Source organism: Microlunatus phosphovorus NM-1 (assembly GCF_000270245.1).
Taxonomy (GTDB): Bacteria; Actinomycetota; Actinomycetes; order Propionibacteriales; family Propionibacteriaceae; genus Microlunatus; species Microlunatus phosphovorus.
This window is the reverse complement of sequence record NC_015635.1, coordinates 1,670,178-1,785,520: the sequence shown is the minus strand read 5'-3', so window position 1 is coordinate 1,785,520 and position 115,343 is coordinate 1,670,178. Positions and strand designations below refer to the sequence as shown.

Here is a 115,343-nt window from a genome sequence, read left to right as displayed (position 1 = left end):
ATGATCTCCACGCTGACCTGAGCCAGCCGGTAGACGTTGGACTCCCGGGACCGGAAGTCGCCGCCCTTCACGGTGTCGTAGAAGAGTCGGTAGATGGAGTCGCCGTCGTTGCGGTAGTTCTTGGCGGCGTTGATGCCGCCCTGGGCAGCGATCGAGTGCGCCCGGCGCGGGGAGTCCTGATAGCAGAAGCTGGTCACCTGATAGCCGGCCTCACCGAGCGTCGCGGCCGCCGAGGCCCCGGCCAGTCCGGTGCCGACGATGATCACGTTGAGTTTGCGGCGATTGGCCGGGTTGACCAGCTTGGCGCCGAAGCGACGCTTGTCCCAGCGCTCCTCGATCGGGCCGGCCGGCGCCTTGGTGTCGCCGATGTCCGGGCCGTCGACGTAGAGCGAGTCCGCGTCGACCGAGTTGATCGTGTCACTCATCAGCTGACCACTCCGAACAGGATCGCGTAGGGAACGAGGAGGAAGCCGACGGTGACCGCCAGCGCGACCAGGTAGGCGAGGATGTTGAGCCGGCGCCGGGTGGCGGGGCTGGTGTTGGCGCCGAGGGTGGTCAGCGCGCTCCAGGTCCCGTGCCGCAGGTGGAAGCCGACCGCCAGCAGGGCGATCGTGTAGCAGACGACCAGCCACCAGACCTGGAAGCCGCTGACGACGCGGACGTACGGGCTGTTCTCGGGTCCGCCGTCGCCGGGACCGACCACGTGGAAGGTCAGCTGCAGCAGGTGATAGATGACGAACAGCAGCACCACGATCCCGCCCCACCGCATGGTGAACGACGCGTACGTGCGCTGCACGCCCTTCTTGCCCTTGCTGCTGACGTAGCGCGAGGTGCCGCCGCGGGCGCGCCGATCCCGCTTCCACAGGGTGGCCGCGGAGTAGACGTGCGCGATGATCGCCACCAGCAGCACGATCCTGATCACCCACAGGGCACCGGAGTACGGCAGGATCGGCTCACCCATGGTGCGCAGATGATGCGCGTAGTCGTCGAAGGCCTCCTGGCCGGCGAACACCTTGAGATTGCCGTACATGTGGGCCAGCAGATAGCCGATCATGATCAGCCCGCTGACCGCCATCATGGCCTTCATCGCCACGGTGGTCCGAGCCGCCTGCTGCGACCGGGTGAGAGAGGTAGTCGCCACGAGGTCACACTAAGTCCAACTGAGCGTGCGACACAGGTAAGGCCACCCTGTCTACTGGTGTTTTTCGCCACCTTCGGAGGGGTGAGGTGGCCGATCTCACACCTCTTGGTCGCTCAGGCGAGAATGATCGGCGATGGACATCGCCCTGCTCGGACCGCTCGAGGTCGCCGTCGGTGGCCAGCCCCGCCCCATCGCCGGCGGTCGGCTGCGGTCGCTGCTCTCCCGGCTGGCGGTTGCCGAGGGCCGGGTCGTGTCCACTGCCGAGCTGGTCGAGGCGGTCTGGCCCGACGACCCGCCCTCCGGAGCTGCCAATGCGCTGCAGTCGCTGGTGTCGCGGCTGCGCCGGGCGCTCGCTGACCCGGAGGCCGTCAGTCAGGCGGCCACCGGCTATCGGCTCGCGATTTCCCCGACCGAGCTGGACGCGGCCCGCTTCGCAGAGCTGGTGCGAGACGCTGAACAGCAGGCCGGCTCCGGGCAACCGCAGGAGGCGATCGCCGGGTTCGATGCGGCACTGCGGCTCTGGCGTGGCGAGCCGCTCGCCGATGCCGGGGACGCCGAGTACGCGGTCGGCTACCGGACGACCTGGGAACGGCTGCGACTCCGAGCTGAGGAAGAACGCCTCACCTCTCTGCTGACCGCCGGACGGATCGGTGACGCGGTCTCCACGGCAGAAGCCCTGGCCGTCGACCACCCGCTGAACGAGCGGATCATCGCCAGTCGGCTGCGCGCCTTGGCCGCCGCAGGTCGGGTGCCGGAAGCCCTGGCCAACTACGAGGAGACCCGGCAGTTCTTGCGCCGAGAGCTCGGCACCGAGCCAGGGGCCGAACTGCAGGCCCTGCATCTGCGATTGCTACGGGGCGAGCTGGGTCCGGCACCGGACACCGTCCCCTCCCCACCGGCCCGGCGGAGCAACCTGCGGGCGCCGCTGACCAGCTTCGTCGGTCGCGAGGACGACCTCAGCAGGGTCCTGGACCTGGTCACCGCCCATCGGCTCACGACCGTCATCGGACCCGGCGGTGCGGGCAAGACCCGACTCGCGATCGAGGCCGCGCGCCGCTGGCTCGCGGTTCAGCCTGACTCGGCATGGCTGGTCGAGCTGGCACCGGTCACCGACCCCGACAACCTGGCCGCCACCGTGCTGGGGGCGTTGGGGTTGCGGGATGCGCGAGTCACTGAGCGCGCCGAACGCTCGGCGCAGGGTGCCCACGAACGTCTGCTGGACCGGCTCCGGGAGGCTCGCTGCCTGCTCGTGATGGACAACTGCGAGCACGTGCTGGACGCGGTCGCCCAACTCATCGACGACATCCTGGCCGCCGCGCCGGGTGTCGTCGTGCTGGCCACCAGCCGCGAACTGCTCGGACTAACCGGCGAGGCGCTGTGCGCTCTGCCGCCGCTGCCGTTGCCTGCCGCCGACGTACCACTGTCGGATGCCGTCAGCTATCCGGCGGTTGAGCTCTGGCTCGACCGAGCGACCACCGTACGTCCGGCGTTCGCGCTGGACCCGGAAACCCTCGGGCCAGTGATCGAGATCGTCCGCCGGTTGGACGGTCTGCCGCTGGCGATCGAGCTGGCGGCCGCGCGCCTCCGGCTACTGCCGGTGACTGAGATCGCTGCCCGGCTGTCGGATCGGTTCCGGCTGCTCACCGGGGGCAATCGGACCAGCCTGCCTCGACACCGCACGCTACGCGCCGTGGTCGAGTGGAGCTGGGATCTGCTGGCACCCGACGAACGGCTGCTTGCCGAGCGGCTGGCGGTCTTCCCGGCCGGCGCCGATCTGGACAGCGCGGCGACCGTCTGCGCCGACGCCCGGCTGCCTGCGGGCGAGATCGAGTCGCTGCTCGCCTCGCTGGTCGACAAGTCCTTGCTGCAGGCCGAGCTGCCGGAGGCCACCGGCGCCACCGGGGTGCGTTATCGGATGCTGGAGACGATCCGCGAGTACGGCGTCGAGCGGCTGGCCGAACGCGACGAGTTGGCCGACGTACGGCTGGCGCATGCCGAGCACTATGCGGCGTCTGCGATCGGCTGGGAGCCGATGCTGCGCGGTCGCGACCAGCTGATCGCGTTGACCAGTCTCAGCATGGACCGCGACAACGTCCTGGCGGCGCTGCGCTATCTCGGCGACTCGGGCAGAGGTGAGGAGGCGCTGCAACTGCTGCTGGCGCTCACCTGGTACTGGACACTGCTCGATGCTCGCACCGAGTTCGCCGACTGGGCCGCGTTCGTGTTGGCCGCGAACGACGGCAAGGACCTGCCCGACCTCGTCTACGCCCGTGCCGCCCGGCTGCTTTCCGACCTCGGCGAGCGGACCGCCACGCAGCGGCCGAACTGGGATCGGGTCCGACAACGGCTGGGCGCGCTTGCCGAGGAGCTGGCCACGGCCGGTCCCCCGCCGTTTCCCAGTCTCGGCGTGCTCCGGCCGATGGTCGCGGCCTTTGCCGGCGAGCTGGACCTGGCCGATGTCTTGTTGGCCGAGGCCGGACGGTCGGACGACCCTTGGCTACGGGCAGCGTCGCAGGCGACCGCCGCGAACCTGTACGAGAACTCCGGCGAGATCGAACGCATGCGTGCGGCAGTCGACCTCGCCTATCCCGCGTTCGTCGCCCTCGGTGACCGCTGGGGACTGTCCACCTGCTTGATGGCGCGGGCCCAGCTCGCCACCCTCGATGGCCGGCTGGCCGACGCGCTGGCGGACTATCTGCAGGCCCGACGCTGCATTCGCGAGCTCGGGTCGGTCGAGGACGAGCTGTTCCTGCATCTGCAGATCGCGGATGTGTACGTCCGCTCCGGGGACATCCCCGCTGCCCGCGCCGAGCTGGACGAACTGGCCACCAGCGGACCGCTGGGCCCGCACCCCGAGCGGCAACTGTTCACCACCGCCTCGCTGGCCGTGCTCGAGCTGCAGGTCGGCCGGCACGATCAGGCCCGGTTGCTGGTCGCCGAATTGCGTCGCGCACTGAGCGAGCGCCACGAGTCGACGGTGATGCTGGACCACGTCCAAGGCATCGGTCTGGCGGCCGCGGCTGTGGTGGAGTGCCTGACCGACGACGGGGATCTGGAGCAGGCGGCGGCAGATCTGCGCGAAGGTTACCCGGCCGCCATGCAGACCATGGACGGCCCGATCATCTCCGCCATCGGCGTGGCCCAAGGCGCCTGGCTGGCTGCCACCGGGCGCAGCCGGGAAGCGGCGATCGTGCTCGGGGCCGCCACCACCGTCCGCGGAGCCGAGGACCGCAGCAACTGGACCGCCGCCCTGATCAGGCAACGGCTTCAGGTCGCCCTGGGTGAGCAGTTCTGGTCGCTGTATCAGCAGGGACAGGCGCTGGCGCGGGTCGAGGCGCTCCAGCACCTCGACCCGCTCAGACATCTCGATCCGGTGAGGAGCCCCGGTCCGGATGAGCCTCAGGCCCGCTTCCGGTAGCCCCACAACGCCAGCGGGACGAACACGACCAGCAGCACCGCCATCCAGCCGAGTGTCCAGGCGAGGTCGGTGCCGTACGAGCCGCCCAGCATCAGGGTCCGTACGGTGCTGACCAGATGCGAGATCGGATTGACGTTGACGAAGGCCTGCAGCCAGCCCGGCATGGTCTCGGTCGGCACGAAGGTGTTGCTGCCGAAGCTCAGCGGCAACACGATCAGGAAGCCGATTCCCTGCACGGCACCGGAGGTGCGGGCGATCATCCCGATGAACACCGAGATCCAGCAGAAGCACAACGCGAAGCCGATACACAGGGCCATCGCGGCGACGACCTGCGTCGGACCGGTCTGCACCCGGAAGCCCATCGCGAACCCGGCCCCCATGGTGACCACACACAGCGTGAGGTAGCGGGCCACGTCGGCGACCACGGCACCGACCAGCGGCACCGACCGCCCGATCGGCAGCGAGCGGAAACGGTCGAAGATGCCCTTTTCGATGTCGGTGTTGAGGTTGGTGCCCAGTGCGATGCCGGCCATCGCGATGGTCTGGCCGAGGATGCCGGGCAGCAGGAATTGCAGGTAGTCGTGTTGCGAACCGCCGGCGATCGCGCCGCCGAAGATGTAGGTGAACAGGGCCAGGAAGATCACCGGCTGCAAGGTCACGTCGATCAGTGCCTCGGGCGTCCGCCAGGTCTTGATCAGGCTGCGCTGGGCAACGACGAACACGTGCCGGAGGTAACTGACCGGCGTCCGCTCCGTCGGGGGCGTTGAGACGGAGAGTCGTGGTGCCGGGTTGGTCGTGGTGTCGAGAGTGGTCGTGCTCATGCTGCCTCCTCCACCGGGGCATCGTCGGGTTCGTCGTCACCGGCGCGGCGGCCGGTGAGGGTGAGAAAGACCTCGTCCAGGCTGGGTAGATGCAACGACAGCTCGGTCACCGCGATGCCGAGCTCACCGAGCCGGGACACGACCACGGGCAGACTCGCCTCGTCGGCCACCGGCACGGACAGCTGGTTGCGGCCGGACGCCTCCGGTACGCCGGTGCCGATCTGGGCCAGCACAGAGGCGACCTCGGCCAGCCGGTCGGGATCGGTGGGCCGGACCGCGATCCGCTGGCCACCGACGATCCGCTTCAGCCCTTCCGGGGAGTCGTGGGCGATCACCCGTCCGTGGTCGATGACGCTGATCTCGTCGGCCAGCGCATCGGCCTCTTCGAGGTACTGGGTGGTGAGCAGGACGGTCGATCCCTCGGTCACGAGGTTGCGGATGACGGCCCACATGTCCTCGCGCTTGGCCGGGTCCAGCCCCGTGGTCGGCTCGTCGAGGAAGATCACCGCCGGTCGTCCGACGAGGCTGGCCGCCAGGTCGAGTCGGCGACGCATGCCGCCGGAATAGGTCTTGGCCATCTTCCTGGCCGCCGCGGTCAGGTCGAACCATTCCAGCAGCTCCGCCGCCCGGGACTTGGCCTGACGACGGGTGAGGTCGAGCAGCTGCCCGATCATCACCAGGTTCTGGGTGCCGGTCAGATCCTCGTCGACCGAGGCGTACTGGCCGGTGAGTCCGATCGTGGCGCGGACCTGTTCGGCCTGGGTCGCCACGTCGTACCCGCCGACCCGGGCACTGCCCGCATCCGGCCGCAGCAGGGTGGCCAGCACGCGTACGGCCGTGGTCTTGCCGGCTCCATTGGGACCCAGCACACCCAAGACGGTGCCCTCGCGCGCGGCGAGATCCACTCCGTCGAGGGCCTGGGTGGTGCCGAACCGCTTGCGCAGTCCGGTTGCTTCAATCACGTTCATACCCAGCAGCCTGACGCGAGGCGCTGACACCGTACGCACACGCCGCTGTCACGAGGGTGACGAGCGTGCCAGACGACCGCCGGAACAGTGACGCACCGGAGGTCTCGCTGCGTGTGGCAGCTCGGGTGAGCCGCTGCTCACTGCTCCGGTGACCGACGTCGGCACCACCAGCGGCCGGTAGGCAGGTGGCAGGATCGGACCCGTGACGCTACGGCAGTGGGTAGAAACGTTCGCCGGTGGCACATTCCTGACGGGAATGGCCGAGCTCAATGCCCGGCACCCGTGGAGCCACAACGATCACTTCCACAGCTGGATCCTGGCCACCATGCCGAGGCCATGCCGGAGGGCGCTCGACGTCGGCTGCGGTCGTGGCGAGTTGGTGGCCGCTCTTGCACCCCACGCGGACCACGTGGTCGGCAACGACGCCGATCCGGCGATGCGCGAGCAGGCGAGTCAACGCTGCGCAGGCCTGCCCAATGTCACGATCACCAGCGGCGACTGGACCGACAGCGATGGCCAGTTCGATCTCGTGACGATGGTCGCGGTCTTGCATCACCTCGACGTGGCCGAGGCGCTGCACGACGTGCGGCGGCTGCTCAGTCCCGGCGGGCGTTTCCTGGCCGTCGGGCTGGCTCGACCTCACACCGCCCGCGACCACGCTTGGGACATCGCCTCGATGATCACCAACCCGATCATCGGATACGTGAAGCATCCGTGGCCCAGCAGGACAGACGGCCCGCAGCCCTCGCCGTTTCCCGTCCGCGACCCCATGCTCTCCTTCGACGAGTTGCGGCGGCTCCTCGACGACGTCCTGCCCGGGGCGATCATCCGGCGCCAACTGGGTTTTCGCCACACGATCGCATGGACCAAACCAGACACCACGGATTCGGCGGAAGGAGTCGGACAATGACAGGACCGATCGTGGTGACCGGCGGCACCGGTACACTGGGCCGGCCGGTCGTCGAGGGACTGCTGCGGTCCGGCAGCACAGTCCGGGTGGCCAGCCGCCGGGCGCACCCGGATCGCGACCTGGCGTACCAGTGGGCCCAGGTTGACTATCGCAGCGAGTCCAGTACGCGGGCCGCAATGGCGAGCGCCGACACGGTGGTGCACTGCGCCAACAGCATGCGGCGGGTGCTGGATGACCAGGTGGTCAGGGCAGCGGTCCGCGCCGAGGTCGCACACTTCGTCTACATCTCGATTGTCGGCATCGACCGGATCCCGTTCCGGTATTACCAGAACAAGCTGGCCACCGAACGGCAGCTCGAGGCCTCCGGAATGCCGTACACGATCCTGCGCGCCACGCAGTTCCACGACCTGGCATACCAGTTGGTCGCCGCGCTCACCAAAGCGTGGATCGCGCCGTTGCCGGCCGGTTGGCGGGTGCAGCCGGTGGAGGTCGGCGAGGTGGCTGACCGGCTGGTGGCGCTCGCCCGGCAACCAGCCGCCGGACGCGTACCCGACTTCGGCGGACCCGAGGTGCGCACCTTGCCAGAGCTGGCCGCCAGCTATCGCTCCTCGATCGGCCGCTCACCTCGCCGCGTGCTGGCGCTGCCGTTTCCGGGAGCGACGTCGGCAGCACTCCGCCACGGCGCCAATCTCACCCCGGACCACGCGGTGGGCCGGGTCACCTTCGAGCAGTATCTGCGTCAGGAACCGCAGTAGTCCTCGGTCGTGGCGACCTGCTTGATCCTCACCGGCGTCTTCGCCCAGGTGACGAACTCGCTCAGCCCGACCTCGCTGTCCGGATTGCCCCAGTCGTAGGTGTAGCCCAGCCGGGTCCAGGGGTAGCCGTTCTTCTCGTCGTAGGACAGACTCCGCTGGAGATTGAACCAATCCTTGTGCGCCTCATAGTCGGCCTTGGACGCGAAGTCCTTCACTGGCGGCATCTCCAGGTCCGCGGTGTGATCGTCGATCTCGGGATCGGGGCTGGGCCGGAAGAGTTGGTCAGCCGGCATCCACATCTCGACCACCTTGGTCTTGCCATTGTGCGGCGGCAGTCCGAGGAGCTGCTCCAGGCGCAGCGTCAGCGGAGTCGTCTCGTCGGGCTGATAGCTCGCGCAGAACCTCTTGAACTCCGGCGCGGCGGTCACCCAGGCCTCGCGTTGCAGGACGACCTTCTTTCCTATCTGATCGTCATAACCATCCCAGGAAGTCCAGGTGGTCATCAGCACATGATCGCGCTTCTTGTTCCAGACCACATCGTCGTTCTCGGGATCGATCGCAGTCAGCTGATCGGAGATCTCGTCGGGCTCGGCGACGCTGGCATCGACCACGGCAGCGCGAAACTCGGCATCCAGTTGCTCGTCGGTGAGAGCGGTCGGCCCGGGAGACGCGGTCTCGGATGCCGATGGCGAGCTCGAAGACACTGAGTTGGCTGGTGCACAGGCCAGGAGGGCAATCGGCAACGCGAGTGCCGCCAGCTTTCCGAGCGTGGCAACGGCGGGATGCACGCGTGGTGAGCCCACGGAGAGGGACATGAACGCCTTTCTTTTCTATGTCGTCAGAAGAGAAGAAGATAGCAGTGCCTCTTCCTCCCGGCTCATCGCTCGGGCTTGTCCGCGGGTTGCACTCTGGCTTGATGAGCAGACGCCAGGACACTCGGGCTGTCTGGGCGGCGATGGTCACTGCCTTGCTGGTGATCCTGGCGGTTCTCGGGTGGCTGACACCCCGGGCTCTCGGCCTCGGTGCCACCACAAGCACGAGTCCTGGTTCATCGGCGGATCATCGCGCCGAGCAGGACTCCGCGCCCTTGCAGCTGGTCGGCTTCGGTGACTCGGTGCTGGCCGGTGCCGGCTGCGACTGCGACGACTACCTCGTGCAGGCTGCGGACCAGGTACGCCACGACACCGGTCGGCGAGTCACCACGGCCAACGGTGGTGTCAACGGCGCGACCGTCGCCGATCTGCTGCACGAACTGCGTACCGACGACAAGGCCATCGCCCAGCTCGAGCAGGCCGACGTGATCGTGCTGACCATCGGCGCCAACGACCTCCAGCCCTCGCTCGACTCCTGGGCCGACCAGGGCTGCGATGCGCACTGCTACCAACCCGGGATCGCTTCGATGGCGGCTCGGCTGGACGCCGTCCTCGGCGTCATCGACCAGTCGAAGAAGCCCAGTACGACAGTGCTGGTGACCGACTACTGGAATGTCTACCTCGACGGCGAGGTCGGCCGGCACACCTACGGCGCCGGTTACCTGTCGTGGAGCGACCTGGTGACGAAGGCCGCAAACAGGGCCATTTGCCGGTCCGCCGAGCAGGGCCACGCCACCTGCGTCGATCTCTACCGGCCGTTCAAGGGCGACGGCGGCGACGATCCCACCGAGCTACTCGCCGGTGACGGCGATCATGCGAACGCTCGCGGCACCACGGCGATCTCGCGTACGGTCGCAGAGGCGATTGAGCGGGCACTTCCCGCCCGATCCCACTGACACCTCGATGTCCCAGCGCCGCCGCCGATGCCCAGGGAGGCCGCCGGCGTGCCCGACGATCAGCCCGTTCCGAAGGCTCCGCGTTGCTGGAACCAGCCGAGGATCCCGGGCAGCAGGTCTCGATAGTTGCGATAGTTGTGACCGCCCTCGGCGAAGATGTAGGTGTAGACGTTGGGATTGCCCCGCGTTGCGGCGATCATCTTCTCCGTCATCGGCCAGGACTCCGTGTCCTGCTTGCCGGAGATCAGCAGCAAGCTCCGGCCGGCCGGCAATCCCTTGGTCAGATACAGATGGAGCGGCGAGTTGTCCGCACGCTCGGCCTTGTTCCTGAACAACCTGCCCGTCGTGTGATCCAGCAGCGGCTGGTAGTAGCCGCCGAGCGACGCGGCCGCTGCGAAACGTCCTGGTTCGGTGAGCAGCAGCTTCGCGGCACAGAAGCCACCCGTGCTCCAGCCCGTCACCGACCAGAGGCTGGCCCGGTCGGACACCCGGAAACGTGCCAGAGTCGCCTGCGGGACATCCTTCTGCAGCCAGGTCAGTGCTTGCGGCCCAGTATCGACATTGGTGCACTCGGTGTCGCGAGGCGGATCGATCATCAGTGGCGGGAAGACTGCGACGAACGGCTGCACCCGCCCGCTGTCGATCTCCCGGGTCGCCACCGCACCGAAGTCGAAGTGCCGAAACATCGACTGCACCAGGGATGGCTGACCCGGCAGCACCATCATCACGGGGAACTTCTTGTCGGCATGGTCGGGCTCGTCGTACTGGTGTGGCAACCAGACCAAGACGTCCGCGGTTGCCCCGGATGGTCCGCCGGAGACCTTCACGATCTCGACCCGGCCCTGCCCTTTGCTGACCAGTCCCCGGTCGCTGACACCGGCGGGCGCGTCGCGGCCGAGGCCGGTGAGATCAGTCCAGGAGTGGTAGAAGCCGTAGCTGTCGTTGGCGACCAGGAAGGTGAGGAAGACCGCCAGCAACTGGCAGCCCAGCAAGGCGCACAGCCGCCCGATGCTTGCCCTCACCCCATGAGGGCGGCCTCGGCGAGCAGTGATCCGCCAGCGCAGGATCACCCCGATCGGGGCCGCAATCACCAGCACGATGACGAGCGACAACAGGGCCGGACCGGCGAGACTCATCTGATCATCCCTGCGACCGGATGCTGGTGGTCTCGGCCACGTTGGGTCCGAACAGGTCGGTCCAGGACGTATAGAACGCGAACTCGTTGTTGACGACCAAGAAGGTCAGCGCGATCGCCAACAGTTGGCCGACGACCGCGAAGAGCCAGCCCGCCAGGGTGCGACCGACCGAAGATCGTCGAGCCCGCACCGACCGGTGCCACCAAACCGTCCCGATCACCGGCCAGGCGATAGCCGCCACTGCCACGAGGATGAGCAACGCATTGCTGGTGAGTGCCAGCATGGCACCGTCCTTCCCGCTCCCAGCGGCCTCCCTGTCAGCCCTGATCAGCCCCTGTCAGCCTGATCAGCCCCTGTCAGCCTGATCAGCAGCCTCTGTCAGCCCTGATCAGACAGTAGCTCCGGGCGCCGCTCACGGGTCAGCTCCACCGCCCGCTCGCGGCGCCAGGCCGCGATCTGGGCGTGGTGACCGGAGAACAGGACTTCCGGCACCTCGAGTCCACGCCAAGACGGCGGCTTGGTGTAGATCGGATACTCCAACAGCCGGTCATGACCGGCGGAATGTGACTCTTCGGTCAGCGAGTCGGGATTGCCGATGACGCCGGGAATGAGTCGCACGACCGCCTCGATCACCACCAAGGCGGCGGCTTCTCCCCCGTTCAGCACATAGTCGCCGATGCTGATCTCCTCGACCCGCATCCGGGTGCGTGCGTACGGGACCACGCGGGCGTCGATGCCCTCATAGCGGCCGCAGGCCAGGATCAGGTGCTGTTCGCCGGCCAGCTCGTCGGCCAGGGCTTGGTCGAACCGACGGCCGGATGGGGTGAAGACCAGCAGTCGCGGGCCCGGTGCGGCGGTCTCGGCATCCTCGCCGGGCTCCGGGACCAGGGTGTCCAGGCATTCGCCCCAGGGCTCGGGCTTCATCACCATGCCCGCGCCACCGCCGTACGGGGTGTTGTCGACCGTACGGTGTCGATCGTGGGTCCAGTCCCTCAGATCGTGGACGCGCAGATCGACGATCCCGGTCTCGATCGCCTTGCCGACCAGCGAGAGCCGCAGCGGGGCCAGATAGTCCGGGAAGATGGTGACGACGTCGAGACGCATCAGTCGCTGTCGATCTCGTCGACGAGCAAGCCCGGTACGTCGGCGAGCTGCACCAGCCGCGCCGTCAGATCCACCTTCGGGACGATGGCCCGAACGAAGGGCACCAGCCGCTTTCCGGTGGGTGTTTGAATCTCCAGCAGGTCCTGCCCCGGCAGGTGGATCACGTCGGCAACGCTGCCCACCTCGGCATCGGCAGCGTCGAACACCCGCAGACCGGTGAGTTGCCGGTCGTAGAACTCCTCCTCGTCGCCGGGGCGCTCGTCGGCGTCGACGTCGACAACCAGCACCGCACCGCGAAGCAGCTCCGCAGCGGTCCGATCCGGACACTCGTCGAACCGGACCAGCAGCCGACCACTGTGATCACGGGTCGAGGTCACGGTGAGTGATCGACCGCTGCCCTCGATCCGCAACCTGCTGCCGGGTGCGAAGCGTCGCTCCGGTTCGTCGGTGCGTAGCTCGATGCCCACGTCACCGCGAATGCCGTGAGCCCGGCCGACGATGCCGACGATCACCTCGACGGTGTCAGCCACGAGGGTCAGCCACGAGGGTCAGCGACGTCCGCCGCGGCGCTGAGGCTTGTCGGTGTCAACGAAGTCGATCCGGATGCTCTGATTGCCGGCCAGCGCCCCGACGACGGTGCGCAGAGCGGTGGCCGTACGACCGGAACGGCCGATCACCTTGCCGATGTCGGACGGGTTGACCCTGACCTCGAGCATCCGGCCGCCTTGCCGAAGCCGCTTGTCGCGGACCCGGACTTCGTCGGGATGCGCGACGATGCCGCGCACCAGATGCTCGAGTGCGTCGTCCAGCACGCTCAGGCCTCGCTGGACTCGTCGGCCGAATCCTTGGACTTCTTGGAGATGGCTTCGACCTTCGGCTCGCTGCCGGCGTCGGCGAGAGCGGCGTTGAAGGCGTCGAGCTTGTTCTTCTTCTCCTTCTGCGGCTCCACACCCGAGGGCGAGGTGTCGCCGGAGAACTTCTGCCAGTCACCGGTCCGCTTGAACAGCGCCACCACGGCCTCGGTCGGCTGAGCGCCGACGGAGAGCCAGTACTGTGCGCGCTCAGAATCGACCTCGATCACCGACGGGTCGTTCTTCGGGTGGTACTTGCCGATCTCCTCGATCGCCCGGCCGTCACGCTTGGTGCGCGAGTCGGCGACGACGATGCGGTAGTGCGGCGACCGGATCTTGCCCAGTCGCTTCAGACGAATCTTGACAGCCACGTGTGTGGTTACTCCTGTGTGGATATTGCCTGGGATCTGCCCCAGCCAAAGTACGGGTGAGGTCGCGTCGCGGCGTGGGCCACCGGCCGGCGAACTCGGGTGGATCCATGTCGCACGGCGTTGAGAGGGCACCACAAGACATAGAAGCTCGGCCATTCTGCCAGATCCGCGCCCTGCCCCGAAATCGCCGAGATCCCGGCGCATCCGCCAGACTATCGGGGTGCCATCGGGAGCTCTGTTCCTCAACGGAACCGTCGGGGCTGGGAAGACGACCGCTGCCGAGGCGATCGGCGACCTGCTCCAGCAACGCGGGATCCCATACGCGGTCATCGACCTCGACTGGTTGCGCAACGCCTGGCCCGCACCGGCCGACGACCCGTTCAACCTGGAACTGGAGCTGCAGAACCTGGCGGCCGTGACCGCGAACTTCCGCAAGGCGGGCGCCCGAGTTCTCGTCCTTGCCGGGGTGATCGAGAAGCCTGGGGATCGCGAGCGCTACGAGCGTGCCCTCGATGAGCAATTCGTCGTGTGTCGGCTGGTCGTCCCGATCCCTCGGATCCAATCCAGGATCACCGCAAGACATCCGCCCGGCGCCGAGCGAGACTGGCACCTGGCGCGAATCGGTGAACTCGACTCGATCCTCGAATCGGCCCAGCTGGACGACTTCGTCGTACAAATCGACGATGCCGAGCCGCCAGCTATTGCCCGTGAAGTCCTCCGCACCGTCGGCTGGACCGACTGACGTCATCGACTGGTGCGCTGTGGTTGCTTCAAGCGAAGCAACCCTGGCGCACCAGTGAGTACGCACTCACTTCGACATCGACGGTCTGACCCCTACCTAACCGCTGGATCTCCTCGCTCCCGCCACCGGATAGCGTGCCGCCATGGAGACCGTGACCGAGGACGTGACCATCGGCGACCGGATGGCGGTTTCTGCCCGGCCGGCGGGTGCGGGACGGTGGCCGGGCGTGGTGATGCTGCACGAGGGTTACGGCATCAATGAGGTGCTCCGACGACAGGCTCAGCGGCTCGCCTCGGCCGGATATCTGGTGGTGGCGCCGGACTTGCTCGGCGACGGTCAGCGGTACGACGCGCTGAAGAGTGCTCTCGAGTCCCTGACGGCGCGGCAGGGCACACCGTTCGAGGTGATAGCGCAGTCTCGGACCTGGGTGATCGACCGTCGCGAGTGCAACGGGAAGGTCGGCGTGATCGGGTTCGGCCTGGGTGGAGGGTACGCCTTGGCCGTCGCGGGCTCCGGCTTCGATGCGGCCGCCGTCAACTACGCCGTGATCCCTGAGGACGCCATCGAGCTGCTGCGTGGCTCCTGCCCGATCGTGGGCAGCTACGGAGCCAAGGACCGACTGAGCGGCGGCATCACCAAGCTCGCGGCAGCTCTGGAGGAACACCAGATCGACTATGACCTCAAGGTCTATCGGCGAGCCGGACACTCCTTCCTCAACGATGTCCCGGTCGGACCGGTGCTGCTGCGGCCGATGATGAAGATCGCGAGCGTGGGCCCGGAACCGGAGTCGGCCAAGCACGCGTGGGGGCGGATCGAGTCCTTCTTCGGGCGGCACCTGCGCGGGTGACCGCTCAGCTGGTGATGTCCTTGCGCAGGAAGTGCCACAGTGCCGCCGAGATCAGCACCACCGCGTACCCGACCGACCACAGCGCTCCGTTGATCATGTCGGAGAAGTCGACCCGGGTCGCCAACGCATCGGTCCACGCGTATCTGTAGTGACCCGGCAGTGCCTGCCGCAGCTCGCCGAGCGGATCGATGGTGTCCAGGATCGCCATCACGATCATGATCACCACCGCGCCCCCGACCGCCCCGAGCGGCGCGTCGGTCCAGACGCCGAACGCGAACGCCAGCCCGGCCACGACGAGTTGGCTGAGCAGCAGGTAGACCACGATCAGGACAAGCCGGCCCGCGAATCCGGGCCAGCCGATCTGCTCCCCCGTCGGCCCGATATAGGGACCGAAGCCGTATGCGACACCGCCGACCAGCAGCGACCAGGCCGGCAGGAAGGCCAAAGCCACCGTCGAGAAGATGGCGGCAACGACGAGCTTCTGCCGCACCAGCCGGGTCCGCGGCACCGGGGCCGCCAGCAGGTACCGCAGACTCGACCAGGATGCCTCGGTCGGCACCGAGTCGCCGGCGAACAAGGCGATGATCACGATGATCAAGAAGCCGGTGGAGGCGAACAGCGCGAACACCGTCAGATTGGCTCCGCTGGCCTGGCCGAGATCGACGAACGAGCGTGACCCCGGGCCGGGGTCATCGTCGGCGAGCGAGAACGCAGCGATCAGGATCAGTGGCAGCGCGACCAACACGGCGAAGACACCAAGAGTGCGACGGCGGCGCAGCTGCCGGACGATCTCGGCCCGCAGCGGCAATGGCCGGCTCATCGGTCTGCCCCCGCCAGCATGTCCAGGAACACGTGCTCCAGCGAGACCGTGTGATCCTGGGTCAGCTCGACCACGGAGCCGGTCAGCACCACCTTGCCGCCCGACATCATCACGACATGGGTGCAGGTCTGCTCGACCTCGCTGAGCAGGTGACTGGAGACGACCACCGTCCGGCCGGTTGCCGCATAGTCATGCAGCACCGTCCGCATGGCATTGATCTGAGGCGGATCCAGCCCGTTGGCCGGCTCGTCGAGCAGCAGCAGCGGCGGCTTGCCCAACATGGCCTGAGCGATTCCCAGCCGCTGTCGCATGCCCTGGCTGTAGCCGCGTACCCGACGGTCGATCGCCTCGCCGAGCCCGGCCACTGCCAGGGCGGACTCCAGTTGCGCTTCGTCCAGCGGGCGACCGGTGACCTCCCAATAGGCGTCCAGGTTCTGCCGTCCGGTCAGATGTGGGAGGAACCCCGGACCCTCGATGAAGGCCCCGACCTCACGCAGCACCTCGGACCCTTCGCTGACCGACTCGCCGTGCACGAAGACCATGCCGGAGTCGGGGCGGATGAGTCCGACCAGCATCCGCAGCACCGTCGTCTTCCCTGCGCCGTTGGGTCCGAGGAGTCCCACGACCTGGCCCGATTCGGCCCGGAACGAGACGCCGTCCACGGCCCGGACGCCACCGCCATAGGTCTTGGCCAGGTTCTCCACCACCAGCGGCGTCGCTCGCAGCTCTTCCCGTACGACACCTGACCGCTCCCGTCGGCGGAGCAGGACCGCACCGAGGATCGCAGCGACGACCAGACCGGAGACGACCAGCACCAGCGGCAGCGGCACGTCCAGGCCCTGCGACACAACTTGGACGGTCGGCAGCTGTGGCACCGTCAGCTGCGGCGTACCCGCCAGTCCGATCTGATAGACCGTCCCGTCCTTCCGGTTGGCGTACGCGGCGTCGGTGCTGGAGACGACCACGCGCAGCCGATGCCCGATCGGCACCTGGTGGGCCACGGCCGGCAGTGCCACCTCGACGGTGGTGGGCTGATCAGGTGTGAGCGCGTGCAGCTGAACCGGTGCCACCACCGACTGCGGCAGGACGGCCGTCTGTGGCACCAGGCTGGTCGGCTGGCTGGCTTCGGCGCTGTTCTCCGGAGTGGGCTGGCCCGAGCCGGACCCCGGCTCAGGCGTAGCCGGTGCCACATCGGGACCGAGATCCCACAGGCCGACGAAGACGGTGGCGCTGGTCGTGGTGGAGGTCACCTCCAGGCGGACCCGACCGCTGCCGAGCAGTGTCAAGGGCTCGGTCAGCACGTCGCTGGTGAAGACGGCCGTCTGTCCGGGCAGCACGGCCAGCGGATACGCCGCCCCGGCTGCCGCGGCACCGGCCGCCGCCGAGCCACCGCCAGGCAGCGTGGTCATTGCCGTGGGTACGCCGCCCGGCGGCGACACCACATCTTGGGTCCCACCGGTCAACGGCACAGCCAGCCGGGCCAGCGTGCCGCCGTCCCGTCCGGGATAGTCCGCGGCCGTGATGCTGGTCGGCTCCCGGCGACCCTGGTCATTGCCGAGCAGAGCCGTGGCCGGGACCACTGCACTGAAGGTGGGCGCGGCGTTCCCCGACTCGTCATGCTTCAGGTAGCGGTCGAACCAACCCTCCAGCTGCGGCAACAAGGCATCGAGGTCGATCCCGCCGTCGTGACCACCGGCCACCCAGGTCATCGCCGCCGGGGTCGAGGTCGGCAGCCCGCGGAAGTTGGCGTCGGCTTGGTCAAGGGTGAAGAGGGTGTCCGACTCGCCCTGGACGATCAGGGTCGGCGCGGTGATCCGGGACAGCACTCGGCTCATGGAGGAGCGGTCCAGCACGTTGACCAGTCCTGGCGACGGGGTGCCGGTGAGCGCGGTCTGGAGATACTCCTGGCACAGGTCGTTGGCGAATCGGCCACACAGCGGGGAACGTCCGCCACCGTTCTGCGATGGCGCTCCGTCCGCCAGGCCGCTGAGGAAGAACACTCCGGCCCAGCGCTGCTTGAAGACCCCCACGTCATCGGCCGGGTCGATGGCGGCGAGCGAGACCTGCGAGGCGCTGACCGCATACTGGGGCACCAGCGCCTGGGTCAGCGAGTGCCAGGTGAAGGCCGGCACGATCGCGTCGACTCGCTGATCCAGGCCGGCCGCGAGCAGTGCTGCCGCGCCACCGTACGAGGCCCCGGCGACGCCGATCACCGGATCGTCGCCCTCCTTGGCGACCTCGGGTTGGGTGGCAGCGGCATCGATCATGCGGACTGCATCACGGCCCTCGTAGGTCGGGTTGCCGAGGTGGATCAGACCGCCGGAGTCGCCGAACCCTCGTGCGGTGTAGGTGAGGACGGTGTAGCCCCGCCGGGCCAACTGCTGCGCGATCGGAGCACTGTCGGCCTTGGTGCCGCCGAACCCATGGGCCAAGAGGATGGCCGGCTGCGGCACTCCCGGCTTGGTGGTGAACAGCGAGGCATCCAGCGTGACCGGATTCCCGTCCGACTCCGGCGTGCCGCGGACCTTCAGCACGGTCTCGGTCACCGGTGTCGTGTCGTCAGCCGGGGTGTCTGCGTAGGCCGGCACGATCGGCATCAGGCCGACAGCGGCCACGACTATCGCTAGAGTGCGGAAAACTCGCCTCACCTGTGGGTGCCTCACCGCATATCGCCGGGTTCTGGGCCAGATCGGGGTGAGTTTGACGCATCCGCCTCCATGACCCGGCCACGAAGGACGACGTACTTCGGGGCCTGGAGAACGCGCAGATCGAGTCGGGGATCTGCATCGAACACCACGAAGTCGGCGGGCGCGCCGTCGGTCAGCATGTCCGGATGCCCGAGCCAACGCCGCGCCGCCCACGATCCGGCGGCCAGGGCACCCTGGTTGCCGAGGATCGTCGACAACGCCGCCATCTCCTGCGCGACCAGACCGTGCGGGAGATAGCCGCCGGCATCGGTGCCGGCATAGATCGGCACGCCGGCGTCATGCGCGGCACCCAAGGTCTCCGACCGGCGCGCATAGAGCGCCCGCATATGCGCCGCATAGCGCGGAAACCGCGCCTCGCCCTGCTGTGCATAGCGCTCGAAATTGTCCACTTGAAGCATGGTCGGCACCAGCGCCACCTGACGCTCGGCCATCATCGAGATGACCTCGGGGGTGATGCCGGTCCCGTGCTCGATACCGTCGATCCCGGCCGCCACCAGCTCCGCGACAGCCTGCTCACCGAAGACGTGGGCTGTCACCCGGGCACCGAGCTCATGGGCCCTGGCGATGGCTGCGCGGGCGGTCTCGAACGGCCAGAGCGGGGCCAGATCGCCCACCTCGCGGTCGATCCAGTCCCCCACCAGCTTCACCCAGCCGTCGCCGCGGCGTACCTGACGCTCGACCTCGGCAACCAGTTCCTCCGGCTCGATCTCGACACCGTAGTTGCGCAGATAGCGCTTCGGCCGCGCGATGTGCCGGCCGGCGCGGATCAGCCGGGGCAGGTCCTCGCGATCGTCGATCCAGCGGGCGTCCGCCGGGCTGCCGGCATCGCGCAGCAACAACGCGCCGGCCCGTCGCTCGGCCAGCGCATGCTGTTCAGCGACCTCGTACGGGACCGCGCCCTGGGACTCCAGACCGATGTGGCAGTGGGCATCGACCAGCCCGGGCAGCATGAATGCTCCGCCGAGGTTGACGGCATCGCGGACCGGTTCGAGCCGCACCACGCCATCGGCCACCCAGACGTCCCGGTGGTCCCCGTCCGGGAGCACCACCCCCCGGAGGTGCAGTCGGTCAGCCCCGAGCACGGCTCGCCAACTACTTGCCGAGACGCTTGGTCAGCTCCGGCGGCAGCTGGAAGTCGCTGAGCGCCTTCTGCAGCTCGGCCGGATCCATATTCTGCGGCATGCCGAACGCCGCGCCTGGATCGGCGGCGGCCGGCACCTGCTTGGGCGCGTTCCGCTTGGCCGGATTACCCGAGACGCCTCGGGCATTCTTCTTCTTGGCCTTGGGCTGCTGCCGCTTCGGGCCGCCACGGCCCGCCATGCCGGGCATTCCCGGGATGCCTGGCATCTTGCCGCTGGCCAGCGCGGTCATCGCCTTGCGTGCCTCGAAGAACCGGTCGACGAGGTTGTTGACCTCGCTCACCTGGGTGCCGGAGCCCTTGGCGATGCGCGCCCGGCGCGAGCCGTCGATGATCTTGGGATTGTCCCGCTCGGTCGGCGTCATCGAGTGGATGATCGCCTCGATCCGGTCGATCTCCTTCTCATCGATGTTGGCGATCTGGTCCTTGAGCTGTCCCATTCCGGGCAGCATGCCGAACACCTTGGACAGCGGCCCCATCTTGCGCACCATCTGCATCTGCTGCAGGAAGTCGGCGAGTCCGAACTCGCCCCCTTGACCGGCGAGCTTGGCGGCGGCCTTGGCCGACTGCTCGGCATCGAAGGTCTTTTCCGCCTGCTCGATCAAGGTGAGCATGTCGCCCATGCCGAGGATCCGGCTGGCCATCCGGTCGGGATGGAAGACGTCGAAGTCCTTCTGGCCCTCGCCGCTGGAGGCGAACATGATCGGCTTGCCGGTCACCCTCGCGATCGAGAGTGCCGCGCCGCCGCGGGCGTCGCCGTCGAGCTTGGTCAGCACCACGCCGTCGAAGCCGACGCCCTCGGCGAACGCGTTCGCGGTGTTGACGGCGTCCTGGCCGATCATGGCGTCGACCACGAACAGCACCTCGTCCGGGCGTACCGCATCGCGGATGTCCGCGGCCTGCTGCATCAGCTCCGCGTCGATGCCGAGCCGGCCGGCGGTGTCGACGATGACCACGTCGTAGAGCCGGCGTTCGGCCTCGGCAATGGAGTTCTTGGCCACCTCGATCGGGTTCCCGACCCCGTTGCCCGGCTCTGGAGCAAAGACGTGGACGCCGGCCCGCTGACCCACGATCTGCAACTGGTTGACGGCATTGGGTCGCTGCAGGTCGGCTGCGACCAGCAGCGGTGAGTGCCCCTGACCCTTCAGCCAGAGAGCGAGCTTGCCGGCCAGGGTCGTCTTGCCTGCACCTTGCAGACCGGCGAGCATGATCACCGTCGGCGGCCGCTTGGCGAATCTGACGGTCCGGGTCTCGCCACCCAGGATGCTGACCAGCTCGTCGTTGACGATCTTGACGATCTGCTGCGCCGGATTCAGCGCGGCGTGCAGCTCCGTGGAGCGTGCCCGCTCCTTGACCGCGGCCACGAACTCCTTGACCACCGCCAGGTTGACGTCAGCCTCGAGCAGGGCGCGCCGAATCTCCCGAGCCGTCTCGTCGATATCGGCCTCGGTGATGCGGCCTTTGCCGCGGAGGTTCTTGAACGTTGCGGCCAGGCGGTCCTGCAGAGTGTCGAACACGGTCGTTCCTCGATCGTCGTCACAAGTCGTCGGCACCGAGAGGTGCTCGGGTCAGCCTACTCAAGCCCATACGTACCAGCGGATTCCCAGAGCTGTTCGGCGTCGGCCGAGCCGTGGCAGCTCACAACCAGGCCGGACATCGTCTACCTGCCATGTGCTGCCAGTCTTGCCTGCGGAGATGCCACCCAACATCCTCACCTCCCTCGCCATGGGTCGAGTATCGCGCCTGCTCTGACATCGCGTCCCCAGCAACAACGCAACGGTCGTCTGTGGCCCCTGGGCGCCAGCCGTACGCGCTTCACGCGGGAGTCGCGGTCGTCTGTGGCCCCTGGGCGCCAGCCGCCCCGACCGCCGGCTCCCCGGAGTGTTCGGCGTCGGCCGAGCCGGCCGAACTACGCTCAGCAGCCATGTCCACGTACGGAAGTAGGTTCGACGGCCTCTTCGCTGCTGCCGTACCGACTGTCCTGTCGGGTGCGCACAACCGAGAGACGCCACCCACCTCCGGGTCGCGATGGCCGGTCAGCATCGTCGCTCTGCTCCCGGCGGACGTCGAGTCGATCCTGGACGGGCTCACTCGGCAAGCAGCTGACATTGCCGGCGACGATCACTTCCAGACCGGGCGGGCCGGCTCGGCCCATATGACGCTTCGTGCCTTGGACCGGTTCCGGCCGGACGCCAGGTCGGATGACCCGGCGGCATCCCGCTATGCGTCAGCGATGGCGCGAACGGCGACGGCTATCGGGCCGGTGCCGTTGGAACTGACAGGGATCACCTTGACCGGCGGTGGAGTGCTGGCGCAGCTCGAGCCCACCGATGAAAGGTGCTGGGAGCTACTGCGCCGACTTCGCGTCGAACTCGGCGCAGACGGCTGGTGTGAGGGTGACTGGCAGCGCGATCTTGTCCATGCAAGCCTGCTGCACTTCGCCGGCGATATCGCCGATCCCGCAGCGCTGATCGACTGGGTCCGGCAGCATCGCCGGATGGATCCGGTCGCGGTCGAGCTGAGCGCGATGCTCCTGGTGCGCTACACCTACCGGGAGAGCGTCGACCACAACGGTGGAAGGATTCGCCAGATGGCCCGCAGCACGTGGCATCGGGAGTCTTTGCTCTGACCCAGATCCGCGGGTGATAGCTGTGTCGAGTCGAGACTGGGAGCACTGTCGGCGTCGGACTCGTGCGTGCAGAAGCCGCATCGAAGCAACCGAAAGTCGCCACTCGATGCCGTGCCGGCCGCACTCCACCATCGAATGGCGGGTATCGGCTGCTTCACCTGCCGCCATGACTCACACCGTGATCAGCTGGGAGCGACCGCACCGCATTCGTACGCCAGGACGACCGCCTGCACCCGATCGCGGAGACCGAGCTTGGCCAGGATCCGAGTGACATGGGTCTTGACGGTGGCCTCGCCCAGATACAGCCGCGCGCCGATCTCGGCGTTGGACAGACCCTTCGCCAGGGCCAGGAAGACGTCCAGTTCGCGGGCGGTCAGGCATTGCAGCGGTTCGGGCACGCCGGTGGCGGTCGGGCGACGGCGGACGTAGCTGTCGACCAGCCGCCGGGTCACCTCGGGGGCGAACAGCATCTGTCCGTCGTGACAGACCCGGATCGCCTGCGCCAGCTCGGCGGGCGGAGTCGTCTTGAGCAGGAAGCCGCTGGCACCGGCCTTGAGCGCGGCGAAGACGTACTCATCCAGGTCGAAGGTGGTCAGCACCAGCACCTTCGCCTCCGGCCGGGCAGCCGCGGTCAACCGGATCCCGTCGATGCCGTTCACGTCGGGCATCTCGATGTCCATCAGGACGACATCGGCGCACTGCTCCCGGGCGGCGCGCGCTGCCTCCCGGCCGTTGGCCGCCTCGGCCAGGACGTCGATATCGGGCTCAGCGTCGAGGATCGCCCGCAGACCTCCCCGGATCAAAGCCTGGTCGTCGGCCAGCACCACGCCGATCACGACGCTGCTCCGGCCTGAGCCTGGCCGGCCCCGACACGCGCCGGGATCCAGGCACGGACGGCCCAACCGCCGAGCGGCTCCGGACCGGCGGTGAACTCACCGCCCAGCGCGCCAACCCGCTCCGCCGCACCGACTAGCCCGAAGCCGGTCCCGTGCCGTTCCGTCGGCACCGCGACCTGGTCGGCAAGGTGTCCGCCGTCATCGACCACACTGATCCGACATCCGGTGTCGGTGCCCTCGACCAGCACGGCAACGGCACTACCAGGCGCATACCGGACCGCGTTGGTCAGTGCCTCCTGCACGACCCGGTAGACGACCTGCACCGTCTCGGGATCGTTCGGCGACCGCTGCACCGTGAGCGCGATCCGCGCCCCGGTCTGCCGAATCCGGTCCGCCAACGCCGTGAGCCGCTCGGGCAGCTCGACTGGCTCATCGACGGCGACGGCGCCGAGCACACCGGCGTCGATCAGCCCGATCAGCCGGTCCAGGTCAGCGAGCGCCCTCCTGCCGGCATCGGCGACCACAGCCAGACTTGCTCGGGCCCGAGCTGGATCGGTCACCCGCTGGGCGTTGGCTGCACCGGACTGGAGCACCATCACCCCAAGCGCATGACTGGTGACATCGTGCAGATCTCTGGCCACCCGCAAACGTTCCTGCCCAACCGCCTCCGCCACCGCTCGGTCGAGCTCGGACTGTGCCTGCGTCGTCGCCTGCTGCGCGGAGCGCTGGGCTCGATCGCTCTCGCTCCAGGCATGTCCTGCCCACGCGGGCAGCACGATCATCACGACCTGCATCGCCGCGTTGTCAGGCTCGACGAGCAACGTGACCAAAACGCTGGTCACAGCCAGCACGAGCCAGCTGAGCCAAGCCACTCGCCGACCGTCGGCTCCGGTCAACCAGGACAACAGCACGATCACCGGGGCGGTCAGCAGTGAGACCGGGGCCGGAAGCAACCAGGTGACAAGAACGATTGCGCCAGCAGTGAGCAGCAGTGCAGCAGGCAGCGCGTACGACGCCCAGGGCCGCCACCGGGGTTCTGAGGCGTCGGGTGTCACCGGTTCGTGGGATTGCCGCAGCAGCCCCAGCATCCGCCGCAACTCGGTGACCGCTGTGGTGCCGCGCAGCCGGATCCGCTCGATCACGACCGGATCGAGTTCGCGCACCGCCAGTTCCGCGTCGGACACCATCGATCCGACCGAGTCGCCGACCACGCCTGCGATATCACTGGCCAGCCGGGCCCGTTCCTCGGCGACCACCGCGTCGGCGATCGCCCGGGGATCCTGGTCACCGACGCGAGCGGCCCGTTGTCTGGCGGCCTCGGCCCGAGCGCTCTTGGCTGCGACCATGCGACCGAAGCCCCAGAAGCAGCCATACAGCACCACCCCGAAGACCAGCGTGGGCGGAATCGACGGAGGATCCACCCAAGCCACCGGGACGAGAAACCCGAGCAGCCCCAGGACCGCCGCCCACCGGCCTGCCCAGCGGCCGAGACCGTAGACCACCACCGCGACCGGAAACAGCGTCCCCGGGTTCTCCGTGGACACACCGAGGACGACTGCGAGCACGTCAGCACAGAGCACCAGGGCGGCCGCCAACTCCGGTCGCCTGCGGGACATCACGAGTCCCAGTCCGCACCCGGCCGCGACGAGCGCCGCTGCCAACGGCTGAGGCCACAACCAGACCATCACCCAGCCGGGGCCGGCCAGCGCGAGCACGACCTCCTCGCGGGTGGGTCGCAGCGTCATGTCTCGAAGGCTAGACCGGCCCGCCGACGGTCGGATCCCCCTTGAGGTGGACCCACAGTCGCTCTTGGCGCTATCGCAGTTCCCCGTACGACGGATCCGGGAACAGCCTCCGCTGTCCGACTGTGGAGGCATATCCGGTGAACCTCACCGGCCCTTCCCTTTGGAGGATTGGAGGATCCATGAACACCACCAAGCCGTCCGCCGGATCCCGGCAGCTGCTGACCGCCGGCCTTGTCTGTCTGCTGCTCACACCGCTGGTCACCATGGCGGCCGACATCGTCAGGATGATGGCCGAACGGTCGGGCGCGTTGGTCGGAATGGTCAGCGGAACCGGAGCTGACCAGACGGCCGCGATGTTCGCGACCATCGAGGCGAACCTCGGGACCTATCAGCTGGCTTCCTGGCTCGCTCTGGCGGCCGCGATCGTCGCGATCCCCGGCGTCGCCGCCGTCCGGACGCTCACCGCAGATCGGTCGCCTCGCTGGTCGATGGCCGCCCTGATCACGGGGATCTGCCTGGTGATCGGGGAGTTCGTGCACCTGATGGGCTACTACGCCTGGAACCAGATCCTGGTGGCATTTCCGGACCGGGAAGCGGCCATCGCAGTCTCTGACCTGACCCAGCAGAACGTGTTCGGACTGGTGGTGTTCTCCCCGTACCTGATCGGAGTGCTGCTGTTCTGGCCCTTCGCCGCGGTGGCCCTATGGCGGTCTCGCGCGATCCCGATCTGGGCGTTCGTCCTGGTTCTGGTCGGCGGGCTGGTGATGACGGTGGCGGGCTCCTCCTACCTGACGTCCCCGGTGTGGGCGATCGCCACGACGGTCGGACTGGCACCCGCGCTGGTCACTCAGCTCAGGTCGGCCCGGACCGCCGCCAACAACTCGGCGATGGCCGCGACTGAGGTGTCCACGTCGTCATCGGTGGTGCGGTAGTTCGACACCGAGATCCGCAGGATCGCCCGGCCGTGCCAGGTCGACGGGGTCATCCAGGCGGTGCCGTCGATGAGCAGCCGACGCGCCACCTCCCGGGTGACCTCGTCCGAGCCGAACGAGACGCATACCTGGGTGAAGCAGACGTCGTTGACGATCTCGACGCCCTCGAGCCGCCCGAGTTGGTCGGCGAACCGCGCGGCCCGGGCGACCAGACCCTCGACCAGACCGGCCACCCCCGAACGGCCGAGCGAACGCAATGCCGCCCACACGGTGAAACCCCGAGCACGCCGCGAGAACTCGGGCACACTCGCAAAGGGGTCCGGTCGAGAGTCTTGGATCAGGTACGCGGCATGCACCCCCATCGCGGTGTGCAGCGAAGCGGCATCGGCGACGATCGCGAGACCGCTGTCGTACGGGACGTTGAGAGTCTTGTGGGCATCCGTCGCCCAGGAGTCCGCCGCGGCTACCCCGGCGACCAGCGGTCGCAGATCCGGCGAGGCGACCGCCCAGAGCCCGAACGCGCCGTCGACGTGGACCCACGCGCCATGCTGGTGGGCGATCGAGATGGCCTCCGCGAACGGATCGAAGGCTCCGCTGTGGACGTTGCCGGCCTGCAGACAGACGATGGTCGCACCGTCAGCCGGTCCGCTGTCCAGCGCCGCCGCCAGCGCATCGGGGCGGATCCGGCCCTGATCATCGACGTCCACCTCAACTGACCGACCCGAGCCCAGCCCGAGATAGCGCAATGCCAGATCGATGGTGTCGTGCCGCTCCTGGCCGACCAGCACGCGTACCGGCGGCGCTCCGATCAGCCCCCCGGCCTCGACATTCCAACCGACGCGCCGCAGCACCGCGCTCCGAGCCGCGGCGAGACAGGTGAAGTTGGCCATCATCCCGCCGGTGACAAACCCGACCGCAGACTCGGCGGGCAGGTCCAGCAGCTCCAGCAGCCACCCGGCAGCCACCCGTTCGGCGCCGGCGGCCGCGGGCGAGGAGGCGAGCAGGCCGGCGTTCTGATCCCAGACCGAGGTCAGCCAGTCCGCGCCGAGCGCAGCCGGCAGCACGCCCCCGATCACCCAGCCGAAGAACCGCGGGGAAGGCATCGCCACGACACCAGGCTCGGCACCGGCCAGTAGCTCCTCGATCACCGTGTACGGGCCCGTGCCGGTCTCGGGCAGCGGGCCGCCCAGTGCCTCGGCCACGTCGTCGACGTCATATCGGGCATTGACCGGGCGACCCGGCAATCCGTCCAGGAAAGCCACGGATTCCGCGAGTACTCGCTTCAGCACCGCCGTCTCATCCATCGCCCGATCCTAGTAGTGCCGACTACGGTGTGACGGGTGAGCGAGGAACACTCGGCGGACCCCGAACACTCGGCTGACCCCGAACAGTCGGTGGGCTCCAAGGAGTCGGCGGATTCCGAGAAGGACGAGAAGGAGTGGTGGGACGACCCGCGGATGCCCTGGAAGGGCAAGCCGGGCCGCGCCGACATGGTCTGCTGGATCGGCATCGCGCTGGTCGGCATCTACGGGTTGATCATGATGCCGCTGCGCGCCTATCTGGTGGTCGCCAACCCGCTGTTGCAAACCGCGCTGACCGGCTCCCGGTCAGCTTTGGTGGTGCTGGGTGTGCGCAACGACCCGCTGTGGTGGCTCGGTCTGATCCTCGGCATCATCAGCATCGTCAAATTCGACTGGATCTACTTCCTGGCCGGCCGGCTGTGGGGCCGCGGACTGATCGAGCTGATGGCGGGCCGGTCCAAACGCGCCGCCCGCAACGCCGATCGGGCGGAGCGGCTCGCCCGCCGCTGGGGCGTACCGGCCATCTTGATCACCTACCTGCCCATCCCGATCCCCGCTGCGGTGATCTACGCGACCGTGGCGATGGCCGGCATGAGCTGGAAGAAGTTCTGGATCGTCAACATCATCGGCGCCATCATCATCCAGAGCTGTTGGATCGGACTCGGCTTCTGGCTCGGCGAGCCGGCCCAGGTGGTCGTCAACGCGTACGCGCAGATCAGCATGTATGTCGCGTTCGCGATCTTGATCGGCGTGTTCGTCGGAATCTTCTGGCAACGTCGCAAGACCCTCGCCCAGAGCCGCTCAACACAGAGCCGCTGAGCCCGTGCGACTGGTGACTTTCAACCTGTGGAGCGGCCGCGCGGCCACCTCGGGCGCTGGCCGCGCCAAGCCGGTCGATCTCGACCTGCTCCGGGCGGCGATCCGCGAGCTCGATCCGGACGTGCTGGCCCTCCAGGAGGTCGACCGACGGCAGTCGCGGTCGCACCACGCCGATCTGGCCGAAGTCGCCGCCGAGGCGATGGGCGCCCGCGACCACCGGTTCGTGCCGACTCTGGCCGGCACCCCGGGCGCGATGTGGTCCCTGTCCGGACCCCTCCACCACCACACCGGAGAGCATCGACCGGCCAGTGAGTACGGGATCGCGCTCCTGTCCCGCTACCCCGTGCAGCACTGGTATGACGTCCCGCTGCCCGCGATCCGGCCGTCGTTCAAGGTCATGCTGCCGGTGCTCCGCCAGCATCTGACCGTGGGTGAAGAGCCGCGTGCGGCGATCGTCGCCCGTCTCGACACGCCGTTCGGGGCGATCGCCATCGCGAACACGCACCTCACCTGGATCCCCGGCTCCGGGATCCGGCAGCTACAGGAGGTGACCCGGGTGCTGGGCGAGCTCGGTGATCCGGTGCTGCTGGTCGGCGACTTCAACATGTGGGGACCGCTGCCCCGGATGATCACCGGCTATCGGCCGTTGGCCGAGCATCGCACCTATCCGGCCGCCAAGCCCAAGCGTCAACTCGATCACGTTCTGCTCCGCGGCCGCGGGCCGGCGGTGGTCAACTCCAGGGCCGTACGCATGGCGGTCTCCGACCATCTCGCGCTCGTCGTCGACTTCGCCTGAACTACACGGCCCTAGTCGTCTTGGACCGGCACCGCGATCACCGGCACCTTGGCGTGGCCGAGGCAATAGCGGCTCACCGAGCCGTACACCAGCCGCCCGAGACCGCGGTGCTCCCGGGTGCCGACCACTACCAGAGCAGCACCGTGACTGGCGGCGACGACTGCAGGACCAGGATCGTCGATGTAGAAGTCCAGCCGCCATTCCGGCAGCGGGTCGACGGTGGCGAAGACCTCCTCGATGTCACGCCGGTAATCCGCATCAATGCTGTCGACGGGCTCCGGTGCAGATTCCCCGAGCACACCGACCGAGGCCAGACTGGCCGGCACCGGCATCGCGTGCACGGCCTGGATCGGCAGTCCCGTCATCCGTGCGTAATCGGCTGCCCATGCCAGCGCAGCCCGGGATGACGGCGAGGCATCCAGACCCACCACGATCTTGCTCATCAGCCTGAACTCCATCCGTACTCGAACAGGTCGAGCCACGAACCGTACCGGCTGATTAGTAAAGGGGTCTACTCAGTGCCCTTTTCGGCGCCGACGCTCTTCTCGGCGGCGGCCTTTTCGGCGTCGCCTGGTACATAGGGCACCGCAACGACCGGGATCTTCGAGTGGCTGAGGCAGTAGCGGCTCACCGAGCCGTACACCAGCCGCCCGATCCCGCGGTGCTCGCGGGTGCCCATCACGATGATGGCAGCGTCCTCGCTCGCGCCGATCACGGCCGGACCTGGGTCGTCGATGAAGAAGTCCAGACTCCAGTCCGGCTGCGAGCCCACCGCTTCGAACGCCTCGGTGATCTCGCGCCGGTAGTCTTCCGCGATCTCATCCTCGGGCTCGGGTGTGGGCGTGCCGAGGACGGCGATCGAGGCCACCGAGGCCGGCACCGGCACGGCATGCACGGCCTGCAACGGCAGTCCGGTCAGGCGTGCGTACTCCGCCGCCCAGGCAAGTGCCTTCTGCGATGACGGCGAGAGGTCGAAACCCACCACGATCTTGCTCATCGATCCACTCCATTTCACTCTGCGACGCTGCGACGTGCGCTATCGCCCGTCAATTCCATGATCGACAAGCGGCCCGATCCGGGACAGATGCCCATGGTCCGACGACGAGACCAAAGGTCCTGCTTTCGATGCCCGGACGACACCAGCTGTTCACCCACTAGTCACCGATTGGCCACCAACGAGCGAGCCGTAGAGTCCGAAGCGTGTTCGAGCTTCGCCCGCTGCCGTACGACCACCCCGACGCCCGGGAGCTGACCGAGCAGGCGCAGACCTACTACGTGGAGATCTACGGCGGCCGCGACGACGATCCCCTCGCCGCAGCCGAGTTCGCTCCCCCGCACGGCGGATTCGTGATCGGCTACCTGGACGGCGTGCCGGCCGCGATGGGTGGCTGGCTGTTCACACCCGAGCTCGGTCGCGAGCAGGTGGCCCAGATCCGACGGATGTTCGTCGTCGGATCCGCTCGACGGCGAGGCCTGGCCCAGGCTGTGCTTGCGCATCTGGAAGCCGACGCCACCAAGTACGGCGCGAGGACGATGATCCTTGCCACCGGACAGCCGCAGGTCGAGGCGATCGCGCTTTATCGCAAGCACGGTTACGCCGACATCGCACCATTCGGCTACTACGCCGCGGCGGATCTGGTCGTCTGCCTCGGCAAGGAGCTCGGCGACCTCAACCGACCAATGGACCGTCCCGCCGCAGCCGGGCCGGCTGGGCCGGCGCCTGCAGCAGCACCTGGGTGAGCGAGACCAGCGCGGGTGAGCGCAGGATCTCGTAGGGGTCGGAGGTGGCCCCGCGGCGCCGGAACGCGCCCGGAGCGACGCCGTACGCGCCCGAGAACCGGCGGGAGAAGTGATAGGCATTCGCGAATCCGGCGCGTTCGGCGATCTCGGCCAGGGTGCTGTTGCTGCGTTGCAGCCACGTCGCGGCACGCACCAGCCGGACAAGCTCGAGCGCCCGCGCGGGGCCCACCCCATAGTTCTCCCGGAACAGCCGGAACACATGCCCCGGCGACACGTTGGCCTTCGCCGCCAACTCTTCCACCGAGACCAGCCGCATCCCCTCACCGATCCAGATCGCCCGGGTGGAGTCGATGATCTTGACCAGCACGTCGGGCATGCCCTCCAGCGGCGAGTTGCCGAACGGCCCGGTGACGAACAGGTCGAGCAGCAGCATGAGCAACTCGTCGGTGCGCCGCGCCGCCGCCTCGCCGGGGAGCTTCGCCAACTCCAGCAGATAGGTCGTCAGCCCACCGAGCACGGGCGCGGCAGTCATGTCCCGCACCAACGGCCAGGTGTCGCGCGGGCCGAGACGCTCGGTGTTGCGCACGGTGAAGTGCGCATACGCGTGGGTAGAGATCGAGTCCGGATCCCAGAGCAGATGATCCACTGTGCCCAGCCTGGACAGCGCCAGCATGCCTGGTCGGAGCAGGATTCGCTCCCCCGCCTCCCGCCACCCGGCCTGGACGGTCCAGATCGCCGAGCCGCGCAACAGCCAGATGAACTCCTCGTCGAACAACTCCCGGGGACCGAACGATGCCCCAGCCGGATAGTCGGCGACAAGCACGGACTGCCGTTTGACGAGCTCCAATGGCGCGGATGTCACGATCAGATATTTACCAGATGGTCCCCGACATTCCCAGCAGCACCCGTTGCTGCCACGCTGAACCCATGATTGATCAGACAGATCGGGAGCTGGCCGGTCACTTCGCTGAGCACGGATTCGCATTGATACCCGATGCATTGTCGCCGACCGAGGTAGCTGAGATCAATGACGAGGCCCTGCGGATCTGTCGCGGCGACTACGGGCAGATCACCTATGGATACAAGGAGGGGCCCGATTCGGTGCCCCTGCTCAAGGCCGATGCCACCGACGAGGACGTGCTGCGGCAGTTCTTGTGCATCCACTACCCGCACAAGCTGTCACCCGCCGCCGAGCGGGCCCTGCGTGCGCCCAAGATCGTCGATGCCCTCGTCTCGGTGATCGGGCCGAACGTCAAGGCGATGCAGTCGATGCTCTTCATCAAGAGCGAGGGCAAGCCCGGCCAGGCCTGGCATCAGGACGAGTTCTTCATTCCCACCCGGGACCGGTCGCTGACCGCCGCGTGGATCGCGTTGGACGACGCCACCATCGAGAACGGCTGCCTGTGGGTGCTACCCGGTTCACACCGTCGCGGGGTGCTCTATCCGGCCCGCAACCAGGATGACCCGCGGTTCGACTGCACCACCGAGGCCTTTGATTTCCCCTACCGGGACGAGGATGCCGTGCCGGTGGAGATCCCGGCCGGCACGGCACTGCTCTTCAACGGCTATCTGCTGCATCGTTCACTGGAGAATTCCGGCAAGCATGGCTATCGCCGCGCGCTGGCCAACCATTACATGAGCGCGGAGTCACTGCTGCCGTGGGAGGCTCCCAAGCCGGGTGAGCACATGGCGATCAGCGATTTCCGTGACATCGTGCTGATCGCCGGCGAGGACCCGTACGCGTACAAGGGCACGACCGATATCCGCAAGCCCTACTCCCGGCCGGACAAGGACGGTGGCTGCGACCGTTGAGATCTCCGGTAGCGTGCCGCCGTGTCATCTGATCGTGTTGCCCTGGTCACCGGCGCCTCGCGCGGTCTCGGAGCCGTCGTCGCCCGCAGGCTCGCCGCGGCGGGCTGGTCCGTGGCCGTCAACTACCGCTCCGATGCCGACGGCGCCGACCGCGTCGTCGACGACATCCGGAACGCCGGAGGGATTGCGGCCGCGTACGCGGCTGACGTCACCAACGAGGACGCGGTCACCGACCTGCTGACCCGGATCGGCCGCGAGCAGGGGCCGGTGCTCGGCGTGGTGGCGAACGCCACCGGCCCGCAGCCGATCGTGCCCCTGGATCGGCTCACCTGGCAGGACTACCTCGATCAGCTCGTCTTCTTCGTCAAGAGTCCGACCCTGCTGGTGCAGGCGGCGCTGCCGGCCATGCGTACGCACGGGTTCGGCCGGGTGATCTTGATCGGATCGGACATGGTCGACCGAGCCAAACCGGGATGGTCGGCCTATGCCGGCGCCAAGGCGGCCGAGGCGGAGCTGGCCAAGATCTGGGCCCGCGAGCTCGGACCGGATGGCGTCACGGTGAACCTGGTGGCACCCGGCTGGATCCCGGTGGAGCGACACGCGGGCGCGGACACGTCGGCCTACCTGGCGGAGGTTCCCCTGGCTCGGATCGGCACCCCGGACGACATTGCGAGCATGGTCAGCTATCTGGCCTCGGACGAGGCCGGCTTCGTCACCGCTCAGCGGATCAGCGTGAACGGCGGCCACACGATCTAGTGCGCCCGCTCGCGACGATGACGCGCATTCACCGGCTACGCCATCTTCCCGCTCACGGGCTAGGGGGTCAGGCGACCTCCAGCAGCGCGTCCACGAAGACCTCGGCGTCGAACGGCGCCAGATCGTCCACGCCCTCCCCCAGCCCGACGAGCTTCACCGGCACCCCGAGCTCGCGCTGCACCTGGACGACGATGCCGCCCTTGGCCGAGCCGTCGAGCTTGGTCAGCACGATCCCGGTGACGTCGACGACCTCGCGGAAGATCCGCGCCTGGGTGAGCCCGTTCTGACCGGTCGTGGCATCGAGGACCAGCAGCACCTCGCTCACCGGTGCCTGACGCTCGATCACCCGCTTGACCTTGCCCAGCTCGTCCATCAGACCGGTCTTGGTGTGCAGGCGTCCGGCGGTGTCGATCAAGACCACGTCCACCTCGCCTTCGATGCCGACCTTGACCGCCTCGAATGCCACGCTGGCGGGATCGGCTCCCTCCGCACCGCGGACCGTCGGCACGCCGACGCGACCACCCCAGGTCTCGAGCTGGTCGGCGGCAGCAGCACGGAAGGTGTCGGCCGCGCCCAGCAGGACCTCTTTGTCCTCCGCCACCAGGACGCGGGCGAGCTTGCCGACGGTGGTGGTCTTGCCGGTGCCGTTGACGCCGACGACCATCACCACCGCCGGGGTGTCACCGCGGTCGGCGTGGATCGTGCGGTCCATGGTCGGGTCGACCAGCGCGAGCAGTTCGCTGCGCAGGATCTCGCGCGCTTGGGCAGGGTCGGCCACGCCTTCGACCCGGAACCTGGTCCGGAGGTTGTCCACCAGCTCAGTGGTCGGCCCGACCCCGAGATCGGCGGTGATCAGGGTGTCCTCGAAGTCCTCCCAGGTCTCCTCGTCGATCCGGTCGCGAGACAGCAGCATCAACAGGCCACGGCCTAGGGCGTTGTTGGAGCCGGCCAGCCGACGACGGAGCCGGGCCAGGCGGCTCTCCGGGGCCTCGGGACGATCGAGCGGCAGCGGTTCGACGACCTCGTCGGTCAGCACCACTTCGCCGGCACCGGTGCCGGGCAACTCGTCGATCCCGGTGAGCCGAGGCCGATCGCGCAGGTCGACTCCGCCGCCATCCCGGTCACCGCTGTCCCGGCCGGCACCGCCGCCGCGCAGCTGTCGCTGCTCCTCGGCTCGGCGCAGCGCCGCGCGACGATTGACAGCTAGCAGCCCGACAAGAACGACGGCGGCCAGGATGATGCCGCCAACGATGTACCAGATGGTCATTGGATCCACCGGGTCATCTTAGGGGCGTTCGCACCCCGTTTCCTGAGGCGCCGCAGGCGGCCCCTTGCCGGTGGCGATCAGTGCGTGCGGATGAGCGAGCGCGGCGGCTCGCCCTCGCCGTTCAGGTGCCGGGCGACCCGCGCCATCTGATCAGTCAGCTTCGGCACGTGTTGGCTGCCGCGGCCCTGCATACCGAGCAGGACCACGCCGGCGATTCCGGCGGCGATAGTCAACACAACGATCATGGCAACGAGGATGGCAGTCATCTCGCACCTTTCGAGCAGTCGGCCACAAAGACAGTGCGGCCCGGGGAAGGTCACTGTCGGCGGGCACCGGCGATACCCGTACCCGCATCTTCATCCTGTCTAGCCGCCTGATGGCCGATCTCGTCACGCGTGTCGGCATCGGTTCGGTCACGATCACGCGCCGTCAGGCGACCGACACCGTCTCCCGTAGCCGCTGGGAGATCACGGCCGAAACGCCGTCGCCGCGCATCGTCACGCCGTACAGGGCGTCGGCGATCTCCATGGTGCGCTTCTGGTGGGTGATCACCAGCAGCTGACTGTTCTCCCGGAGCTCCTCGTAGATCTCCAGCAGCCGGCCGAGGTTGGTGTCGTCCAGCGCGGCCTCCACCTCGTCGAGGATGTAGAACGGACTGGGCCGGGCGATGAACAGTGCCACCAGGAACGCCACCGCGACCAGGGAACGCTCCCCACCGGACAACAGCGAGAGCCGCTTCACCTTCTTGCCCGGCGGTCGTGCCTCGACGTCGACACCGGTGGTGAGCCAGCTGCCCGGCTCGGTCAGCACCAGCCGACCCTCGCCACCGGGGAAGAGCCGGGCGAACACCCGCTCGAAGGCGGTCTCCACATCCGCGTACGCCTCGGCGAACACTTGCTCCACCCGGTTGTCGACCTCGGTGATGATGTCCATCAGGTCGGCGCGGGTCTTCTTCAGGTCGTCGAGCTGCTCGGCAAGGAACCGGTGCCGCTCCGCCATCGCGTCGAACTCCTCGAGCGCCAGCGGGTTGACCCGACCCAGCACGCCGAGGGCCCGCTCGGCGGCTCGCAGCCGCTTGGACTGCTGCTCGCGCACGTACGGCACCGGTGGCGGCACCTCGTCGTCCGGCTGCAGGGCGCTGCCGTCGGGCCTGGTCAGCACCGGCACGGGCTGGTCGGGACCATACTCGGCGACCAGGGCCTCCGGCTCCAGCCCGAGCTCGCTCATCGCCTTCTCGGTGAGCTGCTCCAGCCGCATCCGCTGCTCTGCGCGGGCCATCTCGTCACGGTGCGCGCTGTCGACCAGGGACTCGAAGTCGTGAGTCAGCGTACGAAGTCGCCGCCGAATCTCGGACAGTGCGGCCTCGGCATCGGTCCGGGCTGCGTCGGCGGCTGCCCGCTCCTCTCCGGCGAGCACGATCGACGCCTCGATCCGGCTTGCGAGTTGGCCCGCACCCGCGTGCACCCCACGGGCGACCGCCGCCTCACGCAGCATCCGCTCCCTGCGGGCCTGCGCCTTGGCGCGGGCCTGTCGCTCGTGCTGGGCAGCACGACGCAGTGCGTCTGCTCGACCGGACAGCGCCCGGACCCGCTCCTCCATGGTGCGCAGCGCGAGCCGCGCGTCCATCTCCGCACTGCGAGCGACCCGGGCGGCCTCCGCCAGCCGGTCCCGCTCCGCCGGGTCCGGTTGCTCTTCCTCCGGGGCTTCCTGAGCCAAGGCCAGCCGATGCTCGAGATCGGCCAGGCCACTGAGATCTCGGTCCCTGGCCTCCTCGGCCTTCGCGATCCCGTGCAGCAGTCGCTCGGCTTCGCCGTGTGCAGAGCGGGAGGCCGAGCTCAGCTGGCCGAGCTCCTCGGCCACCGCCGCCATGGCCGCATCCGACTCGTGCAGTCGAGCCAGCGTGGCGTCCACCGCCTCGGCGGCGAGCCGAAGCCGCTCGGCCAGCTCGGTCTGTGCGAAGCGCAGCCGCTCGCAGTGATGGTTGGCCTCGGCCAGTCGGCGCTCGGCATCGTCGACCGCGGCTTGCACCTCGATCAGGCTCGGCTGCGCCGATGAACCGCCGGCCGCGAAATGGGTGCTCAGCACATCGCCGTCGCTGGTCACCGCCGTGAGATCCGGCAGCCGCTCGACCAGGGAGCGGGCAGCCGGCAGATCCGGCACCACCACAACCTTGCGCAGCAGTCGACCGATGGCACGGGCGATCTCGACCGGCGCCTCCACCACGTCCACGGCATAGACGACGCCCTCGGGCAGCACCGGCCAGGTGTCGCGGTCATCCGGCTCGCGCTGGCCGGCGAGCAGCAGCCCGGCGCGACCCAGATCCTCGGTCTTGAGGTGGTCGACTGCACCCAGTGCGGCGTCGATCCCGATCACTGCCACGGCATCGGCCGCAGCACCAAGGGCCGCGGCAACCGCGGTCTCATGACCCTCGTGCACGGTGACCAAGGCCGCCACCGAACCGAGCAGCCCGTCCACGGTGTCGGTGGCCGCCAACAGCGCGCCGGAGGCATCCTTCCGATTCAGGCCGACCTGCAACGCCTCCAGCCGGGCGGCCAGCGCCGCCCGCTCCTGGCCGGCGGCAAGCTCCTCGGTCCGCAGCGCGGCCAACTCGGCCTCCACCGCGTGCTGGGTCTCCAGCGCTTCCTCGTGTGCGGAGTCCAGACCGAGCTCACTGTCGTCCAGCCCGGCCACCTGGGTCTCCAGCACCGTGAACGCCCGGGTCGCCTGCTCGGCGCGGCCAGCGGCCTCACCGTGAGCGGCAGCGAGCCGGCCGATCTCGGCGTTGGCCGCCTCGGCGCGGCTGCGCAGCGAGTTGACCTGCCCGGTCAGCCGGGCCAGACCCTCGCGACGGTCGGCAGCAGCCCGGACCAGCGCCGCCAGCCGGGCATCTTCGCGCTGATGGGCGGTCTCGGTCTCGGTCCGGTGCGTGGTCGCGTCCTGCAGCACCTGGCTGCGGGCAGCGACCTCACGGGCCAGCTCCGCCTCTTGAGCGGCGACCGCCTCGGCTTCCCGGTCGAGCTCATCGGGATCGCGGCCGACCCGGGTTTCTCCCGGATCGTTGTCGGCGTTGCGCATCCGCTCCCGGGCGATCGACATCGTCGAGGCGACCCGCTCCTTGAGTGCGGCCAACGAATACCAGGTCTCCTGGGCGAGATTCAGCCGCGGTACGCAGGCGCGTACCGTCTGTTCGGCCTCGATCTCGGTCTCCCGCGCAACCTCGAGCGCCTGCTCCAGTTCCAGCCGCCGCTGTCTCATCGCCCGCTCGTCGGCCAGGTCGGACGCCATCGACAACTGCACCTGGACCAGGTCGTCGGCGATCAGCCGGGCTTTCGCATCGCGGACCTCAGCCTGGATGACGGCAGCCTTGCGGGCTACCTCCGCCTGCCGACCGAGCGGCTTGAGCTGGCGCCGGATCTCGGTGATCAGGTCCTGCAGCCGGGTCAGGTTGCCCTCACACGCCTCCAGCTTGCGCAGCGCCTTCTCCTTGCGCTTGCGATGCTTGAGAACCCCGGCCGCCTCCTCGATGAACCCGCGCCGCCCCTCGGGCGTGGCCTGCAGGATCGAGTCGAGCTGACCTTGGCCGACGATGACGTGCATCTCTCGGCCGATACCGGAGTCGCTGAGCAGTTCCTGGACGTCCAACAGCCGCGCCGAGTGGCCGTTGATGGCGTACTCGGAGCCGCCGTTGCGGAACATCGTCCGCGAGATGGTGACCTCGGTGTAGTCGATCGGCAGCGCACCGTCGGTGTTGTCGATGGTCAGCAGCACCTCGGCGCGACCCAGCGGGGCCCGTCCGGAGGTGCCGGCAAAGATGACGTCCTCCATCTTGCCGCCGCGCAGTGATTTCGCACCCTGCTCGCCCATCACCCAGCTGAGGGCGTCCACGACATTGGACTTGCCGGACCCGTTCGGGCCGACGACGCAGGTGATCCCCGGCTCGAAGTTGAGCGTGGTTGCGGAGGCGAAGGACTTGAACCCGCGCAACGTAAGGCTCTTGAGATACACCACGGACCTTTCGTCCGGCTCGATCGGCTGGCGGTTGACGGCGGGAAGGCAGATTCACCCTAGCTGTGGTTCTCCGAAAGGCTTCGGATTCCCGCCTCGGTGTCGTAGGTTGTCACCAGGACCGGTCCGGATCGAGTCCCCGGGCCCCAAAGAAAATTGCCTTCTCGGAATACCGTTCGGCTGGAGCCGCGTCGCGCCACTCGCCGCGAGGCGACCACCGGACCGGTCCCATCACTTGCCCCGGGTCACTGACCGCTGGAGACAGGCTCCTTCGGCGAGGTCGACTGCTGCTTGTCGCGCCCACGGACCGCGGAGAAGGTCCATACCTTGTTCAGCAGGAACGACAGTGGCGTGACGAACGCGATCGCGATCAGCTGGGCCCAATACAGCCGGGTCCGGAAGCCCGTCGAGTCGTCGAAGAAGGACGTGGACAGCGCTACCGGCGAGTTGGGATGCAACAGCAGGGTCAAGATGCCGAGGTTGGCGACCAGCGCCATCAGACCCACCGCCAGGAAGGGCAGGTATTCCTTCCACCAGCTCGCGTGATCACTGCTCTTGAAGGTCCACCACCGGTTGAGCTGGAAGTTCCACAGGTTCGCCACCAGGAAGGCGATGGTGGAGAAGACGTGATACCAGCGGATGTTGAAATCGGTCAGCGGCAGATCGATGGCCACCGCATGCGCGTCGGCCCCGAACTTGTTCAGCAGGATCAGCACGAACATGTTGACCAGCACACCGGAGCCACCGACCAGGCCAAAACGGAGCAACAGCTTCCAGTTGTGGCCGTGCCGGACGAACAGGTAGTGGCGAAGACGTTTCACGATGTGATCAGCGTAGTCGCCGCCAACGCACAGGCCCGAGTCGGCGCAGCGTGATGTTCACCATTCACTCAGGACCCAGCTCGAGACCCATTAGTCCGTGTCCCGTAAACGATCGGGGCTGGGTGCGGTAGGCAGTTGGTGTGCATGATCGTCATGACTTGACCGATGCCCAGTGGGCGGCGTTGGAGCCGTTGCTGCCCAGTGGTGGGGCGCGGCGTGGCCGGCCGTGGGCCGATCACCGCAGGGTGGTCGATGGTGTCTTGTGGCGGACCCGGACCGGGTCGCCGTGGCGGGATCTGCCGTCGTCGTATGGGCCGTGGAAGACGGTGTACAACCGGCATCGGCGCTGGTCGGGCGACGGCACCTGGGAGGCGGTGTTGGCCGAGTTGCAGCGGGGCTGTGACGTTGGGGAGTCGCCGTGGTCGGTCGGGGTCGACTCGACGGTGGTCCGGGCTCATCAAGACGCTGCCGGCGCCCCGCATCTGCCCCCGGCCGATGTGGCGGCAGAGCGGCTGGCGGTCGCCTTGGACGACCATGTCACGCGGGCGGCCGCGCGTCCCACAGGGGGCAGGATCGAATTACAAGAAATCGGCCGATCCCGGGTCGGATCCGCCGCCTGATCCTCCACCAGGCAAGGCGAAACCGGCCGATCGTGAGGCACTGGGCCGCTCCCGGGGCGGCCTGTCGACCAAGGTCCACCTGGTCGCCGACCAGCGGTGTCGGCCGCTGGCGTTGGTGACCACGGTCGGGCAGCGCCACGACGCGGTCGCCTTCGAGCTCGTCTTGGGCAAGCTGGCTGTGCGCCGACCGGGTCCAGGCCGGCCCCGGACCCGGCCCGACTATGTGCTGGCGGACAAGGCGTACTCCTCCAAGGCCATCCGCCAGCATCTCGCCAAGCGAGGGATCAAGGCCGTGATCCCAACCAAGGCCGACCAGGACGCCGCCCGTGCCCGTAAGGGCTGCCGGGGCGGCCGACCGCCAGCGTTCGACCCCGACCGCTACAAGGGCCGCAACACCGTCGAACGCGCCGTCAACAAGCTCCGCGCCACCCGCGCGGTGGCCACTCGCTACGACAAACGCGACTACATGTACCGCGGCACCCTCGCCGTCGCCTCCATCCGGATCTGGCTACGCGATCCCGTACTCAACCATTTACAGGACACGCCCTAGTCCGTGATGGGAATTTGTCCCTCAATCCCAAGTCCGACCTTGTCCTGCGCGACGCCGTCAACAACGGACTGATCCCAGTCATCGACCGTTGCCCCGGCGGTAACGCTCGAGCATCTGCTCCCCCGCCGCCGGCCCCGCCGTGAAGACGAAACGGGGGTCGGACACGGGAAGGCCTGTCGCGGTGTCGATGACGGCCGGCTCGACCTCGCGCCCGGTCCCCGTGTCGACGAGGATCATCGCCCGGTCCTCCGGCGCGAGCTGCGCGTTGCGCCACGCGGCCATCGCCACCAGGATCGGCCGCAGCGACCGGCCGAAGTCGGTTAGCACGTACTCGTGCCGGACCGGGCGCTCCTGGTAGGCGCGCTTGACCAGCACGCCGCTGTCGACCAGCGCCTTGAGGCGCGAAGTGAGCATGCTCGACGACAGCCCGATGTTCGCCTCGAACTGGTCGAAGCGGGTGTAGCCGTCGAAGCAGTCGTGGAGGATCAGGATCGTCCACCACTCCCCGACGTACGACATGGCCGTCGACAGCGGGCACTCCCGGTCCTCGGCGCGGACGCGTGCTGACACAGGCTCCTCCTGGGACTCGTTCGACCGGACGCCGGTCGACACGTCCGACGGGTTACTGCTACTTTAGCAGTCATGGTTACTTTCAAAACCGCAGTCACTAAGGACGGCGGTTCGCCCACGGCTCGGCGCGCAGTCGTCACCGGAGGGACCCGCGGCACCGGGGCGGCCGTCGTCCGCGCCCTCTGACCACTCAGTCCGACCAGAATCGACAGGAGAGCACTATGACCACCGAGATCACCGCCTACGACCCCACCCGACTCCCCGCGCCCGTGCTGAGCTACCTCGACGCCCGCGACGAGAACCGCTACGCCGACGCCCGCGTGCTCTTCGCACCCGCCGCCACCGTCCTCGACGACGGACGCACCTACCAGGGCACCGACGAGATCGGCGCATGGATCGAGCGCTCCTCCGACGAGTACGAATACACGGCCACCCGCATCGGGCAGCGCACCGACGACGAGTCGAGCATCACCGTGCAGATCCGGCTCGACGGGAACTTCCCCGGCGGCACCGTCACCCTCCGGTACCAGTTCGAGCTCGAGGAGGACCAGATCACCCGTCTGGAGATCGAGGTCTGAGACCTTCATTTCCGGAACTGACACCTGGGCTGCAGCGGCCGAGTGCAGCCCGAAGATTGCGGGTCGCTCCAACCATGTTTGCTGGCGGACCGGGCAGAAGCGCCCAGATGCCGATTCGATCTAGCGTTTTCGCTGGCAGGACGGGCAAAAGTAGCTTGAGCGATTCATGAACGCCTCTCGCTTGATCGGCCTGCCGCAACGATCACAGGGCTCGCCCTCACGTCCGTACGCGTGCAGGGACCGGTCGAAGTAGCCGCTGTCGCCGTTGACGTTGACGTACAACGCGTCGAAGGAGGTGCCGCCGACCGCCAGTGCCTCGGTCATCACCTGGGCCGCGGCGGTCAGCACATTGACGGCGGCACGGCGCGACATCGTGTCGGTGGCCCGGGCGTAGTGCATCCGTGCCTGCCACAACGCCTCGTCGGCATAGATGTTGCCGATCCCGGAGATCAACTGCTGGTCGAGCAGCGCGCGTTTGATGCCGGTCCGCTTGCGTCGCAGCCGAGCGACGACCGCATCCAGGTCGTACTCGGGGTCGAGCGGATCGCGTGCGATGTGCGCAATCTCGGGCGGCAACTCGGCTCCGCCCTCGGACAGTGACAGCCCGCCGAACATGCGCTGGTCGACGAACCTCAACTGCAGTCCGCCATCAGCCCCGTCGGTGAAGTCGACCAGCACTCGGGTGTTGCGCTGCAACGGCGCGTCGGCAGCGTGGAACCGGAACTGTCCACTCATCCCCAGGTGGGCGAGCAGCGCATCGCCATCGGCAAAAGGGAGCCAGAGGTATTTGCCGCGACGCCGCGGCTCGGTGAAGGTACGGCCGGCCAACTGGGCAACGAAGTCATCGGGTCCCGGCAGATGCCGTCGAAGCGGGCGAGGATGCAGGACTGTGACCTGGGCGATGGTCCGGCCGGTCAGCCCGCCGGCCAACCCACGGCGGACCGATTCAACCTCGGGAAGCTCAGGCACCGATCGCGGCGAAGGCCTGAGCTGCCGCCTTCTGCTCGGCTTCCTTCTTGTTCCGGCCGGTGCCGGGACCGTATGTCTGGTCGCCGACCACCACGGTGGCGGAGAAGGTCTTGGCGTGGTCGGGCCCGGATTCGCTGACCACATAGACAGGCACGCCGTGACCACCGAGAGAGGCGACCTCCTGCAGGCTCGTCTTCCAGTCCAGGCCGGCGCCCCGGGTGGCGGCATCGGCCATCAGCGCGTCGAACAGGTGGTGGACGAGCACGCCGGCGCCGGTGATGCCGTGCTCCAGGAAGACCGCGCCGATCACCGCTTCCATGGTGTCGGCCAGGATCGAGGATTTCTCCCGGCCGCCGGTGCTGTCCTCGCCCCGGCCCAGATGAATCCGCCCGCCCAACTGCAGGCCACGGGCGACATCGGCGAGCGCACGCGAGTTGACCACCGCAGCGCGCAGCTTGGCGAGCTGGCCTTCGGAGAGATCGGGATAGGAAATGAACAGATGCTCGGTCACGATCACCCCGAGCACCGAGTCACCGAGGAACTCCAGCCGCTCGTTCGTCGGAATTCCGCCCTGCTCGTACGCGTATGAGCGGTGGGTCAGGGCGCGATCGAACAACTCGTCGGCGACCGTGAGCTGCAGTCGAGCCAGCACGTCAGCGATCGGCTCGGCAATTGGAGCCGCCGGAGACAACACCGACCCCGAGGATCGCTCCTCGGAGTCGGTTGAGTGCTGGTCAGTCAAGACCGTCAGGACTCCAGGACCTGACGACGGCTGGCGCGCGGGCCATACTGACCGCATGACGGGCACGCGGTGTGCGGCAGGTGCTTCTCCCGGCAGGCCGGGTTGGTGCAGGTGACCAGAGCCGGGGCCGACGCCTTCCACTGGGAACGGCGATGCCGCGTGTTGCTGCGTGACATGCGCCTCTTCGGGACGGCCACGATCTTCTCCTCATTCGTTTGCTGAGCTGTGGTGTGCTCTTCCGAGCAACCGGCACATTCTAGGACGTTTCGGCGTCAGTTTCGAACTGAGCCAGTTTGGCCCAACGCGGATCGACCGATTCATCGTGAGAGTGGTCCTGAACGGTGTTGAGATCCAGACCGCAATCGGGACACAGCCCCTGGCAGTCGGGTCGGCAGACGGGCTGGAAGGGCAGCTCCAACACGATGGCGTCGCGGAGCACCGGCTCGAGGTCGGCCAACTCACCGTCGAGGTGCGACGCCTCCTCGTCGGTTGCCTCGCTCTCGGCGTAGGTGAACAACTCCTGGACGTCGACCTCGACCTCGTCGTGTACGGGAGTCAGGCATCGGACACACTCCCCCACCAGCGGCGCCGAGGCGGTGCCGGTCACCAGCACACCCTCGACCACGGCTTCCAGACGGAGGTCCAGTTCGATCGGCGAGCCCTCCGGTACCCCGATCACCGCGATCCCGAGGTCCTTGGGCGCTTCGACGGTGGTCTGCACCGTACGCAGTTCGCCGGCCCGGCGAACGAGGTCGTGAGTGTCGAGGACCAGTCCGGAATTCCGATCAGGATGGTGACCGTGCCGTGGCGAATGCCCGTGGTGAGACGAGTGGTCGTGCTGTGCTGAAGGAGTCACGAATCCGAGATCCCCAGGTCGGCTGTGGTACCGGCACCGGCGCCAGCCTCGGCACCTTCGGACTCGCTGTCCTCGTGTCGAGGGCGATCGAGGTTGCTGCGCTCCGCCAGCCGGGCCCGCGCCGTGCGTACCTGACTGGTCGTGCGCGCCAGCACGGACTCGAAGCTCGCCATCCGGGAGTCAACGAAGGCGTCCGCCTCCCGACGTAGCTCCGCCGCATCGGACTCGGCAGTCGCGATGATCTCGGCCGCCTTGACCTCGGCGGCTTTGACCACCTCGGTCTCGCCTGCGATCTCCGCGGCCTTGACCTTCGCCTCCTCGGTGATGCGCTCCGCCTCGGCCTCGCCGGCGGCCACCGCATCGCTCGAGTTCTCGATCACGTCCTGCGCCTCGGCGATCTCGTCGGGCAGGTTGTCGATCACGTCATCGATCGCGGCGAGCACGTCTTGCCGGTTCACCACGCACGACGCCGACATCGGCATCGAGCGCGCGTTCGCCACCAGCTCCCGCAGCGCGGCGAGCTTCTCCTCGGCAGTCTTCTGATCGGCCATGTGTCCCTACCTCGTTACGACTCAAACGACCTAGAGCGTAGTACGCGGCTTTCACTCGTGACCGACGAACATCGCTCGGCGGCAGTTGGCGGTGTGAACACTTCAGACTTGGGTCTGGTGCCTGGCCCTGGGCTCAGTGTCAGATCCGTTCGGCCAAGCGCTCGGTGATCCGGTCGAGTACGCCTGGCGACACGAACGGGGAGATGTCACCGCCCAGCGAGGCGACCTCGCGGACCAGGCTCGAGGACACATACGACAGGTGTGGCGCGGTCGGCAAGAAGGCGGTGTCCACGCCGGTCAGCTTGCGGTTCATCTGCGCCATGGCCAGCTCGTAGTCGTAGTCGCCCCCGGAGCGCAATCCCTTGACGATGACGTCGATCTCCTGGTCACGGCAGAAGTCCACCAGCAGTCCGGAGAACAGCGTGACGTGCACCGACGGCCACTCGACGCAGGCCTCCTCGATCATCGCCACCCGCTCGGACGGGGTGAAGAGCCCTCGCTTGCTCATGTTCGAGCCGACCGCGATCACCACGCTGTCGTAGAGGCTCGCAGTCCGCGCGAAGATGTCGAGATGCCCCAGGGTCACGGGGTCGAAGGATCCGGGGCAGACTGCGCGGCTCACGTGCGCGAACCTACCGAGTCGCTTACCGAGGTCCTAGCCCGCCCCGAAATAGAGCACCGTCTCGCCGTACTTCTTCTCCCAGGTGTCGCTCAGCGCGTCCGGCCAGTGCGGAGCGGGCTCCCGGCTGGACCGCTCGAGCACGACCAGCCCCTCGCCGGTCAGCCAGTCGTTGGCGACCAGATCACGCAGAATCGCCTCGATCGCGCCGTTGGCCAGCTCGTAGGGCGGGTCGAGGAACACGATGTCGAACGGATAGGGCGACTGGCGTCGCACCAGGTCCTGGATCGCATCGCGGCGAATCTCGACCTCGAGGTCGACCGCGGCCACATTCTGCTCGATGGTGCGCAGCGCTCGCCGGCTGGACTCGACCAGCATGACCGGCGCTGCCCCACGACTGGCCGCCTCGAGACCGACCGCACCGGAACCCGCGAACAGGTCACAGAAGGCCCAGCCCTTCAGCGCGACATCCGCCGGCCCGGACGACCCGCCGGTCCACGACGCCAGGGACGAGAACAGCGCCTCCCGCACCTTGCTGCTGGTCGGCCGCGTCTGATCCCCGGGCGGCATCGTGAGCCGACGCCCACCGCGCGATCCCGCGATGATCCTGGTCATCAGTGCCTCTCGGGAGTTGAAACCGTGACATTCCCGTGGCTCAGCGACCCATCGGACCGCGACACGCCGGTCTGCGGCCGTTGAGACCCGCGGTTGTCACGGATAGTGCAGCACACCCGACGCTCAGAGGTCCTCATGTTCGCTCCAACCAGTCGCCGGCGGCACGCTGCTCCACCGCATCGACGATCCCAGCCAACCCGGGATCGGTCAGCTCAGGGTCCTTGGACAGGCACGTGGTGGCCAGGTCCCGGGTATAGGTGATCAGATCTTCGTCCTCCAGCACCCGGATGTGCCGCAAGCTGGACCGGATGCCAGACTGCTCGGCCCCGAGCACATCACCCTCACGTCGCTGCTCCAGGTCGACCCTCGCCAGGGCGAAGCCGTCCCGGGTACGCGCCACCGCAGCCAGCCGCTCGGCAGCGGGCGAGTCCGGTGGAGTGCCGGTCAGCAGCAGGCAGATCCCCGGGTGCGCCCCGCGGCCGATCCGGCCACGCAGCTGATGCAGCTGCGAGATGCCGAACCGGTCCGCGTCGCAGATCACCATCGCCGAGGCATTGGGCACATCAACACCGACCTCGATCACGGTGGTCGCGATCAGCACATCGACCTGGCCGGCGACATAGCGGGACATGATGTCGTCCTTCTGGTCCGCCGGCAGCCGACCATGCAGCATCTCGACGCGCAGGTCGGCCATCGGCCCCGCGGTCAGCTGGGCATACACATCCTCCACCGCAGCCCCCGCGTCGTCCTCTTCCGAGCCGCTCGTGGATTCGACGCTGATCCGCGGACACACCACGTATGCCTGGCGGCCCTCGGCGACCTCCTCGATCACGCGCTGCCAGGTACGCCGCAGCCAGCTGGGGTGCGAGGTGTAGTCGACCACCACTGTCGACACGTCGGCCCGGCCCGCCGGGACCTCGGTCAGCGTCGAGGTCTCCAGATCGCCGAAGACGGTCATCGCGACGGTGCGCGGGATCGGGGTCGCGGTCATCACCAGCGTGTGCGGTCGCTGCTGCGCCTTCGCCGCCAGCGCCGCGCGTTGCTCGACACCGAACCGGTGCTGTTCGTCGACCACCACCAGCCCGAGGTCCGCGAACTGGGTGCCCGAGGTCAGCAGCGCATGGGTGCCGATCACGATCCCGGCCCCACCCGAGGCCGCGGCCAGGGATGCCTCGCGTCGTCGCGCGGCCGGCATCGAGCCCGTGATCAAGGTGACACCGGTGCCGACCTCGCCGGAGCTGAACAGGTCGCCGCCGGCCAGGTCGCCGAGCATCGCAGTGATGGTCCGATGATGCTGCACAGCCAGCACCTCGGTCGGCGCCAGCAGCGCCGCCTGGCCCCCGTTGTCGATCACGGTCAGCATCGCCCGCAGCGCGACCACGGTCTTGCCGGAGCCGACCTCGCCTTGCAGCAGCCGCTGCATCGGGTGCGGCGCGGCCAGGTCGGCGAACAGCTGCGCACTGATCTCCTGCTGCCCCTTGGTCAGCTCGAACGGGAGCCGCGCGTCGAAGGCGTCCAGGAGTCCACCGCTGACTCGGGGCCTCGGCACGGCGCCGTCGGCCGCAGCCAGTGCGCGTCGACGCGCCATGGCCAGCTGCAGTCCGAACGCCTCGTCGAACTGGATCCGGTGTCGAGCGGCGCGGATGTCCTCCTCGTTCTCGGGCCGGTGAATAGCCCGGTACGCCGCCGGCTGACCGATCAGATCCGCCTCCTGCCGGAGCCAGGCCGGCAGTGGGTCAGCCATCCCTTCCAGCCGCTCCAGAGCCAAGGAGACGCAGTTGGCGATGGTCCAGGTCCGCAGTTTCGCGGTCGCCGGATAGAGCCCGATCCAACCGGATGCGCCGGCGACCTTGCCCAGGTCGAGATTGCGCTGTGCGCCACCGATGACGTTGCCGTCGGCATCGACGATCACGAAATCGGGATGGGTGAGCTGCGGCTGTCCCTGAAAGGCGCCGACTTTGCCGGCGAAGATCCCGCGGGCACCGACGTGCAGCTGCAGGTGCCAGTAGTCGACCAGATGCTTGGCGCCGAAGAACGTCAGATTGAGCTCGCCACGACCGTCTGTGATGACCGCCTGCAACCGGAACTTGCCCGCTCCCCGGCCAGAGCGCATCGGAAGCACCGTGGCCTGCCGGACCCGGGCAAGCACGGTGACCTCCTCGCCCTCGGTCAGATGGTTGAGATCGCTGAGCTCGGTGCCTGACACATAGCGCCGCGGCAGGTGCAGCATCAGGTCGCCGACGGTCTTGACCTTCAACGCCTCGAATGCCTTCGCGGTCTTGCCACCGAGCACGTCAGTCAGCGGCAACTCCAGCGGCGCCGTCACTCGAGCCCCAGCAGCAGTGGATAGCGCGTCTGACCACCGTCCACGACCTCGGCCTCCACCGGCGGCGACCAGGCCTGGATCCTGGCGAGCAGTGTCTCGACCAGCCGATCGTCGGCATCATGGCCCCGCACGATCGTGACCAGCTCTCCCCCGCCGGAGGTCAGCAGCCGTTCGAGCACGCGCCACGCGACCTGGCCGAGGTCATCGCCGATCTCGACGAAATCGCCGTCGACCAGACCAAGCACGTCGCCGACCTCGCAGCGACCGGCCATGGTCATCGCCGGGCTCTCCGCGATGGTGACGGCCCCGTGCCGGGTATGACCGGCGGTGCTGCTCATCGCGACCACCGCCGAGTCGAATGCCGCCTCCGGCTCGTGCACGGCCAGCGCCGCCAGCCCCTGCACCTGTGACACGGTCGGGATCACCGCGACCCGGCGACCCTGCGCCCGCAGTTCGCCGGCCAGATGGCTGGCGATCTCGAGCGACTCCATGTCGTTGGGCAGCACCACCACCTCGCCGCACGCCTGCTGCAGCACCGCGGCCAGCTCAACGACGGTGACGTGCGCGGTGGCCGGCACCAAAGGAATGCCGCCCAGCGCGGTCACCGCCGCCGCCAGGCCTGGCCCGGCGACCACGGCCACCACGTCCCGCTCGGTGACCGATCCGACATTCGGCGGCAGTGCCGTGATCCGGATCTGGCTCAGCCGCCCGAACGGCAGGCCGGCCTCGATCGCGGCCCCCGCATCCGCCAGGTGCACATGCACCTGGGCCACCGTCCTGTCTCCCACGACGACCACACTGTCACCGAGGTCTGACAGTCGCTCCCGCAACGTGTCCAGGTCGTCCGGGCCGGTGCCACGCAGGGCGTACATGACCTCGTACTCCGCAGGTTGCTCGACCGGCTGACGCTTGCCGGTATGCGGAGTCGGCTGCTCGGGCAATGGCTCGGCGACCGGTCCACCGAGCACCTCGACCAGCACGTCCAACAGCAGCACGTACGCTTGCGCGCCGGCGTCCACGACGCCCGCTTCCGCCAGCCTGGAGAGCTCCAGCGGAGTCCGTGCCAATGCTTCGGCAGCCGCGTCCCGAGCCAGCTGGGCGACGGCCAACACATCGGCCACACCGTCCTTCACCGACTGCTCTGCCGCCGCAGCAGCGGCGCCGGCCACGGTCAGAATCGTGCCGGCGACGGGTCGGGCGACCGCCCGGCGACCGGCGAGAGCCACGATCTTGAGCACGTCCGCCAGGCCACGCGCCGGCTTCACCGGCACGACCGGGCCGGACCGTTCCAGTGCCCGGCTCAGGCTGATGATCATCTCCGCGACGATCGCGCCGGAGTTGCCGTGGGCGGACAGCACCGCGGCCCGGACGACCACATCGGCAGGGCTGAGATCGTCTTGCGATTCGGCCCATGCGTCCTCCGCAACCTCGCCGCCGAGATAGCTGGTGATCCCGGTCAGCGTCTGCTGCAGATTGGTGCCGGTGTCGGAGTCTGGCACCGGAAATACGTTGATGGCGTCCAGACCGGCCGCCGACTGCGTGATGATCTCCGTGCTACGTTCCAGCCAGGTCAGGCACAGGCGCCAGATCTCCGGTGGAGCGAGGCCACTCACGCCACCGTTCGATGCGACCGCCGAAGACACCCGGCTACCTTATGCGGATTCGCGTTCTCTCGCCTGCGTCGGGTACTCTCTTCAGGTTGCCCAGATGGGCGACGACCATGAATTCCGTGTCAAATGCTCGAGTATGTGGGAGTGAACTCCAGTGGCTGCCGTATGTGACGTCTGCGCAAAGGGCCCCGGCTTCGGCCACAACGTGCCCTGGTCGAAGAAGAAGACCAACCGCCGCTGGAACCCGAACATCCAGCGCGTCCGCGCCGTGGTGGCGGGCGCCCCGAAGCGCCTGAACGTGTGCACCTCCTGCCTGAAAGCCGGCAAGGTCACCCGCTGACCCTCTGACGCTCCCCGTCACCCAGGACCTGTCCCGACGGGACAGGTCCTTTTGGCGTTGTCTCATGCCTGAGGGCGTTCCCATAACGCAGCGATAGGCACCGCCAGCATCCGGTCGCCGAACGACAGAGTCTCAGCGCCCGCATACAGAACCACGCCGACGACCAGGTCCGTGCCGATTCGGGCGGACAGATGCCGGATGCCCGCAAAGTCCTCGCCACGAACCATGGTCGACGCCTTCACCTTGATCGCCACCACCTGACCACGCCGATTCTCGATCACCGCATCGACCTCGACCTGGTCCTTGGTGCGGTAGTGAAACAGGTCGGCGAGCTGCGCTGACCAACTGAGCTGACGCGCCAGCTCACTGAGGACGAACCCTTCCAGCAGACCGCCCAACTGCCCGTCCGGACGACCGAGACTGCTCTCGTCGTGGCCGAGAGCGGCGGCCGCGAGGCCCGAGTCGACATAGGCGACCTTGGGCGTGCGGACGGCGCGAGCGCTCGGACTCCGCGCCCAGGCCGGGATCCGCTTGATGAGGAACACCTCCTCGAGCAGGGTGAGGTAGCGCTCCACTGTTCGCTGACTCAGACCCAGCGGGCCGGCCAGCGAACCCGGCACCAACAACTGGCCCGATCGAGCAGCGACGAGTCGAGTCAGGGCCCTGAGCTCAGCACCCCGCTGCACATCCATGAGCTGGATGACATCCCGGTTGACCAAGTCGGCCAGATAGCTCTCGAAGAAGCGCGTACGACGGCGAGGAGTGCGCGCGACAGCCTCGGGGAAGCCCCCACGCACGATTCGACTGACGTAGCCCGATCGAGTCTCCGACGTTCGGTGCCGGAAGGCCGGGCCGAGTTCGAAGATCGCATCCACGAACCCGTCCGGACCGTCGTCGATCTCACCTTGCGCCAGTGGCCACAGCTCAACGGTCTCCATCCGACCCAGCAGCGTGTCTGGCAGTGCCTTCAGACCCAGCACCCGCGCCGACCCGGTGAGCAGGAACTGACCAGGTCTCAGGTCGGTATCGACCCGTTCCTTGATCGCCAGCAGCAACTCGGGAACCCGCTGGATCTCATCGATGACCAGCAGCCGATCACTGGTCACGAACGTCGGCGGGTCGAACACAGCCGCCTGACGTACGGCACCACGGTCCAGAGTGCGAAACTCCGCGTCACGACTGCGGCCGATCAGCCCGACCAGGGTGCTCTTGCCGCACTGTCGAGCGCCGTTGACCAGGACGACTCGTGTGTCGGCCAACGCCCCGGTCACCCGGTCGGCAGCATGCCGTGGCAGCAGCCGACCCAGTGGAATCTGCCCTGCCATAGCTCAATTCTAGCGGGCATGAGTTCAGTTTGGCCGCTCCCTTCAGTTCAGTTTGGTCGCACCTCCGAGTTCGGTTTGGTCGCATGCATGAGTTCAGTTTGGTCGCCGCTCGGCGGCGATGCACTCCAGGTCGGCGACGAAGGCGGCCGTCCCCGGGGCGGCGGCGATCTGCTGTGCGATGGCCCGGCTCGCTCGTCGATAGCGCTCATCGGCCAGCACCTTGCGTACGCCCCGGCCGATCGCTGCCGGCGTCGGGTGCCCGGTCCGGAGATTGACCCCCACCCCGGACCAGGCGATCCGCGCCGATCCCTCCACCTTGTCCTGGGTGTCTCCCGCCACGACCATCGGTACGCCGTGCGCCAACGCCTCCTGAACGCCCCCGTACCCGCCGTTGGTGACGAAGACCGCGACGTGCGGCATCAGGTCGGCGTACGGGACGAAATCGGTGACCACCGTGTTCCACGGGACCTGCCGCAACGAGCCGATCTGCCGCCGGTCGGCGCGACCCAAGGTGGCGACCACGGTCATCGGTTCCGTCGCGAGCGCCGCCGGCCAGCACGGTGAGCATTCGGTTGCGGACCCGTCCGAGCGGACCCGGCCAGGGCGCGACGCCGAGACCGAACGGCGCCGTGTCCACGCTCGACACGGGCATCGGAAAGAAGCTGGCCATCACCAGTGGCGGCCCACTCGGCAGGGTGGGAAGCAGCAGCGATCCCATGAAGGTGGGATCGGTGACCACGACATCGCAGGGCTAGGCCGCCAGCGCCTCGCGTATGGCGGCGAACTGAGCCGGTGCCGGGCGGATGAAATAGCGGCCCAACGCCTCGTTCAGAGCTCGGATACCGCGTGGCCCGTGAGCACGGGGCCGACGTGAGACTCGGCCGGGCTGATGCAGACGAGTGCCGCTGGCATGGCCTCAGTATTCCGCTCGGGAGTATTCCGCTCGGGAGCTACGGCGTGTTGTCGTAGCCGCCGATGCTGGCACCAAACCGGGCCGCACCGCCCGGCACCCCACCGGAACCGGGCAGCCACGACCGCGACGCATAGCCGGACGAGTTGTAGGTGATCAGGTGCACCCGCCCGGTCCCGTGGTAGGGACTGCCGACCGCGAACACGTTCTCGTTGTCGGCCTGGATCGCGCTCAGCGCATACCCGTAGCGGCCGCCGGTCGTCCGAGCTCCGGCCGCACCCGCCGAAGCGGCGTCGTAGGCCTTGTCGTCGGCCGGGTTGCTCACCGAGAACACCTGAACGGAACCGGCGTCGGTCACCGAGCCGATGTCCTCGTACGGAATCGACACCGCCAACCGCAGTTTCGGTGCGTTCAGCAGTGCCACCCGGAACCCGAACCGGTCACCCTTTTCGGCCGTGCCGAGCACGCCTGCGGTGTTCTGGCTGATCGACTTCCCCGGAACCAGACCGGACCCAGTGCTGGAGAACAGCTGGACCGCACCGGCCGTCGTTCGGCTGCCGATGGCCTCGCCGGGCGCGCCGACCGCGACGTGCTGCTTTGAGCCCGGAGCGTAGCTGTCCACCACCGAGGTGGCCACGCTGCAGCCGAACAGATCACCGGTCTCGGCCGCACCCGGCACCCCGGGACTGTCCTGATTCCACGACTGCGAAGGAAAGACGTCCGGCGGGTAGTCATGGACGCCGTTGATCACCGTGACCGCTCCCGCGGAGTTGAGCTTGCCGATGTCCTCCCCCGGAGCGCCGACGACCAGGTCCCAGGAGCTGTAGGTGTTGATCAGGTCATAGCCGTACGCGAGCGAGAACCCGAACAGGTCACTGGATTCGCTGGTGCCGACCACCCCCGGCGTGCTCTGGGTGATCTCTCGCGGGAGGACGAGGATGGAGTCGGAGAACTGCAGGGCGTTGACCGCGCCGGTATCGACGGCCGCGCCCAGATCCTCGTACGGCGCACCGAACGCGACCACCGACGTGTCGTGGCCCAGGTTGTCCGCCGCCGCCACCGAGAAGCCGAACCGGTCGCCGGCCTCGACGACCCCGCCCGCCTGTGCCTGGGTCACCTGAGTCGGGCTGGTGCCCCCGTTCAGCCCGGCCAGCGATCCGTAGATCACGTGGCCGACGCCGGCATCGGTCGCCGCGCCGAGATCCTCGTACGGCGCAGCCACGACCACATCCAGGCAGGCATCGGTATCGACGTGCGCGGTCGCGACCGCCGCGCCGAACCGGTCCCCCGCCTCCGGGACCTGTCCGATGGTGGCCTGGGTCACGACCACCCGGCCGCCCTCACCGAGGCGCCCGTCGGCGTCGCCGTAGAGCACCACGATCCGGCCGGCCTGCGCCTGACCGGCCACGGTGGCCTCCGGATCACCCACCACGGCATCGGCGTACCCGTCGCCGTTGATGTCCAGCTCACCCGCCTCGTAGCAGGGTTCGACCGCCGCCTCGGCCGGCACGGGGACTTGCAGCAGACCGGCCGCCAAGCCGATGGCGACCAGGGTGCCCAACGACCGAGCCGAGCCGCGCCATCCCGACCTGGGCCGCCTCGAGCTCGGCCGCCCCGACTGCGATCTCGAATCCGATGATGAACCCAACACGACTGCCCCCTGACGTCGAACCGCCGCAGATCGGCGGATGAGGTCGAGGAGGGCGGCCGGCGACCAGCAGATACCTCAGGTCTGGATGACCACCGGGATGATCATCGGCCGGCGGCGGTGCTTGTCATTCACCCAGCGACCGATCCGGCGCCGGATGACCTGCTGCAGCCGATGCGCGTCGTCGACCCCGTCGGCGAGTGCCTCCTCGAGGGCTTGCACGATCTGCGGGCGTACGGAGTCGAAGACCGAGTCGTCCTCACCGAACCCGCGGGCGTGGATGTCGGGTCCGCTGATGATCTTGGCGGAATGGGTGTTCACCACCACGATCACCGAGATGAAGCCTTCCTCGCCGAGGATCCGGCGATCGGTCAACTCGGTCTCGGTGATATCGCCGACACTCGCCCCGTCGACGAAGATGTAGCCGCAGTCCACCTTGCCGACGATTCGTGCCTGACCTTGCTGCAGGTCGATCACCGAGCCGTCGTCGGCGATGATCGCCCGATTCCGGGGTACGCCGGTGGCGACCGCCAGGTCCGCATTGGCGAGCAGGTGCCGGGCCTCACCGTGCACCGGCATGACATTGCGCGGCTTGACGATGTTGTAGGCGTACAGCAGTTCCCCGGCACTGGCGTGACCGGAGACGTGCACCATCGCATTGCCCTTGTGCACAACCTTGGCACCGAGCTTGGTGAGCCCGTTGATCACCCGGTAGACCGAGCTCTCGTTGCCCGGAATGAGCGAGGAGGCCAGCACCACGGTGTCACCGGCGGTGAGCTGGATGACCGGGTGCTCCCGATTCGCCATCCGGGACAACGCCGACAGCGGCTCACCCTGCGACCCGGTGGAGATGATCACCACCTCGTCTGGCCGATAGTTGTCGATGTCGCGGAGCTCGATCAAGGTGTCGCCGGGCACGCGCAGATAGCCGAGATCCCTGGCCACCCCCATGTTGCGCACCATCGAGCGACCGACGTAGACGACCTTGCGCCCGTGCTCGACCGCGGCGTCGAGCACCTGTTGCACCCGGTGCACATGGGAGGCGAAGCACGCGACGATCAGCCGCTGCTTGCTGGTCGCGAACACCCGGTCCAACGCCGGCGTGATGTCCCGCTCCGGGGTCGTGAAGCCGGGCACCTCGGCATTGGTGGAGTCGACCATGAACAGGTCGACCCCCTCCTCCCCGAGGCGGGCGAAGCCGCGCAGGTCGGTGATCCGCCCGTCCAGCGGCAGTTGGTCCATCTTGAAGTCGCCGGTGTGCAGTACCAGCCCGGCGGGCGTACGCACTGCCACCGCCAGCGCATCAGGGATCGAGTGGTTGACCGCCAGGAACTCGCACGCGAACGCGCCGAAGGTCGCCTTCTCACCGTCGGTGACCACCCGGGTGACGGTGCCCCGGATCCGGTGCTCGCGGATCTTCTCCTGCAACAACGCCAGGGTGAGTTTGGAGCCGACCAACGGGATGTCGGGCCGCTGCCGCAGCAGGTAGGGCACGGCGCCGATGTGGTCCTCGTGCCCATGGGTCAGCACCAGCGCCTGGACATCGTCCAGGCGGTCCGCGATGACATCGAAGCTCGGCAGGATCAGGTCGACCCCAGGGTGATCGTCCTCGGGGAACAACACCCCGCAGTCGATGATCAGCAGTTGCCCGTCATACTCCAACACGGCCATGTTGCGACCGATGTCGCCGAGGCCGCCGAGTGGGATGACCCGCAGCGCTCCGCCGGCAAGAGGAGGCGGAATGCGGACGCCTCCTCGCGGTCTTGACTGATGCGATCCTGGCGACACGGCCGTCAGGCTACCCTCCCACAAGGCCTGCGACGGTCGGCCGAAGGCAAACCGGACGAGAGTGTCGGCAACGGCAACAGGAGTGGAAATGCGAAGTCCGCGGTTGCCTGCTCGGGGGTTCAGGTAACCGCGGACTTCTGCCCTTAATCATGGACGGTGTACCCATTAATTGCCTAATCCCAGAGGTGTGACGTGGGTCACATTTCGGGCGAGATAGCATCGGCTCCCGTGGTCACCGAAAACTCACACGCGACAGCCGGCCAGTACGCCGACTCGGTGCGGCTCGCACTGCCCGCCGAGTCCTGGGACATAGCTCGGGTTCAGCGTCGCGCCTGGAGCGAGGTCGGCGATCCGGCCAGCCGAGCGCTGCTCTCCTCGATCGATCTGGAGGGCATGGCCACCGCCTGGCACCACGCCATCACCAGGCCGCCGGAGGCACGGTGTCGCGTCCTCGTCGCGGTCGCCGACGGTCGTGTGGTGGGACTGGCGACCACCCTCGCCAGCCAGGATCCCGATGCCGACGAGCCACAGGACGGCGCGATCGATGAGCTGATCGTGGACCCTGCCGCCCGGGAGCAAGGCCACGGGTCGCGGCTGGTCAACGCCTGCGTGGACACGTTGCGTGCCGACGGCTTCAGCCGGGCACGGCACTGGCTACGCTCCGATGACGACGTACTCCGGAAGTTCCTCACCGATGCCGGCTGGGCACCCGACGGCGCCCACCGCGAGATCGGCTCCGACGACGAGACGATCCGGATCAAGCAGGTTCGCCTGCACACCGCCATCGCCTGAGCGGCCCTTGAACCTGGACTCCGGAGCGCGACCATGCCAACACCCGATGCAGCCGAGTTCGACCGCTGGTATGACGTCTTGGAGCGCTCTCCACAGTGGCGAAGATTCGTCGGGGAGCAGCTGGGACTGCCCGAACAGATGTTCGCGACCGGCTTCCTGAGTGGCGAAGGCCTCGCTGAGATCCAGTCATTGCTGTCGCTTCGACTGGACGACACCCTGGTGGAGTTGGGCTGCGGTCGCGGCGGCTACGGCCTATCACTGATCGGTGGCGTTGGAGCCCGCCTCGTCGGGGTGGATTTCTCCTCGGTGGCGCTGCGTGGTGCCGAGGCCGACGCAGTTGCGTACGGTCTGGCGGACCGGACCACGTTCCAGCTCGGCGACCTGACCACCACCGGGTTGCCCGATGAGTCGGCGTCGGCCGTGGTGTGTGTCGATGCGATCCAGTTCGCAGCATCTGTGCCGGACGCACTGACGGAGAGCCTGCGGATCCTCCGACCAAGCGGTCAGCTGGTCATCACCACCTGGCAGGCATCGACGCCGGCTGACGGAGTGCCCGAGCGCATCCGTCGGCTGGATCTGGCGCACGACTTCGCCGTCGCGGGATTCGACAACGTCGAGGTGCTGACCCGGCCCGCTTGGTCAGCCACTGAGCGCCGGCTTTGGACGGCCGCTCTCGATCTCGACCCCGGCGAAGACGACGCTCTGGACGCGCTCCGCGACGAGGCTGCCGACCTGCTCCCGCTAGCCGACTCGCTGCATCGCGTGGTCGCCATCGGCCGTCGGCCGGGAAACCCGTGGCCAAGCGTCGCTCGTTCCTTTAGGCTAAACGAGCGCTCGGGTTCATGGGGTGCGGCCGGCCTTCCGGCCCACATTCCCCGCGTCGTACCCCGAGCTGGTGACAGCCTCTAAAGCTGATACGGGTTCGACTCCCTCACTGGGCAGCGGCCGTCGACATCACCATCGTGGCGCTTTGCGGCACCCTCGGTCAGCACGACGAGGACTGCCCCGCGCCTCGGTGCGTCGACGGCCGGTGTCCTCACCAGGCAGCGCATCAGAACTCAGCGCATCAGAACTAGGCGACGCATCGGATCGGATGGAGAGGAGGAGCGGGAATGAATGTGTTCAGCATCGTGGTCGAGCGCCACGAGCAGGTGCTGGCTGTGCGCGACGGAGAGGTTGTCGAGGTGCTCGGCCCGGGTCGGCACCGGCGTACGCGTCGGACGATCTATGAGCGGGTCGATGTGCGGTCCCGGGTGACCACGATCGCCCCGCAGGAGATCCTCACCGCCGATGGCGCGACCGTGAAGGTCTCCGCCGCCGTCCGCTGGCAGGTCGCCGACCCGGTCGCGTACACCTCGACTCTCGACCCGGAGTCGGTCGTCTACCTGGCCGTCCAGATCGCCTTGCGCGATGAGCTGGCCGGCCGGGAGGCGTCCGAGGTCGTCCGCACCGGGCGGCGCGATGCCGGCCCAGCGGTTCTGGAGGCGGCGCGTCGAGCGGGCGAGACCGTCGGTATGACCATCGTCGACGTTGTGATCAAGGACATCGTCCTGCCGCACGATCTTCGCCAGGCGTACGCGGACCTGATCGCGACCCGTCAGCGCGGCCAGGCCCAGCTGGAGGCGGCCCGAGCCGAGAGCGCCGCGCTGCGCTCGATGGCCAACGCCGCACGCCTGCTGGACGAGCACCCTGCTCTGGAGCGTCTGCGGCTGGTTCAGGCCGCCTCGTACGGCAGCCGCCTGGTCCTGGACCTCGGCGCCGACCGCCCCACCGACTGAGGGCAGGTCGTCGAGAAGGAGCAGCTGCAGGTTGCTTCATCGACGTGGCTGATCTCGATGAGTACCTGCAGTTCCTCGGAGAGCAAGCCGTCAGCAAACCCTCGGCCCACTCCCCCGACCCGAAGCAGAAGCCCGCACCGCGCCACCACCCACCAGGGTGCAGATCACCGGAAGGAGACGACGACACCCAACCAGCAGGACCGGTGACATCTGTCATGGTCGGCCGCTGACCAGCTCATCGCAGGTCATGAGTCCGTGCACTACACCCGGGCCAGGTGGCAGGAGAGCCTGGAGACATGACCTTCTCAGCAAGGACCGACCTAACCGTGGACGTGCGCGGCCTCCGCCGCCGGTACGCCAGCCAGGGCCGCCGCGGCGGCCGAGATACCGGATTCGAGGCCGTTCGTGGCATCGACCTACAGATCCGTCGCGGTGAGCTGTATGCCCTGCTGGGCACCAACGGCGCCGGGAAGACCTCCAGCCTGGAGGTGATCGAAGGACTCGCCCGTCCCAGCGCCGGCACTGTGCAACTGCTCGGCCATGACCCGTACGCGGACCGGCAGTTGGTGCGGCCACGGATCGGCATCATGCTGCAGGAGGCCGGCTTCCCTGGCGCGCTGACGGTCACCGAGCTGGCCCGTACCTGGCAGCGGTTGCTCGTCGATCCCCGACCGGTCGAGGACGTCCTGCAGCAGGTGGGTCTCGATCATCGACGCACAGTCGCCATTGCGAGCCTGTCCGGCGGCGAGCAGCGCCGACTCGATCTCGCCCTGGCGATCATGGGCCGGCCCGAGGTGATCTTCCTCGACGAGCCCACGACCGGCCTGGATCCACAGAGCCGGCGGACGACCTGGGAGCTGATCCGAGGCCTGCTCGCCGAGCAGACCTCGGTCGTGCTGACCACGCACTACCTGGAGGAGGCAGAAGTGCTGGCCGATCGGATCGGCATCATGCACGAGGGCCGCATCGTCCGGGAGGGCACGCTCGCCGAGATCGTCAAGTCCCAGCCGAGTCAGATCAGCTTCAGCCTCGACACAGGCATCGACGAGACCGGCCTGACCCGGTTCGCCGGAGCGGCGCTGCACACCGAGGAACACGCCGGGCATCGTCGGCTCCGACTGGAAACCTTCGATCCGCAGCGCGTACTCGGGCTGCTGTTGTCCTGGGCGGGCGACGCCATTCGCTTGTCCGATCTCCACGTCGTGCCCGGATCGCTCGAGCAGGCGTTCCTCGAGATCGCCGCCTCGACCGACCTGGGCACTACCGACTCCACCGACCACCAGACTCAGCCGGAGATGATCGCATGACCGCCCCGAACGACCTGAGCCGAACGCTCACCCTGGCCCGCGCGGAAACGACCTTGCTGCTGCGCAACAAGACCGCGACCTCGATCGCCGTGCTCACCCCACCGCTGATCGTGCCGCTCGTCTCGTTGATGCCGGCCGGCGCGGGCCTCCCGGCACTGGTGATGGCGATGCTCACCGGCACTGCGCTGCTCTTCGTCGTCTACTACACCTTGGTGACCTCGGCCGTCGCGCGACGTGAGGAGCACTATCTGAAGCGGCTCTACACCAGCACGGCACGACCCGTGACGATCCTGCTCGCGATGGTGCTGCCGCTGCTCGTGCTGCTGGCCGTGCAACTGCTGCTCGGCTTTGCCGCTGTCGCCGCGCTGCTGGACTACCGCCCGAGCTGGGACGCCCTGCTGGTGCTGGTCGCCGCTCTGCTGGGTGCTGCTGCCTGGTGGGCGCTCGCGTTGGCCTCGACGGTCTTCACCCGGACGGTCGAGTCCGCGCAGCTGACCACGCTGCCGTTGCTGATGGTCGCGCTGCTGTTCTCCGGCCTGTCCTTGCCGTTGGCCCTGCTGCCGGATCCGGCTGTGCTCTTGGCCCAGCTCACACCGATGTTCCCGGTCGTCGATCTGGTCTACCTCGGTGTGGCCGGGATCAGGATCACCGGCGACACGGTCGCCGGTAGCGAGCTGCTGCGGACCGTGCTGCTCGACGCCGCGGTGCTGGTCGGCTGGACCGTCGCCGGGCTGTTCTTGGTCCGTCGCCGGTTCCGCTGGGAACCACGCCGCTGACCAGCACGGATACCCGGCTGATCGGATCAGGTGAAAGGGTTGGCCTCATGAGTCAGACAGCCCCGGCCAGCGCACGCCGGCTGGAGCTCTACATCCGGATCTCGCTGTACTGCCTGCTGGTGATCCATCCGTTGGTGTACGTCGATGCGTTCCCCTGGTTCGGACCAGCCATCGGCGGTTTGATCGGACTCGTGCAGGCCGTCCTCAGCATCGTGGTGTGTAGTCGAGCACTGACGGCACTGGACGATCGGCGCCAGCGCCCGACCACCACCGACTGGCGAGTGTTCGGGGCGTGGCTGGCATTCTCCTTGGCCGTACTGACGGTGATGATCGCGCAGCTCGAGCCAGGGAGGATCTGGCTCCCGACCGTGGCGGTCGCGGTGGCCGTACCGGTCGGCATGGTCGCACTGCTGGTTCGGCCGCTCACCGGTCTGGTGCTCGGCCTACTGTTCGGCGGTGCGACCGGACTGCTGGCCGGCTGGCGGACCGACGCGACACTGGAGCTACTGCTGCAGCTCAGCATCCTCAACGGCATCATCGTCGCCGTGTTCGCCTTGTCGTTCTGGCTGACCGGGTGGATGTTGCGCAACATCTGGGAGCTGGAGGAGGCCCGTCAAACGGCCGCCCAGCTGGCGATCGCCCGGGAGCGGCTGCGAATCGCCCGCGACCTGCACGATCTATTCGGGCGGACCATGGCGACGGTCGCGGTGAAGACAGAGTTGGCCGGCGAGCTCGTCCGCCGCGGTCGCTCGGAGGCAGCTTTGACCCAGCTGAGCGACGTCCGCTCGATCGCCGAGCAGACCGGGCAGCAAGTGAGAGCCGTCGTGCAGGGCTACCGTCCCGATGACCTGGCGACCGAGCTCGCGGGTGCCCGTTCGCTGCTGGACTCCGCCGGAGTTCGTTGTGTGGTTCGAGGTTCCGCTCCGGATGCGCTCGAGCCGGAGGTCATCTCCGGTCTTGCCTGGGTGCTCCGCGAGGCGGTGACCAATGTGATCCGGCACTCCCGCGCGACCGAATGCCTGATCACCATCGAGCGCACGGACCGGCTGCGGATGATCATCACCAACGACGGAGTGACGACAGGCGACGACCATCATCAGTCGACCGCCGGCCACGGTCTGATCGGGATCCGCGAGCGGATGGCGGAGCTGCAGGGTGACCTCGTGATCAGCGAGGATCAGGGGCGGTTCACCGTCGAGGTATCAGTGCCGTGATCACCGTGCTGCTGGCCGACGACGAGACCTTGATCAGAGACGCCCTGGCTGCCCTGCTCACCCTGGAGGACGAGCTCGAGGTCGTCGCCGTAGCCGCATCCGGCAACGAGGCCTTGGCCGCCGCTCGACATCATCGCCCCGACGTGGCGCTGCTCGATCTGCAGATGCCCGGCCTGGACGGGATCGCGGTCGCCGAACGGCTTCGCCGAGACCTCCCCGACACCGCATGCGTGATCTTGACGTCGTACGGTCGCCCGGGCTATCTGAAGACGGCGCTGGCGGCCGGCGTCCGCGGCTTCCTGCCCAAGACCGTCTCGGCTCAGGTGCTGACCTCGGTGATCATCACGGTCGCCACCGGTGGTCGCTATGTCGATCCCCAGCTCGCCGCCGAGGCGATCGGGGCCGGCGACAGCCCGCTGACCGCGCGCGAGACCGACGTACTCGCGCTGGCGGCCGACGGCAGCCCGGTGGAGGAGATCGCCGCCCACGCCTCATTGTCGGTCGGCACCGTCCGCAACTATCTGTCGTCCGCGGTCACCAAGCTGGGCGTCACCAACCGTCACGAAGCAGCCCGGCTGGCCAGGGACCGCGGTTGGATCTGATCGGCTCGACCCGCCCGGCCCCGCGTCAGCAGCCGGGCCTGTCGGTCGTGAAGTGGATCTCGCGGAACTGTCCGCGCCACGCGGCGACCTCTGCCGCGATCGGCTCCGGCTCCTCGGCCAAGGCTCGCGCGATGAAGCCGGCCAGCTGCGGCATGTCGGCCGTGGTCATGCCCAGCCGGGCCAACTCCGGCGTACCCAGTCGCAGACCGTTCACATCGCCTGCCACCGCGGGCAGAGGCAGTCCGATGCCGCAGGCCAGCAGGTTGGCTCGGCGGAGCCGTGCCGCGGCGGTCTGACCGCCACCGTAGCCGGCGGCCTCGACCGCGAACTGGTGCGACCGAGTGGGACACGCTGCGGGTGCGAAGACCGGCACGCCCAAGCCCGCCAGCTGCTCGGCCAGCACACCGGCAGTCTCGATCATGGCGGTCGCGTAGGCCCGACCGGCGACCGTCCAGTCGAGCAGGGTCTGGGCGAGGGCTGCGGTCTTGCCCGCGTCGAAGTTGGCGGTCAATCCCGGGTAGGCGATCGCCTCGATCCGCTGTGCCAGCTCGGCGTCCTTGGCCAGCAGCAGACCGCCGGGCGGACCGCCGAGGCTCTTGTAGGTGCTCATCGACATCAGGTGAGCACCTTGGTCGAGCGGGTTGGGCCAGGCCTCGCCGGCGATCATCCCGCACAGGTGGGCAGCGTCGAACAGCACCTTCGCGCCGACCTCGTCGGCGATCTCTCGGATCGCCGGCACCGGATGCGGGGTGAGGTTGAGGCTGCCGCCGATGGTGATGAGCTTCGGCCGGACCGCGCGGGCCAGGTCGGCGAGGGCATCGACATCGACGGTGTAGTCGACCGGATTGACCGGCGCGGGCACGCTCTCCACCCGATAAAGACCAGCCGCACCGGCCCGGTGATGGGTCACGTGACCGGCGATCTCCGGCGGCGGCACGATGATCGCCTCGCCCGGCTCGCAGCAGGCCATGAACGCGTACAGATTGGCCAGTGCGCCCGACCCGACCCGTACCTCGGCATAGTCGGCGTGGAAGACGCGTGCCGCCAACTCGGCGGCGATGATCTCGATCTGCTCGATCGCCTCGAGCCCCATCTCGTACTTCTCACCCGGATAGCCCAGGGAGGGCCGTGAGCCGAGCCCGGAGGCCAGCATCTGCTCGGCGCGCGGGTTCATCCGGTTGGTCGCCGGGTTGAGGTTGACGCACACCTCGTCGTGGATGTGCCGGTTCTCCGCTACCAGCTCGGCGAGCCACTGCTCGACACCGGCGGCGTCACACGCTGCCAGACCGTCGACCGTGGTGGTGATCCGATCAGCTGCCGGAGTGGTTAGCCAGGGACGCGAGACGAGACGACTGGTCACCCGCACACAGTAGTGACTGATTGATCACTGTCCGCGCAGCGGGATGTTCTGTCCGGTGCCCGACAGCAGCACCCCGTCCGGCTGCGCGGTCAGGCCGGTCAGTTCGATGTCGTACGGCAGGTCACCCAGGGTGTACGGCCGCAGCACGATCCGGGACACGGCTTCCACGACCGACTGCGGTACGTCGATGTTGGCGACGGTGACCTGCGGATCCGCGACGGTGATGGTCTGCCGCTCGGCATCGAGCTGCAACCGGCCGGTGATGTGGCCCTCGATGTTGAGCTGGCCGATCGGCACATTGAAGTTCAGTCGCATCCGATCATCGGCCTCGTAGCTCATCTGCTGGCCCACCAGCGACGAGACGCTCGACCAGTCGAGCAGCGCACTCGCCTCGCCCCGAGCGGCAACGACGTTCTGGTAGCGGTCGGTTGCCGTGATCGAGGTCAGCGTGGCGTCCAGGTGAGCGATCGTCACGGTCGTGTCGCCGCTGCTCACTGTCGCGTCGTCAGCCGTCACGTGGGCCGAGGAGAACGAGCCACCCAGCGCCTGGGTGACGAAGGGGAATCCGCCGAGCCGTACCTCGGGCTTGCTCGCGGTGGAGAGCTCCGATTGCAGAGCACTCGCGATCGTGTTCTGGGCCACCGCGTTCGCCACCCGGTCGCCCGCGATCAACACCGCGAGCACCGCAAGCACGCTGATCACCGCGATCATGACGGTGCGCGACCGCGGCTTGCTCTGGGGCGGTGGCAGTGGCTGCACCGTAGTGCCGCCCGGCATCACCTGTGTGCGGTCTGGCTGCTCATTCATCGCCGGTCACTCATCCCAGGTCACTCATCACAGATCACTCATCACAGGCCCAACAGATCGTCGATCCCGATCGTCAGCCCGGGACGGTCGACCACGGCACGGACGGCCGCCAGTACGCCGGGCATGAAGGACACCCGGTCCAGCGAGTCGTGCCGAATGCTCAGGGTCTCTCCCGGATCGCCGAACAGCACCTCCTGATGTGCCACCAGCCCCCGTAGCCGGACGCCGTGCACCCGGATCCCGCCGATGTCGGCGCCGCGGGCACCCGGCACCTCCTGCGAGGTGGCGTCGGGAATCGGCGGTCGCTGCGCGGACTCGCGGGCGGCAGCGATTCGGTGCGCGGTGGTGGTAGCCGTGCCCGAGGGCGCATCCGCCTTGTTGGGGTGATGCAGCTCGATGATCTCGACGCTCTCGTAGAACCGGGCAGCCTGCTCGGCGAAGTGCATCATCAGCACCGCACCGACAGAGAAGTTCGCCGCGACCACGATCCCAGTCTTGGGTGCCTCGCCGAGCGCCCAGCGCAGCTGAGCCAGCCGGTCCTCGGTGAACCCGGTAGTGCCGACAACGGCGTGCACACCGTGCTGGACGCACCAGGACAGGTTGTCCATCACCGCGTCCGGATGGGTGAAGTCGACCATCACCTGAGCGCTCTCGGCAGCGGTCCGGTCATCGCCGATGTCCAAGGCAGCGACCAGGTCCAGATCGGGCGCCGCCTCGACGGCTCGGCAGACCTCGGCGCCCATCCGGCCCGCGGAGCCGAACACGCCTACTCGGATCTGGTCTGCCATCTGTGATGTCCTCTCGACCTGCCGGCAACCTGCCGGTACGAGGGTCCAACCTACCGGCGATTCACCAGCGAGCTAAGACCGACTCGAGCCGTCGGCGCGACACTTTGGGGCCCACCACACCCAGCACCGGCCCCTCGTCGAACAGGTGCTGAGCGATCTGCTGCACCTCGTCGGCGGTGACGGCGTCGTAGGCGTTCAAATGCTCCTCCAGCCCACGTTCCTCACCGCTGACCGCACTGGAGCCCAGCCGGCTCATCCGGGCGTTCGGGCCCTCGTACGCGAGGATCGTCTGCCCCCGCAGCTGGGTCTTGGCCTGCGCGAGCTCCCGCTCCGAGATGCCGTCCTCGGCCAACTCGCCGGTGACCTGCCGCACCACTGCCAAGATGTCGGCCAGCCGCTCCGGAGCACACTGCCAGTCGATCGAGAACAGTCCGGCGTCGCTGTAGACGCTCTCCCCCGACTCGATCGAGTAGGTCAGTCCACGCCGCTCGCGTACCTCGATGAACAGCCGCGACGACATGCCCCCGCCGAGCACCAGCGACAACAGACCGAGTGCGTAACGACGGTCGTCGAACATGCCGGGACAGCCCGCCGCCAGCGTCGCGGAGACCTGTGCGGAGTCGCGGGTGGCGACGACCAGCTGCGCACCGGTATGGACGGTCGTCGGACTGGTCACGGCAGGCTGCCGGCGGACCCGGCGACCGGGATCACCGGCGAATCCACCGAAGACCGCCAACTGATCCACGAGCTGATCGTGGTCCACCGCACCCGCGGCAGCCACCACGATCTCGGTGGGTCGGTAGTAGCGGCGCCAGTAGGCGTCGACCTGATGGCGGCGGAGCGCGGTGATGCTGCGGACCGATCCGATCACCGGTCGACCCAGACCCTGATCACCGAAGATCGCCGTGGTCACCAGGTCGGCACCGACATCGCCCGGATCGTCGTGATGCATGGCGATCTCGTCCAGAATCACGGCCCGTTCGGCATCGATGTCACTGCCGAGCAGCAGTGAGTCGGTGATCATGTCGGCGAGCACATCGACCACCAACGCCGCATCCTCGGCCATCACCCGGCCGTGGAAGCAGGTGTGCTCCTTCGCTGTATAGGCATTGAGCTCCCCGCCGACCGACTCCACCGACAGGGCGATCTCCTCCGCGGTGCGGCGCGGGGTCCCTTTGAACAGCACGTGCTCGAGGAAGTGCGAGGCACCGTGCAGCCGGGCGCTCTCGTGCCGGGAGCCGACTGCGGCGAAGAAGCCCACGCAGAAGGCGCGGCTGCCGGCCAGTTCCTCGGTGACAACCCGAAGGCCGCTCGGCAGCGTGCTGCGGCGGATCTCTCCGCTGCGATAGGCACGCGGCCGAACGGCCTGCGGGGTGGTTCGGTCGAGCATCGGTCCGCTTTAGACGGTCGCCGGCTCCTCGATCACCGGGATCAGCGACAGCTTGCCGCGATCGTCGACCTCGTTGATCTCCACCTGGATCTTCTGACCCACGCTGACCACGTCCTCGACACTCTCCACACGGGCACCGCCGGCGAGCGGACGCAGCTTGGAGATGTGCAGCAGACCGTCCTTGCCGGGCAGCAGCGAGACGAACGCCCCGAAGGCGGTGATCTTGACGACCGTGCCCAGGTAGCGCTCGCCCTTCTCCGGCATGGTCGGGTTGGCGATCGCGTTGATCATGGTGCGGGCCGCCTCGGCCTTGTCGCCGGCGTCGGCACCGATGTAGATGGTGCCGTCGTCCTCGATGCTGATCTCGGCGCCGGTGTCGTCCTGGATCTGGTTGATCACCTTGCCCTTGGGCCCGATCACCTCACCGATCTTGTCAACCGGGATCTTCACGGTGATGATCCGCGGCGCGTACAGGCTCATCTCATCCGGCCGGTCGATGGCCTCAGCCATCACGTCCAGCAGGGTGAGCCGGGCGTCCTTGGCCTGGGTCAGCGCCTGGGCCAGCACCGAGGCAGGGATACCGTCGAGCTTGGTGTCCAGCTGCAGGGCGGTGATGAAGTCCTTGGTGCCGGCGACCTTGAAGTCCATGTCGCCGAACGCGTCCTCGGCACCCAGGATGTCGGTCAGCGCCACGTACGAGGTCTGGCCGTCGACGGTGTCGGACACCAGTCCCATGGCGATGCCTGCGACCGGGGCGCGCAGCGGCACACCGGCGTTCAGCAGGGCCAGGGTCGACGCGCAGACCGAGCCCATCGAGGTGGAGCCGTTGGAGCCCAGCGCCTCGGAGACCTGACGGATCGCGTACGGGAACTCCTCGCGCGACGGCAGCACCGGGACCAAGGCCCGCTCGGCGAGCGCACCGTGGCCGATCTCCCGCCGCTTCGGCGAACCGACCCGGCCGGTCTCACCGGTCGAGTAGGGCGGGAAGTTGTAGTTGTGCATGTAGCGCTTGGTGGTCTCCGGCGCCAGCGTGTCGAGCTTCTGCTCCATGCCCAGCATGTTCAGCGTGGTGACGCCCAGGATCTGGGTCTCGCCGCGCTGGAACAGCGCCGAGCCGTGCACCCGCGGGATCACAGCGACCTCCGCGGACAGGGTCCGGATGTCGGCCAGCCCGCGGCCGTCGATACGCACCTTCTCGGTGAGGATCTTCTGCCGGACGAGCTTCTTGGTGAGCGCCCGGAAGGCCCCGGTGATCTCCTTCTCGCGGCCCTCGAAACGCTCGGCGAGCTCGGCCTTGATCTCGTCCTTGAGGGTCTCGGTGGACTCCTCGCGGGTCTGCTTGTCGGCGATGGTCATCACCTGAGCCAGCCGCTCGGTCGCGACCTCGGCCACCGCCGCGTACGCGTCGTCCTGGTAGTCCAGGAAGATGGGGAACTCCTGGGTGGCCTTCGGGAACCGAGAGGCCAGCTCGGCCTGCGCGTCGCAGAGCGCCTTGATGAACGGCTTGGCGGCCTCGAGGCCGGCGGCCACGACCTCCTCGGTCGGGGCGGTCCTGCCCTCGCCGACCAGGGCCCAGGTCTCCTCGGTCGACTCGGCCTCGACCATCATGATCGCGACGTCGCCGTCGGCCAGCACCCGGCCGGCCACGACCATGTCGAAGGCCGCGTTCTCCAGCTGGTCGACGTCGGGGAAGCCGACCCACTGGTCACCGAGCAGGGCGACGCGGACGCCGCCGACCGGGCCGGTGAACGGCAGCCCGGCCAGCGTGGTGGACAGCGACGCGGCGTTGATGGCCACCACGTCGTAGCTCTTGTTGGGGTTGAGGGCCATCACGGTCACGACGACCTGGACCTCGTTGCGCAGGCCCTTGACGAAGCAGGGGCGCAGCGGCCGGTCGATCAGCCGACAGGTGAGGATGGCGCCCTCGCTGGGGCGGCCCTCGCGACGGAAGAACGAGCCGGGGATCCGGCCCGCGGCATACATCCGCTCCTCGACGTCGACGGTCAAGGGGAAGAAGTCGATGGCGTCGCGCGGCTTGCTCTGGGCCGTGGTGGCCGAAAGCAGCATCGTGTCGTCATCGAGATAAACGGTCGCCGAACCGGCGGCCTGGCGGGCGAGCAGACCGGACTCGAAGCGCACGACATGCTTGCCGTGAGCTCCGTTGTCGATGATCGCCTCGGTGAACTGAAGGTCGGGTCCCTCCACAGGGATGCTCCTACTCTGGCGCCGGGGTCGGCGCCGCTGTGGGACTGCATCCACACCCTGGGCTGACGTGCGTCATCGCCTTGCGCCCGGTCCATCGACCAGGACAGCTTCGAGGCGAGCGCCGGTCTTCGATCGAGGTCCGCGGGCTTCCTGCGGCCGCGACGGCCGCTGTCCCGAAGACCACTACCGGAGACCGAGCAGGTGCTCGTGAGCTCGTGTGGGATGCAATCACCTATTGGTTGTGGCGTATGAAGTTGTTCTGCAGTTGTACGCAAAGCAGCGGAGCGGTTCCCCTAGGCCTTGAGGGCTTGCGGAGAACCGCTCCGGTGAACTCAGCGGCGGAGGCCGAGACGTTCGATCAGCGAGCGATAGCGCTCGATGTCGGTCTTGGCGACATAGTTGAGCAGCCGACGACGCTGACCGACGAGCAGCATCAGGCCGCGGCGGCTGTGGTGGTCGTGCTTGTGCTCCTTGAGATGCTCGGTCAGGTGCGAGATCCGCTTGGTGAGGATCGCGACCTGGACCTCCGGAGAGCCGGTGTCACCTTCGCTGGTCGCATACTCGTCGATGATCTTCTTCTTCGCTGCAGCGTCGATCGACACTCAGTTCTCCTCTCGGTTTCCCGTTGCGCGGCGCCCCTGGAATCCTCTGTCGAGGTCGCACTCGGTGTGCTCGGGAGCTCTTGGGTGTCCGCGGCCGTTCGAACGGCGTTTACGAGGTTACCAGCGACTGCGAAGGAACACCGAATCGTCATCCCCCAACCCGAAGCCGCATCAAGTTGCTGGCTGAACCCCCGACATCTCCGGACATGCCAGCAACTAGCCGACGGACCGGTGCTCCCGGCGCCCCCTAGGGTGGGTCAGATGATCACTGTCGCCGGGTTGACCCCGTCCGTGGACCTCACCTATGTCGTCGGGCATCTCGAGCTGGGCCAGATCCATCGTCCTACCCAGGTCGTTCGCCGGGCGGGTGGCAAGCCGCTCAACTTCGCCCGGGCGGCAGCAGCCTTGGGCGCGGATGTCTCGATCGTCGCCGTGCTGGGCGGCTGGACCGGGGACTGGCTGGCCGACGAGCTGGCCAAGGCCAAGATCGCGGTGCACCGGGTGGGCACCCCGGTGCTGACCCGGACCTGCGTGTCCATCAGCTCGGACGATTCCGATGAGCTGACCGAGATCTACGAATACGCCGAGCCGATCCCCGCCGAGGTGTGGGCAGCAGCCCGAGAGGCGCTCACCTCGGAGCTGGCGGCAAGGCAAGGCTGGCTGGTCATCTCCGGCGGCCCGCCACGCGGGTTGCCGCCGACCGGGCTTGCCGAACTGGCCGAGCTTGCCCATCACGCGGGCCGACAGGTGGCGGTCGACACGCATGGCGCCTCGCTGGTGCCGCTGCTGCACAGTCACCCCGAGCTGGTGAAGATCAACCGGGCGGAGGCCGCCCAAGTGCTGGGCGCTGATCCCGCCACCGACCTCACGGAGCTGGCGCGCGCGGTGCAGGCCAAGTCCGGCGGCATCGTCGTACTCACCGACGGCGCAGCCGGGTCGATCGGACTGACCGCTGACGGTCGAATCCACGCGGTCGCCGCGCCCGGCCTGCGCGGAAGGTTCCCGGTCGGCAGCGGCGACTCCTTCCTCGCCGGTCTGCTGGCCAGGCTGGATCAGGGCGACGACCTGGGCAGCGCGCTCCGGCTGGCCACCGCCGCCGGCGTGGCAAACGCCCAGGTCCCGGGTCCGGGAAGCTTTGACGCCACCCTGGTCACCGAGGTGGAGCGCAAGATCACGGTCCAAGCAATCTCCACTCCGCACCACTAACTGCTACTGCGCACCCCCAGGTGCACCTGGTTCGAAGTAGACCGAAACGGTGCGAAGTCGCATCCGCCGGGGCGCCCGGGGCCGAGGAGGGCCTTGAACGCCCACCGCCATAGTGAGCGCGCACTCAGTGGTGCGCCAGGGTTGCTTCGCCGCACTTGAAGCAACCCTGGCGCACCTCTCGATGCGCCGGACGTGCCATGAGGAGGTACGTACGATCGGGGCACCGAGCCAGTCGAACAGTGTGACTGCCACGAACGCGCCAAATGGTGATTCAGTCGCGACCGTCTTCATCGAGAAGGAGCAATTACAGGTCAAACAGGCCGTTTGACCTGCGATTGCTCCTTCTCGAGGGCGGCTTCTCCTTCTCGGCGAACCGGGAGGGCGTGGGCAGCGACTGCCGGATCCTCCACCTGGTAGGAAGATACGGATGTGGCGAATGAGGTTCTTGGGTCTCGCAAGTCGCAGTAGCCGCTATGCGGACGCCGTGCAGGCCTGGAGATCGGCCAGTCTCGCGGTTGGCTAGGGAGCCTGCTCCTAACCGGCGGCGTGCAGGATGTGACGGACCTGCTCGACGTCGGCATGCATCTGCTCGATCAGGGCCTCCATCCCGCGGTATTTCACCTGACCGCGTAACCGTGCATAGAAGTCGACGGCGATCTCGACACCGTAGAGCTCCAGGTCGTCGCGATCCAGCACGTACGCCTCCACCCGGCGCTGAACGCCGTCGAAGGTGGGGTTGGTGCCAACGGAGATCGCGGCCGGCCAACGCGCCGCATCGCCGGAATCGAGCCGGGTGAGCCAGCCGGCATAGACGCCGTCGGCCGGCACGGCCAGTCCCGGAGCGGGAATGATGTTGGCCGTCGGGAAGCCCATCTGCCGACCCCTGCGATCTCCTTGGACGACGACTCCGGTCATCCGGAAGACCTGGTCGGTGAGCTCGCGAACCCGGCCGAAGTCACCTTCGTCGACGGCGTGCCGGATCAGGGTCGACGACGACGCCCACGCACCGTCGGAGAACAGGGGCACGGCATCGACGACGAACTCGCCGGCTCCGAGCTTGCCCAGCAGCTCTGGATCGCCGGCGGCCCGGAAGCCGAAGCGGAAGTTCTCCCCCACCACGACCCGCGCCGGATGCAGCGGCCGGAGGGCCCGGTCGACAAACTCCTCCGGACTCCAACTCGCCACCTCGGAAGTGAATTCCAGCACCACCACCTCGTCGACACCCGCCTCGGTGAGCAGCTGGCGACGCCGTTCCAGCCCGCACAGCAGCGCGGGTGTCTGGTCTGGACGGACCACCGACATCGGATGCGGCCAGAAGGTGATGGCCACCAGCCGGGCGTTCGGCTCGGACTGCTTCGCCAGGCGCAACAACGCGACGTGGCCGCGGTGCACTCCGTCGAAGTTTCCGATGACGACGACCGTGCGCTGGCTCATCGTGTAGCTCCGCCCTCCTGGACTCTCTCACCGTCGGCGACGGTGAAATCAGCGACAGTTAACCACGGCTGCGGAGAGAGCAGGCGACCGACGACCACGGGCGGAGAAGCGCAGGGCGTCGGGATGAGCCGATCAGCCCTGTCGCCGACGGCGCAGTTCACGACGGCTGGAGATGCCCAGCTTGGCGAAGATGTTGCCCAGGTGGTACTCGACCGTCTTGGGCGTGAGATAGAGCTCGGCGGCGATCTCCTTGTTGGTGTAACCGCGTTCAACCAGCGCGGCCACGTCCTCCTCACGCGGGGTGAGTCGCAGCGGGTCGGCGAGGCTGGCCGGGAGCCCGCAGGCCGCCAGTTCCGCGGCGCACAGCCGCTCGGCGGGATTGGCCCGCAGCTGCAAGAAGATCCGGTGTGCCTTGGTGAGATGGTCGAGCGCATCCCGACGATTGCCCAGCACTCGCTCGACGTGCCCGAGCGACAACAACAGTCCGGCATACCCGAAGGGCGCCCGTCTGACCTCGTGGCAGAGCAGATCCGAGGCGTAGTGGTCCCGGGCGGCCAGCGGCTCGCCGCGGGCCTCGGCCAGCCGACCACGGAGCCAGCCCAGCCGCGGCGGGACGGCACCACCCGGCCACCGGTCGAGGGCACGTTCGTAGTCGCCCAGTGCCCGCTCCGCGGCACCGAGGTCTCCCAGCGCGATCTGGGTGTCGATCCAGCACTGGTAGGGCCAGCGGTAGGTGCGGATGACTCCGGCCCGCGCCAGGTAGTCGGTACGCAACAAGGGCTCGAGCAGGTCGACCACAGCGCCATGGTCGCCGCGCGCGGTGGCCAGTGCGAGCTGGTGATCGACCACGAAGTCGAGCACCTGCGGCGGCCTGAGCACCTGCAAGGCGCGGTCGGCCTCGGCCAGGTAGTCGGCGGCGAGATCGAACTGGCCACGCCATGCCGGCACGTCAGCGGAGACCGCGTACGCCAACGGGATGCTCCACGCCTGCGCAGCCGCCTGGGCAAGAGTGCGAGCAGCCGCGGCATCGATGGCGGCGCCGTCCCAGTCGCCGAGCAGCACCCGCGTCGTGGCGCGCAGGACCCTGGTGCGGCTGTGATTGGTCGTAGGCCGCCAGATCGGGTCCAGTGCGACCGCCGCATCGTAGTCCGCGAGGGCTTCCGGAAGCTGGCCGAGGTATTCCCGGACCATGGCGCGGACCGCCAGCACCTCGGCGTCCCACGGAGTGTCGCCGGCCGCTGACAGCGTCTTGTCCAACACCTCGATCGCCTGCTGGTGTTCGCCGAGTTGCCATAGGCCCAGCGCCTTGGTCGTGCAGGCGTCCGCAGCGAGCTCGGGATCATCGGATTCCTCGGCCCAGGTGACCGCGCGGACCGCCGCCTCACCCTCGTTCAGCCGGACGGCCAGCACCGCCTGAGCCAGCCCGGCGCGCTCGCACAGCCTACGGTCGCCGTCGACCACCGCCAGGTCGAGTGCGTCCCGCAGCAGCCGGCGAGCCGCGGCAACTTGCCCCGACTCCCGGGCCAGCAGACCGAGGGCCAGACAGCCGAGCGCACCGAGGTCGCCCCCGTCGACCGTGGCTGCGAGCTCGTCGGCACCGACCAGATCCTGAGCCGCGACCAGATCGATCACGGCCTCCAGCAACAGCTCGTCCCGCACCCGGGCGTCCGCGCAGACGCCCCGGGCGCGCAGTCGATGGGCCGCCGCGAGCTGGTGGCGCTGGGCAGCGCGGGCAGCGTCAGCGGCGGCGGTCAGCTCGGCGACCAGCTCGGGCGACGGACCGGCGCTGGCCGCCGCTCGATGGGCCAGTCGGCGATCGCCCGTCGTCCAGGCGGTGGCCAGCCGGTGCAGGTCGCGCCGCCGGGCCGGGGACAACCCGCGATAGACCGCCGCCGTCAGGAGGTCGTGGGCGCAACGAACCGATCCATCGGCGTCGGTCCGCAGCAGCCCGGCCCGCGCGCCGTCGGCGGCCGCGGTCGCGGCATCGGGGATCTCCGTCATCCGACCGAGGACCAGCAGGTCGACGGGCTCGGCCAGCACGGCACTGGCCTCGACCAGACGTCGAGCATCCGCCGCCACCGAGCCGAGCATCCGGGCGACGGCGGTCGCGACCGTGGCACTGATCGTCGACCTGCCGCCCTGGTCCGGGACAAGCTGCGCGGGAGCCGAAGCACCACGGATCGCTCCGGCCACGAGGAGTGGCACCCCACCGGTGCTGCCGACCAGTCCGGTGGCGAGGTCGTCCGATAGGTACCACGACCGGAGCCGCCGGGCCAGAGCAATCACCGCAACGGCGTCGAGCGGGTCGAGCCGAACGATCGCGGTCGCCGCCGGATCCTCAGTCAGCACGGTCGCGTCGTTGGACGGCCCCGGCCGGCGGGTCAAGATGCTGAGTGTCCGATCGGCCCGCAGCCGACGTAGGGCGAAGGCCAACGCGTGCAGGGTGGGCCGGTCCAGCCACTGGGCGTCGTCGACGGCCAGCACGGTGACTCGTTTGCCCGACTGCTGCTCGCCGAGCCAGGCGAGCAGCCGACGGCCGACCTCGACCTCCGAGCAGCCGGTCAAGGTGTCGCCCACCCCCAGCAGCCGCTCGGCGCCGGCAAAGGCGATGTCTCGCTCGAACTCGTCGCACCGCAGCCATCGCACCCGTGCGCCTGGGCGCCGCCGCACGAAGTGCTCCAGCAGAGCCGATTTTCCCATCCCGGCCTCGGCTTCGATGATCACCACCTGCGCGTGGCCGGCGCGGGCGCTGGCGTACGAGCGGGCCAGCCGGTCGAGCTCGGCATCCCGGCCGACGATCGCCACGGGTCTGCCGGCCGAGGGCGTGGCGGATTGCCGGCTGGTCGACGCGCCGTCGACAGTCAGCGATGGCTCGAGCACCTCGCCCCCTCGTGCACGGTGACGCGCCGTTCTGCGTCACGCGTGCCAAGCCTAAAGTCCTCCCTTCGGGTGTGGGCTGCGGGCACCGATGGTTCCACCGGCAGTACTTGTGCTCGCGCAGATAGGTGCAGGGTTACGGGTCGTTGAGTTGGTTTAGGGCCGAGGCCGCCGTGGTGGCCCCGCGGCGCCGGCGAGCAGGGCGCTGCGTCGCAGCAGCTTGCGTCGCTCGACGGGCACGCTCGACCTGGTTGCTGAGCCACCCGCCCGGGCGTGGCGCCGAAGGGGGCCTGACCCCAGTTCTTGGACACGCCGAATCCCGCACCCGTGATGGGCAGGGAGTGAGCGAGATGATCCGAGAATCATGGCCAGGAAGAACTACTCCGAGGAGTTCCGTCGTCAGGCCGTCGACTTGTATGAGTCCACACCGGGGGCCACGGTCCGCGGCATTGCTGAGGACCTGGGCATCGTGCGTGGCACGCTGCGGCACTGGCTCGAGGCGTACGGGACCGGCAAGAAGACCGCCGCCGACGGGACGCTGACCTCCAGCCCACTGCACGCCAAGCCGCCGATGACGCCTCCGTCAGGGCCTGTCGATGAGACACAGGAACAGCGGATCGCGCGGCTCGAAACAGAGAACGCGGCCCTGCGGGCAGAGACGACGAAGTTGACCACCGAGCGGGAGATCCTCCAGCGGGCGGCCAAGTATTTCGCCGGGGAGACGCGCTGGTGAGTCGCTTCCAGTTCGTCGCCGACAACTCCGCCACCTTCGAGGTGAAGCGACTGTGTGCACTCGTCGAGATCGAGCGCTCCTCCTACTACGCCTGGAAGGCTGGAGCGCCAGCCCGTACCGACCGTGCTGCCGCGGATGCGGAGTTGGCCGAACGGATCCGGGTGATCCACGAGGCCGACAACACCGTCGGCGCGCCACGGGTGACCGCGGAGCTCAACGACGGTGTCCCTGCCGGGGAGCGGGTCAACCACAAACGCGTCGCGCGGGTCATGCGTGCGGCTGGGATAGCCGGCTACGTCAAGAAGCGCCGTGTGCGGACCACGATTCCCGAACCGTCGGATCAGTTGATCCCCGACCTGCTGAAGCGGGACTTCACCGCGGATGCGCCGGGGCGACGCTATGTCGGCGACATCACCTACCTGCCGCTGGCCGACGGGACGAACCTGTACCTGGCCACCGTCATCGACTGCTACAGCAGACGGCTCGCCGGCTGGGCGGTCGCGGACCACATGCGCACCAGCCTCGTCGAGGACGCCCTCACCGCAGCAGCTGCGACCCGCGGCGGCTCAGGTGGGCTGGCAGGGGCCATCTTCCACAGCGACCACGGGTCGGTCTACACCTCGAAGGACTACGCCAAGCTCTGCGCGCGCCTCGGCGTGACCCAGTCGATGGGTGCCGTGGGCACGTCGGCCGACAACGCGCTCGCGGAGTCGTTCAACGCCACCCTCAAACGAGAGGTCCTCCAAGACGCCGCCTGCTGGCCCGACGAGCTCATCTGCCGCCGGCAGCTCTTCAGGTGGCTGACCCGCTACAACACCAAGCGGCGCCACTCCTGGTGCCGATACCAGTCCCCGTCCACCTACGAGGCCCGCTGGGCCGCTACGCTCCCAACCGCTGCGTAATCAACCCCCGTGTCCAAGAACCGGGGGTAGGCCCCAAGTTACCCGTCAGGCCTGGCGCTGCACCCCAGGGAAAATCCCTAGGTTCGGCGTGATCGCCCGTCTCGCCTCAGCGCTGTCGGCGGCTCTCATACGACAGGCACTCGCTCCAGCTCCGCACGCAGCTGCTGGCAACGAAACAATCCCGGGGCCTCACTCACCGCCTCGTAGGCGAGCACCACCTCGGCGACGAAATCGACGGCATCCGCAGCGTCCAGCCGATCGGTCCAGGCCCCGAACCCCACCGCGCACCACTGGCTGAACGCCTCGCGGGACCCGAAGTCCCATGCCACCTCCTGCACCACACAGCCCTTGATCGCCAGCCCGCAGGAGGTTGCCAGGGAACTCCAGCCGGCGACCTCAGGATGCACGAACGGTGGCTCGAAGTCGGCGAACTGCTCGGACCAACGCGGTGTCGCCGCAACACGCATGGCGACGTCCTCGATGCTCGCGCGCGGACCAGCACAAACGAAGACCAGGAAGGCCCAGCCGCCCGGACGCAACGCCGCAACGATCCGTTCGAGCGCTCGCCGCTGGTCGGCGACCCAATGCAGTGCATTGAAGGACACCACGGCGTCGAAACGCTGTCGGTACCTCATCGAACAGACCTCACCGAGTTCGAAGGACAACCGGCCACCGGCCGGCGCGACGGAGATCATTCGCGGCGATGGATCGAGGCCCACGACCTGGGCCTCGGGGATGCGAGCCGCGATCTCGGCAGTGATTCGCCCGTCGCCGCAACCGACGTCGAGCAGACTTTCCACCCCGTCGAGGTGAAGGCTACGCAGGACCTGGTCCGCGAGCCACTGTTGCAGGCTGTTCACCCGGCGATACGCAGTGCCGTCCCAGTCCGACATCGGCTCCCCCTGTCGAGATCAAGCTGTACGGGTCCACCCGAGCACACGGCGCGACGGGTTGCCACCTCATCCGCCCGTGCCGCCGTCGGCGCGATCCCGCGTGTCGTCAGCCCGCAGCCACTGGGCGGCCGTGCTGTGCGCGGTCCGGCTGGCCCCGATGTGGCCCGTAACGGCGGCCATGAATGCGTCCCGGTCGATGGTGCGCAGCCTGCTCGGTCCGACCGAGCGAACGCTCGCGGTCCGCGGCACCAGCATTCGCGGGCGGGAGAGCCGGTCGGCAGCCAGCGAGGCGATCCCGGCCAGGAGCGCGCCAGGCAGCACCCGGGCGGCACCGACCAGCCCGATCCCGGCGGCACCACCGACCTGGTAGGCCAGCACAGCGGTCGCGATCAGCACGGTCCAATCTGCCGCGACCCAGATTCCCAGACCAGCAGCAGGCGTGCCAGGCTGGGCTCCGCCAACGCCTGTCTCAGCTGGCTGCCCAACTGCGGAACCTCGCGCATCGGCCCTCCCCGTCCGAATCGCGTGACCACGTGGCATGCGGTCGAGCAGGAGCCTAGGACGGTCAACATCCAGCCGCCTAGAGCTTCCGGGGCAGTCAGCAAAGGGCTTCGAGGGCAGTCACCAAGGCCCTTTCCTACCCGCCGACGAAGACCGCTTCGGCCAGCGCGTCACCGTTTTCGGGACGATAAAGGGCGAGAAAAGTGCCATCTGGAGCGAAGACCGCGGTGCGTTCCCCCGGCAGCCGAATGTCGCGCAGCCGGCGGCCGAACCCGACGTCGATCGCCTGCTCGGCGGTCAGCTCCACGCCCGGGAAGCAACGCCGGGCTACGTCGTCGATCGGGGTGACGACGAGCTCTGGTCCGTCGAGGCTCTGGGCCTCGGCAAGGGCGAACGGCCCGACCCGGGTGCGGCGCAGTCTGGTCAGATGCCCGCCGGTGCTCAGCGCAACGCCCAGGTCCCGGGCCAGTGCTCGTACGTAGGTGCCCGAGGAGCACTCCACAACGACGTCGAGGTCGACCACCGGCGTGCCCTCGTCAGCCGTCTCGTCGCGCCGGGCGAGCACCTCGAACCGGCTCACGGTCACCGGACGGGCCTGCAGGGCGACGATCTCGCCGGATCGAACCCGAGCGTAGGACCGCACACCGTCGACCTTGATCGCCGAGACCGCGGAGGGCACCTGCTCGATCGCACCGCAGAACCGGGACAGCACGGCCTCGATCTCGGTGTCCGCCAGCCCGGTGGCACCTGCCGAGCCGGTGATCTCTCCCTCGGCGTCATCGGTGATCGTGGCCTGACCGAGCCGGATGGTGGCGTCGTACGCCTTGTCGGTCAGCGCCAACTGGCCGAGCAACCGGGTCGCCCGGCCGACTCCGACCACCAGCACACCGGTGGCCATCGGGTCGAGGGTGCCGGCATGCCCGACCTTCCGCATACCGAGCAGTCGCCGACAGCGGCCGACCACCTGGTGGGAGGTCCAGCCGGCGGGCTTGTCGATGACGGCGACACCGGACGGACTCAGACTCACGGTTCCATCGGACCATGGTTGCCCTATCGGGCCCTAATCAGGCCTCACTCATGCCGGGCAGTCAGCGGTCGGCGAGAATCGCGCTATGCGCGCACGTGTCAGCGATCGGGGTCTCCCAGAGCAACCTCGGCATGATCGCCTTGCTGGTGACTCAGACCTGCTCGTCGTCGGGCTTCTTGTACGGGTCTGCGTCACCGGCGTAGGTGGCACCCGCGGCCTGCTCGGCCAGCTTCGCGTCACCGTCCTTGGCTGCGGCCAAAAGGTCCTCGATCTGCCGGGCGTTCTCCGGTACGGCGTCGGGCACGAACACCAGCGTCGGGGTGAACTTCAGCCCCAGCTGCTTGCCCACCTGGGAGCGGATCAGCCCGGTCGCCGACTGCAGTGCCACCGCGGTCCCCGTCTGCTCCTCCGGTGTCCCGAACGCGGTGTAGAAGATCGTCGCATCCCGGCTGTCGCCGGTCAGCCGTACGTCGGTGATCGTCACGAACCCCAGCCGAGGATCCTTGATCCGCCGCTTCAACATCTCGGCAGCGATGACCTTGATCTCCTCGGCCAACTTCAACACCCGCGGCGAACTCATGTCCACTCCTTGTCAGTGACGGCAACCCTGTGATTCTGCCCTATGCGGACGCGGAGTTGGCGGCCAGCACCGAGAGCAGCTCGTAGGCCACGTGAGAGGCCGCGATACCGGTGATCTCAGCATGGTCGTACGGCGGTGACACCTCGACGATGTCGGCCCCGACGACGTTCAGCCCGGTGAGACCGCGCAACGTGTTCAACAGCTCGCGGCTGGTCAGGCCACCGGCCTCGGGGGTGCCGGTGCCCGGCGCATGCGCCGGGTCCAGCACGTCGATGTCGATCGAGACATAGACCGGTCCGCCGTCCAGTCGCTTGCGCATCCGCTCGACCGCTCCGGAGACCCCGTCGGTCTCGTAGTCGTCGGAGCGGATGATCGAGAAGCCGAGGCGAGTGTCGTCCTCGAGATCACTCTTGGCGTACAGCGGACCGCGGATTCCCATGTGCAGACAGCGTTCCAGGTCCAGCAGGCCCTCTTCGCTGGCGCGCCGGAACGGGGTCCCGTGGGTATAGGGAGCCCCGAAGTAGGTGTCCCAGGTGTCCAGATGCGCGTCGAAGTGCAACACCGCGACCGGGCCGTGATCGCGGGCCAGCGACCGCAGGATCGGCAACGCGATCGTGTGATCACCGCCCAGGGTCAGCACCGTCGCACCGTCAGCCCGGACCTTCGTCACCCCGGCGTCGACGTCAGCGATCGCCTGGTCGAGGTCGAAGGGATTGACCCCGATGTCGCCGGCATCGGCGACCTGCTGGGCGCCGAACGGGAACACGTCCTGGGCCGGGTTGTAGGGCCGCAACAGCTTGGAGGCGGCCCGGATGTGGCCGGGACCGAACCGGGCACCCGGCCGGTAGCTGACCCCGGAGTCGAACGGGACTCCGAGAATGGCCACATCGGCGCGGGACACCTCATCGATCCGCGGCAGTCGGGCGAAGGTCGCCGGACCTCCGTAGCGGGGCACCCGGGTCGCGTCGACCGGTCCGATCGGCGCGCCCCCGCTCTGCGGACCGCGCTCGGTCATCTCTGCTCCTGTCTCTGCCCGGCAACTCTCTGGACGACCCTACAACGAGGCTGACCGAGCAGCACCAAGCGTTGAGTGGTGCGTGGATGCAGACGCGCACAGACCCCGAGCCATTCAGGGCCCGGGGTCCGATACGGCCTATCTCAGTTCCGTGCCTTCTCGCGCATCTCGTAGGTCTCGACGATGTCACCGATCCGGATGTCGGAGTAGTTGGCGACCGTCAGACCGCACTCATAGCCCTCGCGGACCTCGGTGACGTCGTCCTTCTCCCGCCGCAGTGAACCGATGCTCGAGTCGTGGATGACCACGCCCTCGCGCAGCAGCCGCGCCTTGGCATTGCGCCGGATGACGCCGTCGATCACCATGCAGCCGGCGATGATGCCCACCTTCGAGGAGCGGAAGATCTCGCGGATCTCCGCCTGGCCCAGCTGGACCTCCTCGTAGATCGGCTTCAGCATGCCCTTCAGGGCGGCCTCGATCTCGTCGATCGCCTGGTAGATGACCGAGTAGTAGCGGATGTCGACGTTCTCGCGATCCGCCAGCTCGGTCGCCTTGCCCTGCGGCCGGACGTTGTAGCCGACGATGACCGCATCGGAGGCCGCCGCCAGGCTGACGTTGGTCTCGGTGACCGCACCGACACCGCGGTCGATGACCCGCAGGCTGACCTCGTCGCCGACGTCGATCTTCGACAGTGCGTCCTCCAGGGCCTCGACCGAACCAGCGCCGTCGCCCTTGAGGATGAGCCGCAACTCCTGCGTCTCGCCCTTCTCGAGCTGCTCGAACAGCTGGTCGAGCGTCTTGCGCCGGGTGCCGGCCGCCTGGGCCGCCATCCGCAACCGAGCCGCGCGACGCTCGGCGATCTGTCGAGCCATCCGGTCGTCCTCGACGACGATGAAGCTGTCGCCCGCACCTGGCACCGCGGTCAGACCGAGCACCTGGACCGGGAACGACGGCGGAGCCTCGGTCACGTTGCTGCCGTGATCGTCGAGCAGCGCCCGCACCCGGCCGTAGCCGGTGCCGGCCACGATCGAGTCGCCCACCCGCAGCGTGCCGCGCTGCACCAGGACGGTCGCGACCGGGCCGCGGCCCTTGTCCAGGTGCGCCTCGATGGCGACACCCTGTGCATCCATGTCCGGGTTGGCCCGCAGATCGAGCGCCGCGTCGGCGGTCAGGATGACTGCCTCGAGCAGCTCGTCGATGCCCTGCCGGGTGATGGCGGAGACGTCGACGAACATCGTGTCGCCGCCGTACTCCTCCGGCACCAGGCCGTACTCGGTGAGCTGCCCGCGTACCTTCGTGGGATCGGCGCCCTCGCGGTCGATCTTGTTGACCGCGACCACGACCGGGACCTCCGCCGCGAGGGCGTGGTTGAGCGCCTCGATGGTCTGCGGCATCACGCCGTCGTCGGCTGCGACCACCAGGACCGCGATGTCGGTCGACTTCGCACCACGGGCACGCATGGCGGTGAACGCCTCGTGACCCGGGGTGTCGATGAAGGTGATCTTGCGATCCTCGCCGTCGACCTCGGTCGACACCTGGTAGGCGCCGATGGCCTGGGTGATACCGCCGGCCTCGCCCGCCACCACGTTGGTCTGCCGGATCGAGTCCAGCAGCTTGGTCTTGCCATGGTCGACGTGACCCATCACGGTGACCACCGGCGGACGCGCCGCGAGATCCTCCTCGCCGCCCTCGTTCTCGCCGAACTCGATGTCGAAGCTCTCCAGCAACTCGCGGTCCTCGTCCTCAGGCGAGACGACCTCGATGTTGTAGTTGAGCTCACCGGCGAGCACCTGCAACGTGTCCTCGGACACGGTCTGGGTCGCCGTCACCATCTCGCCCATGTTGAACAGCAGCTGGACCAGCGACGACACGTCGACGCCGATCTTCTCCGAGAGGTCGGTCAGCGAAGCGCCCCGAGCGAGCCGGACCGTCTGGCCGTCACCCTGCCGGATGCGTACGCCACCGATCTCCGGTGCCTGCATCTGGTCGAACTCTTGACGACGCTGACGCTTCGACTTGCGACCGCGACGAACCGGACCCCCGGCGCGACCGAACGCACCCTGGGTGCCACCACGACCACCGCGGCCACCGCGCCCGCTGGGCGGACCACCGGGACCACCGCTGCCGCCGGGACCACCCGGACGACCCGGTCCGCCGCTGCGACCGCGGCCACCGGGACCACCGGGACGACCGCCAGTGCGGCTGCTCGGACCGCCCAGCGCACTCTGCTTGGGCATCATCGCCGGGTTGGGGCGCGGCATCCCAGGGACACCGGGACGCGGGCCACCGGGGCCACCGGCACCTGGAGCACCAGTCCGACCGGCCGGTGGCCGAGGGCCACCAGGACGGCTCGGATCGCTCGGGCGACCTGGCCGGGACTGGCCCATGCCCTGCGACGGGGCGAACGGATTGTTGCCCGGGCGCGGTGCGCCACCGGAACGACGAGGACCAGGAGTCGCACCCGGCAGACCGCCGGTGCTCCCGGTGCGTGGCCGCGGACCCGGTTGAGCCTGGCCTGGTGCTCCCGGGGTGCCCGGACGAGCTTGTCCCTCGCCTCGCCGAGGCTGGTCGGGACGACGCGGCTGATCCGAGCGACGGGCCTGGTCGGGACGACGAGACTGATCGGGGCGGGCGCCCTGATCCCGCCGCGCGGGCGCCGACGGACGCGGAGCCTGGCCCTGACCTGGGACCGGGCCACGCGGCTCGGGCCGCGGGGACGGGCGAGCCGGCGTGGTCGGCTGCTCGGCGGTCGGCGTGCTCGCTGCCGGTGGCGTGCTCGGTGCGTTCTCGGCGGGCGGGGCCCCACGGTCGGCACGGTCAGGGCGATCGGTACGGTCAGGGCGATCGGTACGGGCAGCGGGCCGGACCGGCTGACCGGGGGCCCGCGGCACGACACTCGGAGCAGGACGACGAGTCACCGGGGCCGACGGCGTACCGGTCGAAGGTGTGCTCGGGGGACGGGTCGACGGTGCATCGCCGTTGCGAACCGCTGGCTTGGCCGCGGGCGCGGCCGGGGTCGCTGACGGACGGGCCGTCGGGACGCTCTTGGTCGGCGCTGGGCCGGGGCGGGCCGACGCCGGGGCCGGTGTGGTCACCGGGCGGGTGGGCGCGGCCGCTGACTTCTTGGCCGTCGAATCACCGCCGCCGGTGAGCTTCTCCCTCAGCCGACGAACGACCGGGGCTTCCAGGGTGGAGGAGGCCGATCGAACGAACTCCCCCATGTCCTTCGCTTCCGCGAGGACAGTCTTGCTTTCGACTCCGAGCTCCTTTGCAAGCTCGTAGACACGGACCTTGGCCACTGCTCTCCTTGTTGCGGTCCGGTCGAGGAGTCGCCGGACCAGTTAGTTGTCGTTCATGCTCAGCGAGGGGTTCTCATGGAGTGGTCATGAGCGCTAGCCCACCTTCTGGTTCGGCACCGGTCGTCATTACAGCCGGCGCTTGGCACAAAAAACGTCCGACCCCGGATTGGGGCCGGTCCAAGGAGACATCCTATGCCAACGTTCCCCGATTACGCGAAGTCGCCTGTTCGACGGGCACTGACGCAGCGGGCAGTGCGGCCAGCACGGCTGCCGTGACGGCCCTGGGGTCGACGGCTTGTCCGGGAGACAGCCGCAGCGCCCGGCCGATCGCCCGGCGCTTGATCGCGAGCTGGAGGCACCTCTCGTCGCGGTGCAGGTAGGCGCCGCGCCCCGGCTCGACCTGCGCGGGGTCCACGATCGGCCCAGCCGGCCGCCACACGATCCGCAACAGGTTCCGTTTGTCGGCCTGCTGCCGACATCCGACGCAGGTGCGTACGGGCCCTCGCACACCGACAGTCATGGCTTGCGAGCCACTGCGATGTCGCGGGTGATCGACTGGTCGACGCGGTGCGTGAACTCGCGATAGGGCCCGGAATCCAACGACTCCAACCCCGCCGCCGCCAAGGCGGCCAGCATCTCCTCTCGCGGGGCCACCACCGTGTTCCAGGACAGGCCGATCGCCCCACCAGGCCGCAACAGCCGGGCCCACCCGGGCGCCGCCGCGGCGACCAGCTCCAGCGGGCTGCGATGCAGCTCTCGCGGTCCACCCGGTCGCGTTGCGTGCCGCACCCCGTACGGCAAGTCCCCGACCAGCGCGTCGAACGACCCAGCCGCGAAGAACTCGGGAGCACGCAGAGTGTCACCGTGGACGAAGGTCACCTCGAGCGCATCCCCTGCCTTGTAGCTGTCCCGGTCAATACCCACCGAGGCCTTCAGCTGACGACCCATGCTCTGCTTCTGTCGCCGGATCCGAGTGACCTCGGCGTGGTGCTTGAGCCGTTTGCGCTTGAGCCAGGTCTGCAGGAAGGCCGCGTACGCGTCGAAGTCCTTCTCGTCCAGGTCCAGCCCTGCGGCATCCCAGCCGTACATCAGGACCTGGTTGAGGGTGGTACCTCGCCCGGCCAGCGGATCCAGCACCCGCAGGCGCCGATCCAGCATCTGAGAGGCGGCCGCCGACGACAGCACCGTCACATTCAGCAGCAGCTTTGTGAAGTGCTCGTTGGTCTTGCCCTGGTATTTCTGGATGGTCAGCAGATCGTCGTCGAACCGGTCGAGTGGGCTCAGCTCCACCGGCTCCAGCAGGGCACCTCGCCGCGCGAACAGCGCAAAAGCCGACGACAGGTTCGCCAGATAGCCGACAGCTCGCGAGTCCAGCTCGCCCGCCTCGAACACCACGTACGGCACCCCGGCGATCGTCGCCGGCCCCAGCCCGCTGATCGCGCCACCGAGCACCGCCCGGTTGAGCACCTCCAGCTCAGCGCAGGTCAGCCCGACGGACGCCGCGGCATACACACGGTTGGCCGCCGGCTGCACCAGCAACGCGTACTCCCTCACCGGAGCAGCCTACGGTTCAGGGGAAACCCCGGTAGACCGTGACACCGCCCTCACCTAGGGTCGGGGCACAGTCTTGCTCTACCTAGAGATCGACAACCAGGAGCACTCCCGTGAGCCGCAAGCCCCGCGACTCGACCAAGAGGAAGCGACGCTGGCTGCCGATTGTGATCATCGTCGCGGTCGCACTCGTCGCCGGCTCCCTCGGCCTGCTGGCATGGCGCGCGCTGTCGGCCGGCCAGTCGATGATGAACGCCGAGAACCCGCGCACCACCGAGACGGTGACCGGGTCCACCCAGCGACAGACGGTGACCGCGAGCGGCACCTTCGCGCCACGCAATGCCGGCTATCTGTCGTTCCCGACTCCGGGCAAGGTCACCTCCGTCCAGGTCAAAGTCGGCGATCGTGTCACCAAGGACGAGGTGCTGGCCAGGATCGACACCGCCGACCTGCGGTCCGCAGTCACCGTGGCAGAGGCCGAGGTCGAGGCCGCTCAGGAGCAGTTGGACCAAGCCGTCAAGGACAAGGCCGGGGCCGCCACGATCGCGGCCGCCCGCGCCGGCGTGGAGAGCGCCCGGCAACAACTCCGGCTCGCCGAGCACAACCTGGAGAAGGCGACCCTGCGGAGCACCCTGGACGGCGTCGTCGCCGCAGTCAACATCAAGAAGGGCACCCAGTCCGGTCAGGGAGCGGGCTCGACTGATCCGGGCAACTCCGAGGCCGAGTTCGATCCGGGGATGGGTTCGGGCATGGATCCGGGTGGCAGCGACCCCGGCGCCAGTGGACTCGGCGACACCGCCAGCCGAGCCGCGGCCGCCGACATCGTCGTCGTCGATCCGGGCCGCTGGATCGTCGACATCGCGATCAGCAGCAACGACATCGGCCTGATCAAGAAGGGTCAGACCGCGACAGTCACGGCCACGGGGTCGTCGAAGAAGCTGCAGGCGTTCGTTCGGACCATCGGCGTGATCGGCTCGTCCGGCACCGGCGCCGTCACGTTCCCCGCGACGATCGAGATCCGCGGCAAGCACTCCGGGCTCTATATCGGCGGCACCAACACCGTGACGATCACAGTGAAGAAGCACAAGAACGTGCTCACCGTCCCCACCATCGCCATCGAGGAGATCGACGGTCAGACGATGGTCACCAAGGTCGTCGACGGCACCGATCAGCAGGTGCCGGTCAAGCTCGGGGAGACGTTCGGCAACCGCACCCAGATCCTCGACGGACTCGCTGCCGGCGACGAGATCGTCTACTACGGTCTTCCGGAGCGCTGAGCCATGAGGGTGCCGGTGCTGGACCTGCGTGAGGTGCGCAAGACGTACGCCACCGGCGCAGCGGCCGTGGAGGCGTTGCGCGGGATCAACTTGGCTGTCCAAGCCGGTGAGTACGTCGCCGTGATGGGCCCCTCCGGCTCCGGGAAGAGCACCTTGATGCACATCATCGGGTGCCTCGACTGGCTGTCGTACGGGCAGTATCTGCTGCAGGGCAACGATGTCAGTCGGATGGACGAGCGGCGCCTGGCGCACGTGCGCAACCGCGAGATCGGATTCGTCTTCCAACAGTTCAATCTGCTGCCATCCCTCAGCGCACTCCGCAACGTCGAGCTGCCCCTGATCTATGCCGGTGTCCGGCTCGGCGAGCGTCGGTCCCGAGCACGGGAGGCGCTCGCCCAGGTCGGCCTGTCCGATCGGGTCGACCACCGGCCCGGTGAGCTGAGCGGCGGTCAGCAGCAGCGGGTCTCCATCGCCCGGGCGCTGGTCACCAACCCGGCCCTGCTGCTGGCCGATGAGCCGACCGGCAACCTGGACTCCACCTCGACCGCCGATGTGCTCGGACTGTTCGACGGTCTGCACGCCGAAGGCCGCACCATCGTCTTGATCACCCACGAGCACGATGTGGCCGCACGGGCCGGCCGGGCCGTGTACATGCTCGACGGCGAACTCAGCGAAGGTCTGCCGGAGCGCACCGGATGAACGGCCCGGGGACCTCATGAACGCACTGGAGACCTTCCGCACCGCATACGGCGCCCTGCGTGCCCACCGGATGCGCTCCACGCTGACCGTGCTGGGCATCCTGATCGGCATCGCGGCGGTGATGCTGACGGTCGCGCTGGGCCAAGCCGCCCGGACCCTCGTCCTGCAACAGATCACGGCAATGGGCACCAACCTGATCATGGTGACGCCAGGTGGCCCCGACCCACAGCCGGAGGATCCAGACGGCTACCAGAGCTTCGCGTACGCGGCCCTGAGCCTGGCTGACGTCGAGGCGCTGGCCGATCCGGTCAACGCCCCGGATGTCGTCGGGGTCGCGCCGACCAACGAGAGCTACACCACGGTGACGTCCGGGGAGGAGTCGCAGGAGGTGAGCCTGGCCGGCAGCACCCCGGACTGGTTGTCGGTGCGCGGTCGGACGGTCCAATCGGGCAGGTTCTTCTCCGCCGACGAGGCCGCCCGCGGCGCCCGCGTCGTAGTGGTGGGAACGACGACGGCACAGCAACTGCTCAGCGGCGGCGATCCGCTGGGAGCCGAGGTCACGATCGCCGGCCAGAGCTTTACCGTCATCGGAGTGCTGAACAGTGCCGGCAGCGCGCTCGGTGAAGACCAGGACAATTTGCTCGTCATCCCGCGGACGACGTTGCTGCAGCAGATCGACACCTCGTCCAACCCGAACGACGTCAACACCCTCTACCTCCAGGCCAAGGACCAGGAGTCGTTGTCGGCCGCGTACCAGCAGATCGAGCGGACCCTGATGACGCGGCACGGCAACACCGAGGGCGCCAAGGACTTCTCGATCCTCACCCAGCAGAGCCTGATCGACACGGCGAACCAGACGACGGCGATCCTGACCGCCGCCCTGGGCGGGATCGCCGCGATCTCGCTGTTGGTCGGCAGCATCGGCGTGATGAACATCATGTTGGTCTCGGTCACTGAGCGGGTCCGTGAGATCGGCCTGCGCAAGGCACTCGGCGCGACCCCTGCCGCGATCCGCAATCAGTTCCTGGTCGAGGCGAGCATGCTCGGGCTGCTGGGCGGGATGCTCGGACTGCTGCTGGGGATGGGGGTCGCCTGGGTCATCGGGGTGCTCACCGACTTCCCGGTGGTGCCGTCGGTGAGTGCGACCGCACTGGCGCTGGGTGTCTCGCTGCTGATCGGCATCGTCGCCGGCGTGTATCCGGCGGCGCGCGCGGCCCGGCTGGCCCCGATCGATGCGCTGAGGAACGAGTGATGGGCGCCACCGGGCGGAGGATCCTGATCGGCGCGGCCGTGCTGGTGCCGCTCGCCGCCATCGGGGTCGGTGGCGCGTACGCGGCCGGTTTGTTGCGACCGGCGGCACCGGACTATCGGATGGTCGAGGTCACGCGCGGCACAGTGAGCGAGCTCGTTGATCTCACCGGCTCGGTGACCAGGGTGAACCAGGCCAGTGCGACGTTCCCGACCGCAGGCACGGTCACCTGGCTCGGGGTCGAGGTGGGCGAGAAGGTGACCAAGGGCCAGCGACTGGCGCGGATCGAGCGGCTCCCGCTGCAGGTCGAACTGGTAAAAGCCGAATCGGAGCTGACCCAGGCCCGAGCCCAATACTCCGAGGATGTCAAGGCTGCCGAGGATGCCGCCAAGCGGGAGCGGGAAGCCAAGCAGCAGACGGCGAAGCCGCGGCAGTCGGGGACCGACAATGGCTCGGGGCGGTCGAAGGACCCGGGTGCGTCCAGCGGAGCTGGAAAGGACGGTCCGCCGGCCAGCGGGCCAGGCAATCCACCTGGACCTCAGGTCGTGCCCATACCCAAGGCGATGAGTGACTTGCAGACAGCGATCTTGGAAACCAACCAGTTCTGTCGGCCTCTGCTCCCGACCCCCGGCACCACCACCTTGCCCTCGCCGACCGCGAGTCCGTCAGCCTCTGCATCCCCATCGCTTTCTCCCACACCATCGGGATCCCCCACCGCGTCGGCATCGCCCCCAGAAAGTCCCACTTCGTCGACACCGCCGCCGACTCCCACACCCCCCTCGCCTACACCAACTCAGTCGACGAGCACCAACCCAGGCGATCTCGCGATGTGCCTGGAGAAGCTGTCGACAGCGATGGCAGCTCAGCAAGTCGCCTTCGAGGCGGTGAACGTCAGCCAGTTGGCGCTGGACGCCCAGACCAAGGCCCTTGCCGAAGCGGCCGAGGCCCAGGCCAAGGCGATGGCGAAGGCCGCGAAGCAGCAGGCCGAGGCGTTGGCCCAAGCCCAGGCCGAGCTGTTGGCCCAGGCGACGGGTGCTGAGGAGGTCGGCGGTTCGGCCGGCCCGATGAAGGCGCAGTTGGCCCAGGACCTGGTCGCCATCACCCGCGCCGAGCAGGCGGTGCGCAAGGCCCGCGCCGATCTCGACGGTGCGACGCTGCGGGCACCGATCGCCGGGGTGGTCGGCCAGATCGACTTCACCGAGAACAGTGTGGCCTCGGCCGACAGCGGCATCACCATCGTCGGCTCGGGTGCCTCCGAGGTGACCGTCCGGGTGCCGCTGGCGCTGATGGGCAAGGTGACCGCAGGCCGGCCGGCCGAGGTGATTCCGCCGGGAGCCACCAAGCCGGTCCAGGGCAAGGTCACCTCGGTCAGTCTGCTGCCCAATGCCTCCGCGCCCGGCAGCTATGACACGGTGATCAGCGTGGCCCACTCCCCGGTGGCACTCACCACGGGAGTGTCGGCGACCGTACGCATCGAGGTGGCCAGCGCGACCGACGTGCCGGTGGTGCCGATGTCAGCGACCGTCCCGATCGATGAGCGTCAGGCGACGGTCCAGGTGCTCGGTCCGCAGGGCGTCGAGGAACGCACGATCACCACCGGGATCAAGGGCGTGACCCGGATCGAGGTCACCAAGGGCCTCACCGTCGGTCAGCGCCTGGTCATCGCCGATCCGACCAGGCCCTTGCCGAGCCTGGACATCTTCGGCAACGGGAGTGAACCGGCTCCCGAGGAGGAGCAGCCCCGCTGACGGTGCCCATCCGCGCGAGGGTCGGGCGCACGGGCTACTCCGTGTCGGAGCGGATGTCGATCCGCCAGCCGGTGAGCCGAGCCGCCAGCCGGGCGTTCTGGCCCTCACGGCCGATGGCCAGCGAGAGCTGATAGTCCGGCACGACGACGCGAGCGGAGCGGGCAGCCTCGTCGACCACGGTCACCGAGGTCACCTTGGCCGGGGACAGCGCCTGACCGACGAATTTGGCCGGGTCGGGCGACCAGTCGATGATGTCGATCTTCTCCTCGTTCAACTCGTGCATCACCGCCCGCACCCGCTGACCCATCGGACCGATGCAGGCGCCCTTGGCGCTCACGTCGCGGCTGTTGGAGACCACCGCGATCTTGCTGCGGTGCCCTGCCTCCCGCGCCACCGCCTTGATCTCGACGGTGCCGTCGGCGACCTCGGGCACCTCCAGCCGGAACAGCTTCTCCACCAGGCCCGGGTGGGTCCGCGACACCACGACCTGCGGCCCGCGCAACTCCTTGCGCACCGACACCACGTACACCCGCAAGCGGGTGCCGTGCGCGTACGACTCGCCCGGGACCTGCTCCGACAACGGCATGATCGCCTCGATCTTGCCGAGGTCGACCAGCACCGTGCGGGAGTCACGGCCCTGCTGCACGACCCCGGAGACGATGTCGCCCTCGACGCCGGCAAAGTGGCCGTACTTCTGCTCGTCCTCGGCATCGCGCAACCGCTGCATGATCACCTGGCGAGCAGTGGAGGCGGCGACCCGGCCGAACCCGTCGGGGGTGCCGTCGTACTCCCCCACGACCTGGCCGTCCTCGTCCACCTCGGGCACCATCACCGCGACGTGACCCGACTTGCGATCCAGCTGCACCCGCGCACCCGGAATCGGATGGTCGGACTTCTCGTACGCGGTGAGCAGCGCCTCCTCGATGGCCTCCACCAGCAGCCCCAGCGGCAGGTCCTTCTCCCGCTCCATCAGCCGCAACACCGACATGTCGATATCCATCTCAGGCCTCCTCGGGCTCGTCCAGCTCTGGGTGCGGACGGTTGAACTCCACCTGCACGATGGCCTTGGCCACCTCGCCGTAGCCGATCCGCCGCTCCGTGCCGTCGATGTCGAGGTCGACACCGTCGTCATCGCTGGCAACGATCCGGCCCGTCACCACGGTTCCATCACCCAGGTTGACCTGCACGAGCCGGCCTGCGTTGCGGCGCCAGTGCCGCGGCACGACCAGCGGTCGGCTGACCCCGCGCGAGGAGACCTCCAGCGTGTACGGGCTGTTGCCGAATGCGTCAGAGGAGTCCAGCGTGGTCGAGATCGCCTTGGTCGCCTCGGCAATGTCGTCCAGCAGCGGCCCGCGACCGGTGGGCCCCTCGCCGTCGACCACAATCCGCAGCAGCCGTCGCTTTCCGGCCGGCAAGACGTCGATCTCCTCCAACTCCAGCTCGAACTGGGCCAGGATCGGAGTCAACAACGAACTCAGTTGGCTGTCCTTCATACGTCCTCCGGTTGGCCCACGATCCGATTGGGTCGAGCAGTTGTGCGCAGGCCTGACGGCACCTGCAGCGTCCGACCCTACCTGCGCCGCGGGCTCAGCGGGAACGGTGCCCGGCGTAGGTGGCGCGCACCTCGCTGCGCCAATGCAGCAGATCGGCGCGCAGCTCCTTCAGCCGAGCCGCGCTCACGTCACCGATCAGGTTCGTACGCTCCTCCGGATCGGTGGCCAGGTCGAACACCTCATCGGGGCGGTTGCCGAAGTGAGTGATGTACTTCGTGGTCCCGTCGATCAGCGCCAGACAACGGTTGTCGGACTGGCAGGAGACCCGTACCGGTTCGTCGGCGTCCCTGGCATACAGGGAGTCTTCACGCTCCATACCGCCGGTGAGCCGATAGCCGAGCACGTCAGCGACGGTGGCCGGCACGCTCCGGGTCGAGACCGGCCGCTCCACGGTCCGGGAGCGCTGGTCGGTGGGGTCGTAGACCAGATAGGGAACCTTGATCCCCTCGTTGTAGATGGTGTTGTCGTGCTGGCGCAGCCCATGCTCGCCGAAGCCCTCACCGTGGTCGGCGATGACGACCACCATGGTGTCCTTGGCGTGGCCCTCGGCGGCGAGCATGGCGAACACCTTCGAGACGAAGCGGTCCACATACCGCGCGTCGTTGAGGTAGTTGTTGAACTCCTCGTCGTCGGAGTAGTGCTCGAGCTCGAAGCTGGCCGGCAACGTGTAGTCGTGGTGACCGGTGACGGTCAGGTAGGTGAGCAGGAAGGGTTTGTCGCCCTGTTTGCGCAGCCAGTCCCGGCTGGGGTCGAGCATGATGTCGTCCTCCCAGCCGAAGTAGTTGGCCCGGCCGAAGCCTTCGGTCGGGAAGTCTTCGACCGGGAAGAAGTCCTGGTAGCCGAGATTGCGGACCAGCGCAGGGCGCCGCTCGAACTCCCCCACCGCGGACTGGAAGAACGCCGTCGAATAGCCCTTGTCGCGCAACAACGTCGGCAGGCAGGGCGAGGGCAGGCCGATCGGCTCGGACTCGGTCAGCTTGGTGTCCAGCGGCGGCATGAAGCCGCAGTTCGACGCAGTGAGCGCCTTCGAGGTGTGTGGCAACACCGTGTACGCGTTCTCGGCCAAGGTGCTCCGATTCGCCAGCTCGGCGAGGAACGGTGTCGTGTCGCGACTGGGGTTGCCCAGCGAGGTGGCCTCGAAGCGCAGGGACTCCATCGTGATCAGCACGACGTTCTTGGGCCGCTTGCTCGCGGCGTGGCCGTCGGCCGTCGTGGTCTCGGGCACCAGCTTGCTCGCGGGCAGTTCCAGCCGCTCCGCCGAGGCGTGCTGAGTCTCCACTGCCTCGGCACCGAACTCCAGGGCGATGTCCAGAGCCCGGTTGCGGCCGAATGCACCAGCGCCGGTGAGGGTCGGGAACGCCGAGGCGAGGATGAGGATGAAACCGATCGTCACTGTCAGCAGCGAAAGTCGGCGTCGGGTGCTGAGCGACGAGCCGGCGGCCGGCTGCAGCCCGGGCGTGCCCACTCCTGGGAGCCAGCGGCCGCGCGGGGACCGCTTCTTGTAGCGGAGCCGATAGAGCAGGGCCGGTCCGAGCAGCGCGTACGCCACCACGCCGGCCATCAACCACAGATGGGCGCTGGACGCCTCGCTCGCCGCGATGCTTCGGGTGGCAGCCGGATCGGTGATCATCATCCGCAGCCCACCGGCATCCAGAATCGACCCCGACTTGCGGTAATAGCTGTGCGCGACCACCGAGAAGAGCAGGTACGCCGCCACGCTGAGCTGGCAGACGATCAGCAGCACGAGTCGGCGCCGACCGTTGCGGACCAGCCCGAAGGCGACCAGCCAGAGACAGGCCAGTCCCAGATGGGCGAGGAAATCGGAGCGTAGCTGCGCGAGGATCCCGAAACCGGTCGGTGCGTTGTATTGGCTGGTGACTCGCAGCAGACTCAAAGTCAGGTCGAACAGTGCCGCAGGCACCAGCAGCGCTGCCAGATAGAACAGGTCCGGACCGGTCGGAAAAATTCCGGCGACCGCTCTGAGACGGACCGAGAGTCCACCCGTTGCCGCACGCATCCGGGTACTGATTGACATCTCAACGACGTAGGGTAGCAACCTTTGCTTTGCCTGGTCGCCACCTCGACGTGGGACTGGTTCTCCACGGCTGCCAGCTAGCCTGAAATCCCCCAGACTGGGTGGTTTCCGGACCAGCTCGCGCTGGATACGCTGCCCCGCATGCCAAACCCGTTCAGTCTTCGTACGATCCCGTTGCTCGCGGCAGCCTCGGTGCTCCTGGTCACCTCGGCTTGCGGGAGCGAGGGCGCCGATTCCGGCGAGACCGCCCCGACCACCAGCGCCACGAGCGCGACACCCGCACCAGCTTCGACCCCGGCCGAATCTCCGGCCGCCACGGATGCACCCGCCCCCGGTGAGCCGAGCCACGCCGATCCGGCAGCTCGCGCCGCACAGGGCGCGCTGGCCGCAGTCGCCGGCGACGTCATCTCGATCGACCGAGAGCGCGGAAGCACCTGGTCGGTGCTGGTCCGCGGCACCAACGGGAGCGGCACCGAGGTCTATGTCGACGCCACCAACGGAACCGTGAGCCGGAAGCGGTCGGAGCAGTTGCCGGCCGTCGCTCGATCAGCGGCACCGACGTTCACCGCCGTCGAGGCCATCGATGTCGCACTCAAGGCACAGCCGTCCGGCGCAGTCCACGAGCTCGATCTGGATCGAGACCGCGGCCGGGTCGTGTGGGAGATCGAGGTGCGCGGCGGCGGCAACACCGAGTTCTACATCGATGCCTCGACGGGCGAGATCGTCAAACAAGAGCGCGCCTGACGGCGGGAGATCTGGGTGAAGCGTCACTCTCCGAGATAGGTTCGGCGGGTGACGCCGGTCCCCGACTCTGCCCGAACGTCGCGGCGTAGCCTGCTCGCCCTTGGGCTCGGGCTCGCGGCCGTCGCCGGCTGTTCAGCGCCGACCACTCCGGAGCCGTCGGCATCACGCACCCCAGGCAGCAGCGCCGGTGCGGCGGGGACCACCGATGTTCCGACTCCCCTGTTTCCCGGGGCCGCCAACGGCGTGCAACTCGAGGACGACCTGGTCGCCCGCGCCACCCTGGTGCTGGCCGTCGGCGGCAAGAAGCTCGACAAGACAGGTCGGCGGCTGGTGACGTCGATCCGCGACCAGCACCTGGCGCACGCCGCGGCGCTGCGAACCGCGGACCCGACCGATCCCCGGTCCACGGGTCCGGCTCCGACGCCCAGCGTCTCGGACACCCCATCGAGCCGGCCCACCTTCGCGAAAGCGGTTCAGCAACTACTGACGGCGGAGTCCAACGCCGCTGCCGCGCATCGAGCAACGGCCTTGCCCGCCAACGCACTGGCTGCACTGCTGTGGGGGTCTCTGGCCACGTCAGCAGGGGCGACCGCGGCCATCCTGAAGTCCGCCGATCTCGCCGGCGACAAGCCGGATCCAGGGGTTGCCACGATCGGCAAGGTACGGCCGCGCGCACCGATGCCGGTGGTCACGGTGGTGGCTGCCGAGCAGGAGATGGTCCGTCAGTTGCACGCGCTGATCTATGGCTATCAGCTGGCGCTGGGACGGCTCAAAGGCGCCCGTCGGGACGCCGGTGAGGCGGAGCTGCGACGGCACCGGATCCTCCGCGACCGGCTGAGCACCAGACTGCTCGACCGGAAAGCCGACGTGCCGGTCGCCAAGGCCGCGTACGTGCCCAGCACCAATCCGCGCAATGCCGCCACTGCCACCAAGCTGATCCGTCAGATGGAGACCGGCTTCCAGCCGTTCTGCGGCCTCTGGCTCGCGGCCGCCACCACCCCGGCAGAGCGAACGGAGGCACTGAGCCAACTGAGTCGCTCCACCACGGTGGCCCGTCAGTGGGGAGCGTCGCTGTCGACCTGGCCAGGCTGGGCGTAGCCGCGCGCCTGAGCGTCGAACAGACCGCAATAGATCCCACCGGCCGCCATCAGCTCGTCGTGGCTGCCGGTCTCCACGATCCGGCCGCCGTCCAGCACGATGATCAGGTCGGTCATCGTGACGGTGGAGAACCGGTGCGACACCAGCACCGTGATCGCGCCGTTGCGCTCACCCAGAGTCTGCGCTCGCTCGGCGAACGCGGCGAAGATGTCGTGCTCCGACTGGGGGTCCAACGCGGCGGTCGGCTCGTCCAGGACCAGCACGGTCGGGTCGCGTTTGAACAGACCACGCGCCAGTGCCAGCCGCTGCCACTGACCCTTGGACAGTTCGGCACCGTCGAAAGCGGTCCCGAGCTGGGTCTGCCAACCGTCCTCCAGCCGGGCCACGACCGAATCGGCCCCACCGGCCGCAGCCGCCTCGGCCAACTCGGCATCGTCCTGGGCTCGATCGAGATGGGCCACGCCCACGCTTTCCCGGGCCAACAGCTCCAGGTGCGCGTAGTCCTGGAAGGTGCCCGTGGTGGCCGCAGTCAACGCACCGGTCTGAGCACGCACACCATCGACCCGCAACTCGCCGGCAGTGGGCTCGATCAGCCCGGTCAAGATCTTCGCCAGCGTGCTCTTGCCGGCTCCGTTCACGCCGACGATCCCCAGCACGGTCCCGGCCGGAATGGTGATCGAGACATCGCTCAGTGTGGGGGTGTCGCGGCCCGGGTAGGTGTAGCCGATGCCGTCAAGCACCAGAGCCTCGTCGATCCTGGCGATCGGACCGGCTGCCTTCGGCAACCGAGCAGTACGGTCGCGCAGCCAGCCGTAGTGGTCGATCACCCGCATCGCGTCGATAGCCTGGACCCGGAAACTCAGCACGTTCATGATCTGCGCCGCCAGGAAGACACCGAGCCCCGCGACCACGGCAACATCGCCGATCGTGGCCCGGCCTTCCTGTCGCAGCACGATCGCCCACCACACCGCCGCACCAGCACCGAGGCCGTAGATCAACCAGCCCAGGCTGGTGTAGATCACCGCCAGTCCGCGCGCATAGAGCTCGTGTGCGGCCATCTCGTCCCACAGCGCCCGCGCGCGCTCGTCCAACCGGGCGCCAGAGCCGGTGGTCAGGAGCTCCTTCAGCGGGCCGGCACCGACCGCGATCGCACTCAGCTGCTCGTCGAGCCGCAGCAGATGAGCGTTCTTGTCCACCGCGAGGAGATAGAGATCGCCGGCCCGGCCGGCCAACAGGATCGGCGGGATCGCACACAACGCCAAACCGATCAAGGCCGGGTGGATGCGAGCCAGCACGGCCAGCGACACGATGACGGAGACCACGGAGGACACCAGGGCTACCGCAGAGATGGCCGCGTGGCCGAGCCCGTTGCTACGCCGGACCACCACCGACAGACGGTCCAGGAAGACCGGATCCTGCAGGTGCTCGATGGTCGCCGGGCTCGTCGTCCAGTCCAACAGATCGTCGATCAGCAATAGCTCGACCGCATCGGCGATGTCGCGCTCCAGGGTCGCTATCACCCGATAGCCGACGAAGGTCACCACAGCGAAGACGGCACCGACCACGACCGCGAGCGTCACCTGACGATCGAACCCGGCCGGGGCGTGCTGGATCAGCGACCCCTGCACCAACGCCAGCACGGTGGCCGCGATCGCGTCGATGGCCAAGAGCAGCAGCGTGACCGTCGATGCCACCGGCTTCACCCGGAAGCAGTGCGCGAGAACGTGCCGCAACACTCCGATCCGCCGTCTCATGCGAACCTGCTCGCCTGCAGCCGGAACATCCGGGCGTACTCCCCGTCGCACCGCATCAGCTCGTCATGGTTACCGGCCTCGCTGATCCGGCCGTGCTCGAGCAGCACGATCCGGTCCGTGGACCGCACCGTGGAGAGCCGGTGGGAGACCAGCACGATCGTCGCTCCGGTCAGGGTCTTGACCACGCGGTCGTAGAACTCCGCCTCCTGGCCGGCGTCCAGGTGCGCGGTCGGCTCGTCCATGATCATCAGTCGGCGCCCGTGCTGCACACCGTAGATCGCACGGGCCAACGCGACCTTCTGCCACTGTCCACCAGACAGGTCGACACCGCCGTCGAACTGTGCCGACAGTGGCGTCTCCATCCCGGCCGGCAGTGTGTCCGCCAGCTCGGCGGCGCCGGCGAGCTCGAGCGCCCGGATCGCGCCGGCCCGGTCGTCGCTGCCGGGTGCGGACAAGGTCACGTTCTCCAGCAACGACAGCGGATAGCGGACGAAGTCTTGGAAGAGCACCGCCACCTCGGCACGCGGCAGCACCATGGCACGCCCGCTGGTCGGCGCGGTCAGACCGGCCAGCAGCTTCATCAGCGTGGTCTTGCCGGCGCCGTTGGGCCCGACCACGGCAAGCACCTCGCCCGGTTCGATCACCAGGTCCAAGCCGTCCAATACCAGCGGGCCGTCCCCGTAGCGGAACCCGAGATCGGCCAGTTCGATCGTACCATCGGATGAGGTCAGATCGTCGAGTTGCGGCGCCGATCGCAGCCGTTCCCGGACGCGGTCCAAGGCGTCGAGCACCACCTGCCCGTACGCGGCCTGCCAGCCGACCGAGCCCTTTCCGATCAGACCCACTAGTCCAAGACCGGCGACGATGTAGCGCGCCAGGTCGGCTGCTGTGATCGCACCGCGGGCGGCCGACCAGGCCGGGAAGGCCAGGACACCGGCGGCCGTGAGCAGCGCCAGCCCGAACGGCAACACCAAGCCGCGGAACAGCACCGCGTGCCGATGCCAGCGCGGCAGCAGGTAGGTTTCGGCCTCGATCCGTCGTCGCTGCCGCACCCAGTCGCCGATGCCGAAGATCCGGATCTCTTTGGCGACGCCGTCGCCGGTGCCGAGCTCGGTCCAGTACGCCGTGCGGCGCTGACCCCGGGCGCCCTCCGCCTCGGCTGCCGCTTCCCGTTCCCAGGTACGCTGCAGCGCCCATCTGCTGACCAGCATCATGGCGACGGCGGCCACGGCGTAGATCGGTGACAGCGGCACCAACACCACTCCGACCGCAGCGATCTCCAACAGCTCGAACCAGCGCGCGAGCTGGGCCCAGGTGGCGCTGCCGAGCGACTGCTCCCAGCCACGGGCGCCACCGGTCGACATCACGTGCGCCACGTCATCCCGGAAGTCAGGGTCGTCCACCACATCCAGCGACGCCGCGGAAGCGATCGCCAGCCTGACCTCCGAACGCACCTGGCCGTCGACGATCCGGGCCACATACGTATAGAGGAGCCAGACCGCGTGACCCACCGATTCGCCGAGCCACAGGGCGGCAACGAAGGCCACCAACGCCAGCGCGAGAGCCGAACTGGTCGAGGCCCCCGCCTGTGCGACCACCAGACCGGTGGCCCAGGCCGAGACCGGCACCAGTCCGGCCCGCAACACCTGCAGCACCATCAGGAGCGCAACCATGCCTGGAGGCACCATGCGCAGACCCGACAGCAGCCGCAGGCTCCGCACTGTGGATGTCCTCTCTGACTCAGACCTCTGCCGAGGCCTCGCACCGAGCAGGACCCTAGCGGCAATGTCGGACAAACGGGTAGGGCATTTCCTGCGGCATCGTGGCTGAGGTCAGAGCAGTCCGCGCAGGACGTCGTACGCCAGCCGCACGATCAGCAGCGCAACCACAGCAAGGAAGACCTTCCGAACGAAGGTGTTTCCCCTGCTGATCGCGGTCCGGGCGCCGAGGAAGCCGCCGACCAGATTGGCGGCTCCCATCAGCAAACCGAGCTGCCACAAGATCACCCCATGGGCCGCGAACACCGCGATCGCCGACAGATTGGTGACCAAGTTCGCGATCTTGGCCTGGGCGCTGGCGTCCAGGAAGCCCCAGCCCAGCACCCCGACCAGCAAGATCACGAAGAAGGTGCCGGTGCCTGGACCGAGGATCCCGTCGTAGGCACCCACGCCGAGCCCGATCGCCAGCGTCAGCAGATAATGCCGGCGGCCGACCTGCTTGCGCTCGGTCACCAGGCCGAGCTGAGGACGGCGCCAGGTGTAGATCGCCACCACGATCAGGGCCACCAGCACGATCGGGGTGAAGACCTCCTTCGGCAGATAGCGCGCGACCGAGGCGCCCAGGGCGGAACCGACCGACGAGCCCACCACCAGGGGCAGCACGCTGCGCCAGTCGGGTCGGACCTTGATCGCGTACAGGATCGAACTGGTGGCGGTCCCCCACACCGACGAGATCTTGTTGGTGCCCAGGATCGCTGCCGGCGGAGTGGACTCGGGCAGCCCGATCAGCAGCGCCGGCAGCTGGATCAGGCCCCCGCCACCGACGACCGCATCCACCCAGCCGGCCACGAAAGCGGCCAACACCAACGTGAGGACAGTGACAAGGCCGAGTTGAGCCAGCTCCACCTGTTCGGTCTGCCGGGGTCAGTCGATCGACGGGCGTCCGCGTACGACGGCGATGATCCGGCCGACCGCCTCGTCGAGTGGGATGTTCTCGATCTCGCCGGTCTTGCGGTCACGCAATTCGACCAGTCCCTCGGCCAGACCACGCCCGACGACGACCGAGGTCGGCATGCCCATGATCTCGGCGTCGGCGAACTTCACCCCCGGGCTGGCCTTGCGGTCGTCCAGCAGCACCTTGATGCCGGCATCGTCCAGCTCACGAGCCAGATCGGTAGCCGCATTCAGTACGGCTTCGCCCTTGCCGGTGGCCAGGATCTGCACGTCGTACGGCGCGATCTCCCGTGGCCAGCACAGACCCTTCTCGTCACAGGTGCCTTCGGCTACGACAGCCACCGCCCGGGACACCCCTACCCCGTACGAGCCCATGGTGACGGTGACCAGCTTGCCGTTGCTGTCCAGCACCTTGAGACCCAATGCCTCGGCATACTTGCGACCGAGCTGGAAGATGTGGCCCATCTCGATGCCACGGGCCAGCCGGAGCGGCCCCGATCCGTCCGGAGCCGGGTCGCCTTCCTTCACCTCGGCGACGTCGATCACACCGTCGGCGGTGAAGTCCCGGCCGCACACCAGGTCGAAGACATGCCGGCCCGGCTGGTCGGCACCGGTCACCCAGCGGGTGCCCTCGACGACCCGCGGGTCGGTGAGATAGCGGATGCCGGAGGCGTTGTTCTCCCCCAGCACGCCAGGACCGATGTAACCCTTGGCCAGGCTCGGATGGTCGGCGAAGTCCTCCTCGGTGAAGGCCTCCGCCTCGTCCGGTTCGAGGGTGGCGGCGAGCCGTTTCAGGTCCACCTCGCGATCACCGGGCAGCCCGATGGCCAACGGCTCGCGGGTTCCGTCCAGCTTGCGGACCATCACGACCACGTTCTTCAGTGTGTCCGCGGCCGTCCACGCCCGATCTTCCCGGGGCACCTGCGCGTTGGCATGGTTCACCAAGGTCTCGATGGTCGGGGTGTCCGGGGTGTCGTGGACGTGCGCGGCCGGCGCGTTGTCGTACGGCACCGGCTCCGGCGGCACCACATGGACGGCCTCGACATTGGCTGCGTAGCCGCCCGGCGAGGCGACGAAGGTGTCCTCCCCGTTCTCGGCCACGGCCAGGAACTCCTCACTCGCCGAGCCGCCCATCGCGCCGGACATGGCGTGCACGATGACGTACTCGAAACCGAGCCGGTTGAAGATCTTGATGTAGGCGTCTCGATGCGCGTCATAGGACTTCTGCAGTCCGATGTCGTCGATGTCGAAGGAGTAGGAGTCCTTCATCACGAACTCTCGGCAGCGCAGCAGCCCGGCGCGCGGCCGTGCCTCGTCGCGATACTTGGTCTGAATGTGGTATAGGTGCAGCGGCAGGTCCTTGTAGGAGGAGTACAGGTCCTTCACTAGCAGGGTGAACATCTCCTCATGGGTCGGCCCGAGCAGATAGTCGCCGCCCTTGCGGTCCTTGAGCCGGAAGATGTTCGGCCCGTAGTCGATCCAGCGACCGGATGCCTGATACGGCTCGGCCGGCAGCAGGGCCGGCAGATGCGCCTCCTGCGAGCCGATGGCGTCCATCTCCTCACGGACGATCTGCTCGATGTTGCGAAGCACCTTGTAACCCAGCGGCAGCCAGCTGTAGATCCCCGGCGCGGCGCGGCGGATGTAGCCGGCACGCACCAGCCAGCGGTGGCTGGGCACTTCGGCATCGGCCGGGTCCTCGCGCAGGGTTCGGACGAACAACTCCGACAGACGCGTAATCACCGGGCCACCCTATCGGCCGGCGACGGGGGCGAGCACGTCCTATTCCGGGCGCTCAATAGTGGGCTCAGTAGTGGATGGTGGCGAACTCGCCGACGTCGGTGAAGCCGACCCGGGCGTACGTCGCCCGCGCCGGCTTGTTGTAGTCGTTGACGTACAGGCTGACCGTCGGTGCGATGGTCCGGGCCAACTGCACCACCTTCGCCATCGCGGGGGCCGCCAGCCCACGTCCGCGCAGCGCCGGGTCGAGCCAGACGCCTTGCACCTGACAGACCGAGCCCGCGACCGAGCCGACGTCGGCCTTGAACACCACTCGACCGTTCTGGATCAGTCCGAACGCCCGCCCGGAGGAGATCAGCTGCCGGACGTAGAACCGATAGCCGGCCGGATTGCCCTGGACAGGAGAGACGCCGACCTCCTCGGTGTACATCTTCACCGCGGCCTCGTAGTAGCTGTCCCAGTGCTCCAGACCCATCCGGCGGACACCGGGGTCGGGCGTCACCAGCGGCTGATCGAAGATCGCCATCACCGGTTGCCGCGGCCGTACCTCGCGTACCTTGCTCCACGTGCTGCCCCACCGGTGCGAGAGCCGGCGCCACAGGTCGAGGGCCACCTCGGACGGACCGATGATCGAGAAGCAGGTCCGCTCCGGACCGGCGAACTCGACCCAGGCGGCCACTGCGTCGGAATCGGCGTTGACCGGCACCAGATTCGCCCCGGCATGACACATCGAGCGCAACTCGCCATCGCGTTCGTAGCCCCAGATCGGGCAGCCCAGACTGGCCGCAGCGACACCGGCAGCCCGGATCCGCGAACCGACGAACACGTTCTCGATCGGCCGCTGCCCCAACAGGCGCAGCACCGCAGGGAGATCCTCCCGGCCCAACACCCGCACCCGGCCCACACCGCCGCCGGTCGGCATCAAGGGTGGGCGCAGGGCGGTCACGTCAGGTCACGCTAGCCCACGCTGACGGTGGGCGTTCCCTCAGCGGCCGGCATCTCGTCGGCGAGCCGCATCGCCTCTTCGATCAGTGTCTCGACGATGTCGGCTTCCCTGACCGTCTTGATGACCTCACCCTTGACGAAGATCTGGCCTTTGCCGTTGCCGGAGGCGACGCCGAGGTCGGCCTCCCGCGCCTCGCCGGGACCGTTCACGACGCAGCCCATCACCGCGACCCGCAACGGGACCTCAAGACCTTCGAGGCCCGCGGTGACGGCGTCGGCAAGCTTGTAGACGTCGACCTGGGCACGGCCACAGGATGGGCAGGAAACGATCTCGAGCTTGCGGGGCCGGAGGTTGAGCGACTGCAGGATCTGCAGGCCGACCTTGACCTCCTCGGCCGGCGGGGCTGACAGCGACACCCGAATGGTGTCCCCGATTCCCTTGCTGAGCAGGGATCCGAAAGCGACGGCGGACTTGATGGTGCCCTGGAACGCCGGCCCTGCCTCGGTGACCCCGAGGTGCAGCGGATAGTTGCAGGCGTCACTGAGCATCTCGTACGCCCGCACCATGATCACCGGGTCGTTGTGCTTGACGCTGATCTTGAAGTCCCGGAAGCCATGCTCCTCGAACAGACTGGCCTCCCACAGCGCCGACTCGACCAGCGCCTCGGGGGTGGCCTTGCCGTACTTGGCCAGCAGTCGCTTGTCCAGCGAGCCGGCGTTGACCCCGATCCGGATCGAGGTGCCGGTCTCCTTCGCGGCTTGGGCGATCTCGCCGACCCGGTCGTCGAAAGCCTTGATGTTGCCCGGGTTCACTCGTACGGCGGCGCAGCCCGCCTCGATCGCGGCGAACACGTACTTCGGCTGGAAGTGGATGTCGGCGATCACCGGGATCTGCGACTTCCGGGCGATCGCCGGCAACGCCTCCGCGTCGTCCTGGCTCGGCACGGCGACCCGGACGATGTCACAGCCGGTCGCGGTCAACTCGGCGATCTGCTGCAGGGTGGCGTTGATGTTCGCGGTCAGGGTCGTGGTCATGGACTGGACGCTGATCGGCGCATCGCCGCCGACGAGCACCTTGCCGACCTTGATCTGCCGGGTGCGCTTGCGCGGTGCGAGGGTGGGTGGTGGCAGCGGCGGTAGCCCGAGATCAATAGTCGTCATGTCGCCCTCTAGCGTAGGTGCTCGGTCACCAAGTTGCCCAGTGCGGTGATGCCCTGCACCAGCCGATCATCGTCGATGCCGGAGAAGCTCAACCGGGCATGGTTCGGCTGCTGGGTGATCGGGAAGAAGGTGCCACCGGGCACGTACGCCACCTTCGCCCGCGGCAGCAAGGTGTCGGCCATGAACGCGCCGGCATCGAAGCCCTCCGGGAAAGCGAGCCAGGTGAACAGCCCGCCCTCGGAGTGGGTGTAGCTGACTCCTGCCGGAAGCGTGGCGGCGAGGGTCGAGAGCATCAGGTCGCGTTTGTGCCGATACACCGGTCGGGCCTGTGCCAGGTGGGCGTCGATGTCGTACCGGCTCAGGTAGTCGGAGGTGGCGGCCATGTTGAGGGTGCTGTTCTGGGTGTCGGCCGCGAGCTTGAGCAGCGCGAGCTTCTCCAGGATCGCCGGCGCGGCGACCACCCAGCCGAGCCGCATCGACGGCGCGAGGATCTTGGAGAAGCTGCCGAGATGGATGACGCGGCCCTCGGTGTCCAAGCTCTTGAGGGTGGGCAGCGAGGTCCCCTCGTAGCGCAGCGCACGGTATGGGGTGTCCTCGAGAACGATGAGATCGTGCTGGTTGGCCAGTTCGATCAGCCGATGCCGTCGCTCCAGGCTGAGGGTGACACCGGTGGGGTTCTGGAACTCCGGCATGGTGTAGATCAGCCGCGCCCGGGGATTGGCGGCCAGGACGTCGGAGAGGTGGTCGGTGTCGATGCCGCGCTCGTCGGTGCCGACGACGGCATACTCCGGTTCGGTGGGAGCGAACGCGATCAGCGCGCCGAGGAAGGTCGGGTCCTCGGTGACGATCACGTCGCCGGGATCGACGAGCAGCCGCGCGGTGAGATCGAGACCCTGCTGCGCGCCTTGGATGATCAGTACGTCGTCGGCGGTGCAATCGATGCCGTCGGCGGTCATCCGTGCGGCCACCTGGGCTCGCAGTTCGGGAAGCCCATTGGAGGCGGTGTATTGCAGATTCTTAGCGTGCTCGGGGCGCAGCAGCCGGGCGTAGATCTCGGCCAGTTCCTCGACCGGGAACAGCGCCGGGTCCGGGTAGCCGCCGCCGAAGGAGATCACCTCGGGATCGGCGCCGAGTCGCAGCAGTTCGCGAATCGCCGACGGCTGTACGTGCGCGGCGCGCCGGGCAAAGTTCTTCACGAGAAGCTCAGCTTGCTGGGCTCGCCGGCCTGCAGCCGGGCCAGGTGCGCGTCGAAGTCGACGTGGTCGAAGAGCGACTCACCGGCGGCGATCGCACGCTGCAGTCCCTGCTCGCGTTGCTGGATCTCCTCCGCCATGTCGATCACCGAGGCGAAGGCTTCGGCCCCGGCGATCACCACGCCGTCCTCGTCGCCGACCACGATGTCGCCCGGACAGACCTCGACTCCGCCGACGGTGATCGGCACCTGCACCACCGGCTGAGCGGAGGACGCGCCGGGTGCAGAGGGCACGGCGCCTCGGGAGTAGACGGGAAGCTCGAGGGTCGCGAGCGTACGGGTGTCGCGGCAGTAACCGTCGATCACGATGCCGGCCATCCCGCGTCGCAGGGCCTCTGTCCCGAACAACTCGCCGGCCACGGCGTGCTCGGAGCTGCCAGCCACCATGAGCACATCGCCGGGACCGGCCAACCGCAGTCCGGCGAGCATCGGCATCAGATCGTCCCTGGCCTCGACGGTCACCGCGGTGCCGAGGATCCGCAAACCTGGGCGTACTGGCCGGATCTCCGCCGGCAGCACGCCGACCACGCCGCGGCCCGCATCAGCGAGGGAGGTGGTGTCGATGCCGGCGAGCCGGAACAGCAGGTTACGCAGATGCTCGGGTGCGGGAGAGGTCATGGACCCAAGCCTCTCATCCATCCCCTCGCCTATCGTCGACTACATGACTGCCCCAAAGCAGACCCTGCTCCGCTACCTCGGCAAGGAGCGCGCCGCGCTGCTCGCCACTCTCGACGGCCTGGATGATCGCCAGGTCCGCTGGCCGCTGACGCCGTCCGGCACGAATCTGCTCGGCATCGTCAAGCACACCGCCAGTGTCAGTCTCGGCTACTTCGGTGAGACCTTCGGTCGCGATCATGGGCAGGCACTGCCCTGGTTCGATGAGGATGCTGAACTGAACGCCGACATGTGGGCGACCGCCGACGAGTCCCGCGAGCAGATCGTCGCCCTATACGAGGAATCCGCACGCCAAGCCGACGCGACCATCGAAGCACTGGAGCTGGACTCGCCGGGCCGGGTGCCCTGGTGGCGACCGGAGAAGGCCGACGTCACGCTCGGCCAGATCATCGTGCACATGATCGCCGAGACCGCACATCACGCCGGCCACGCCGACATCGTCCGTGAGCTGCTGCTGGATGCTCCCCCGACCCAAGACCCGAATCTGCCGGGCTGGACGCCCGAGCGCTGGGCGGCGTACCGCACCCAACTGGAGCAGATCGCCGACGCGGCTCACTCAGGGCGCTGATGTTTCAAAGCGCGGAGTTCGCCTGCGCTGAATCAGCTCCGGCCCCGGTGCTAGAAACCGTCTCCCAGAGTTGGCAAGTCCAAGGCCCGTCGCCGAGCAGCAGGGTGCCTTGGTTGGTGACGATGCTGATCCAGCCGTGGGGTGATCGCCACACATACGTACCCAGGCTCGGACTTCGGACCTGCCAGCCACCGACGGTCTTGGCCCGATGCTCCGATCTGGCCAGCGGTGCGAGACTGTCGACCGAAGTCTGACCCGGTGGTCCGTTCTTGCGATAGCTCCTGGTGTGGTCCAAGTCGAGTCGGCCACCGGTGCTGATCTCGGTAACCGGGCTGAACGGCCACACCGACCCCGGATGCCGGGTGTGCACGGCCTCGCGGATCGCCATCGGGATTTCATAGCTGTCCACGGGTGCGACCGCCGCCGGATCCAACACTGGTCGGATCGTGATCGTGGGATCAGCATCGGTGAGCCAGCGCCGGAACTGTTCCAAGGTGATCGGCCCGTCCGCGGTCCGCAGCACCCCATGTTGGTCGATCAGCGTCTGATCGGTGACATGGACGTGAATGACGGCCTTGGTCGCACATGCGGCGAGACCAGCCTTGGTGAAGGGCCGTAGGTCATACGTCGACCCACATGCCCGGCACGCGCCACGCTCATCACGAGAGGTCGCGCAAGAGCCGGGCTCGGCGGAACCGAAGGCCGCGGGAGAAGGCGAAGCATCCATCCCGGCCGCCTCCACGGCCTCTTCCGAGCGTCCGTCCGCCGCAGCCGGCCGAGTATCACGCTGCTCGTCGAGCCAGGCCCGATCGTCCTCATCGACCGGCGACTCCGAACCGTCAGCCGTGGCACCACCCTCTGACACCGGTTCTTCTGATGCAGGCTCGGATTGGGCGTTCCAGCAGTCCTCGAGGTCGTCGAGATCATCGAACCCAGGCTGATGATAGTTCCCATGCCCAGCGGTCTGCCATCCCGCCTGAGGGACATCGTCTTCCGCCCATGGATCCGTTGGGTCGTCCAAGTGCGCAGCCACCCGCTCTTCCGGGTGTCGTGGATCGTCCGGATCGGCGGCGTGCCGCGCGAGGATATCCCTCAGCTTGGCCTGGTGAGCGATGATCCCCATCGCCTTCGACCGGCGGATCCCGACAGGATCTTCATCCCCTTCCTCCGCCAGACACTGCGCAACCCGGTTCACCAGCGCCATGAACGCGGCGTCATCGCCAGCCTCCATCCGAGCGACCAGAGTCCGCAGCCCCTGCTCCCCACGAAACGAGCGCACGTCTCGCTGCCCGGCAGCCTCTTCGGCACGACGCCGGTAGGTGTCTTCGTCGACCCGCAGTAGCGCCGCATCGAAGATGTCGAGGAACCGTGCCCACGCCACCTGCTCGACCCACCGGGTGATCTGCATGTCCAGGCACCACGACGTCAACGCCCCGAGATGCGCGGAGCGCTCGGCAATCTGGCGAACCTTCCACAACCAGACTTCTCCGGCCTTCACCCGCTCCCACAGCCTGGGCAGCCGATAGCGCACAATCAGGGCCACTCGCATCAGGCTCTTGGCCGCTGCCGGTCCGGTCTGCAGCGCCTTTCCCAGCTCGGCGGGCGAGCACTCGGCCACCAGCGGCGTACCCGTTGGCCCGATCCGGACGAACCGGTCAACCAACGCACTCTGTGCCTCGATCGCGGCATCATCAGCAAGCTCCAGCTCCGCCGGCGCACCATGACAGCCCGCCCACGCCGCAGCGATCACCAGCTTCCGACAGCCAGCCTGCCGCTCGGCCGCCACCGTGTCCGCAGCCAGCCGGAGCAAGGCGCTCGGATCACCGAGCGCTTCCTCCAGCTTCGACTCGAACATGTATCTGATTATAGGCAATATTCGAATGTTTGTCCAGCGACCCGGACGCGGATGTCTAAACGAGAGTGCCCTGGCCGTACTCGGCAACGCATCGAGTGTCCTTCTCCCGATCCGAACAGCACTCACAGCAGCCACCTAGCCGCCTCCCGGACCGCGCCCAGCAGACCTTGACCTAATGGGAAGCCACTTCGAAGGAAGGCTCCTCATGTCAGGTGTCAGTCGCCGCGGCTTCATCGTCGGTGGGCTCGGCCTCCTCGCCGGAATCGGCGGCACGGCGGGCTGGGCAGCGGATCGCTATCTGATCCCGCACGTCGAGGTGACCTCGACCGACACCCTCGGCACCGGCGACGTCACCGTCGCCGCCGCGGCCAAGAACGGGCAAGCCAGCGCGACCGGATATGCGAGCAGTACGGCGACGATCTCCATCGACACGGTGGTGACCGGCAGCGGGAACGACAAGGTCACCGCCTACGTCGCCGACGTACAGGTCAGCGACGCGACGATCATCCGCGCGGCCTTCGCCGAGGACACATTCGGCACCAACGTCATCGCCAAGACCTCCGACATCGCAGCGCAGGCGGGCGCGGTGCTGGCGATCAACGGTGACTACTACGGCTTCCGAGACACCGGCATCGTCATCCGCAACGGCGTGGCCTATCGCGACGCCGGCGCCCGTCAGGGTCTGCTGTTGCGCACCGACGGCACCCTCTCCCTCTACGACGAGACGAGCACCTCCGCCGATGATCTGCTCGCCAAGGGCGCCTGGCAGACCTGGTCCTTCGGACCCGGGCTCGTCAACGGTGGAGCAATCGTCGAAGGCATCGACGACGTCGAGATCGACACCAACGTGGGCAACCACTCCGTTCAGGGCAATCAGCCCCGAACCGCGATCGGGATGATCGCTGCCAACCACTTCCTGTTCGCAGCTGTCGATGGCCGCAGCGCCGGCTACTCACGCGGCATGACGATGACCGAGTTGGCGCAGCTGCTCCTCGATCGCGGCGTACAGGTCGGCTACAACCTCGATGGCGGCGGCTCGACCACCATGGTGCTCGACGGAGATCTGATCAACGACCCGCTGGGCAGAGACCGCGAACGCGGCACCTCCGACATCATCTACGTGGCCGGATAGGTCGACAGAGATGATCGTCTTGATCCCGTCCTACCAACCTGGCAAGGCGTTGGTCGATCTGGTCGACGCGCTTGCGGACTCCACAGTGGTGGTCGTCGACGATGGTTCGGGCTCGGACTATGCCTCGGTGTTCGCGATGGTCCAGGCCCGCGGCGTCGAAGTCGTTAGCCATCCGACGAACCTCGGCAAGGGTGCGGCTCTGAAATCCGGTTTCGCCTACATCGCCAAACGGTTCCCTGGTCACTCCGTGGTCTGCGCCGATAGCGACGGGCAGCACCGCCCGGTCGACATCGCGAAGGTCGCTACCGAACTCGAACTGGGCGATGCCGCGATCATCCTCGGTGCCCGCGGCTTCACCGGAAAGGTCCCGCTGCGTAGCCGGTTCGGCAACACCGTCACTCGGACCGTCTTCGGCGCGCTCACGGGCCGCCGGCTCCGCGACACCCAGACCGGCCTGCGCGGCTATCCGGCAGAGCAGCTCAGCTGGTTGCTGTCGGTGCCCGGCAACAGGTTCGAGTACGAGCAACAGGTGCTTTTGCAGGCTGTCGACGAGGGTCACGACATCGCCGAGGTCGAGATCGCCACCGTCTATCTGGCCGCGAACGCCTCCTCTCATTTCCGTACGGTCCAAGACTCCTGGGCCGTCTATCAGCCCTTGCTCCGGCACGCGCGACATGTCGGCAGGTTCAGCCTCAGCTCGGCTGCCGGCTGGCTGATCGACGTGACCGTGTTCGCGATCTTGACCATGCTCAGCGTGGGTCCGCTGCTCGCCCTGCTTCTTGCCCGGTTACTCAGCGCATCGACGAACTTCGCCATCAACCGCCACTGGGTGTTCGGCGGGCGACAGTTGCCGCCCCTGCTCGGTGCCGGCGGTCGCTATCTGGCACTCGCGACCGTCGTGCTGGGCGTCAACCTGCTGATGCTCGACGGTCTACTCTCGCTCGAGCTCTGGGCCGTACCCGCCAAGGTCATCTGCGATGTCGTGCTGTTCACCGGCAGCTTCACCATCCAGCGGCGCTGGTGGGGGTGTCGATCCTCCGCCGCGCCTGGCTCCTGTCATCAAACCCAGGATCTGGCACTCCCTGTGAAAGATCACACGTACGTAGCCGTCGTATCAAGGTCGGGTGACCCTCAGAAGACCGTCGAGATCGCGAATGCAAGACTGCCGAATGCTGACCAACCGCACCATGCCTGACAATGCCCTTCTCCCCGTCCTGGCCTATCCATCGGTGTCGGAAGCCGTGACCTGGCTTATCAAGGCATTCGGATTCACCCTGCGCTGGCAGATCGAGGAGCACAGAGCCCAACTCGGCGTGGGCGATCACGCCGCCATCGTGATCACGGAGGGACCCCGACCTTCCGATGGCATCGACCACGTTATGGTCCGGGTCCCTGACGTCGACGCCCACCGCGCTCGGGCCGCAAGTGCCGGCGCGGTCGTCGACGACGCAGCGAATCACTTCTACGGCGAGCGGCAGTACACCGCGACCGACTTCGCCGGAAGAACCTGGGTCTTCAGCCAGTCGATCGCCGACCTTGATCCAACAGATTGGGGAGCACACACCGCCTGACAGGGTCAGGGCCGAGCATCACCACGACGTGATCGGGGCCGGCATCCGCGACGATGTCGAGCATCTCGACGGTGATCGATGTGTCACGTGAGGCCGCCGACCTAAACTCATGACATGACAGCGCGGCGTGGCGAGCTGATCCATCTGATCGAGGACACGCGGACGATCAGGTTGATGCCCTGCTCACGAACGCGCGCCTGCTCGCCGCGAACAAGCCCCGCCGCACCTGGCCACCGCGATTCATCGGAATGATCAAGGACGGTTCCCCGGCCACGGGCCAGCGACCAGCCACATCGACTGGTGCGCCAGGGTTGCTTCGCGACACTTGAAGCAACCACCGCGCACCAGTGAGTGAGCACTCACTACGGGTTCGAGTCGCACGCTGCGACGGCCTCGATCTCCACCAGTTGGTCGGGATAGCCCAGCACCGTGACACCCAGCAAGGTGCTCGGCACGTCGTGCGGGCCGAACCGGTCCGCAACGACATTCCACACCGTCACCAGGTCCGCACGGTCTGCGGTGGCGACCAGCACCCGGGTGGCCAGCACGTCCGTCAGCGATGCACCGATCTCAGCCAACGCTGCTTCCAGGTTGTCGAGCGCCGCAACGGCTTGAGCGGCATGGTCACCGGGAGCCCGAGTCGTTCCGGTTGAGTCGAGCGGACAGGCACCGGCCAGGAACACGAGACTGCTGCCCGGAGGAGCCATCGCTGCGTACGCGTACGGAGCTTCCGCCAGAATCGATGATCGGATCAGTCTGATGTGCTCGGACATCTACGACAGCATGCCGCACCCGAATGCCTGGCCGGCTGTGAGCCAGGTCCAAGGGGTCGGACCGAGGTCGTGGGCATCACTGACGCCGGCGTGCTCGAAGTTGCTGATCACGGCACGGCTTCGGCGAAGCGGCGCCAGAAAGGCGGCCGCATCGAAGGCCAGCTCGAGATCCTGTCGCGCGCCGTACTGGCTCCATGCACCCAGGTAGGCGGAGCTGATGCTGCGGAGATCCTCACGGTTGAGGTCGAACCTCGTGCTGTCCCGCGTCCATCGTCGATGGCAGTCGTAGAGCAGCGGCATCAGCGACATGAACGGGTGCGTCCATGCGGCATCCCCGAGATCGATGAATCTGTACGCGCCGCTCGACTTCGCCGCCAGGATGTTCCCCATCCAGAGGTCGCCGTGATCAAGACTGAGCGGAACAGCCGAGGCCGTGAGGACCTGGCCGGCAGACCGATAGCTGGGCAATTCGCTGATCAACCTGTCGTACTGATCTGTGGTGATACGACGCAGGTCGGTCGCCGGCATGGCCGCGAGGATCTGCGCCTGCGACCGAAGCTCCGCGACCGCGTCAGCAGGACTCCAGTTCGGGATGCCGGCAGCTGCGGCTTCGGTATCACGTCCGACCAAGGACTGCTGCAGCTTGGCGTAGTCGACGACCACCTCAGCCATCAAGTCCGGGTTGACATCGAACTCGTGCAAGTTGGGACCGCCGTCCCGGAGCAGCATGCGTGCCTCAGCCAGATCCGACGCGAGCGGAGGCTCAACGAATCGTGGGGCCGCTTCAGCGCAGAACTGGTGAAACCGGATCTCCTGTGCATCCCGTGGTCGGAGCTGTTTCATCACCGCGTCACCCGAAGCGGCAGATATGCGCCACACCGCCGACCAGGCTTGGATCGAAAGATCGTGCATCGAGTTCGCATGATTAACACCCATCGAGTCGAGCGTCTCGAACGCCCATCGTTGCGCCTCTGCACGCCAGGTTGCAGACCCCCACCGAGACACGTGGCTATCGGCCCGTCGAAGACATGAGCTCGATGGTCAAACCGACAGACAACTGAAGGAACGCGGACTGATTGCCCGCTTCGTCTGTCGTTGGCTCGCGGACAACCGATGCACCAGCGTCGCGGCCGATTCTGGCCGCCGTCACCACATCATCGACGTCGAGTTGAAGCAAGACGCCGCCCAGCGACGGAACATCCACCATCGCTCCGCGCATGATCGACAGCGTGATCGACGGTCCGGTGACCTCGACATAGCCGTCCTCCCCGACGACCTCAAGACCAAGGGCACGCAGCAGGTCTGCCACCTGGTCGACTTCGGCGTTGGTCTGCAGGATGAGTGACAGCGCGCGGACACTAGTGATCGGCATGATTCTCTCCGTCAGAGATCGGGAACGTCAGTCTGACGGAATCTAGAACATGACGTAACGTCAGATTCAAGTGCTTCGTGCTCACGGTGCTGGTCGAGGAATACCGATGGATGGATCACAAGGCGAACCGACTTGGCGCGTCGGCGAACTCGCGCGGTTGACGGGATTGTCGGTGCGCACACTCCACCACTATGACCAGATCGGTCTCCTTCAACCCGCCCGACGAACGCCGGGAGGTCATCGTCTCTACACGCCGGCCGATGTCACCCAACTCGCGTTCATCGTGGTGTTGCGTCGCGCCGGAGTGGCACTGGCCGAGATCGGAAGACAATTGAAGGCGCATCCTGGCGGATTTGATCTGGCCACGACGATGGAGCAACGATCCCGTGCGCTTGAGGAGACGTTGATCGACACGGTCGCGTTCGGTCGCCTGCTTGCAGCTGAGCCGGTGGAATCCGTCGCCGGCGATCCGAGTCGACTGCGTCGCCTGGTGCGTTGGGTGCCGCAGCACAGCACCACGACCCAGCCCCTCATCCTGCTCGTCTATGCCGATGTCGAGGTCGCCTATCACCGCCTGATCGACATGTTCGGCTTCGAGCCGGGTCCGATCAGTCGCCGCCCGGACGGGACGTGCGGCTACGCCGAGTTGTCCGGACCGACTGGCAGCATCCGACTCCACGCGCCAAGGCCCGGTCTGAGCCCACCGGATCCGACCTCCGATCCGTCGTCGATGACCGTGGTCGGCGTGGCCAACATCATCGAGCATCACCAGCAGGCGAAGCGGGCAGGAGCGGAGATCGTACGGCCGGTCAGCACTCTTTTCGGCATGCGTGAATACCAGGCTTTCGATCACGAGCACCACCTATGGTGCTTTCAAGAGCCGACGACGTAGTCCACTGAAGAAGAGCCTCGGTCGCCTGTCCTTGGAGTGCATCGAGCGCACGGGCGGCGCACGCCTGACAGAATCCGCGCCATGCCGCTCACGAATCCATGGCTCTCCGGCGCCGCACCCACGAGGCTCCTCCCTCGTGCGGATCTCGAAGAACGCATTCTCAATCTCTTGTCGTCACAGAACATGGCGGTCATCGCCACGACCAACCGCGATGGCTCACCGGCCGCCACGCCGGTCCGGTACTTCAGCCTGGGATTCGAGATCTTCTACACGAGCTGGAACGACTCGGCGAAGTCCCGGAACCTACGCCGCGATCCTCGCGTGTCGGCGGGAATCTTCGCTCCCCTGGCCGGTCAGGCCAGCAGCCGCGGCGCTCAACTCTTCGGCACGGCGCGGACGATCTGTCAAGGGCCAGCAGAACTTGACCACTGGCGGTCTTGATGGCTGACCGGTGGCGGTCACGAGAAGTGCACGGTGGTGGCCATGGGTTCTGCCCGGGGTTGGCCACCGTCCGGCCTTGGTTCAGCTGCTCAAGGGGTTCACCCCCTGGCCGGCGAGTGCTTGGGTGAGGCGGACCGAGTCGCCGGTGGTCTGGCAGATGTGGGCGTGGTGGAGGAGCCGGTCGACGGTGGCGGTGGCCAGGGTCTTGGGCATGAGCTCGTCGAAGGCTGCTGGGTGCAGGTTCGACGAGATCGCGATGGAGCGTTTCTCGTAGCCGGCGTCGACCAGCCGGTAGAGGCCCTCGGTGGCGTCGGCGGCGACCGGGAGCAGCCCGATGTCGTCGACCACGATCAGGTCGGCCCGTAGCACCCGGGCGATCGCTTTGGTGACGGTGTCGTCGGCGCGGTGCCGGCGCAGCAGCACCCCGAGGTCTTCCAGGGTGAACCAGGCGACTCGTAGTCCTTGTTCGACGGCGTGCTGGCCGAGTGCTTCGAGCAGGAACGTCTTCCCGGTGCCCGACGGTCCGCAGACGACGAGGTTCTCGCGGCGGCCGATCCATTCCAGGGTGCGTAGCGCTTGCTGGGTTGGTGCTGGGATCGACGACAACTGGGGGTCCCAGCCGCCGAAGGTCTTGCCGGTGGGGAACCCGGCCGCGGTGCGGCGGGTGGCCAGGGCGGAGCGTTCCCGGCCGGCGACTTCCTCGGCGAGCAGGATCCGCAGCACCTCGACCGGTTCCCAGCGTTGTGCTCGGGCGGTGGCGATCACCTCCGGCGCGGCGCGGCGGATATGGGGCAGCCGCATCCGCCGCAGCAGCTGCTCGACATCGGCCGGCAGCGGCGGCGGTAGCGGTGCCCCGGCTTTCGGGACCGCGGCAGTGGTGGTGGCGGTCATCGGCCAACCCCCTGACTGCTGGTCACCGGGCTG

Annotated in this window: 110 protein-coding genes (2 of these 110 cut by a window edge); 38 read left to right on the top strand and 72 right to left on the bottom strand. The window is 68.0% G+C overall.

Annotated features, from left to right (window positions below; all coding sequences use genetic code 11):
• Both MLP_RS08035 and MLP_RS08030 read right to left on the bottom strand, forming a co-directional pair.
• On the bottom strand, nt 1-425 hold the 5' end (the start) of the coding sequence (locus MLP_RS08035; protein ID WP_013862553.1) for a fumarate reductase/succinate dehydrogenase flavoprotein subunit. Its footprint begins 1,543 nt before the window's first position; the window shows 425 of its 1,968 coding nt (coding positions 1-425); its start codon is at nt 423-425; its stop codon lies beyond the left edge, outside the window.
• The gene (locus MLP_RS08030; protein WP_013862552.1) at nt 425-1,141 is read right to left on the bottom strand and encodes a succinate dehydrogenase cytochrome b subunit; all 717 of its coding nucleotides are present in this window, start codon (nt 1,139-1,141) and stop codon (nt 425-427) included. The genes MLP_RS08035 and MLP_RS08030 overlap by 1 nt, the downstream gene beginning before the upstream one ends.
• A gap of 133 nt (nt 1,142-1,274) precedes the next feature.
• Between MLP_RS08030 and MLP_RS08025 the strand changes: the two genes are divergently transcribed.
• Nucleotides 1,275-4,559, top strand: a complete 3,285-nt coding sequence (locus MLP_RS08025; protein WP_013862551.1) for an AfsR/SARP family transcriptional regulator — start codon at nt 1,275-1,277, stop codon at nt 4,557-4,559.
• Here MLP_RS08025 and MLP_RS08020 read toward each other — a convergent pair.
• On the bottom strand, nt 4,541-5,380 hold the full coding sequence (locus MLP_RS08020; RefSeq protein WP_013862550.1) for an ABC transporter permease: 840 nt from the start codon (nt 5,378-5,380) through the stop codon (nt 4,541-4,543). The two genes, MLP_RS08025 and MLP_RS08020, sit on opposite strands and share 19 nt — an antisense overlap.
• Nucleotides 5,377-6,348, bottom strand: a complete 972-nt coding sequence (locus MLP_RS08015; protein WP_013862549.1) for a daunorubicin resistance protein DrrA family ABC transporter ATP-binding protein — start codon at nt 6,346-6,348, stop codon at nt 5,377-5,379. Before MLP_RS08015 ends, MLP_RS08020 begins: the two co-directional genes overlap by 4 nt.
• A gap of 202 nt (nt 6,349-6,550) precedes the next feature.
• Between MLP_RS08015 and MLP_RS08010 the strand changes: the two genes are divergently transcribed.
• Together MLP_RS08010 and MLP_RS08005 are read left to right on the top strand one after the other, a co-directional pair.
• Entirely contained in the window at nt 6,551-7,258 is a 708-nt protein-coding gene (locus tag MLP_RS08010; RefSeq protein WP_197536518.1) for a class I SAM-dependent methyltransferase, read from the top strand.
• A complete protein-coding gene (locus MLP_RS08005; protein WP_013862547.1) occupies nt 7,255-8,013 on the top strand; it encodes an SDR family oxidoreductase in 759 nt (252 codons plus the stop codon). Before MLP_RS08010 ends, MLP_RS08005 begins: the two co-directional genes overlap by 4 nt.
• On the opposite strand, the gene MLP_RS08000 is transcribed toward MLP_RS08005, so the two are convergent.
• Nucleotides 7,998-8,828: a hypothetical protein gene (locus tag MLP_RS08000; protein ID WP_013862546.1), complete on the bottom strand. Its 831-nt coding sequence runs from the start codon at nt 8,826-8,828 to the stop codon at nt 7,998-8,000. The two genes, MLP_RS08005 and MLP_RS08000, sit on opposite strands and share 16 nt — an antisense overlap.
• A 101-nt stretch (nt 8,829-8,929) precedes the next feature.
• On the opposite strand from MLP_RS08000, the gene MLP_RS07995 reads away from it, so the two are divergent.
• Nucleotides 8,930-9,781 carry an SGNH/GDSL hydrolase family protein gene (locus MLP_RS07995; protein ID WP_172641550.1) on the top strand — a complete coding sequence of 284 codons (852 nt, stop codon included), beginning with the start codon at nt 8,930-8,932 and terminating at the stop codon, nt 9,779-9,781.
• A gap of 59 nt (nt 9,782-9,840) precedes the next feature.
• Here MLP_RS07995 and MLP_RS07990 read toward each other — a convergent pair whose 3' ends face one another.
• The 6 genes from MLP_RS07990 to rpsP all read right to left on the bottom strand — a co-directional run bounded on the left by MLP_RS07990 (nt 9,841) and on the right by rpsP (nt 13,243).
• Complete coding sequence (locus MLP_RS07990) at nt 9,841-10,917, bottom strand: alpha/beta hydrolase (protein ID WP_013862544.1); 1,077 nt, start codon at nt 10,915-10,917, stop codon at nt 9,841-9,843.
• A gap of 4 nt (nt 10,918-10,921) precedes the next feature.
• Nucleotides 10,922-11,200: a hypothetical protein gene (locus MLP_RS07985; RefSeq protein WP_013862543.1), complete on the bottom strand. Its 279-nt coding sequence runs from the start codon at nt 11,198-11,200 to the stop codon at nt 10,922-10,924.
• Between the two features lie 95 nt (nt 11,201-11,295).
• A complete protein-coding gene (trmD, locus tag MLP_RS07980) occupies nt 11,296-12,021 on the bottom strand; it encodes a tRNA (guanosine(37)-N1)-methyltransferase TrmD (RefSeq protein ID WP_013862542.1) in 726 nt (241 codons plus the stop codon).
• Complete coding sequence (rimM, locus tag MLP_RS07975; protein ID WP_013862541.1) at nt 12,021-12,551, bottom strand: ribosome maturation factor RimM; 531 nt, start codon at nt 12,549-12,551, stop codon at nt 12,021-12,023. The genes trmD and rimM overlap by 1 nt, the downstream gene beginning before the upstream one ends.
• Before the next feature lie 18 nt (nt 12,552-12,569).
• Nucleotides 12,570-12,833 (bottom strand): RNA-binding protein, encoded by a 264-nt coding sequence (locus tag MLP_RS07970; RefSeq protein ID WP_013862540.1) that lies wholly within the window; start codon nt 12,831-12,833, stop codon nt 12,570-12,572.
• Between the two features lie 2 nt (nt 12,834-12,835).
• Entirely contained in the window at nt 12,836-13,243 is a 408-nt protein-coding gene (gene rpsP / locus MLP_RS07965) for a 30S ribosomal protein S16 (protein ID WP_013862539.1), read from the bottom strand.
• 220 nt (nt 13,244-13,463) lie between these two features.
• Between rpsP and MLP_RS07960 the strand changes: the two genes are divergently transcribed.
• Both MLP_RS07960 and MLP_RS07955 read left to right on the top strand, forming a co-directional pair.
• Nucleotides 13,464-13,985, top strand: coding sequence for an adenylyl-sulfate kinase (locus tag MLP_RS07960; RefSeq protein WP_013862538.1), 522 nt, complete (start codon nt 13,464-13,466; stop codon nt 13,983-13,985).
• 142 nt (nt 13,986-14,127) lie between these two features.
• Nucleotides 14,128-14,832: a dienelactone hydrolase family protein gene (locus MLP_RS07955; RefSeq protein ID WP_013862537.1), complete on the top strand. Its 705-nt coding sequence runs from the start codon at nt 14,128-14,130 to the stop codon at nt 14,830-14,832.
• A 4-nt stretch (nt 14,833-14,836) separates the two neighbouring features.
• Here MLP_RS07955 and MLP_RS07950 read toward each other — a convergent pair whose 3' ends face one another.
• Genes MLP_RS07950 through ffh form a run of 4 tightly spaced genes read right to left on the bottom strand, consistent with a single transcriptional unit; the run spans nt 14,837 to nt 21,015 of the window.
• The gene (locus MLP_RS07950; protein ID WP_013862536.1) at nt 14,837-15,652 is read right to left on the bottom strand and encodes an ABC transporter permease; all 816 of its coding nucleotides are present in this window, start codon (nt 15,650-15,652) and stop codon (nt 14,837-14,839) included.
• Nucleotides 15,649-18,267, bottom strand: a complete 2,619-nt coding sequence (locus MLP_RS07945) for an alpha/beta fold hydrolase (RefSeq protein WP_049804495.1) — start codon at nt 18,265-18,267, stop codon at nt 15,649-15,651. Before MLP_RS07945 ends, MLP_RS07950 begins: the two co-directional genes overlap by 4 nt.
• Before the next feature lie 44 nt (nt 18,268-18,311).
• A complete protein-coding gene (locus MLP_RS07940; protein WP_013862534.1) occupies nt 18,312-19,442 on the bottom strand; it encodes an amidohydrolase family protein in 1,131 nt (376 codons plus the stop codon).
• Between the two features lie 10 nt (nt 19,443-19,452).
• Nucleotides 19,453-21,015, bottom strand: coding sequence for a signal recognition particle protein (gene ffh, locus MLP_RS07935; RefSeq protein WP_013862533.1), 1,563 nt, complete (start codon nt 21,013-21,015; stop codon nt 19,453-19,455).
• 407 nt (nt 21,016-21,422) lie between these two features.
• On the opposite strand from ffh, the gene MLP_RS07930 reads away from it, so the two are divergent.
• A complete protein-coding gene (locus MLP_RS07930) occupies nt 21,423-22,127 on the top strand; it encodes a hypothetical protein (protein ID WP_013862532.1) in 705 nt (234 codons plus the stop codon).
• A gap of 182 nt (nt 22,128-22,309) precedes the next feature.
• On the opposite strand, the gene MLP_RS07925 is transcribed toward MLP_RS07930, so the two are convergent.
• Nucleotides 22,310-22,963, bottom strand: a complete 654-nt coding sequence (locus MLP_RS07925) for a response regulator (RefSeq protein WP_013862531.1) — start codon at nt 22,961-22,963, stop codon at nt 22,310-22,312.
• On the bottom strand, nt 22,960-24,708 hold the full coding sequence (locus MLP_RS26205) for a histidine kinase (RefSeq protein ID WP_013862530.1): 1,749 nt from the start codon (nt 24,706-24,708) through the stop codon (nt 22,960-22,962). The genes MLP_RS07925 and MLP_RS26205 overlap by 4 nt, the downstream gene beginning before the upstream one ends.
• A gap of 179 nt (nt 24,709-24,887) precedes the next feature.
• Between MLP_RS26205 and MLP_RS07915 the strand changes: the two genes are divergently transcribed.
• On the top strand, nt 24,888-25,640 hold the full coding sequence (locus tag MLP_RS07915; RefSeq protein WP_041789854.1) for a hypothetical protein: 753 nt from the start codon (nt 24,888-24,890) through the stop codon (nt 25,638-25,640).
• On the opposite strand, the gene MLP_RS07910 is transcribed toward MLP_RS07915, so the two are convergent.
• Complete coding sequence (locus MLP_RS07910; RefSeq protein ID WP_013862528.1) at nt 25,556-26,944, bottom strand: pyridoxal phosphate-dependent decarboxylase family protein; 1,389 nt, start codon at nt 26,942-26,944, stop codon at nt 25,556-25,558. The genes MLP_RS07915 and MLP_RS07910 overlap by 85 nt on opposite strands.
• Nucleotides 26,945-26,980: 36 nt before the next feature.
• Here MLP_RS07910 and MLP_RS07905 point away from each other — a divergent pair, with 36 nt between their 5' ends.
• Together MLP_RS07905 and MLP_RS07900 are read left to right on the top strand one after the other, a co-directional pair.
• Nucleotides 26,981-27,760, top strand: a complete 780-nt coding sequence (locus MLP_RS07905; RefSeq protein ID WP_013862527.1) for a DedA family protein — start codon at nt 26,981-26,983, stop codon at nt 27,758-27,760.
• A 4-nt stretch (nt 27,761-27,764) separates the two neighbouring features.
• Nucleotides 27,765-28,556, top strand: coding sequence for an endonuclease/exonuclease/phosphatase family protein (locus MLP_RS07900; protein ID WP_013862526.1), 792 nt, complete (start codon nt 27,765-27,767; stop codon nt 28,554-28,556).
• A gap of 11 nt (nt 28,557-28,567) precedes the next feature.
• Here the strand turns inward: MLP_RS07900 and MLP_RS07895 are convergent, their stop codons facing one another.
• On the bottom strand, nt 28,568-28,999 hold the full coding sequence (locus MLP_RS07895; RefSeq protein ID WP_231851434.1) for a universal stress protein: 432 nt from the start codon (nt 28,997-28,999) through the stop codon (nt 28,568-28,570).
• A 68-nt stretch (nt 29,000-29,067) separates the two neighbouring features.
• Nucleotides 29,068-29,553 (bottom strand): universal stress protein, encoded by a 486-nt coding sequence (locus MLP_RS07890; protein ID WP_041789852.1) that lies wholly within the window; start codon nt 29,551-29,553, stop codon nt 29,068-29,070.
• 203 nt (nt 29,554-29,756) lie between these two features.
• On the opposite strand from MLP_RS07890, the gene MLP_RS07885 reads away from it, so the two are divergent.
• Nucleotides 29,757-30,296 carry a GNAT family N-acetyltransferase gene (locus MLP_RS07885; protein ID WP_013862523.1) on the top strand — a complete coding sequence of 180 codons (540 nt, stop codon included), beginning with the start codon at nt 29,757-29,759 and terminating at the stop codon, nt 30,294-30,296.
• On the opposite strand, the gene MLP_RS26200 is transcribed toward MLP_RS07885, so the two are convergent.
• Complete coding sequence (locus MLP_RS26200) at nt 30,226-31,158, bottom strand: helix-turn-helix transcriptional regulator (RefSeq protein ID WP_172641549.1); 933 nt, start codon at nt 31,156-31,158, stop codon at nt 30,226-30,228. The genes MLP_RS07885 and MLP_RS26200 overlap by 71 nt on opposite strands.
• A gap of 65 nt (nt 31,159-31,223) precedes the next feature.
• On the opposite strand from MLP_RS26200, the gene MLP_RS07875 reads away from it, so the two are divergent.
• Together MLP_RS07875 and MLP_RS07870 are read left to right on the top strand one after the other, a co-directional pair.
• Nucleotides 31,224-32,108, top strand: coding sequence for a phytanoyl-CoA dioxygenase family protein (locus MLP_RS07875; RefSeq protein WP_013862521.1), 885 nt, complete (start codon nt 31,224-31,226; stop codon nt 32,106-32,108).
• Between the two features lie 21 nt (nt 32,109-32,129).
• Nucleotides 32,130-32,864, top strand: a complete 735-nt coding sequence (locus MLP_RS07870) for an SDR family oxidoreductase (protein ID WP_013862520.1) — start codon at nt 32,130-32,132, stop codon at nt 32,862-32,864.
• Nucleotides 32,865-32,931: 67 nt separating this feature from the next.
• Here the strand turns inward: MLP_RS07870 and ftsY are convergent, their stop codons facing one another.
• From ftsY to MLP_RS07850, 4 genes are all read right to left on the bottom strand, one after another.
• Nucleotides 32,932-34,140: a signal recognition particle-docking protein FtsY gene (gene ftsY, locus MLP_RS07865; RefSeq protein ID WP_041789850.1), complete on the bottom strand. Its 1,209-nt coding sequence runs from the start codon at nt 34,138-34,140 to the stop codon at nt 32,932-32,934.
• Nucleotides 34,141-34,208: 68 nt separating this feature from the next.
• On the bottom strand, nt 34,209-34,397 hold the full coding sequence (locus tag MLP_RS07860; RefSeq protein WP_013862518.1) for a hypothetical protein: 189 nt from the start codon (nt 34,395-34,397) through the stop codon (nt 34,209-34,211).
• A 163-nt stretch (nt 34,398-34,560) separates the two neighbouring features.
• Complete coding sequence (gene smc, locus MLP_RS07855; protein ID WP_041791650.1) at nt 34,561-38,136, bottom strand: chromosome segregation protein SMC; 3,576 nt, start codon at nt 38,134-38,136, stop codon at nt 34,561-34,563.
• 245 nt (nt 38,137-38,381) lie between these two features.
• Nucleotides 38,382-38,957 carry a GtrA family protein gene (locus tag MLP_RS07850; RefSeq protein ID WP_013862516.1) on the bottom strand — a complete coding sequence of 192 codons (576 nt, stop codon included), beginning with the start codon at nt 38,955-38,957 and terminating at the stop codon, nt 38,382-38,384.
• Nucleotides 38,958-39,097: 140 nt separating this feature from the next.
• Here MLP_RS07850 and MLP_RS29445 point away from each other — a divergent pair, with 140 nt between their 5' ends.
• Nucleotides 39,098-39,577 (top strand): IS5 family transposase, encoded by a 480-nt coding sequence (locus MLP_RS29445; protein WP_013862515.1) that lies wholly within the window; start codon nt 39,098-39,100, stop codon nt 39,575-39,577.
• Entirely contained in the window at nt 39,492-40,127 is a 636-nt protein-coding gene (locus MLP_RS29440; protein ID WP_013862514.1) for an IS5 family transposase, read from the top strand. Before MLP_RS29445 ends, MLP_RS29440 begins: the two co-directional genes overlap by 86 nt.
• Nucleotides 40,128-40,205: 78 nt before the next feature.
• On the opposite strand, the gene MLP_RS07835 is transcribed toward MLP_RS29440, so the two are convergent.
• Nucleotides 40,206-40,697, bottom strand: coding sequence for a winged helix-turn-helix transcriptional regulator (locus MLP_RS07835; protein ID WP_041791645.1), 492 nt, complete (start codon nt 40,695-40,697; stop codon nt 40,206-40,208).
• A gap of 221 nt (nt 40,698-40,918) precedes the next feature.
• On the opposite strand from MLP_RS07835, the gene MLP_RS07830 reads away from it, so the two are divergent.
• Nucleotides 40,919-41,275 carry a nuclear transport factor 2 family protein gene (locus MLP_RS07830; RefSeq protein ID WP_013862512.1) on the top strand — a complete coding sequence of 119 codons (357 nt, stop codon included), beginning with the start codon at nt 40,919-40,921 and terminating at the stop codon, nt 41,273-41,275.
• 120 nt (nt 41,276-41,395) lie between these two features.
• Here the strand turns inward: MLP_RS07830 and mutM are convergent, their stop codons facing one another.
• The 9 genes from mutM to MLP_RS07790 all read right to left on the bottom strand — a co-directional run bounded on the left by mutM (nt 41,396) and on the right by MLP_RS07790 (nt 49,566).
• Entirely contained in the window at nt 41,396-42,244 is an 849-nt protein-coding gene (mutM, locus tag MLP_RS07825) for a bifunctional DNA-formamidopyrimidine glycosylase/DNA-(apurinic or apyrimidinic site) lyase (protein ID WP_013862511.1), read from the bottom strand.
• Complete coding sequence (gene rnc / locus MLP_RS07820) at nt 42,237-42,938, bottom strand: ribonuclease III (protein ID WP_013862510.1); 702 nt, start codon at nt 42,936-42,938, stop codon at nt 42,237-42,239. The genes mutM and rnc overlap by 8 nt, the downstream gene beginning before the upstream one ends.
• Nucleotides 42,939-42,991: 53 nt before the next feature.
• The gene (gene rpmF, locus MLP_RS27340; protein WP_013862509.1) at nt 42,992-43,183 is read right to left on the bottom strand and encodes a 50S ribosomal protein L32; all 192 of its coding nucleotides are present in this window, start codon (nt 43,181-43,183) and stop codon (nt 42,992-42,994) included.
• Nucleotides 43,184-43,242: 59 nt separating this feature from the next.
• Complete coding sequence (locus MLP_RS07815) at nt 43,243-43,842, bottom strand: YceD family protein (RefSeq protein WP_013862508.1); 600 nt, start codon at nt 43,840-43,842, stop codon at nt 43,243-43,245.
• Nucleotides 43,839-44,393, bottom strand: coding sequence for a hypothetical protein (locus MLP_RS07810; RefSeq protein ID WP_013862507.1), 555 nt, complete (start codon nt 44,391-44,393; stop codon nt 43,839-43,841). Before MLP_RS07810 ends, MLP_RS07815 begins: the two co-directional genes overlap by 4 nt.
• Before the next feature lie 139 nt (nt 44,394-44,532).
• A complete protein-coding gene (gene coaD / locus MLP_RS07805; protein WP_013862506.1) occupies nt 44,533-45,015 on the bottom strand; it encodes a pantetheine-phosphate adenylyltransferase in 483 nt (160 codons plus the stop codon).
• 33 nt (nt 45,016-45,048) lie between these two features.
• Nucleotides 45,049-45,630, bottom strand: coding sequence for a 16S rRNA (guanine(966)-N(2))-methyltransferase RsmD (rsmD, locus tag MLP_RS07800; RefSeq protein ID WP_269453390.1), 582 nt, complete (start codon nt 45,628-45,630; stop codon nt 45,049-45,051).
• A 130-nt stretch (nt 45,631-45,760) separates the two neighbouring features.
• Nucleotides 45,761-47,953 (bottom strand): ATP-dependent DNA helicase RecG, encoded by a 2,193-nt coding sequence (locus MLP_RS07795; RefSeq protein ID WP_013862504.1) that lies wholly within the window; start codon nt 47,951-47,953, stop codon nt 45,761-45,763.
• On the bottom strand, nt 47,950-49,566 hold the full coding sequence (locus MLP_RS07790) for a DAK2 domain-containing protein (protein WP_013862503.1): 1,617 nt from the start codon (nt 49,564-49,566) through the stop codon (nt 47,950-47,952). Before MLP_RS07790 ends, MLP_RS07795 begins: the two co-directional genes overlap by 4 nt.
• A gap of 151 nt (nt 49,567-49,717) precedes the next feature.
• Here MLP_RS07790 and rpmB point away from each other — a divergent pair, with 151 nt between their 5' ends.
• Complete coding sequence (gene rpmB / locus MLP_RS27335) at nt 49,718-49,903, top strand: 50S ribosomal protein L28 (protein WP_013862502.1); 186 nt, start codon at nt 49,718-49,720, stop codon at nt 49,901-49,903.
• Nucleotides 49,904-49,965: 62 nt separating this feature from the next.
• On the opposite strand, the gene MLP_RS07780 is transcribed toward rpmB, so the two are convergent.
• The 4 genes from MLP_RS07780 to MLP_RS07765 form a co-directional block, all read right to left on the bottom strand.
• Entirely contained in the window at nt 49,966-51,228 is a 1,263-nt protein-coding gene (locus MLP_RS07780; protein ID WP_013862501.1) for an ATP-binding protein, read from the bottom strand.
• Nucleotides 51,229-51,321: 93 nt separating this feature from the next.
• On the bottom strand, nt 51,322-51,756 hold the full coding sequence (locus tag MLP_RS07775; protein ID WP_013862500.1) for a glycosyltransferase: 435 nt from the start codon (nt 51,754-51,756) through the stop codon (nt 51,322-51,324).
• Between the two features lie 422 nt (nt 51,757-52,178).
• Nucleotides 52,179-53,699 (bottom strand): hypothetical protein, encoded by a 1,521-nt coding sequence (locus MLP_RS07770; RefSeq protein ID WP_013862498.1) that lies wholly within the window; start codon nt 53,697-53,699, stop codon nt 52,179-52,181.
• A 165-nt stretch (nt 53,700-53,864) separates the two neighbouring features.
• Nucleotides 53,865-55,574 carry a ribonuclease J gene (locus MLP_RS07765; protein WP_013862497.1) on the bottom strand — a complete coding sequence of 570 codons (1,710 nt, stop codon included), beginning with the start codon at nt 55,572-55,574 and terminating at the stop codon, nt 53,865-53,867.
• A 228-nt stretch (nt 55,575-55,802) separates the two neighbouring features.
• Here MLP_RS07765 and MLP_RS07760 point away from each other — a divergent pair, with 228 nt between their 5' ends.
• From MLP_RS07760 to MLP_RS07730, 7 genes are all read left to right on the top strand, one after another.
• Nucleotides 55,803-56,366: a GNAT family N-acetyltransferase gene (locus tag MLP_RS07760; RefSeq protein WP_013862496.1), complete on the top strand. Its 564-nt coding sequence runs from the start codon at nt 55,803-55,805 to the stop codon at nt 56,364-56,366.
• A gap of 33 nt (nt 56,367-56,399) precedes the next feature.
• Nucleotides 56,400-57,275 (top strand): class I SAM-dependent methyltransferase, encoded by an 876-nt coding sequence (locus MLP_RS26195; RefSeq protein ID WP_013862495.1) that lies wholly within the window; start codon nt 56,400-56,402, stop codon nt 57,273-57,275.
• Between the two features lie 203 nt (nt 57,276-57,478).
• Nucleotides 57,479-58,144, top strand: coding sequence for a slipin family protein (locus MLP_RS07750; protein ID WP_013862494.1), 666 nt, complete (start codon nt 57,479-57,481; stop codon nt 58,142-58,144).
• 296 nt (nt 58,145-58,440) lie between these two features.
• A complete protein-coding gene (locus MLP_RS07745) occupies nt 58,441-59,451 on the top strand; it encodes an ABC transporter ATP-binding protein (protein WP_041789847.1) in 1,011 nt (336 codons plus the stop codon).
• Complete coding sequence (locus tag MLP_RS07740; RefSeq protein ID WP_013862491.1) at nt 59,448-60,227, top strand: ABC transporter permease; 780 nt, start codon at nt 59,448-59,450, stop codon at nt 60,225-60,227. The genes MLP_RS07745 and MLP_RS07740 overlap by 4 nt, the downstream gene beginning before the upstream one ends.
• 47 nt (nt 60,228-60,274) lie before the next feature.
• On the top strand, nt 60,275-61,441 hold the full coding sequence (locus MLP_RS07735) for a sensor histidine kinase (RefSeq protein WP_013862490.1): 1,167 nt from the start codon (nt 60,275-60,277) through the stop codon (nt 61,439-61,441).
• On the top strand, nt 61,438-62,043 hold the full coding sequence (locus MLP_RS07730) for a response regulator transcription factor (RefSeq protein WP_013862489.1): 606 nt from the start codon (nt 61,438-61,440) through the stop codon (nt 62,041-62,043). The genes MLP_RS07735 and MLP_RS07730 overlap by 4 nt, the downstream gene beginning before the upstream one ends.
• A gap of 25 nt (nt 62,044-62,068) precedes the next feature.
• Here MLP_RS07730 and MLP_RS07725 read toward each other — a convergent pair whose 3' ends face one another.
• The 6 genes from MLP_RS07725 to rpsO all read right to left on the bottom strand — a co-directional run bounded on the left by MLP_RS07725 (nt 62,069) and on the right by rpsO (nt 69,189).
• Nucleotides 62,069-63,403, bottom strand: a complete 1,335-nt coding sequence (locus MLP_RS07725) for a serine hydroxymethyltransferase (protein ID WP_041789844.1) — start codon at nt 63,401-63,403, stop codon at nt 62,069-62,071.
• A 24-nt stretch (nt 63,404-63,427) separates the two neighbouring features.
• A complete protein-coding gene (locus tag MLP_RS07720) occupies nt 63,428-64,210 on the bottom strand; it encodes an LmeA family phospholipid-binding protein (RefSeq protein ID WP_041789842.1) in 783 nt (260 codons plus the stop codon).
• A 41-nt stretch (nt 64,211-64,251) separates the two neighbouring features.
• Complete coding sequence (gene dapB, locus MLP_RS07715) at nt 64,252-64,998, bottom strand: 4-hydroxy-tetrahydrodipicolinate reductase (protein WP_013862486.1); 747 nt, start codon at nt 64,996-64,998, stop codon at nt 64,252-64,254.
• Between the two features lie 61 nt (nt 64,999-65,059).
• Nucleotides 65,060-66,388 (bottom strand): M16 family metallopeptidase, encoded by a 1,329-nt coding sequence (locus tag MLP_RS07710; RefSeq protein WP_013862485.1) that lies wholly within the window; start codon nt 66,386-66,388, stop codon nt 65,060-65,062.
• 9 nt (nt 66,389-66,397) lie between these two features.
• Nucleotides 66,398-68,593 carry a polyribonucleotide nucleotidyltransferase gene (locus tag MLP_RS07705; RefSeq protein WP_013862484.1) on the bottom strand — a complete coding sequence of 732 codons (2,196 nt, stop codon included), beginning with the start codon at nt 68,591-68,593 and terminating at the stop codon, nt 66,398-66,400.
• Nucleotides 68,594-68,925: 332 nt separating this feature from the next.
• Nucleotides 68,926-69,189: a 30S ribosomal protein S15 gene (rpsO, locus tag MLP_RS07700; RefSeq protein ID WP_407939010.1), complete on the bottom strand. Its 264-nt coding sequence runs from the start codon at nt 69,187-69,189 to the stop codon at nt 68,926-68,928.
• A gap of 267 nt (nt 69,190-69,456) precedes the next feature.
• Here rpsO and MLP_RS07695 point away from each other — a divergent pair, with 267 nt between their 5' ends.
• The gene (locus tag MLP_RS07695) at nt 69,457-70,401 is read left to right on the top strand and encodes a 1-phosphofructokinase family hexose kinase (RefSeq protein ID WP_013862482.1); all 945 of its coding nucleotides are present in this window, start codon (nt 69,457-69,459) and stop codon (nt 70,399-70,401) included.
• A 534-nt stretch (nt 70,402-70,935) separates the two neighbouring features.
• Here the strand turns inward: MLP_RS07695 and MLP_RS07690 are convergent.
• Complete coding sequence (locus tag MLP_RS07690) at nt 70,936-71,835, bottom strand: bifunctional riboflavin kinase/FAD synthetase (RefSeq protein WP_013862480.1); 900 nt, start codon at nt 71,833-71,835, stop codon at nt 70,936-70,938.
• A 132-nt stretch (nt 71,836-71,967) separates the two neighbouring features.
• On the bottom strand, nt 71,968-74,715 hold the full coding sequence (locus MLP_RS07685; RefSeq protein WP_013862479.1) for a LuxR C-terminal-related transcriptional regulator: 2,748 nt from the start codon (nt 74,713-74,715) through the stop codon (nt 71,968-71,970).
• A gap of 361 nt (nt 74,716-75,076) precedes the next feature.
• Between MLP_RS07685 and MLP_RS07675 the strand changes: the two genes are divergently transcribed.
• Nucleotides 75,077-76,347, top strand: a protein-coding gene (locus MLP_RS07675) for an IS3 family transposase (protein ID WP_156821080.1) whose coding sequence is annotated in 2 segments (ribosomal slippage) — nt 75,077-75,425 and nt 75,425-76,347 — 1,272 coding nt in all. Because the reading frame shifts where the segments join, the coding sequence is not laid out codon by codon here.
• A gap of 125 nt (nt 76,348-76,472) precedes the next feature.
• Here the strand turns inward: MLP_RS07675 and MLP_RS07670 are convergent.
• The 8 genes from MLP_RS07670 to MLP_RS07635 all read right to left on the bottom strand — a co-directional run bounded on the left by MLP_RS07670 (nt 76,473) and on the right by MLP_RS07635 (nt 85,216).
• A complete protein-coding gene (locus tag MLP_RS07670; protein ID WP_013862476.1) occupies nt 76,473-77,240 on the bottom strand; it encodes a class I SAM-dependent methyltransferase in 768 nt (255 codons plus the stop codon).
• 66 nt (nt 77,241-77,306) lie between these two features.
• A complete protein-coding gene (locus MLP_RS07665) occupies nt 77,307-77,636 on the bottom strand; it encodes a hypothetical protein (protein WP_013862475.1) in 330 nt (109 codons plus the stop codon).
• Nucleotides 77,637-77,877: 241 nt separating this feature from the next.
• On the bottom strand, nt 77,878-78,768 hold the full coding sequence (truB, locus tag MLP_RS07660; RefSeq protein WP_013862474.1) for a tRNA pseudouridine(55) synthase TruB: 891 nt from the start codon (nt 78,766-78,768) through the stop codon (nt 77,878-77,880).
• Nucleotides 78,769-78,919: 151 nt separating this feature from the next.
• A complete protein-coding gene (gene rbfA, locus MLP_RS07655; protein ID WP_013862473.1) occupies nt 78,920-79,354 on the bottom strand; it encodes a 30S ribosome-binding factor RbfA in 435 nt (144 codons plus the stop codon).
• Nucleotides 79,355-79,388: 34 nt separating this feature from the next.
• Complete coding sequence (speB, locus tag MLP_RS07650) at nt 79,389-80,363, bottom strand: agmatinase (RefSeq protein ID WP_013862472.1); 975 nt, start codon at nt 80,361-80,363, stop codon at nt 79,389-79,391.
• 143 nt (nt 80,364-80,506) lie between these two features.
• The gene (gene infB, locus MLP_RS07645) at nt 80,507-83,662 is read right to left on the bottom strand and encodes a translation initiation factor IF-2 (protein WP_013862471.1); all 3,156 of its coding nucleotides are present in this window, start codon (nt 83,660-83,662) and stop codon (nt 80,507-80,509) included.
• A gap of 190 nt (nt 83,663-83,852) precedes the next feature.
• Nucleotides 83,853-84,182 (bottom strand): YlxR family protein, encoded by a 330-nt coding sequence (locus MLP_RS07640; protein WP_013862470.1) that lies wholly within the window; start codon nt 84,180-84,182, stop codon nt 83,853-83,855.
• Nucleotides 84,179-85,216, bottom strand: a complete 1,038-nt coding sequence (locus MLP_RS07635; protein ID WP_013862469.1) for a TRM11 family SAM-dependent methyltransferase — start codon at nt 85,214-85,216, stop codon at nt 84,179-84,181. The genes MLP_RS07640 and MLP_RS07635 overlap by 4 nt, the downstream gene beginning before the upstream one ends.
• A gap of 110 nt (nt 85,217-85,326) precedes the next feature.
• Here MLP_RS07635 and MLP_RS07630 point away from each other — a divergent pair, with 110 nt between their 5' ends.
• From MLP_RS07630 to MLP_RS07615, 4 genes are read left to right on the top strand one after another with little or no spacing between them, the layout of a single operon-like run.
• Nucleotides 85,327-86,490 (top strand): efflux RND transporter periplasmic adaptor subunit, encoded by a 1,164-nt coding sequence (locus MLP_RS07630; RefSeq protein ID WP_013862468.1) that lies wholly within the window; start codon nt 85,327-85,329, stop codon nt 86,488-86,490.
• A 3-nt stretch (nt 86,491-86,493) separates the two neighbouring features.
• Nucleotides 86,494-87,189 (top strand): ABC transporter ATP-binding protein, encoded by a 696-nt coding sequence (locus tag MLP_RS07625; RefSeq protein ID WP_013862467.1) that lies wholly within the window; start codon nt 86,494-86,496, stop codon nt 87,187-87,189.
• A 16-nt stretch (nt 87,190-87,205) separates the two neighbouring features.
• A complete protein-coding gene (locus MLP_RS07620) occupies nt 87,206-88,441 on the top strand; it encodes an ABC transporter permease (protein WP_013862466.1) in 1,236 nt (411 codons plus the stop codon).
• The gene (locus MLP_RS07615) at nt 88,441-90,186 is read left to right on the top strand and encodes an HlyD family efflux transporter periplasmic adaptor subunit (protein WP_041789834.1); all 1,746 of its coding nucleotides are present in this window, start codon (nt 88,441-88,443) and stop codon (nt 90,184-90,186) included. The genes MLP_RS07620 and MLP_RS07615 overlap by 1 nt, the downstream gene beginning before the upstream one ends.
• A gap of 34 nt (nt 90,187-90,220) precedes the next feature.
• On the opposite strand, the gene nusA is transcribed toward MLP_RS07615, so the two are convergent.
• From nusA to MLP_RS07600, 3 genes are all read right to left on the bottom strand, one after another.
• Nucleotides 90,221-91,186: a transcription termination factor NusA gene (gene nusA, locus MLP_RS07610; protein WP_013862464.1), complete on the bottom strand. Its 966-nt coding sequence runs from the start codon at nt 91,184-91,186 to the stop codon at nt 90,221-90,223.
• A gap of 1 nt (nt 91,187) precedes the next feature.
• The gene (gene rimP / locus MLP_RS07605; RefSeq protein WP_013862463.1) at nt 91,188-91,679 is read right to left on the bottom strand and encodes a ribosome maturation factor RimP; all 492 of its coding nucleotides are present in this window, start codon (nt 91,677-91,679) and stop codon (nt 91,188-91,190) included.
• A gap of 94 nt (nt 91,680-91,773) precedes the next feature.
• On the bottom strand, nt 91,774-93,774 hold the full coding sequence (locus tag MLP_RS07600) for a sulfatase-like hydrolase/transferase (RefSeq protein WP_083843743.1): 2,001 nt from the start codon (nt 93,772-93,774) through the stop codon (nt 91,774-91,776).
• A gap of 141 nt (nt 93,775-93,915) precedes the next feature.
• On the opposite strand from MLP_RS07600, the gene MLP_RS26190 reads away from it, so the two are divergent.
• Both MLP_RS26190 and MLP_RS07590 read left to right on the top strand, forming a co-directional pair.
• On the top strand, nt 93,916-94,518 hold the full coding sequence (locus tag MLP_RS26190; RefSeq protein ID WP_013862461.1) for a PepSY domain-containing protein: 603 nt from the start codon (nt 93,916-93,918) through the stop codon (nt 94,516-94,518).
• A gap of 48 nt (nt 94,519-94,566) precedes the next feature.
• Nucleotides 94,567-95,616, top strand: a complete 1,050-nt coding sequence (locus tag MLP_RS07590; protein ID WP_013862460.1) for a DUF4439 domain-containing protein — start codon at nt 94,567-94,569, stop codon at nt 95,614-95,616.
• Here MLP_RS07590 and MLP_RS26185 read toward each other — a convergent pair.
• From MLP_RS26185 to MLP_RS07550, 8 genes are all read right to left on the bottom strand, one after another.
• Nucleotides 95,574-97,370 (bottom strand): ATP-binding cassette domain-containing protein, encoded by a 1,797-nt coding sequence (locus MLP_RS26185; protein WP_013862459.1) that lies wholly within the window; start codon nt 97,368-97,370, stop codon nt 95,574-95,576. The two genes, MLP_RS07590 and MLP_RS26185, sit on opposite strands and share 43 nt — an antisense overlap.
• Nucleotides 97,367-99,091, bottom strand: a complete 1,725-nt coding sequence (locus MLP_RS26180) for an ATP-binding cassette domain-containing protein (protein ID WP_013862458.1) — start codon at nt 99,089-99,091, stop codon at nt 97,367-97,369. The genes MLP_RS26185 and MLP_RS26180 overlap by 4 nt, the downstream gene beginning before the upstream one ends.
• A 111-nt stretch (nt 99,092-99,202) precedes the next feature.
• On the bottom strand, nt 99,203-99,994 hold the full coding sequence (locus tag MLP_RS07575) for a sulfite exporter TauE/SafE family protein (protein ID WP_013862457.1): 792 nt from the start codon (nt 99,992-99,994) through the stop codon (nt 99,203-99,205).
• A gap of 18 nt (nt 99,995-100,012) precedes the next feature.
• A complete protein-coding gene (locus tag MLP_RS07570) occupies nt 100,013-101,773 on the bottom strand; it encodes a proline--tRNA ligase (RefSeq protein WP_041791613.1) in 1,761 nt (586 codons plus the stop codon).
• 76 nt (nt 101,774-101,849) lie between these two features.
• A complete protein-coding gene (locus MLP_RS07565) occupies nt 101,850-102,728 on the bottom strand; it encodes a GNAT family N-acetyltransferase (RefSeq protein WP_013862455.1) in 879 nt (292 codons plus the stop codon).
• Nucleotides 102,729-102,739: 11 nt separating this feature from the next.
• Nucleotides 102,740-103,888: a flavodoxin-dependent (E)-4-hydroxy-3-methylbut-2-enyl-diphosphate synthase gene (ispG, locus tag MLP_RS07560; protein ID WP_013862454.1), complete on the bottom strand. Its 1,149-nt coding sequence runs from the start codon at nt 103,886-103,888 to the stop codon at nt 102,740-102,742.
• A gap of 8 nt (nt 103,889-103,896) precedes the next feature.
• Nucleotides 103,897-105,084, bottom strand: a complete 1,188-nt coding sequence (locus MLP_RS07555; protein WP_013862453.1) for an aminotransferase-like domain-containing protein — start codon at nt 105,082-105,084, stop codon at nt 103,897-103,899.
• Nucleotides 105,081-105,758: an RraA family protein gene (locus tag MLP_RS07550; protein ID WP_013862452.1), complete on the bottom strand. Its 678-nt coding sequence runs from the start codon at nt 105,756-105,758 to the stop codon at nt 105,081-105,083. The genes MLP_RS07555 and MLP_RS07550 overlap by 4 nt, the downstream gene beginning before the upstream one ends.
• Nucleotides 105,759-105,801: 43 nt before the next feature.
• On the opposite strand from MLP_RS07550, the gene MLP_RS07545 reads away from it, so the two are divergent.
• Nucleotides 105,802-106,383: a DinB family protein gene (locus MLP_RS07545; protein ID WP_013862451.1), complete on the top strand. Its 582-nt coding sequence runs from the start codon at nt 105,802-105,804 to the stop codon at nt 106,381-106,383.
• 4 nt (nt 106,384-106,387) lie between these two features.
• Here MLP_RS07545 and MLP_RS07540 read toward each other — a convergent pair whose 3' ends face one another.
• On the bottom strand, nt 106,388-108,238 hold the full coding sequence (locus tag MLP_RS07540) for a DUF222 domain-containing protein (protein ID WP_013862450.1): 1,851 nt from the start codon (nt 108,236-108,238) through the stop codon (nt 106,388-106,390).
• A gap of 205 nt (nt 108,239-108,443) precedes the next feature.
• On the opposite strand from MLP_RS07540, the gene MLP_RS07535 reads away from it, so the two are divergent.
• The 3 genes from MLP_RS07535 to MLP_RS07525 are packed head-to-tail and all read left to right on the top strand — an operon-like array spanning nt 108,444 to nt 110,941.
• A complete protein-coding gene (locus tag MLP_RS07535) occupies nt 108,444-109,370 on the top strand; it encodes a phosphodiester glycosidase family protein (RefSeq protein ID WP_013862449.1) in 927 nt (308 codons plus the stop codon).
• A 10-nt stretch (nt 109,371-109,380) separates the two neighbouring features.
• Complete coding sequence (locus MLP_RS07530; RefSeq protein WP_013862448.1) at nt 109,381-110,565, top strand: GtrA family protein; 1,185 nt, start codon at nt 109,381-109,383, stop codon at nt 110,563-110,565.
• Nucleotides 110,558-110,941, top strand: a complete 384-nt coding sequence (locus tag MLP_RS07525) for a VOC family protein (RefSeq protein ID WP_231851433.1) — start codon at nt 110,558-110,560, stop codon at nt 110,939-110,941. Before MLP_RS07530 ends, MLP_RS07525 begins: the two co-directional genes overlap by 8 nt.
• 362 nt (nt 110,942-111,303) lie before the next feature.
• Here the strand turns inward: MLP_RS07525 and MLP_RS07520 are convergent, their stop codons facing one another.
• Genes MLP_RS07520 through MLP_RS07510 form a run of 3 tightly spaced genes read right to left on the bottom strand, consistent with a single transcriptional unit; the run spans nt 111,304 to nt 113,023 of the window.
• Nucleotides 111,304-111,714 carry a RidA family protein gene (locus MLP_RS07520; RefSeq protein WP_013862445.1) on the bottom strand — a complete coding sequence of 137 codons (411 nt, stop codon included), beginning with the start codon at nt 111,712-111,714 and terminating at the stop codon, nt 111,304-111,306.
• Nucleotides 111,715-112,719: a phosphotransferase gene (locus MLP_RS07515; protein ID WP_013862444.1), complete on the bottom strand. Its 1,005-nt coding sequence runs from the start codon at nt 112,717-112,719 to the stop codon at nt 111,715-111,717.
• Nucleotides 112,720-112,723: 4 nt separating this feature from the next.
• Nucleotides 112,724-113,023 carry a VOC family protein gene (locus MLP_RS07510; protein WP_156821079.1) on the bottom strand — a complete coding sequence of 100 codons (300 nt, stop codon included), beginning with the start codon at nt 113,021-113,023 and terminating at the stop codon, nt 112,724-112,726.
• A 169-nt stretch (nt 113,024-113,192) separates the two neighbouring features.
• On the opposite strand from MLP_RS07510, the gene MLP_RS07505 reads away from it, so the two are divergent.
• Both MLP_RS07505 and MLP_RS07500 read left to right on the top strand, forming a co-directional pair.
• Nucleotides 113,193-113,978, top strand: a complete 786-nt coding sequence (locus MLP_RS07505) for a MerR family transcriptional regulator (protein ID WP_013862442.1) — start codon at nt 113,193-113,195, stop codon at nt 113,976-113,978.
• 81 nt (nt 113,979-114,059) lie between these two features.
• A complete protein-coding gene (locus MLP_RS07500) occupies nt 114,060-114,419 on the top strand; it encodes a pyridoxamine 5'-phosphate oxidase family protein (RefSeq protein WP_083843741.1) in 360 nt (119 codons plus the stop codon).
• Between the two features lie 81 nt (nt 114,420-114,500).
• Here the strand turns inward: MLP_RS07500 and istB are convergent, their stop codons facing one another.
• Nucleotides 114,501-115,310, bottom strand: a complete 810-nt coding sequence (gene istB / locus MLP_RS07495) for an IS21-like element helper ATPase IstB (protein ID WP_013862440.1) — start codon at nt 115,308-115,310, stop codon at nt 114,501-114,503.
• Nucleotides 115,307-115,343: the 3' portion of an IS21 family transposase gene (istA, locus tag MLP_RS07490; RefSeq protein ID WP_041791596.1), read on the bottom strand. The gene runs 1,583 nt beyond the window's last position; the window shows 37 of its 1,620 coding nt (coding positions 1,584-1,620); its start codon lies off the right edge, out of view — the gene reads right to left on this strand; it ends in the stop codon at nt 115,307-115,309. Before istA ends, istB begins: the two co-directional genes overlap by 4 nt.

Excerpts from the sequence above, each read along its gene's own strand:
- MLP_RS07950 (WP_013862536.1), bottom strand. The coding sequence starts at position 15,652 with ATGAGCCGGCCATTGCCGCTGCGGGCCGAGATCGTCCGGCAGCTGCGC.
- MLP_RS07545 (WP_013862451.1), top strand. The coding sequence starts at position 105,802 with ATGACTGCCCCAAAGCAGACCCTGCTCCGCTACCTCGGCAAGGAGCGC.
- MLP_RS07995 (WP_172641550.1), top strand. The coding sequence starts at position 8,930 with ATGAGCAGACGCCAGGACACTCGGGCTGTCTGGGCGGCGATGGTCACT.
- MLP_RS07535 (WP_013862449.1), top strand. The coding sequence starts at position 108,444 with ATGTCAGGTGTCAGTCGCCGCGGCTTCATCGTCGGTGGGCTCGGCCTC.
- MLP_RS07910 (WP_013862528.1), bottom strand. The coding sequence starts at position 26,944 with ATGGATGAGACGGCGGTGCTGAAGCGAGTACTCGCGGAATCCGTGGCT.
- MLP_RS07690 (WP_013862480.1), bottom strand. The coding sequence starts at position 71,835 with ATGAGCCAGCGCACGGTCGTCGTCATCGGAAACTTCGACGGAGTGCAC.
- MLP_RS07895 (WP_231851434.1), bottom strand. The coding sequence starts at position 28,999 with ATGAGCAAGATCGTGGTGGGTCTGGATGCCTCGCCGTCATCCCGGGCT.
- MLP_RS07875 (WP_013862521.1), top strand. The coding sequence starts at position 31,224 with ATGATTGATCAGACAGATCGGGAGCTGGCCGGTCACTTCGCTGAGCAC.
- istB (WP_013862440.1), bottom strand. The coding sequence starts at position 115,310 with ATGACCGCCACCACCACTGCCGCGGTCCCGAAAGCCGGGGCACCGCTA.
- MLP_RS07695 (WP_013862482.1), top strand. The coding sequence starts at position 69,457 with ATGATCACTGTCGCCGGGTTGACCCCGTCCGTGGACCTCACCTATGTC.
- MLP_RS26205 (WP_013862530.1), bottom strand. The coding sequence starts at position 24,708 with ATGACGCTGCGACCCACCCGCGAGGAGGTCGTGCTCGCGCTGGCCGGC.
- MLP_RS07775 (WP_013862500.1), bottom strand. The coding sequence starts at position 51,756 with ATGACCGTGGTCGCCACCTTGGGTCGCGCCGACCGGCGGCAGATCGGC.
- MLP_RS07750 (WP_013862494.1), top strand. The coding sequence starts at position 57,479 with ATGAATGTGTTCAGCATCGTGGTCGAGCGCCACGAGCAGGTGCTGGCT.
- MLP_RS07625 (WP_013862467.1), top strand. The coding sequence starts at position 86,494 with ATGAGGGTGCCGGTGCTGGACCTGCGTGAGGTGCGCAAGACGTACGCC.
- MLP_RS29440 (WP_013862514.1), top strand. The coding sequence starts at position 39,492 with ATGTCACGCGGGCGGCCGCGCGTCCCACAGGGGGCAGGATCGAATTAC.
- MLP_RS07860 (WP_013862518.1), bottom strand. The coding sequence starts at position 34,397 with ATGACTGCCATCCTCGTTGCCATGATCGTTGTGTTGACTATCGCCGCC.
- trmD (WP_013862542.1), bottom strand. The coding sequence starts at position 12,021 with ATGCGTCTCGACGTCGTCACCATCTTCCCGGACTATCTGGCCCCGCTG.
- MLP_RS07810 (WP_013862507.1), bottom strand. The coding sequence starts at position 44,393 with ATGGCCGATCAGAAGACTGCCGAGGAGAAGCTCGCCGCGCTGCGGGAG.
- MLP_RS07530 (WP_013862448.1), top strand. The coding sequence starts at position 109,381 with ATGATCGTCTTGATCCCGTCCTACCAACCTGGCAAGGCGTTGGTCGAT.
- MLP_RS07780 (WP_013862501.1), bottom strand. The coding sequence starts at position 51,228 with ATGGCAGGGCAGATTCCACTGGGTCGGCTGCTGCCACGGCATGCTGCC.
- MLP_RS07930 (WP_013862532.1), top strand. The coding sequence starts at position 21,423 with ATGTCCACGTACGGAAGTAGGTTCGACGGCCTCTTCGCTGCTGCCGTA.
- MLP_RS07710 (WP_013862485.1), bottom strand. The coding sequence starts at position 66,388 with ATGCTCGACCGAACCACCCCGCAGGCCGTTCGGCCGCGTGCCTATCGC.
- MLP_RS08025 (WP_013862551.1), top strand. The coding sequence starts at position 1,275 with ATGGACATCGCCCTGCTCGGACCGCTCGAGGTCGCCGTCGGTGGCCAG.
- MLP_RS07670 (WP_013862476.1), bottom strand. The coding sequence starts at position 77,240 with ATGTCGGACTGGGACGGCACTGCGTATCGCCGGGTGAACAGCCTGCAA.
- MLP_RS07720 (WP_041789842.1), bottom strand. The coding sequence starts at position 64,210 with ATGAATGAGCAGCCAGACCGCACACAGGTGATGCCGGGCGGCACTACG.
- rimP (WP_013862463.1), bottom strand. The coding sequence starts at position 91,679 with ATGAAGGACAGCCAACTGAGTTCGTTGTTGACTCCGATCCTGGCCCAG.
- MLP_RS07500 (WP_083843741.1), top strand. The coding sequence starts at position 114,060 with ATGCCGCTCACGAATCCATGGCTCTCCGGCGCCGCACCCACGAGGCTC.
- MLP_RS26195 (WP_013862495.1), top strand. The coding sequence starts at position 56,400 with ATGCCAACACCCGATGCAGCCGAGTTCGACCGCTGGTATGACGTCTTG.
- nusA (WP_013862464.1), bottom strand. The coding sequence starts at position 91,186 with ATGGATATCGACATGTCGGTGTTGCGGCTGATGGAGCGGGAGAAGGAC.
- MLP_RS26190 (WP_013862461.1), top strand. The coding sequence starts at position 93,916 with ATGCCAAACCCGTTCAGTCTTCGTACGATCCCGTTGCTCGCGGCAGCC.
- MLP_RS07600 (WP_083843743.1), bottom strand. The coding sequence starts at position 93,774 with ATGTCAATCAGTACCCGGATGCGTGCGGCAACGGGTGGACTCTCGGTC.
- MLP_RS08005 (WP_013862547.1), top strand. The coding sequence starts at position 7,255 with ATGACAGGACCGATCGTGGTGACCGGCGGCACCGGTACACTGGGCCGG.
- ispG (WP_013862454.1), bottom strand. The coding sequence starts at position 103,888 with ATGACGACTATTGATCTCGGGCTACCGCCGCTGCCACCACCCACCCTC.
- MLP_RS07550 (WP_013862452.1), bottom strand. The coding sequence starts at position 105,758 with ATGACCTCTCCCGCACCCGAGCATCTGCGTAACCTGCTGTTCCGGCTC.
- MLP_RS07640 (WP_013862470.1), bottom strand. The coding sequence starts at position 84,182 with ATGACTGTCGGTGTGCGAGGGCCCGTACGCACCTGCGTCGGATGTCGG.
- MLP_RS07955 (WP_013862537.1), top strand. The coding sequence starts at position 14,128 with ATGGAGACCGTGACCGAGGACGTGACCATCGGCGACCGGATGGCGGTT.
- MLP_RS07985 (WP_013862543.1), bottom strand. The coding sequence starts at position 11,200 with ATGCTGGCACTCACCAGCAATGCGTTGCTCATCCTCGTGGCAGTGGCG.
- MLP_RS07525 (WP_231851433.1), top strand. The coding sequence starts at position 110,558 with ATGCCTGACAATGCCCTTCTCCCCGTCCTGGCCTATCCATCGGTGTCG.
- MLP_RS07990 (WP_013862544.1), bottom strand. The coding sequence starts at position 10,917 with ATGAGTCTCGCCGGTCCGGCCCTGTTGTCGCTCGTCATCGTGCTGGTG.
- MLP_RS08000 (WP_013862546.1), bottom strand. The coding sequence starts at position 8,828 with ATGTCCCTCTCCGTGGGCTCACCACGCGTGCATCCCGCCGTTGCCACG.
- speB (WP_013862472.1), bottom strand. The coding sequence starts at position 80,363 with ATGACCGAGCGCGGTCCGCAGAGCGGGGGCGCGCCGATCGGACCGGTC.
- MLP_RS26185 (WP_013862459.1), bottom strand. The coding sequence starts at position 97,370 with ATGAGACGGCGGATCGGAGTGTTGCGGCACGTTCTCGCGCACTGCTTC.
- MLP_RS07890 (WP_041789852.1), bottom strand. The coding sequence starts at position 29,553 with ATGAGCAAGATCGTGGTGGGTTTCGACCTCTCGCCGTCATCGCAGAAG.
- MLP_RS07505 (WP_013862442.1), top strand. The coding sequence starts at position 113,193 with ATGGATGGATCACAAGGCGAACCGACTTGGCGCGTCGGCGAACTCGCG.
- MLP_RS07620 (WP_013862466.1), top strand. The coding sequence starts at position 87,206 with ATGAACGCACTGGAGACCTTCCGCACCGCATACGGCGCCCTGCGTGCC.
- MLP_RS07540 (WP_013862450.1), bottom strand. The coding sequence starts at position 108,238 with ATGTTCGAGTCGAAGCTGGAGGAAGCGCTCGGTGATCCGAGCGCCTTG.
- MLP_RS08015 (WP_013862549.1), bottom strand. The coding sequence starts at position 6,348 with ATGAACGTGATTGAAGCAACCGGACTGCGCAAGCGGTTCGGCACCACC.
- MLP_RS07830 (WP_013862512.1), top strand. The coding sequence starts at position 40,919 with ATGACCACCGAGATCACCGCCTACGACCCCACCCGACTCCCCGCGCCC.
- dapB (WP_013862486.1), bottom strand. The coding sequence starts at position 64,998 with ATGGCAGACCAGATCCGAGTAGGCGTGTTCGGCTCCGCGGGCCGGATG.
- MLP_RS07740 (WP_013862491.1), top strand. The coding sequence starts at position 59,448 with ATGACCGCCCCGAACGACCTGAGCCGAACGCTCACCCTGGCCCGCGCG.
- MLP_RS08020 (WP_013862550.1), bottom strand. The coding sequence starts at position 5,380 with ATGAGCACGACCACTCTCGACACCACGACCAACCCGGCACCACGACTC.
- MLP_RS07915 (WP_041789854.1), top strand. The coding sequence starts at position 24,888 with ATGAACACCACCAAGCCGTCCGCCGGATCCCGGCAGCTGCTGACCGCC.
- MLP_RS07735 (WP_013862490.1), top strand. The coding sequence starts at position 60,275 with ATGAGTCAGACAGCCCCGGCCAGCGCACGCCGGCTGGAGCTCTACATC.
- MLP_RS07615 (WP_041789834.1), top strand. The coding sequence starts at position 88,441 with ATGGGCGCCACCGGGCGGAGGATCCTGATCGGCGCGGCCGTGCTGGTG.
- MLP_RS07520 (WP_013862445.1), bottom strand. The coding sequence starts at position 111,714 with ATGTCCGAGCACATCAGACTGATCCGATCATCGATTCTGGCGGAAGCT.
- MLP_RS07745 (WP_041789847.1), top strand. The coding sequence starts at position 58,441 with ATGACCTTCTCAGCAAGGACCGACCTAACCGTGGACGTGCGCGGCCTC.